This window comes from Roseateles sp. FW305-36, from assembly GCF_058787015.1.
Genome location: NZ_JBYSZK010000012.1, coordinates 57,504 through 170,578 on the forward strand (window position 1 = coordinate 57,504; position 113,075 = coordinate 170,578).

Below are 113,075 nucleotides of genomic sequence, written 5' to 3' on the forward strand. Positions count from 1 at the left end.
TCGGGCATGGGAACCAGGCACGACAGCCAGCGCGCGCCGTAGTTGCTGACCTCGATTTGCAGGCCACCGGCCGTGCCAAGACGGAAGACCTGTGCCTTCATTTCGGCAGGTAGTCGAAGCGCTCGAAATCGGCCGTGCGCGCACCACCGCTGGTGTCGAAGGCCAGCATGCCGACAAAGGCACCGGTGAAGCTGCCATGTTCGCCGCGGCCGCCTTCGTCGGAGATGACGCTGGCGTCCAGCACCGGGCCGACGGGCTGCCAGCCCAGGCCCCAGTCGGCGAAGAACTGCAGGGCCGCGCCGTTGACGTCGGCGGCCAGGCGCACCGGGCCGATGTCCGGCAGCTTGATGGGCTCCACCAGCGGGAACTGCAGCCGGTTGTCGGGCCAGTCGCCCGCACAGGACAGCAGGCTCAGCACGCGGCCGATGCCGTCCTGCCAGGTCGCCACCAGGGCATGGAATTTGTGGCGGTTGTAGTAGTGGGTGAGGCCAGCCGCCTGCTGATAGGTGTCGGGCGAGAAGCTCGAGAGCGTGGTCTCGGCGCGAAAGCTCGCGTCCTCCTGGCGTCGTGCCACCAGGCTTTGCTCGAACCAACTGCCCACCGACTCGCGGCCCGTCAGGCGCAGCGCGCCGCCGGTCAGCCGGAACAGACGCTCGGGCTCGGGCGTGCGCAGCCACTGGAACTCGGGTGGCAGTGCGGGGCAGTCGACAAAGCTGCGGCGCACCGCCGCACGCGGCTTGGGCTCGACGCCAGCGACCGGTGCTGCCACGTCCACGGCCGGCACCATGCCGCCATGCTCGAGATAGAGCCAGTCGTCGTCGCCCCAGACGCATTTCTGAATGGCCGTCTCGCGGCCCCGGGGCGAACGCAGCGTGCCCGGCAGGGGGCGGCCGCAAAGGTGGGCGAGATAGGTGCTGCCGTCGATCAGTTCGACGACCTGCCCGTGGCCGGCGCGTTGCAGCGGCGCTTCGGGCGCGTCCTTGCTGCTGACGACATGCTGGTGGGGGTGGGTTTCGTAGGGCCCGAGCAGCTGGCGTGAGCGCGCCATCGTCACCGCATGGCTGTAGCCCGTGCCGCCTTCGGCCGTGATCAGGTAGTACCAGCCCTTGCGCTTGAAGAGGTGGGGGCCCTCGACGAGGCCCAGCGACGTGCCCTTGTAGATCTTGGTGATGGGGCCGACGAGCTTGCGCTTCTCGGCGTCCCATTCCTGCAGCAGGATGCCGTCGAAGGCCGGCGCCTTGGGCTGGCCGCCGATGGAGCCGGTGCGGTGGTTCCAGACCATGTTGAGGAACCACTTGCGGCCATCGTCGTCGTGGAAGAGCGACGGATCGAAACCCGAGGAGTTCACATAGACAGGGTCGCTCCACGGCCCTTCGATGCTGGGCGCCGTGACGATGTAGTTGTGCGCATCCTTGAAGTTGCCTTCGAAGCGCTTGACGTCGGTGTAGACCAGCCAGAACTGGCCATCGGCATACGACAGGCAGGGTGCCCAGACGCCACAGGAGTCGGGGTTGCCGCGCAGGTCGAGCTGGCTCTTGCGGTTCAGCGGCCGGCCCACCAGCGTCCAGTTGACGAGGTCGCGCGAGTGGTGGATCTGCACGCCCGGATACCACTCGAAGGTGGAGGTCGCGATGTAGAAGTCGTCACCGACGCGGCAGAAGCTTGGGTCCGGGTTGAAGCCGGGCAGCACGGGGTTGCGGATCATGGATACGGCGTCTCGGCAGCGGGTCAACCCCTGCAGACAGGCAAAAAGATTGCGCTACCATAATTCAAAACCAGATTCTTCGCACTCAGGGCAAACCTTTCTGATTGCGTAACCATTAAAGCGGCCGGCCGGCAGTGCCTGTCGCGGAGACAAACAAGCATGCAAGGGCTCGCGAAGTTCCTCGTCCTGCTGGGGACCGTTGGCCACACGCTGGCCGCCCAGGCCTGCGACACGCCGGTGTCAGTCTGCGCGCGCGACCCCGGTCGGGGCCTCGCCCTGGTGAAGGCGGGGCAGCCAGCGGCCGTCTATGTGGACGCTGGCGCCGATCCAGCGCTCAGGCATGCGAGTCGCAATTTTGCGGCCGACCTGGAGCGCGTGTCGGGCAAGCCGGCGGCGCTGCTGAACCGCATTGCCGACGCGCGCGGCGAAGTCGTCGTCATCGCCGAGCTGGGCCGCAGTGCCGTGCTCGATGACCTCGTCGCCCGCCGCAAGCTGAAGCTCGACGACCTCAAGGGGCAGTGGGAGGCGTATCGCCAGACGGTGGTCGACCAGCCTTGGCCGGGCGTTGCGCGTGCCCTCGTCATCGCCGGCGCGGACCGGCGCGGTGCCGTCTTCGGCACCTACGACGTGTCCGCCCGCATCGGTGTCAGCCCCTGGGCCTGGTGGGCCGATGTGCCGGTGCGCAAGCAGGCCAATGTTTTCCTTGCCGCCGGCACGCGCAGCGACCAGCCCGGCGTCAAGTACCGCGGCATCTTCATCAACGACGAGGCACCAGCGCTGTCGACCTGGGCGCAGTCCAGGTTCGGCGGCACCAATGCGGCCTTCTACGAACACGTCTTCGAGCTGATCCTGCGCCTGCGCGGCAACTATCTGTGGCCGGCCATGTGGCAGCCGCGCGCCTTTGGCGCCGACGACTCGAGGAACATGGCCCTGGCCGATGAGATGGGCATCGTCATGGGCACCTCCCACCACGAGCCCATGATGCGTGCCCACGATGAGTGGGCACGGGCCAAGGGTGGGGCGTGGGACTACGCCAAGAACGGCGAGAAGCTGCGCGAGTTCTGGCGTGGTGGCGCCCAGCGCATGATGGGCCGGCCCGATGGCGGCGCCTTCGACAGCCTCGTCACCGTCGGCATGCGCGGCGATGGCGACGAGCCCATGAGCGAGGGCACGGCCATCAGCCTGCTCGAAGGCATCGTCAAGGACCAGCGCCAGATCCTGGCCGACGTGACGCGCAAGCCGGCATCGGAAACGCCGCAGATGTGGGCCCTCTACAAGGAGGTGCAGGACTATTACGACAAGGGCATGCAGGTGCCCGACGACGTGCTGCTGCTGTTCTGCGACGACAACTGGGGCCAGATCCGCCGGCTGCCGACAACCGACGCCAAGCGCAAGGGGGGCTACGGCGTCTACTACCACTTCGACTATGTCGGCGGGCCGCGCAACTACAAGTGGCTCAACACCAACCAGATCGAGAAGACCTGGCAGCAGATGGATCTCGCGCACGAGCGCGGTGCCGATGCGCTGTGGATCGTCAACGTCGGCGACATCAAGCCGATGGAATTTCCGATCAGCTTCTTCCTCGACATGGCCTGGTCGCCCAAGGCCATGACGCCGGCGGCGCTGGCGGCCTACCCGAAGGACTGGGCGGCGCAGACCTTCGGCGGGCCCCAAGCGGCGGAGATCGGCGAGCTGGTCACGCGCTACAGCCAGTACGCGGCGCGGCGCAAGCCCGAGCTGGTCGACCCCACCAGCTTCCCGCTCGGCGGCGCTTCGGCGGATGCGCTGGACGGCGGCGACTTCGGCCGGCGCGTGGCCGAGTGGGAAGCCTTGGAGGCGCGTGTCGCCAAGCTCAAGCCAGCGCTGCGGCCCGACCAGCTCGACGCCTATTTCCAGCTCGTCGAGCACCCGGTGCTGGCCATGGCCAACCTCTACCGCCTGCACTACGCGGCGGCCTGGAACCACCGTCTGGCCAAGGCCGGTGACGCACGCGCCAATGTCTTCGCCGACCGCACCGAAGCGGCCTTCCAACGCGACCAGGCGATTGCCGACCAGTACCACACCATCGCCGGCGGCAAGTGGGCCGGCATGATGCTGCAGACCCATATCGGCTACACGAGCTGGCAGCAGCCGGACAAGAACATCATGCCGGCCGTGCGGCGTGTGGCCGGCAGTGCGGATGCGGCCGAGGTGCAGCGTCAGCTGGACCTCGGCGCACCGGTCGCTTCCAAGGCCATCACTATTGAAGCCCCGCGCTTCAGCCGCGCCGTCAATGGCCAGGGCCTGACCTGGACGGCCATTCCCAATCTCGGCGCTGGCCTGGGCGCGGTGACGGCCTTGCCGCAGGGCCGCGCGTCGACGACGCTGGCCGACGGTGTGCGGCTGGAGTACGACGTCGACACGACCCAGGCCGGCGACATGCTGCTCAGCCTGCACATGGTGCCGACGCTGGATACGCGCAACGGCGGCGGCATTCGCCTGGCCGTCGGCATCGACGACCAGGCCGTGCAGGAACTCAAGCTCAATCTCGTGCCCACTGCCGGCCCCGAGCTGGCGCGCGCCGAGAAGGACTGGGCCCAGGCCGTCAAGGACAACGACTTTGTGCTGAGGGGCTCGTTCAAGGGCTTGCAAGCCGGCCGCCACGTCATCAAGGTCTGGCGCCTGGATGACAACGCCGTGCTGCAGAGGCTGGTGCTGGCGCCGCTGCAAAGCATCAACGTCGCGCCGCGCGGCGCGGCCATCACCGGCAACTACCGCAACCTGCTGCGCGAGATTCGCCCCGACGTCAGCGAGGCTGCCATCGACGCCAAGCTGGCCGGCTACTGGAAGTCGCTGTTCGATGGCGATGCCGAGCACCGTGTCGTCTACCCCGCCGCAGCCACACCCGATGGCCCGGCCGCCTATGTGCTGGACGTCAACAACGCCGACGTGCGCAGCGAGGGCATGTCCTACGGGATGATGATTGCCGTGCAGATGGGCCGCAAGGCCGAGTTCGATGCGCTGTGGAACTGGGCCGCCACGCACATGCGCTACCGCGCCGGGCCGCGCGCCGGCTACTTCCGCTGGCAGTGCCAGCCCAAGGGTTGCGACAAGGATGCCGTGCCCGCGTCCGACGGCGAGGCCTATTTCGCCACCGCCCTGTTGATGGCCGCCGGTCGCTGGGGCAATGGCCAGGGCCTCTACGACTACAACGCCCAGGCCCAGGCCCTGCTCAGCACCATGCTGCACAAGGAGACCCTGAACGGTGGCATCGTCGCCGGCGTGCGCTCCATGTTCTCGCCCGACCGTGGTCAGGTCGTCTTCGTGCCCATTGGCGAGGCCGCCGACTTCAGCGACCCGTCCTACCACCTGCCGGCCTTCTACGAGATCTGGGCCCGTCGCGCCGCCAAGCCCGAGGACCGCAAGCGCTGGGCCGAGATCGCCGACATCAGCCGCGCCTATTTCTCGGTTGCCGCGCATCCCAAGACGGGCCTGACGCCCGACTACGCCGAGTTCGACGGCCGCCCCCACAAGCACGAGGGCCACGAGGACTTCCGCTACGACGCCTTCCGCACCGCGGTGAACTGGAGCGTCGACCAGGCCTGGTGGGACAAGAACCCCGACGCGGCCGGCCTGAGCCGCAGGCTGCTCGCCTTCTTCGCCTCACAGGGCAAGAACGGCAAGCCCTATCCCCATCTCTACACGCTGGACGGCAAGCCCTTGAACGACGAAGCGTCCAAAGGGCTGATGGCCAGCAATGCGGTGGCGGCCCTGCTCGTCGACAAGGCGCTGGCCGAGCGCTTCGTCAACGACATCTGGGCCTTGGAGCCGCCGTCTGGCCAATGGCGCTACTACGACGGCCTGCTGCAGTTCATGGGTCTGCTGCATGTGACGGGCCGCTTCAAAGTATGGTGAAAAGGGAGACAAACATGAAGACCTTGTTGACGCTCGGCCTCGCCGGCTGCCTGGCCTTTGCCGGCCCGGCCTCCGCGGCGCCGGCTGCCGATGCCGAAGGCCAGGCCCGCCGCATCGTGTCGCAGCTGACGCTGGACGAGAAGGCCGAGCAACTGCTCAACGGCGCGCCCGCCATCCCGCGCCTGGGCATCCCGGCCTACAACTGGTGGACGGAGTCGCTGCACGGCGCCTTCGGTCCCGGCGCGACGACCAACTTCCCTCAACCGATCGGGCTGGCCGCCAGCTTCAATGACCGGTTGATGCAGGACGTGGCCGCCGCCATCAGCACCGAGGTGAGGGCCGTCTACGCGCTGGGCCGCGGCAAGGACAACCCCAACCGCATCGGCGGCTCGCTGGACACCTGGTCGCCCAACATCAACATCTTCCGCGACCCGCGCTGGGGGCGGGGCCAGGAGACCTACGGCGAGGATCCCTTCCTGACCGGCAGCCTGGCCAAGTCCTTCGTGCGCGGCATGCAGGGGCCGGATGCATCCCTGCCCCAGGTCATCGCCAGCCCCAAGCACTTCGCCGTGCACAGCGGACCGGAGTCGACGCGCCACTCGGTGGACGTCTGGGTCTCGGCCCAGGACCTGGAGGACACCTATCTGCCGGCCTTCCGCGCCGCCATCGTCGACGCCCAGGCCGGTTCCATCATGTGCGCGTACAACCGCATCAACGGCGAGCCGGCCTGTGCCAGCCAGAGCCTGCTGGTGAAGACGCTGCGCCAGGACTGGCAGTTCAAGGGCTATGTGGTGTCGGACTGCGACGCGGTCATCGACATCAGCGCCCACCACAAATACGCCGTCGATGCCGCTGCGGGTGCCGCCGCGGCGCTCAAGGCCGGCATGGACAACGAGTGCAATGTCGCGACCCTGTCGCACACGCCGGGCCTGGGCGAGCGCTACAAGCAGGCCCTGCAGCGCGGCTTGCTGCGGGAGGCCGACATCGACAACGCCCTCGTGCGACTGTTCTCGGCGCGGCTGCGCAACGGTGACCTGCCGGGCCTGGGCGAGCGCAGCTTCCCCGCGGCCGAGACGATCAACTCGGCCGAGCATCGCGCCCTCGCGCTGAAGGCCGCGGTCGAGAGCCTGGTGCTGTTGAAGAACGATGGCCTGCTGCCGCTGCCGGCCACGGCCCGCATTGCCGTCGTCGGCCCGCTGGCCGATGCGCGCCGTGTGATGCGAGGCAACTATTCCTCGGGCCAGACCGGGCCGACGCAGACGGTCTTCGAAGGTCTGCGCCAGCAATTCCCGGCCAGCCAGGTCCAGCTGCTGCCCTTCGGCGCCTCCATCACCGACGGTGACCCGGTGCCGGCCAGCGCGTTCGTCGCGCCCGACGGCAGCCCGGGGCTGCGCGCCAGCTATTTCAACCTGGAGACCGGCTCGCCCAAGGACGCCGGCAAGCGCCGATTCCAGGCCAAGGCCTTCGCCAGCCACGGCGTGGCCCAGCTCGACTCACGCCCGCGGGACTTCGCCGAGGCGGGCGAGGTGACGCGCACCGTCTGGACTGGCTTCCTGGTCGCACCCGACAGCGGCAGCTACCGGCTTGGCGTGGCCGGCATCAAGGGCGAGGTGCGCGTCGGCGGCCGCGACGTCAGCCTGGCCAGGCGTGCGACGCAATGGGCCGAGCCGGTGGCCCTGGTGCCGCTGCAGCTGAAGAAGGGCGAGCGCGTCGCGCTGCGCTTCGAGGCCGAGTCGGGCGGCAGCGCGCCGCCAGCCCTGGTGTGGAAGCGCGTGTCGAGCCAGCCGCTGGCGGAGCTGCGCGCGGGCGTGGCGAAGGTCGACGTGGTCGTGGCCGTCATGGGCCTGACCTCCGACCTCGAGGGCGAAGAGATGCCCGTCAAGATCGACGGCTTCTCGGGCGGCGACCGCACCAAGCTGGACCTGCCGGCCGACCAGCGCGCCTATCTGCAGGCCGCGGCCCAACTCGGCAAGCCGCTGGTGGTCGTGAACCTGAGCGGCAGCGCCATCGACCTGTCCTGGGCCAAGGCGAATGCGGCCGCCATCGTGCAGGCCTGGTATCCCGGCGAGGGCGGCGGCCAGGCCATTGCCCAGGTGCTGGGCGGCGCGGCCAACCCGGGCGGGCGCCTGCCGGTCAGCTTCTATCGCAGCGCGGCCGACCTGCCGCCCTTCGACGACTACCGCATGGCGGGTCGCACCTATCGCTTCTTCGGCGGCGAGGTGGTCTACCCCTTCGGCCACGGGCTGAGCTATTCGAGCTTCCGCTACGAGCCGGCCACCGTCGAGGTGCAGGAAGACGGCCTGCAGACGCGGCTGCGGGTGCGCACCGCCGTCACCAACACCAGCCAGCGCGACGGCGACGAGGTCGCCCAGCTCTATCTGCTGCCGCCGCGTTTCGAGGGCGGCCCGCGCCTAGCGCTGCGCGGCTTCCAGCGCCTGCACCTGAAGGCCGGCGAGAGGCGCGAGCTCAGCTACAGCCTGGATGCGCGCGACCTCAGCTTCGTCGACCGCGACGGCGTGCGCCAGCTGATGCCCGGCGGCTACCGCCTCAGCGTCGGCGGCGGCCAGCCCGACACCGGCGCTCCGGTCGTGAGCGCCGAGTTTTCCTTGGAACAACAAACCCTGCTGCCACGATGAAAACCATCACATCCCTTCGCACCACGCTGATCTCCCTGGCCCTGCTGCTGGCCAGCGCCGCGGGCGTCCGGGCCCAGGATGGCCGCATCTACCCGCTGCAGGCGCCGCCCGAGCCCAACGCCATCCCGCTCGGCACGGGCGGCGTCGACAAGCAGCCCGCCGCCGAAGGCTGGTTCCGCCAGTGGGGCGAGCCCATGGTGCGCAATGTCAGTGCCGCCACGCTCACGCCCTTCCTGCCCGCGCCGGGCAAGGCCAATGGCGCCGCGGTCCTGGTGGTGCCGGGTGGCGGCTTTCGCTGGCTGTCGATCAACAACGAGGGCTGGAAGGTTGCCCAGGCCCTGGCCGACCGCGGCGTCGCCGCCTTCGTGCTCAAGTACAGGCTGATCCCGACGCCGGATTCGCTGGAGGGCCTGCAGGACTCGATGAATCGCCTGTTCGCGGCCGCCGGCGAGGGCGGCAAGCCGCCGCCGCTGAACCCCGACCTGTCCAACCAGCTCGCCGACGCCGAGGCCGCCTATGCCCTCATCCTGTCACGGGCCAAGACCTGGGGCGTCGACCCCAGCCGGCTGGGCATGATGGGCTTCTCGGCCGGCGCGGGCCTGACCCTGCACGCCACGCTGAACTCCAAGACCATGAAGCTGGCCTTCATCGCCCCGATCTACGGCGGCATGGGGCCGGTCGACGTGCCCAAGGGCGCGCCGCCGATGTTCAACGCCATCGCCAGCGACGACTTCCTGTTCCGCGGCCAGTTCGGCGTCGTCAAGTCCTGGTTCGACGCCGGGCGGCCGGTGGAGTTCCATCTCTACCAGAACGGCGGCCATGGCTTCGGCCTGGGCTATCCGGGCAACACCGCCAACGGCTGGTTCCCGGTCTTCATGCACTGGATGGACGTGAACGGCTGGCTGGCGGCCAAGGCCGCGCCCTGACGCGGCAGCAGAGCGGCTGGCCCCGGCCGCCCTGACCATCCATCCCATCGCACTCATGCCGGCACGGCGGCCAGCGGCCGCCTCGGCAGGCGCATGAACATCAGCGCCGACAGGAAGGCACCCATGCCCAGCGCGAAGGCGCCGATGAAGAGCCAGCGGTAGGTCGAGAACTGGTCGTAGATCAGCCCGCCCAGCACCGGCCCCAGGGCCATGCCGATGCTGCTGGCCATGGCGGTGCCGCCGATGACCGTGCCCATCATGCGCAGCGGGAAGTTCTCGCGCGCGATGACGGCGAACAGCGGCATCACGCCGGCATAGGTGAAGCCGAACAGCGCGGCCACGGTGTAGAAGCTCTTCAGCTCGCGGGCGTACACATAGCCCAGCACCACGATGGCCTGGGCCAGCAGGGCCAGCACCAGAGTGCGAGCGGCGCCGAAGCGGTCGCCGAGCAGGCCGAAGACGAGGCGGCCGCCCATGCCGGCCAGGCCTTCCAGGCTGTAGATGGAGACGGCGGCCATCAGCGGGATGCCGCAGGTGACGGCATAGCTGACGGTGTGGAAGATCGGCCCGGAATGCGTCGCGCAGGTCAGGAAGCTGGTCAGCACCAGGATCAGGAAGGGCGCCGAGCGCACGGCCTGGCCGACGGAGGGGCCGGGCTCCTGCGCCGCGCCGGCAGCAGCTTCGACCGCGAGGGCCGGTGGGCGGCGAATCAGCGTCGCTGCCGGCAGCATGACGCTGGCCACCACGGCCGCGACGATCTGCAGCGTGCTGCGCCAGTTGTGGGCCTGCACCAGCCAGGCGACCAGGGGCGACATGGTCAGCGGCGCCATGCCCATGCCGGCCGAGACCAGCGACACGGCCAGGCTGCGACGGGTGTCGAACCAGCCGGTCACGCAGGCCATCAGTGGCGCGAAGATGGCCGCGGCGCTGACGCCGACGAGGGCGCCGAACCACAGCTGGAAGCCGCCCAGCGAGCCGGCGAAGCTGGCCAGCACCAGGCCGGCGATGAGCAGCACCGTGCCCGTGAGCACCACGGCGCGCGGCCCGATGCGATCCGACAGCACGCCCCAGCCCATGCTGCCGACGGCCAGGGCCGTGAAGGCAATGGTCATGGCAGTGGAGATGCCTGTCGTGGACCAGCCCGTGTCCAGCGCGATGGGCCGCAGCAGCACGGGCAGGGAGAAGAGGGCGCCGATGGCCACGCAGCCGAGCAGGCCGCCGGCGGCGACGATGACCCAGCGGTAGTGCTCGCGCACGGAGTTCGTCCAGGAAGACATGGCGGTTCCTTCGCGTCAGACGTTGGCGGGCGTGCAGCCGCAGCCGGGTGCGTCGAGCTGGCGCACCTCGCACTCGATGTCCCAGTCCGTGCCGTGCAACTTCAGGAAGCGATGCGTCAGCGCCAGCGCGGCCTCGCGAGACGGCGCCTCGAAGATGGCGAAGCCGGCGATGACCTCCTTGGTCTCGGTGAAGGGGCCATCCACCACCGACAGCAGGCCGCCGCGCTGCAGGCGCACGCGCACGCCTTCCGACGAAGGCCGCAGGCCGGCCGTGCTGACCAGCTGGCCGCTGCGGGTGAGTTCATCGATCAGCTGGCCCATGTCGGCCATCAGCTGTTCGCTGGGTGCCTGGCCGGTGGTTTCGTCGGCGCGGATCATCGACAGGAATCGCATGCTCGGTCTCCATCCAAGTTCGAATCGCGGCGGACCGATTCCGCCGTCTGCCCTCATGACGAACGAGGCGGCGCGAAATCGACAAGCGCGGCTGAATTCATCCCCGGCTTGCCGAACGGCCCAACTTGATGCACGATTGCAAAATAGCTGACAACGCTGTCATTTCATCCGGTTTCATGAAAAACCATCTCTCTGCCCCCTCCCATGCCGCCACCCTGCGCATGGTGGCGGATGCCTCCGGCGTGTCGACGACGACTGCCTCGCGAGTCATCAACAACGCCCCCCATGTGCGCCCCGAGAAACGCGAGGCCGTGCTGGCGGCGATCGCGCGCCTGGGCTTCGTGCCCAACACCATTGCGCGGGCCCTGGCGGACGGGCGCTCGCGCACCATCGGCATCGTCGTCCAGCATTTCGAGAGCCCCTGCTATGCCTGGACGCTGCGCGGCGTCGAGGAGGCCCTGTCCAAGGCCGGCTACGGCCTCGTCGTCGCCAGCGGGCATTGGGACCGGCGCGAGGAAGAGCGCTGCGTGCAGTCGCTGAAGGCGCGCCGCGTCGACGGCATCATCGTGTTGACCGGCACACTGGACGACAGCTTCCTGACCGAGCTGGCCCAGGACCTGCCCGTCGTGGCGACTGGCCGGGACCTGAAGGCGCCGGGCCTGCACTGCCTGCACTCCAACGACTTCGAGGGGGCGCGCGCGGCGACGCGGCATCTGATCCAGCGTGGCCACCGCCGCATCGCCCACATCACCGGCGACCCCAGCCACCCGGATGCCCTCGAGCGCGAGCGGGGCTATCGCGCGGCGCTGCAGGAGGCCGGCGTCGCTCTGGACCGTGCCTTGGTGGTGCGCGGCAACTACCAGGAGACCAGCGGTGAGCGGGGCGCGGAAGACCTGCTGCGCCGTGGCATCGAGTTCTCGGCGATCTTTGCGGCCAACGATCAGATGGCCGCCGGCGCCGCGCAGGCGCTGTGCCGGCATGGCCTGAGCATTCCGCAGGACGTGTCCGTGGTCGGCTTCGACGATGTGCTGGCATCGGCCCATGCCTGCCCGCCGCGCACGACGGTCAATCTGTCGCCGGCCGAACTGGGGCGCCGCGCAGTCGCCGCCATGCTGGACCTGCTGGCCCACCGCCGGCCCCGGGCCGTGGCGCCCGCGCCCGAGCTGGTGGTGAGGCTGTCAACGCGCTTTGTCTGAGGCGCTCCCGGCCTGGTGTGCCAGATGCGCCTTCAGCGCGTCGCGCAGGCGGCGGTGCTCGTAGACCAGGCCGCCGAGCGGAATGCGCACGTCACCGCCGTTGAAGGCCCGCCGGACGCGGCGCCACAGACTTTTCTGCACCACACCGCCGTCTGGCAGCTGGGCGCCGGGGCGCAGCGTCAGCATCAATGAGTCGCCCTCGCCGTAGTCCACGGTCGCGGACTGGACGGCGCTCCAGGGCAGGTGGACATGGAGATGGAAGTTGTCGGTGATGCCGCGGGCATCGACGACCAGGGCCGGGCCCTGCTCCCGCAGCGCCTTCAGGGCCGGACCGGCCACGCTGGCCGCCAGGGCCAGGGACATCAGCGCGAAGAAGATGCCCATGGCCAGCCCCAGCCGTGCGCCGAACATGGCCGGCAGCAGGAAGGGCGCGGACAGCCCGGCCAGGCCCACGACGAAGGCGAAGGGCAACGAGAACACCACGGTCCAGCGCCGGCGCTCGAAGGACAGCGGCGCCGGCTTGGGTGGCAGGGCGTCAGGCAATGGCATGGCCCAACCATAGCTTGCCTGCCCATCCCCTTCCGCGTGCTGCGCTGCACAAATCCTTTGACAGCGCAGTCGGCCCCTGCCTAGAGTCGGTCTCACCTAACGGGAGAACGACATGGACTGGTTGAAGCAGATCAAGATCGGGCCCCGACTGGGCCTGGCTTTCGGTGTCGTGCTGTGCCTGCTGGCCGCCGTGGCGCTGCTGGGGCGGGCCAGCCTGGCCCAGGTGGCCGCGGGGCTGGAGACCGTCTACCAGGACCGCACGGTGCCGCTGGCCCAGCTCGGTGACATCAGCCGGCTGACCATCCGCAACCGCTTCCTGCTCGCCGACATGATGCTCAAGGCCGAGCCCACGGTCGTCGAGAAGCACACGCAGGAGATGGCCGCCAACATCAAGGCCATCGACGAACTGCTGAAGCTATACCTTGCCACCAAGCTGACCGACGAGGAAAAGCAACTGGCCGACCGCTTCGTGGCGGCGCGCACCAGCTATGCGCAGCAGGGCCTGGCGCCGGCGCGGGCCGCCCTGCTCAAGGGCGACGCCGAGGCGGCACGCGCCCTCTACGAAGGCAAGGTGGCCGAGATGGCGCCGCTGGTGGCGGACACCCTGGGCGAATTGCAGCGCCTGCAGGTGCGCGTGGCCCAGCAGGAGTTCGAGGCCGCCCAGGCCGTGCAGCGCCGCGCCGAATGGATCACCCTGTCGGCCGCCATCTTCGCCATCGTCATGGGCGTCGTGCTGGCCTGGCTGATCACCCGCTCCATCACCCAGCCCGTGGCCGCCGCCGTGCAGCTGGCCGAGGCGGTATCGACCGGCGATCTGCGCCAGCGCGTCGTCGTCCGGGGTCAGGACGAGGTGGCGCAGCTGCTGCGAGCGCTGGGCACGATGAACGAGAACCTGGTCAGGATCGTCAGCCAGGTGCGCCACAGCTCGGACTCCATCGCCACGGGTTCGTCGGAGATCGCCACCGGCAATGCCGACCTGTCGCAGCGCACCGAGGAACAGGCCTCCAACCTGCAGCAGACGGCGGCGTCGATGGAAGAGATGAGCGCGACGGTCAAGCAGAACGCCGACATCGCCCGCACGGCCACCCAACTGGCCACGAGCGCCAGCGGCGTGGCTAGCAAGGGCGGCGAGGTGGTGGGCCGTGTCGTCAGCACCATGGACGAGATCACGACCAGCTCGCGCCGCATCGTCGACATCATCGCGACCATCGACGGCATCGCCTTCCAGACCAATATCCTGGCGCTGAATGCGGCCGTGGAGGCGGCGCGCGCTGGCGAACAGGGGCGCGGTTTTGCGGTCGTGGCCGGCGAGGTGCGCGTGCTGGCGCAGCGCTCGGCCGAGGCGGCCAAGGAGATCAAGAGCCTGATCAGCCAGAGCGTCGAGAAGGTGGATGCCGGATCGCAGCTCGTCGCCGAGGCCGGCAGCACCATGGGCGAGATCGTCGCCCATGTGAAGCGCGTGGCCGACCTGATCGGCGAGATCGACGCCGCCAGCGGCGAGCAGGCCAAGGGCATCGGCCAGGTCAGTGAGGCCGTCAACCAGCTCGACCAGGTCACGCAGCAGAACGCCGCGCTGGTGGAGGAATCCGCCGCCGCGGCTGAGAGCCTGAAGCACCAGGCGGCGCGGCTGGCGGAGGTGGTGGACCAGTTCAAGCTCGGCGCCGAGGTGCCGCCGCCGCCGCCGCAAGCCAGGCGTGCGCCAGCGAAGTTCGTGCGTCCGCCAGCACCCAGGCCGGCGCGGCCCACGATGGCGGCCGACGAAGGCGGGAACTGGGAAAGCTTCTGAGCGTCATTGCCGGCAAGGCGCTTCAGGTGCCGCGCCGGTGCCAGAGCGTGAGGCCGGCCATCGCGATGCCGAGGCCGGCATGGGTCCAGCCCAGGGCGGGCCGCAGGTCATCCGGCGCGAAGTAGTACAGCAGATAGCCGGTCAGCACGAGCAGAGCGGCGAGGCCACACAGCAGCAGGCCGGTGCGTTGCTGGCCCGCGAGGTGCCAGCGCCGGCTCAGGCGCCAGCCCTGGGGGATGTGGGCGGCCGCCAGTGCCCCGAGCACGAAGACGCCGAGCATCGCGACGAGGCCGTGCAGACGCAGGCACCAGGCCTCCAGGGGATGTGGCAGCTCGCCCGCCCCGGCACCGACGCTGTAGTGCAGGGCCAGCCAGCCAACACCGGTCAGCAGCAGCAGAGCGCCGCTGACATGCAGGGTGTGGCGCTGCCAGCGCGGCAGCCGGTGGCGCGGCGGGTGCGTGGGATGCGGCGGACGGGCGCGGGGATGGTGCTGGCGGGTCATGTGCAGCGTGGCGCTTCGTGCCGCCAGGCGGCCGCATCGTAGCGGGCCAGCACAGCGTGGTCGCAGTGGCCGCTGAGCGCGACGACCTTGGTCAGCGCATCGGCCCACAGGCACAGCGGCGCGGCCACGCTGACATGGGCCTGCACGGCGCGCAGCGTCGCCGAGCGGCTGCCGGGCGCGTAGTGGCTGGTGGCGAAGGCGCCATCGGCCAGGCGCGCGAATTCGCGCGTGCCGCCGCCCGCTTCGTCGCGCAGCAGGATGGGCAGCTCGAGGTCGCCGAACACGCGCAGGTCACCGCCGGCATTGACCCAGCCGGCCTCGGCGCCCGCATCGCGCAGGGCCTGCACGGCGAGGTCGACGGCCTGGCCCTTGGCGATGCCGCCGAGATCCAGGGCGACGTCGCGCTCGAGCTTGTGCAGCCGGTCGCCGTCGAGGCGCCAGGCCTCGGGGCCGCTGCCGAGGCTGATGTCGAACAGGCCTTCGCTGTCGAGCTGCAGCTGGCGCGCGGCCGTGAGCACGTCGACGGCGAAGGCGCCGACCTGCAGCTCGCCACCCGCCGGCAGCGCGTTGAAGCGGGCGATGTCGCTGCCCGGCTCGAATCGGGAGAGCTGCGTCTGCAGCGCGGCGATGGCGTCGAAGCCGGCCTCGTGGCCGCAAGGCGCGCCGATCTCGACCAGCGTGCCGAGCAAGGGGCGAGCACGCCGCTGCATGCTGGTTAAGCGACGCTGCCGGCGCGGCGGGCTGCGCCCAGCGCCGTGACGATGCGGCGCACGCCGTCGGTGACGTGGGTGCAGCTCAGCGTCGCACCGCTGATGTTGGCGATGTCCTCGCCGATGCGCAGCGGCGCCGCGGCCGTCTTGCCGACGAACTGCCGGCGCCAGGCCGGCAGGCGGATCTCGCCACCGTGGCTTTCGCGGTAGGCCAGGATCTCGACCTGCTTGACGCTGCCGTCGATGGCAATGCCGACGGCGTAGCTGATGAGTTCGACCTTGCCGATGACCTCGTCCAGCACGACGTAGCCGAGCACGGCGCCGCCCTTCCTGGCAACGCGCAGCCCGAGCGGCCGACCGCCGCCCTCGGGCGCCAGCGTCTGCGTGTCGAAGCGGTCGGCCTCGGGAAACATCAGCTGGGCCGCCTGCTCGGGGTTCAGATAGTTCACTGCGTAGGCGCCGGCCGGCGCGAGAGCGACGAGTGCGACTGGCACCAGGGTCAGCTTCATCAAAAGCTCCAGCCGACGCCGAGGTTGTAGCGGTTGGCGTCGGTCGTCTCGCGGAAGCGCTGGTAGTCGGCCTTGAAGACGACGTTGGGCGACAGCCTGAAATTGGCGCCGATGGTGCTGACGCGCTCGCTGCGGGCGGCGTCGGGCGTCAGGCCCGGGCCGAGGTCGGCATAGGACCTGGCGGTGTTGAAGCGCTCCCAGCGCACGAAGGGCAGCAGGGCGTAGTCGCCGCTGGACCAGAGCTTGTAGGCGCCCTGCACATAGAAGCCGTCGAAGCTCTTCGGGATCAGCGTGTCATTGCCAACCAGCGGCGTGTTCAGTGCCGCCGTGTTGCTGATGCTGCCGCGCGTGTAGACGGTGGAGAAGTCCCAGCGGCCGGGCGTCCAGCGCGCATGCACGTCCCACAGCGTGATGCGTGACTTGACGACCGCCTGGGCCTGCGAGCCCTGGCCGCTGAACACCGAGCCGCCCAGCAGCAGGCCCGGGATGCCGCGCCAGTTGGCGGCGCCGAACATTGCCACGTCATGGCTCTTGGCCAGGGCCATCTCCTGGTGGATGCTGCCCAGCGGCGACTCGCGACCCTCGGTGGACGTCGCGTCCCATTTGTTCAGGTCGAAGCTGGTCGTCAGGCCGCCTTGCAGCGTCAGGCCGTTGTCGAAGCTGCCGACCAGCTGGATGCCGCCTTCGCGCCAGGTGCTGGGGATGATGGCCGTCTCGACGAAGTTGCGCTCCACGCCGTAGAAGGCCGTGGGCTCGTGGTTCTCGTTGAGCAGGCCGACGGGCATCAGGAAGAGGCCGGCCCGCAATGCCAGATTGGGGCTGATCTGGTGCTCGATATAGGCCTGCTCGACCTCGACCTCGCCAGGGTCGCTGGCCGAGGACACGGCGTGCTCGACCTCGAGCTCGGTGACGACCTTGGTCTTCTCGTCGAAGCGGTGCTGGTAGCCGAGCACGAAGCGGCGGATGTCGGCCTGGGCGTTCTGGCTCGCCTTGGTGGGGCGGTTGTAGTTGATCTCGCCATAGCTCGTCAGCACCGTGGCGGGCTCGGCGCGCGGCGTCTCGGCCATGGCAGCGGGGGCGGGACCTGGCGCTGCGACAGCGGCGGGCGCGGGCTGGGCGGGCTGGGCCGCGCGCTGCTGCTGCAGTTGCACGAGCTGGGCCTTGACGGCGGCGAGTTCGGCGGCGAGCTGGTCCAGCTTGCGGGCCAGTTCGGCCTCGGTGGCGGTCTGGGCCTGGGCGCTGCCCAGGGCCAGGGCGAGGGCGGCAGCCAGCAGGCTGCGGACGTGCGTGCGGTTGGTGTTCATGACGATTCCGGGACTTGTATTTCTGGAGGATCAGCGCGGCGCGTAGCCGTCGTTCAGCGTGCGCAGGAAGGTGATGACGTCGTCGATCTCGGCGTCAGTCAGCGCCGGTGCGTCGCCCGGCTTGCGGTTGTAGGGCACCTCGGTCGTGTTGACGTTGCCGGCATAGGCGGCCGGCAGGTCGTCGAACTTGCGCACGCTGCCGTCGGCATTGAGCGGGTACCACTTCTCGGGGTTGGTGTCGCGCTGCACATAGAAGGTCAGCGCCTCCTTCAGCGTCGTGAAGCGGCCGTTGTGGAAGAACACCTGGCGTCTGGCGACGTTGCGCAGCGAGGGCACCTTGAAGGCGCCGCAGAGGTCGGTGCGGGCGGCCATGTCGGGGCGTTCGCACAGGCCGAGGTCGAAATAGGCCGGGTCGGCATTGCGTGCGATGGCCGGGTTGCGCGGCACGCCGAGGTTGTCGTAGCTGAAGTCGGTGAACAGCGGGAAGCTGCCGTCGGCGCCCTTGGCGGAGGGGTGGCAGGCCTGGCAGTTGCCCTTGTTCGGGTTGTTGAACAGGGCCAGGCCGCGCAGTTCCTGCCCGCTCAGGCTCGCCTTGCCGCGCAGGAACTCGTCGTACTTGCTGGAGAAGCTGCGGAAGTCGGCGTCCTCCTTCTGGTACTGCGACAAGGCCAGCGTCATGCGGTCCATCGCGTCGGCGGGGCGGCTCAGGATGTCGGCGCCGAAGACCTGCTTGAACTCGTTGGCGTAGCTCGCACGCGCCAGCTTGGCGACGACGTCGGCGACGTCGGTGTTGGCCATTTCAAAGGCATTGACGAAGGGCGCGGCGGCCTGGGCCTGCAGCGACGCGGCGCGGCCATCCCAGAAGAAGCCGCCGGTGGGCGTGCCGTCGGCCGCGAAATGGAAGGCGCTGTTGAAGCTCAGGTAGTTGATCGACGGTGAGCTGCGCCGGCCCTGCTGGTCCAGCAGCGGGCCGCCGAGCTGGGTGGGCAGCGCGTTGGTGGGCGAATGGGCCTGGCTGGCGTCGTGGCAGCTCGCGCAGGACTGGCGTCCGGAGGCGGACAGCGAGGCGTCGTTGAAGATCTTCTCGCCCAGCGCCGCCTGGGCCGACAGCGTGGCTTCTTCCGGGGCGCTGGCCGTCGCCGCCGCATTGCCGCCTCCACCGCCGCAGCCCGCCAGCCAGGCCGCTGCCGCCAGCAGGGCGAGCCTGCCCCTCCATGATGTCCAGTTCAGCATGCCGCCACCGTCGAACCGTCGGCGCACGCCTCCGGATTGCTAATGAGAATAATTCGCAATTATATTTTGACCTGGCTTTCAGCCGGCTGTCGAACTTAGGGGGCGCAGCGCGGCGCTCCGCATCGAGGGCCGTGCCAGCGTCGCCTGGTGGTGGCTTGCCAGCACCCGGAGACCGCCATGCCCCCGTGGTGACAAGCCTCCCGGTCGGGCAAGCAGAGGCGCGAGGCCCGCGCCTACGACGACATCGGCAATCTGACCTCGAAACGCGCCCCCGCACCCGGCGCGCTCTTCACCGTCAGGCTGCCGCCGTGGGCCTCGACGAAATAACGGCTGATGAAGAGACCCAGGCCCATGCCCGGGGAGTTGTGGGCCGCAGCACCGCGTTCGAACTGCTCGAAGATGCGCTGCTGGTCTTCGGGCGCGATGCCGGCACCCTGGTCGGTCACCGCCAGCAAGGCCATGCCCTCGGGCGTGCGGCGCGCCTCCATCTGCACGGGCTTGCCCTCGCCATAGCGCAGCGCATTGCTCAGCAGGTTGACGAGGACCTGGCCGATGCGGCTGTCGTCCCACTCACCGACGATGTCTTCGACCACCTCCACCCGCAGGGGCACCTCGCGATAGTGCACGTCGAAATCGGCCACCACATGGCGGGCGAGTTCGCCGAGATTGGTGCGGCGCGGCTGGATGGACAGCTTGCCGTGCTGGATGCGCGAGATGTCCAGCATGTCGTCGATGAGGCGGGTCATGCTGCGCAGCTGGCGATCGTCGCGCGCCACCATGGCCTGCAGGCGCTCGGGACTGAACCAGTCGAGCTTGCCTTTGTTCAACTTCTCCTTGCGCATCACCACGTCCAGCGTCATCACGCTCAGCGGCGTGCGCAGCTCGTGCGAGACCATGGACATGAACTCATCCCGCATCGCCAGCGCGCGCTGCAGCTCGGCCTGGGTGTGCTGCAGCGTCGCCAGCAGACGTTCCTGCTCCGCGCGCGCGGCCTCCAGTTCCAGCAGCTGGCGGCGCAGCTCGCGGCTCTTCAGGTGCAGTTCGGTGAAGACGCGGACCTTGCTCTTGACCGCGTGGGCGTCCAGGGGCTTGTAGAGGAAGTCGACGGCGCCGTTCTCGTAGCCGCGGAAGGTGTAGGACTGCTCGCGGTCGGCCGCGCTGACGAAGACGATGGGCAGGTGCTGGGTGCGCGAGCTGCCGCGGATCAGCTCGGCCAGCTCGAAGCCCGACATGCCGGGCATCTGCACGTCCAGCAGGGCCATGGCGAATTCATGTTCGAGCAGCAGCGACAGCGCTTCGTCGCCGGACGTGGCCGTGTGAACTTCCAGGCGTTCGTCGCGCAGCAGGGCCTCCAGCGCCAGCAGGTTCTCGGGCAGGTCGTCGACGATGAGCAGCTTGGCGACGTCGGGGCGTGCGGTGGTGGTCATGCGCCGCCTCCGGCAGCGCCGAGGCGGAGCAACATGTGCTGGATGCCTTTCAAGGGAAGGATGTGGTCGGGCTGGCAGCGTGCGATGGCCGCCTCGGGCATGGTGGGCACGGCAGCATCTGCGGGCAACTGCACGAGGGTGAGGCCGCCGCGGGCATGGATGGCGGCCATGCCTTCGGCGCCGTCCATGTTGGCGCCGGTCAGCAGCACGCCGGCCAGGGCCGGGCCGTAGGCGTCGGCGGCCGAGATCATCAGCACGTCGATGGAGGGCCGGGCGAAACCGACGGGCGGGTCGCTGCTGAAGGCGAAGCTGCGGTCGGACTCCAGCAGCAGGTGGTAGTCCGCGCTCGCGACATAGACCGTGCCGGGCTGGACGGCCTCCTTGTCGGCAGGTTCGCGAACCGGCAGTGTCAGATGGCTGCCGAGCACGCTGTCGAGCTGGCTGCGGTGGCGCGGCAGCAGATGCAGCACCGCAACGATGGGCAAGGCATAGCTGGCGGGCAGCGGTGCAAGCAGGGCCAGCAGGGCCGAGACGCCGCCTGCCGAGGCGCCGACGACAACGAGTTCGATGTCGCGTGACGGGCTGTTCTTCATCGCTTGCGAAAAAGGCGCTCGCGCAAGGCCACGGGCTCGAAGTCGGCGCCGCGGGCGCAGAAGTCCAGGCTCTCCTTGCTGCCGATGCCGAGGAAGCCGCGGTGGCACAGCGACTGCGAGAACAGGCCGATGGCGCGATCCTGCAGCTTGCGGTTGAAGTAGATCAGCACGTTGCGGCAGCAGATCAGGTGGGTCTCGGAGAAGACGTTGTCGGTGGCCAGGCTGTGGTCGGCGAAGGTGACGTGGCGGCACAGCTCGCGGTCGAAGCGGGCAGCGTCGTAGGCGGCCGTGTAGTAGTTGGAGAAGCCGGCCGTGCCACCGGCCGCCTGGTAGTTGCGCGTGTACTGCTGCAGCTCGCTGACGGGGAAGATGCCCTGGCGCGCGCGCTCCAGCGCGGCGGGGTTGATGTCGGTGGCGTAGATGAGGCTGCGTTCCAGCAGGCCTTCCTCCTGCAGCAGGATGGCCAGCGAATAGACCTCCTCGCCGCTGGCGCAACCGGCCACCCAGATCTTCAGCGACGGGTAGGTGTGCAGCACCGGCATCACATGCTGGCGCAGGGCCAGGAAGAACTCCGGCTCGCGGAACATCTCCGTGAAGGGGATGGTCAGCATCTCCAGCAGCTTGGCGAAGGCGGCGGCATCGCGCAGCACCAGGCCCTGCAGGGCCGAGACCGAGTCGCACTTCAGCTGCTCCATGGCGTGCAGCACGCGGCGCTTCTGCGAGGCGCCCGAGTACTCGCGGAAGTCGTGGTTGTAGCGCGTGTAGATGGCCTCCATCAGCAGGCGCACCTCGATGTCGACGACGGAATGCGGCATCAGCGGCCCTCGATGCCCGGCAGCCAGACGCGCAGCAGCGACATCAGGCGATCCGGATCCAGCGGCTTGGCGAGATAGTCGTTGGCGCCGGCGCGGCGGCATTGCTCCTGGTCGTCGCGCATGGCCTTGGCCGTGATGGCGATGACGGGCAGCTTGCTCCAGCGGGCGTCGGCGCGGATACGGCGCGTGGCCTCCAGGCCGTCCATGACCGGCATCATGACGTCCATCAGCACGATGTCGATGTCGCTCTGGGCCGCCAGCTTCTCCAGCGCCTCGACGCCGTTGCGGGCCGGTTCGACAGTCAGGCCGCGCTGCTCCAGCACGCTGGTCAAGGCGAAGATGTTGCGCGCGTCGTCGTCCACCAGCAGCACCTTGCGGCCCTCGAACACCAGCTCGCGGTTGCGTGCGGTGCGCAGCATGTCGCGCTGCTCGGCGGGCATGCGCGACTCGACCTTGTGCAGGAACAGGGTCACCTCGTCCAGCAGGCGCTCGGGCGAGCGCGCGCCCTTGATGATGATGGAGCGCGAGTAGCGGTTCAGCTGCGCTTCTTCCTCGCGGCTGAGGTGGCGGCCGGTGTAGACGATGACGGGCGGCGGCGTCTTCTCGAGGCTGCGCGCGGCCATGCGCGACAGCAGCTCGGTGCCGTCCATGTCGGGCAGCTTCAAGTCGATGATCATGCAGTCGAAATGCTGCTCGTCCAGCAGCTTCAGCGCCTCCTCGCCGCGCTCCACGGCCACCACCTCGACCTCGTCGTCGCCGATCAGGTGGGCGATGCTCTCGCGCTGGCGCTGGTCGTCCTCCACCAGCAGCAGGCGGCGGATCTGATCGGCGCCGTGGCGCTCCAGCTTGTGGAAGATGTCGACCAGCTCGTCGCGTGTCGTCGGCTTGATGGCGGTGCCGACGGCGCCCATGGGCAGGGCCACGTCGCGGAAGTCCTCGCCGGCAATGATGTGCACGGGGATGTGGCGGGTGCGCGGGTCCTCCTTGAGCCGCTGCAGCACCGACAGGCCGGAGCCGTCCGGCAGGCGGACGTCGAGCAGGATGGCCTGGGGCAGGTGGGTGCTGGCCAGCTCCAGGGCCTCGCGACCGTGGGTGGCGACGATGCAGCGGTACTGCATCTCGTGCGCCAGGTCGTAGAGGATGCCGGCGAAATTGGCGTCGTCTTCCACCACCAGGGCCAGGCGGCGCGGCGTGGCGTCGGGCGTCAGCTGGGGGCGGTCGTCGTCGAACGCCGGCGCCGGCGGCTCGTCGGCAAGGGGCGCGGCGGTCGGTGCAAGCCAGGCTGCGGGTTGCGCAACGGTCGAGTCGTCGGCGCGCGGGGCTTCCGGCATCTGGACCGGCAGGATCAGGGTGAACTGGCTGCCCTGGCCTTCGATGCTGCTGAGATGCAGATCGCCACCGAGCAGGCCGGCGAGCTGGCGCGAGATCGACAGGCCCAGGCCGGTACCGCCGAAGCGCCGGTTCAAGGCGCCGTCGCCCTGGTGGAAGGCCTCGAAGACGCGCTGGTGCTGGGCCGCCGGGATGCCGATGCCGGTGTCCGTCACGACCATGCCGATGCGAGCGTCACGCGGCTCGATGGCGAGGGTCACCGAGCCCTTCTCCGTGAACTTGATGGCGTTGGACAGCAGATTGCGCAGCACCTGCTCGACGCGCTGGCCATCGCTGATGATGGTGGGCGGCAGGCCGGGAGCGAGCTGGATGTCGAAGCGCAGCTGCTTGTCCTGGGCCAGGGGCTGGAAGGTGCGGCGCATGGCTTCGGCCAGGGCGCGCAGGTCCAGCGTGCGCGGCGTGACCTCCATCTTGCCGGCCTCGACCTTGGACAGGTCCAGGATGTCGTTGATCAGCGTCAGCAGGTCCTGGCCGGCCGAGTGGATGGTGGTCGCGAACTTGAGCTGCTCGGCGCTCAGGTTGCCGGGGCGGTTCTCCGCCAGCAGCTTGGACAGGATCAGCGAGCTGTTCAGCGGCGTGCGCAGCTCGTGCGACATGTTGGCCAGGAATTCGCTCTTGTAGCGGCTGGCGCGCTGCAGCTCCAGCGCGCGCTCCCTCAGCTCGGCCTGGGCCTGGCCCAGGGCGGCATTGCGGCGCGACAGGGTCTCGGCCTGCTCGCCGAGCTGCACATTGGTCTGCTCGAGCTCGGCGCGCTGCTCCTCCAGGTTCAGCTGGGATTCGCTCAGCACGCGGGCCTGCTCGCTGAGCTCCTCGTTGGCGGAGCGCAGCTCTTCCTGCTGCACCTGCAGCTCCTCGTTGAGCTGGCGGGTCTCCTCGACGGACAGCTGCAGCCGGTGGCGGAAGTGGGCGGCGTCGATCAGCGCGCCCAGCGTCGTCTGCAGCTGTTCGAGCAGGGCGAGGGCGCGTGCGTCCGGAGCGCCCATGAAGCCCAGCTCCAGCACGCCGTTGACGCGACCTTCGTTCATCGCCGGCACGAGCATGATTTCCTGGGGCAGCGCCTCGCCGAGGCTGGTGGCCACCTTCAGGAAGTCGGCCTTCAGGCCGGGCAGACGCAGGGTCCGGGCGTCGCGCCAGACCTGGGCGAGCAAGCCGTTCTCGGCATCGAGGGGCTCGGCGTCGTCCGCCGCCAGGCCGTGAGCGGCCACCCGGTGCAGGCGGCCATCGTCACCGCGCACGAAGGCGGCCGAGACGACGGCACCGATGCGCTCGGCCAGGAAGGCCAGCGTGCGCTCGCCGATGCCGGCCGCCGCGGGCTCGCTCGCCAGCTGCTCGCCCAGCTCGGCCTGGGCACCACGCAGCCAGGCGCGCTCCTCGTTGTCGACGGCCGTCTGGCGGGCGTCGTTGAGGGCCGCGCCATACTCGCGCGACAGGGTCAGCACGTCGCGCCGCCCGGCCAGGGCGATCGCGCCGCTGGCCAGCAGCAGCAGCGCGATATAGCCGCCCACGGCCGTCCACATGCCGTTCTGCGCGTCCTCGTTGCGCTCGCGCAGCAGGCGCAGTTCGTTTTCGCCGAAGGCCCGCAGCTCACGGCGGATCTCGTCCATCAGCTGCTTGCCGGTCTGCAGGCGGATGGACTCGTCCACGGCCTCGCCGCGACGACGCATGTCGATGATCTTCTGCGCGAAATCGTTCCAGCGCTGCGCCAGCGCGTCCACGCGGCGCAGCCGGTCCACCTGGTTCGGGTTGTCGGCCGCCAGTTGCTGGGCGCCCCGCAGTTCGGCGCTGAACTTGGACTGGCCCAGCACATAGGGGGCCAGGAAGCTCTCATCGCCGGCGATGGCGAAGCCGCGCATGCCGCTTTCCTGGTCGACGATCAGGGCGGCCAGCTCATGCCCCTTGGCCACCATGCGGTGGGTGTGATCCACCCAGTTCAGCAGGCCGACGAGATGCCACAGCAGGCCGACGAAAACGATGATGCTGCCCAGGCCCATCGCCAGCGGAATGGCGAGATTGCGGGTGAGGATGCGTTTGAATTGACTCGTGTCTTCGGCGCTGGTCTCGTTCATCGCTTGCCTTGATGTCGTGAGCGTGCCCCCACTGGCCCTCACGCGAACCCAGGCACGACGCAAGACGCATGCCGATCCGGTCGCGAACCGCGGGCGGTCTTCAGGTCAAGGGAAAGACGGCCCGAGGCGGACCGGGCCGGGCGGTGGTGGCAGGGCAATCGGCAAAATTTGCCGTCAACTCATCCACGCGGCGGGAAGAAACGTCTCAGTCTTTCTACCGACAGCGGCTTGCTCAGCACATGGTCGATGCCGGCCCGCATGGCCTCGTCATGGGCCTTGGCGCCGCTGCGTCCGGTCACGGCGATGAGGACGAGGTCGGCCCCGTAGCTCTCGCGCAGGCGCCTGGACAGCTCCACGCCGTCCAGGTCGGGCAGGCCCAGATCGACCAGGGCGCAGACGGGCCGGTACTCGTCCACGGCGGTCACGGCGTCCTTGGCATTGGTGGCGAAGCGCACGCTGTAGCCGTCCTCCCGGAGCAACTCGCTCAACGATTCGCAGGCGTCCAGGTCGTCGTCGACCAGTACTACCCGGATGTCCTCCATCGCCATGACGCTCTCCTCTGGTCCCAGTGGCGGCGCTGCCTGATACCGACCCGCCATTGGGTCGGCCGCCTGATCTGTAACGCCTTGATAGCCAGATTTAGCAAATGTGATGCCAGCGCCTGGGCGATCAGGAAGGCAGGCAACCCAGGGCCGCGTCGACGACGGCTGAGGTCGTGATGCCGAAGTGTTGGGCCAGGGCGGCCGCCGGTGCGGATTCGCCGAAGCTGTCGATGCCGACGACGGCACCTTCCAGTCCGACGTATTGCCGCCAGCCGGGCGTCACGCCGGCCTCGACGGCGACGCGCGGCACTGCAGGCGGCAGTATGGCGCGGCGCCAGGCGGCGTCCTGCTGCTCGAAGGTGAAGCAGGACGGCATGGAGACGACACGGGCGTTGACGTCTCGATCCGCCAGCGTCTTTTGCGCCTCGACGGCGAGGGCCAGTTCCGAGCCGGTGGCGATCAGCACGAGCTGCAGCGGCTTGTCGGCCGCCTCCTTTACCAGCACATAGCCGCCCTTCTCGATGGCGGCCAGGGTGTCGGCATTGCGCGCCTGGTGGGCCAGGTTCTGGCGCGACAGGATGAGGCAGGTGGGGGTGTGCAGATGGCGCACGGCGGTCTGCCAGGCGACTTCGGTCTCGACGGCGTCTCCTGGGCGCCAGACGTCGAGATTGGGCACCAGGCGCAGCGTGGCAATCTGCTCCACGGGCTGGTGGGTGGGGCCGTCCTCGCCCAGCCCGATGGAGTCGTGGGTGAAGACGTAGATCGGGTTGATGCGCATCAGCGCCGCCATGCGGATGGCATTGCGGGCGTATTCCGAGAACATCAGGAAGGTGCCGGCGAAGGGGCGCAGGCCGCCGTGCAGGGTGAGGCCGGTCTGGATGGCCACCATGGCGAACTCGCGCACGCCGTAGTGCAGATAGTTGCCGCCGCCGGCCGCCTTGGTCACCGGGCGGCAACCCTTCCACTGCGTCAGGTTGGACGGCGCCAGGTCGGCCGAGCCGCCCAGCAGTTCGGGCAGCAGGCCGGCCAGCGCCGTGAGGCTGTTCTGCGAGGCTTTGCGGGAAGCGATGGTCTCGCCGCGTTGGGCCGCGGCGGCGAGCAGGGCCGCGGCGCGGTCGTCGAAATCGGTCGGCAGTTCGCCGCGCAGGCGGCGCCGCAACTCCGCGGCGCGCGGATGGCGGGCGAGCGCTGCTTCCCACTCGCGCTGGGCGGCGGCGCCGCGCTCGCGGGCATCGAGCGCGCGGCGGGCGCCCTCGGGCACGACGAAGGGGGCGTGCGGCCAGGCCAGCGCCTCGCGTACGGCCTGCACTTCGGCGGCGCCGAGAGGCGCGCCGTGCACATCGTGGCCGCCCGCCTTGTTGGGCGAGCCGCGGCCGATCTGGGTGCGGGCGCAGATCAGCACCGGCTTGTCGGTGGAGGCAGTGGCCGTGCGCAGCGCGGCGTCGATGGCGGCAGGGTCGTGGCCGTCCACGTTGCGGATGACGCGCCAGCCATAGGCCTCGAAGCGGGCCGGCGTGTCGTCGCTGAACCAGCCCTGCACATCGCCGTCGATGGAGATGCCGTTGTCGTCGTAGATGACGACCAGCTTGTTCAAACCCCAGGTGCCGGCCAGCGAGCAGGCCTCGTGGGAGATGCCTTCCATCAGGCAGCCGTCGCCACAGAAGGCGAAGGTGCGATGGTCGATCAACTGATGCTCGGGCGTGTTGAACTCGGCGGCGAGCAGCTGTTCGGCGAGCGCCATGCCGACGGCATTGGCCAGGCCTTGGCCGAGCGGACCGGTCGTCGTCTCGACACCGGGCGTCAGGCCGACTTCGGGGTGGCCGGGCGTCTTGCTGTGCAGCTGGCGGAAGTTGCGCAGCTCTTCCACGGCCAAGTCGTAGCCGCTCAGGTGCAACAGGCCATAGAGCAGCATGGAGCCGTGGCCGTTGGACAGCACGAAGCGGTCGCGGTTGGGCCATTGCGGGTCGGCCGGGTTGTGGCGCAGGTACTGGCCCCACAGCACGGCCGCGATGTCGGCCATGCCCATGGGCATGCCCGGGTGGCCGGAGTTGGCCTGCTGCACGGCGTCGACAGCGAGCAGGCGCAGGGCGTTGGCGGCGAGGGTGAGGTCGGGGCTGTTCATGCTTGGGTGGTGCGAATGAGTTGTTCGAGGGTCTCGGTGTCAGCAATGAACTGCGCGATGCCTTCGGCCAGCTTGTCGCGGGCCATCGCATCGGCGGCCAGCGCGGCGTGGAACTCGGCTTCGGACAGCGGCGCGGGCGCGGCGTCCAGGTGACCGTCGGGCGAGAGGCGGCGTTCGACGGCTGTCGTCGCCTGACTCAGCTCGGCCAGCAGGGCCGGGCTGATGGTCATCAGGTCGCAGCCGGCCAGCGCCACGATCTGGCCGGTGTTGCGGAAGCTCGCCGCCATCACCTCGGTGCGGATGCCATGGCGCTTGTAGTGGCGGTAGATCTCCTCGACCGAGCGCACGCCGGGGTCGTTGGGGCCGGCTTGTGCCGCCTCGTCCCAGCTGTTGCCCGCCGTCTTCTTGAACCAGTCGTAGATGCGGCCGACAAAGGGTGAGATCAGCTGCACGCCGGCATCCGCGCAGGCCCGGGCCTGAGCGAGACAGAACAGCAGCGTGAGATTGGTGCGGATGCCTTGCTGCTCCAGTTGGCGTGCCGCCTGGATGCCTTCCCAGGTCGACGCCAGCTTGATCAAGACGCGGGCTCGCGGTACGCCGGCGGACGCATACAGCTCGATGAGGCGCTGGGCCGTGGCGACCGAAGCGGCGCTGTCGTGGCTGAGGCGCGGGTCGATCTCGGTCGACACGCGGCCGGGCACGAGCTTGAGGATTTCGATGCCGAAGGCCACCAGCAGATGCTCGGCCACGGTCGACGGCGACGCGCCGGGATGGGCAGCGACGGCCTGCTCCAGCAGTGGCCGGTAGCGCGGCGACTGCACAGCCTTCAGCACGAGGGATGGGTTGGTCGTCGCGTCCTGCGGCTGGAACTGCGAGAGCTGGTCGAAGTCGCCGGTGTCGGCGACGACGGTGGTGTGTTGGCGGAGCTGGTCAAGGCTGTTCATGGGCAAAGCGCGACCCTGCCGCGGTCAGGCAGCACAGGCCATGTGGGTGAAGAAAGGGGTTAGCCGAACTCGGCGCGCAGCGCGCCGTAGAGCCTTTGGAAGCGCTCGAAGCGCGGCTTCAATTCCGCGGCCAGCGCGGCATCGGGTTCGGCAACGCGGGCGATCTCGGGCGTTCGGCAGACCTCGTCGACGTTGCCGCCGCAGGCCAGCCAGGCCAGGCGCGCAGCGCCCAGGGCGCCACCGGCTTCGGCGCCGACGCCGTTGACGAGGCGCACGTTCAACAGCGAGGCGAGCAACCTGGCCCACCATTCGCTGCGGGCGCCGCCGCCCACCAGCCACAGCGACTCCGCCGTGCCGCCGCCGGCTTGCAGGGCTTGCCAGCCTTCAAGCAGACCGAAGCCCACGCCTTCCAGCACCGCATAACCCAGGGCCGCGGCGTCATGCTCATGCGTGAGGCCGAAGAACACGCCTTGCGCATTGGCGTTGTTGTGCGGCGTGCGTTCACCGCTGAGGTAGGGCAGGAAGATGGGTGCGCGCTCGCGCTGGGCCGGCGTGAGCTGCGCGACCTTGGCGATCAGCTCGGCCTCGCCCGGTTCGCCCAGCAGCTGCGTGACCCAGCGCAGCGCACTGGCCGCGCTGAGCATGACGCTCATCTGGTGCCAGGTGTCGGGCAGGGCATGGCAGAAGGCGTGCACGGCCCGAGCCGGGTTGGGGCTGAAGGCGGGGTTGCACAGGAAGATGACGCCCGAGGTGCCCAGCGACAGAAAGCCCTGGCCCGGCTTGACGACACCCATGCCGACGGCGCTGGCCGCGTTGTCGCCGCCACCGCCCGCGATCGGGATGCCGGCCTTCAGGCCCCAGCGCTCGGCCAGCTCATGCTTGAGGCCGGCGCTCGGCTCGCTGCCTTCGACAAGGCGGGGCATATGGCTTTCGCTCAGCCCGGTCAGCGCCAGCGCCTCGGGCGACCAGCGCCGACGGGCGACGTCCAGCCACAGCGTGCCGGCGGCGTCGCTCATCTCGCTGACGTAGGAGCCACTGAGCTGCAGGCGCAGCCAGTCCTTGGGCAGCAACACCTTGGCCACGCGGGCGAACAACTCGGGCTCGTGCTGGCGCATCCACGCCAGCTTCGGGGCGGTGAAGCCCGGCATCGCCAGGTTGCCGGTGATGGCCGGCAGCTCGGGGCAGGCGGCCATCATCTCGGCGCACTGGGCGCTGCTTCGGCCATCGTTCCACAGGATGGCCGGCCGCAGCACGCGGTCGGCCTCGTCCAGCGTGACGGCGCCATGCATCTGCCCCGACAACCCGATGCCGCGCACGCCGGCCAGCGCCGCGGCGTGGCTGTTGCCCAGCTTGGCCATGCCCTCGTCGAGGGCGACCCACCACGCCGCCGGGTCCTGCTCGCTCCACAGCGGTTGCGGCCGCTGCACAGTGAGCGCGACACCCGTGGTCGCGACGATGTGGTGCTGCTCGTCGAGCAGCAGCAGCTTCAGCTCGGAGGTGCCGAGGTCGATGCCGAGGAACATCTCAAATCTCCGGGAGGGCTTTTCGTGGCGGCGGATGTTCGCCGCCTTTGGTTTTCAGCACAGCCACAGAGACACAGAGGCACAGAGAGGGCAGGTCAGAGGCAACAGCGCGCTGCCTCTGTGTCTCTGTGCCTCTGTGGCTTTGTTCCTGGACCGTGCCGGGCTCCGATCAGACGAAGTTGTTGACGATGTTTTCCAGACGCTCCTGGCGGCCCGAGCGAGGAGTGGGCGAGATGCCTTGTGCGTGCACAACGGCCGCGAGATCGTCGAGGCTGGCGCCACCGTGAATCTTCTGGCCCAGATCACCCTCCCAACCGGCGTAGCGATCGGCCACAACCTTCTCCAGCTGGCCGCTTTCGAACAGCGCGGCCGCGCTGAGGAAGGCGCGGGCCATGGTGTCCATGCCGCCGATGTGGCCCTCGAGCTGGTCGATGGGGTCGATGGACTGGCGGCGCACCTTGGCGTCGAAGTTGGTGCCGCCGGTGGTGTAGCCGCCGTGGCGGATCATCTCCAGCATGGCCGGCACGAGGGCGGCGTGGTTGTTGGGGAACTGGTCGGTGTCCCAGCCCAGCTGCTCGTCGCCGCGGTTGGCGTCCAGCGAGCCGAAGATGCCCAGGGCGCAGGCGGTCGCCACTTCATGCTCGAAGCTGTGGCCGGCCAGGGTGGCGTGGTTGACCTCGATGTTGACCTTGACCTCGTTCTCCAGGCCATAGGTCTTCAGGAAGCCGTAGACCGTGGCGCTGTCGTAGTCGTACTGGTGCTTGGTGGGCTCCTGCGGCTTGGGCTCGATGAGGATGGTGCCCTTGAAGCCGATCTTGTGCTTGTGCTCGACGACCGAGGCGAGGAAGCGGCCGTACTGGGCCAGCTCGCGCTTGAGGTCGGTGTTCAGCAGGGTCTCGTAGCCTTCGCGGCCGCCCCACAGCACGTAGTTGGCGCCGCCCAGGCGATTCGTCCACTCCAGCACATGCTTCACTTGCGCGGCGGCGTAGGCATAGACCTCGGGGTCGGGGTTGGTGGCGGCGCCGCTCATGAAGCGACCGTTGGAGAACAGATTGGCCGTGCCCCACAGCAACTGCACCTTGCCGTCCTGCATCTTCTTGGCCGCGGCTTCGAGCAGGCCGTCGAGGATGCGGTTGGACTCGGCCAGGTTGGCGCCTTCGGGAGCCACGTCGCGGTCATGGAAGCACCAGTAGGGCAGGCCGAGCTTGCCGAAGAAGTCGAAGGCGGCGTCCAGCTTCATGTACGCCGCCTTGACGGGGTCGGCCTCGTTGAACCAGGGGCGCTGGAACACCGTCTGCCCCAAGCCGAAGACGTCCTCGCCCTTCCAGCAGAAGTTGTGCCAGTAGCAGACGGCCGGACGCAGGTGCTCGGCCAGGGTCTTGCCGAGCACGACGCGATTGGCGTCGTACCAGCGGTAGGCCAGCGGGTTGGTGGAGGAGGGGCCTTCGTACTTGACGGTGGGGAGGTCGGAATAGGCGGTGCTCATGGCGGGGTCCTTACTGCGGGATCGGGGGTGTGGATGGGAAAAGGGTTCAGGCGGTGGCCGGCACGGCGTTCGTCGAGCCGTTGTCGTCGTCGCGGCGGGTGCCGGCCTTGCTGCGGCGCTGGGCGAGTTCATCGGACATCTGCAGCGTGGTCTGCTTGCTCAGCTTGTTGAAGAGCAGGCACAGCGTGCAGGCCGCGAACAGGCCGCCGACGACGAAGCTGGACGCGACGCGGTAGCCCTCGACGGCGTTGGGTGCCGTGGGCAGGTGGGTGTCGTAGCCGAAGAAGCCGGCCAGCAGCCACAGGAAGCCGGCGCCGCCCAGGGCCAGGCCGACCTTCAGCGAGAAGCCGATGGTGGCGAACACCATGCCGGTGAAGCGGCGGCCGGTCTGCCACTCGGAGTAGTCGGCCGCGTCGGCATACATGGACCACATCACGGCGACGGTCGGTGCGTAGAACACGGCGGAGAGCACATGCAGGCCCAGCATGAGCCAGACGGCCTCGGGCGGCAGCAGATACATGGCACAGGCCGTCAGCGTGCACAGGCCGAAGCAGACGATGCCGATGGCGCGGCGGCCATAGCGGGCCGACAGCCCCATCGACGCCATGATGAAGATGATGGTCGTCAGCGTGCCGGCCATGTTGATGATGCTGTTGAACACATCGGCCGCGTTGGACTGCGCGAGGTTGTCGCGTGTGCCGTGCACGATGTAGCCCAGGGTGTCGGCCAGGCTGCCGGTGCCGGCCGCATCCGGCGTGGTCAGGCCCACCGCGGCCAGGAAGTCGAACATGGCCGCCTTGTCGGCGTAGTGGTGGTAGTAGTTGAAGTGGGCGCCACCGCGCAGCGACAGCATGGCGAACTGGAACAGGGTGTAGAGCACCAGCGTGATCCAGGGGCTGTTCTTCAGCAGGTCGCCGAAATCCTGCCTGGGCGAGGACGTGGTGTCCTGGATGGGCTTGATGCGTTCCTGCGTCGTGAAGAAGGTGACGAGGAAGAGCACCAGGCAGGCGACGGCCCAGATGGTCATCGTCATCTGCCAGCCATGCGCGCGGTCATGACCTTGTGCGAACTTGGCCACCAGCGGCAGCGTCAGGCCGCCCACGGCGAACTGCGCCACGTTGACCGACACGAAGCGGAAGGAGTTGAGCTTGGTGCGCTCGTTGAGGTCCGCCGTCATGACCCCGCTCATGGCCGAGTAGGGCATGTTGTTCATGCTGTACAGCGTCATCAGCAGGGTGTTGGTGATGCCGGCATAGGCGATGACCATGCCGGTGCTCCAGCCCCAGGCTGGATCGGGCGCCGTGTAGGCCAGCACCATGACGATGGCCCAGGGCACAGACGTCCACAGCACCCAGGGGCGGAACTTGCCCCAGCGGGTGTTGGTGCGGTCGGCCAGCACGCCCATGACGGGGTCGAAGAAGGCATCCCACAGCTTGGGCCACAGCAGGATGGCCGCGGCCGTGTTGGCGCTGAGACCGAACACGTCCGTGTAGAAGTTCAGCTGGAACAGGATCATGGACATGAAGACCAGATTGGCCGCGGCATCGCCGCAGCTGTAACCGGCCTTCTCCACGAAGGAGAGGCGATGGTGGGTGATGGCCATGTTTGTCTCGTCTTTTGTTATGGATGAGTCAGGCGTCAGGGCCTGGCTTCATAAGAGAAATAGTCGAAGTCAGCGGCAAGCTTCTGGCCCGACAGATCCTGGCAGGCAATGCCGATGAAGTTGCCGGTAAAGCCGAAGCTGCGCGCGAAGCCGTTGACGAACTGGGTCGCGAACTCGTCGCTCAGCATGGCGGCGTCCAGGGCCGGGCCGATGTCCTGCCAGGCGGCATCGCCTTGGCGGAACTGGAACTGGTAGCGCTCGTGCTTGAACTCGACGGCCAGGTCCACGGCGCCGTCCTTCAGCTCGACGGCCGTGGCCGGCTCGCTCAGCGCCGCATCGCGGTTGAGCGTCAGGCGCACCACGCGCTTGTTCGAGTCCACGTCGCGGCTGACGTGCAGATAGGCGTGGTTGCTGGTGTTGTAGTAGGCCACCAGGCCTGCCATCTGCTGGAACAGCTCGGGCTGGAATTCCAGGCGCGTCTCGACGCGGCAGTTGAAGTGCTGCTGACGGCGCGCGACCAGGCTCTGGTCGAACAGGCTCATCAGCGATTCGCGGCCCTTGAGGCGCAGGAAGCCGGGGCGTTCGGTCAGCGAGATCCAGCGCTCGTCGAAAGGGACGCGCAGCGAGTTCAGGTGGTGGTTGAGGTTCACCCCGTCGAAGTCGTCGCGCGCCGGCTCGGCAGCGAACACATGCTCGGGCAGGCCCGGCTCGGCCGTCTGCAGGCGTGGTGCATTGCCGCCGCCTTCGACCTCGGGCCAGTCGTCGTCGCGCCAGTGCAGGCGCTGGATGCCGGTCTCGCGGCCCAGCGGGCAGTGCAGACCCTCGTAGACGCCGTTCTGCTTGTCTGCATTCGGGCCGCTCCATTCCAGCGGCCGGCCGCAGAGATGGGCCATATACCAGTCGCCGTTCTGCGTCTGCACGAGGCTGGCGTGGCCGCTGCGCTGCAGGCCATCGGTGGGCTGCTTCCAGGCCGTCAGCAGCGGATTGCCGGGCAGGGTCTCGTAGGGGCCGTCGATGTGGCGCGAACGGGCCAGCGTGACGGCGTGCTCGTAGAAGGTACCGCCCTCGGCCGTCAGCAGGTAGTACCAGCCCTTGCGGCGATACAGGTGCGGGCCTTCGACGACCTGCAGTTCGGTGCCGGCGTAGATGTTCTTCACCGGGCCGACGAGGCGCTTGGCCTCATGGTCGTATTCCTGCAGCAGGATGCCGTTGAAGTGGTGCTTGCCGGGCTGATGGATCCACTGCTGGTTCACGAGCCAGTGGCGGCCATCGTCGTCGTGGAAGAGGCTGGGGTCGAAGCCCGAGCTGTTCAGGTAGATGGGTTCGCTCCAGGGGCCGTCGATGCTGGGCGCGGTGATGAGGTAGTTGTGGGTGTCCTTGAAGGCGCCGATGGTGGAGCGCACATCGGTGTAGATCAGCCAGAACTGGCCGCCCGCGTAGCTCAGGCAGGGGGCCCAGACGCCGGCCGAGTCGGGGTGGCCGGTCAGGTCGAGCTGGCTCTTGCGCGTGCAGGCGTAGCTGTGGTGGCGCCAGTGCTTCAGGTCGCGCGAGTGGTGGATGCGCACGCCGGGCCACCACTCGAAGGTGGAGGTGGCGATGTAGTAGTCGTCGCCGACGCGGCAGATCGAGGGGTCGGCGTGGAAGCCCGGCAGGATGGGATTGGTGATCATGGGGTCAGGACAACAAGGTCATGCGGCCGCGGCCAGGCGGCTGGCGGCAATCAGGGGGCGGGTGAGTCGGTAGCGGGCCAGGGCGGCGGCGCCGACCGGCACGGCATCGGCGCCGAAGCGCGACAGGGTGACCAGGGGTGGCGCCACATTGGCGGCGCTGGCCTGGCTTTCCAGCGTCCGGAAGGCGTGTTCGAGAAAGGGGGCGCCGAGTTCGACGGCGGGGCCGCCGAGCACGATGCGGCCCGGGTCGTAGGCGGCGCAGAGGTTGCCCAGCAGCAGGCCCAGATAGCGGCCGGCGCTGGCAACCGCTTCGACCCCTTCCGCCTGTTTGCCGCGCAGCCGGTGCTGGACTTCGGTGAGGCCGACGCTGCCGCTCTCGGGCAGCATGGAGCGAAAGCCGATCAACGCCTCGGCGCAACCCCGGCGGCCGCAGCTGCAGCGAGGCCCGTCGAGTTCCAGCGTCATGTGGCCGACCTCGCCGGCCAGCCCGTGAGCGCCCGTCAGCAGGCGGTCCTCGACCACGACGCCGGCGCCCACGCCGACACCCAGGCTGAGATAGATCAGCGGATCCTGGCGACTGTCGTTGGTGGCGAACTCCAGCTCACCGAGCGCCGCGACGTCGGCCTCGTTCTGCACGAACAGCGGCACGCCCTGCAGCGGCGTCGTGCGCAGATGTTCGGTCAACAGGCCGCCCACCGGCAGGTCGCGCCAGCCGAGGTTGTGGGCGAAGTGCAAATGGCCGCGCTGCTCGTCCACACCACCGGGCAGGCCGATGCCGATGCCGATGACGCGCTGGGCCGGCGTGTCCAGTCGCGCATGCACCTGCGCCAGCAGCTTGGCGGCACGCACCAGGGCGAGATGAGCGTCGCGGCCGGCGTCCAGCGGCGAGCGGGCGCGGGCCAGCACGTCGCCGGTCAGCGAGGTGGCGACGACGCTGACGCCATCGACGCCGACCTCGGCACCCAGCAGCACCAGGCGGCCCGGGTCGACGAAGAGCGGCGTGGGCCGGCGGCCCAGCTCGCCGGTGGCGACGACGTCGCGCTCCAGCAGCCAGCCCTCGGAAATCAATTCCTTGACCAGCGCGCTGACGGTGGACTTGGTGAGCTGCAGCGACTCGGCCAGGGCCGCGCGCGACTGGCCCGGCCAGGCGCTCAGCTGCCGCACGATGGCCATGCGGTTGAGGTCCTTGAGCAGATGCTGGTCGGCGGTCAGCTGCATGCCAGCACCTCGGAGGCCGCACGCGGGCGGCCGGCGTGCAACAGGGCGCCACCGATCAAGGTGACGCCGATGGCAGCGGTCAGGGCCTGGGCGGCGCCGGAGAACTTGGCGGCGACGACGCAGGCTTCCCAGTTCGCCGCGATCAGCCAGGCGAGCAGGGCGCCGAGGGTCGCCAGCAAGCCGCCCGCCGTCAGCAGGCCGCGATGGGCGCCGTGCAGGTCCACGCCGGCAGCGATGTCCACGCGCTCGAAGCGGCCGCGGAACCACAGCCAGAACAGCCCGAGGCTGGTCAGGTGCATCAGGCCGGCGAAGACGAAGACCCATTGCTGGGTGCCGGTCCACTGCACGGCGAGTGCTGCCAGCAGCGCGATGAACATGCCGCCGACGCCGCCGGCCGTGGCGCCCAGGCCGATGACGGCGCCTGAGACCCGGGTCGGGAAGAGGTCGGTGGCCGAGGTCAGCAGATTGGCCGACCAGGCCTGGTGGCAGGCGGTTGCCAGCGTGATGAGGCCGACGCACAGCGCGAAGCTCTCGCTGTAGTAAGCCAGGATGGCGCCGGGCATGCAGGCCGCGGCGATGCCCATGGCCGTCATGCGGGCGCGGCCGACGGGCCAGCCGCGCTGGAGCAGCGTGCTGGACAGCCAGCCGCCGGCGATGGAGCCGATGCTGGAGCCCAGATAGATCAGCGCGACGAGACCGGCACTCTTCAGCGGGTTCTGGCCGCGCTCGCGTTCCAGATAGGACGGCAGCCAGAACAGGAAGAACCACCAGACCGGATCGGTCAGCAGCTTCGCCGTCAGAAAGGGCCAGATGGCCTTGAAGCGCAGCAGGGCGGTCCAGGGCAGCTTGATGGCGGCCTCCTGCGCCGGCTGGCCGGCGCGGATATGGGCCAGCTCCTGGGCCGACACGCCGCGATGCTGCTCCGGCGCGTTGAAGCCGTGTTCCCAGAACACCAGCCAGGCCAGGCCCGCGCCGCCGATGGCGACGAAGGCGAACTGCCAGCCGAAGCTGACGGCCAGCCACACGGTGATGGGCGAGGCGATGACGCCCAGGGCCGTGCCCGAATTGAAGATGCCGGTGGCCAGGGCGCGCTCCTGCTGTGGGAACCACATGGCCACGGCCTTGATGGCGGCCGGGAAGTGGGCCGCCTCGGCCATGCCGAGCAGGAAGCGCACGACGACGAGGCCGATCACCGAAGCCACCACGCCGTGCAGGGCAGCGGCCGCCGACCACAGCAGCAGGGCGGCTGCCAGGCTGCGTTTGACGCCGAAGCGGTCGATGGCTATGCCGATCAGCGGTGGGAAGGCGGCATAGGCAGCCGTGAAGGCGAAGGTGATCCAGCCGTAGTCGGCATCGGTCAGGGCCAGGCCGCCGGCCTCGAGGGGCTGCTGCAGGCTGGTCTTCAGCACCGACAGCGCATTGCGGTCGACGTAGTTGATGGTGGTCGCGACGAACAGCAACGCACAGATGACCCAGCGCTGCCGGCCCAGCGACCTGGCGACCGAGCCGACCATCACGCGGCCTTGAACGCAGCCGCCCCGGGCGCGGTGGCGGGGGCGGAGGTCGCGGGAGCCGGGATGGCGAGGTCAGGGTTCAACGGGCTGTCTCCAGGGGCGTGGCGCTCGGTGGCGCCTCTTTTCGGACTTGCTACGGGCTCAAATGTAGCGCTACCATTTTGCTTTGTGCAAGCGAGAAATCTCTAACATTCCCGCATTTCCGGGGTCTTGGCCAGCACGACAACAGGAGACAGGATGAGGACTTGGGCCAAGAGCCTGGCGGCGGCGCTGCTGCTGGGGCTGGCATTGCTGCCGGCATGGGGCGCCGTGGAGGACGGCTACGACCTGTGGCTGCGCTACCGTGACCTGCCCGCGGCGGTTCAGGCGCGGGTGCTGACCCAGGCGCGCAGCATCGTCACCGCGGAACCGACGTCGCCGACGCTGCAGTCGGCCGTGGACGAACTCAAGCGCGGCGTGGCGGGTTTGACGGGGCGGGAGCCGACGTCGTCGGACAAGCCGGTGGACGGGGCGCTGATGCTGGTCACGCCCGCCCATGCGCCGGCGGGTATCGGGCTGCCTTGGACGGAGCTGGGCCGCGAGGGCTATGCGCTGCGCAGCGCGAAACTGGGCGGCCGTACCGTGACGCTGATCGCGGCCAACACCGACATCGGCCTGCTCTACGGCAGCTTTGCCTGGCTGCGCGCGGCCCGGACCGGCGCCGACCTCGCCAGGCTCGACCAGCGCTCGGCACCCCAGGTCGACCTGCGCCTGCTCAACCACTGGGACAACCTGGACCGCAGCGTCGAGCGCGGCTATGCCGGCGCGTCGATCTGGGACTGGTGGAAGCTGCCCGACCTCCGCGACGCCCGCTACGTCGACTACGCCCGGGCCAATGCGTCGCTGGGCATCAACGCCACGGTGCTGAACAACGTCAATGCCAAGGCCGATTCGCTGACGGCGCCCTTCATCGCCAAGGCCGCGGCGCTGGCCGAGGTGTTCCGGCCCTATGGCATCAAGGTCTGGCTGTCGGCGCGCTTCTCGTCGCCGGTGGAGCTGGGCGGGCTGAAGACGGCCGACCCGCTGGATCCGGCCGTGCGCGCCTGGTGGAAGGCCAAGGCGGACGAGATCTACCGGGCCATCCCGGACTTCGGCGGCTTCCTCGTCAAGGCCAATTCCGAAGGCCAGCCAGGCCCGCAGGACTATGGCCGCAACCATGCCGACGGCGCCAACATGCTGGCCGAGGCGCTGTCGCCGCATGGCGGCCTCGTGATGTGGCGGGCCTTTGTCTACGCGCCTGACACCAGCGATCGCGCAAGCCAAGGCTACGCGGAGTTCCAGCCGTTGGACGGCAAGTTCGCACCCAACGTCATCGTCCAGGTCAAGAACGGCGCCATCGATTTCCAGCCCCGCGAGCCTTTCCACCCGCTGTTCGGCGCCATGCCCAGGACGCCGCTGGCGCTGGAGCTGCAGATCACCAAGGAATACCTCGGCTTCTCGACCCATCTCGTCTACCTCGGGCCGCTGTTCGAGGAGGTGCTGCGCACCAGGCCCGATGACAAGACGGTGGCCCAGCTCGTCAAGGCGATGGCGGGCGTGGCCAATATCGGTAGCGACCGCAACTGGAGCGGCTCGCATTTCGACCAAGCCAACTGGTATGCCTTCGGCCGCATGGCCTGGGGCCCGAACCTGGCCGCAGACGCCGTGGCGCGCGAATGGGTGCAGCAGACCTTCACGACCACGCCGCATGCCGTGGACAGCATCGTGTCGATGATGACCGCCTCGCGCGAGGCGGTGGTCGACTACATGACGCCGCTGGGGTTGCACCATCTGATGGGCACTGGCCACCACCACGGCCCGGCGCCCTGGGTCGACAACCTCGAGCGGGCCGACTGGAACCCGGTCTATTTCCACCGCGCCGGCCGTGACGGCATCGGCTTCGACCGCAGCCCGCGCGGCAGCCATGCGATAGCCCAGTACCCGCCCGAGTGGGCGGCGCGCCTGGCCCGGCCGGAAACGACACCCGAAGCCTGGCTGCTGTGGTTTCATCATCTGCCCTGGGACTACAGAACTGCCTCCGGTCGCACGCTGTGGGCCGAGCTGGTGGCCCACTACGACCGCGGCGTTGCCAGCGTGGTCGCCATGCGCTCGCAATGGGATGCGTTGAAGCCCGACATCGACGCGCGCCGCCACGCCGAGGTCGCTGCCTATCTCGCCGTGCAGCAGAGCGAAGCCCGCTGGTGGCGTGACGCTTGCCTGGCCTATTTCCAATCTGTCTCGGGCCTGCCACTGCCGGCAGGCACTCAGCCCCCGGCGCGCTCGCTGGAGGAGTACAAAGCCTTGCGCTTCCCCTTCGCCCCGGGCCGGGGAGGTTGACGAAATATGATTGCGCAAACAGCCCCACCATCATTCGAGGGAACCCTTTGAAGCCATCCGCACGTGCTGGACGCAGCACCAAGGTCGCCACCATCGCCGACGTGGCCCAGCTTGCCGGGGTGTCGCCGATGACGGTTTCGCGGGTCATCAACGGCGAGCAGAACGTGAGGCCCGGCACGCGCGAGAAGGTGCAGGCCGCCGTCGCCGAGCTGAACTACGTGCCCAACCAGGCCGCCCGCCACCTGGCCGGTTCGGAGCCTATCCGCATCGGCATGCTTTACATCGACCCGACGGCCGGCTACCTCAACGAGTTCCTCATCGGCCTGCTGAACAAGGCCAGCCTGCGCCATGTGCAGCTCATCGTGCAGCGCTGCGAAGCCGCGCGCGAGGGCGAGGAAAAGCCGGTGGCCGAGATGATTGCCAACGGCATCGATGGCCTCATCCTGCCGCCGCCCTTCTGCGATTCCCAGCCCCTGCTCAAGCTGGTCGCCGAGACCGACACGCCCTCGGTCGTCGTCTCCGCCGGCCAGCCGCCCGACGATGTCTGCGCCGTCGGCATCGACGACTACCAGGCCGCCTACGAGATGACGCGCCATCTGCTCAACCTCGGCCACCACCGCCTGGGCTTCATCATCGGCGACCCCTACCAGAGCAGCAGCTCGCGCCGCCTGGCCGGCTTTCACGCCGCGATGACCGATGCCGGTCTGAACATCGCCGAGGAAGAGGTCGTCGCCCAGGGCATGTTCACCTACCGCTCGGGCCTGGACGCCGCCGAGTTCCTGCTGTCGCAGGAGCAGCGGCCGACGGCCATCTTCGCCAGCAACGACGACATGGCCGCCGCCACCGTCGCCATCGCCCACCGCATGGGCCTGGACGTGCCCAGTGACCTGACCGTCGTCGGGTTCGACGATGCGCCGCTGGCCACGACGATCTGGCCCGAACTCACCACCGTGCGCCAGCCCATCATGGAGATGGCCGGCGCGGCGGTGGACCTGCTGGTGCGCCACATCAAGGCGCGCCGCACCGGAGAGCCTCTGCCCTGCGAGCATGAGCTCAAGGATTTCGAACTGGTCCGACGCCAGTCCGACGCGGCCCCGCGGCTGCGCCCCCCATTGCGCAAAGCATGACCCCCGGCCCCGCGTGGGCCGTTTTTGCATGACGCCACTTTCCGCCCCCCGCTTCAAGCGCCTGCTGCTGACCGGCGCCGCCGGCAATCTCGGCCGCGTGCTGCGCCCGCGCATGAAGGCCTACTGCGACGTGCTGCGCCTGTCCGACCTCGCGGCCCTGGACCCGGCCGGCGACGGCGAAGAGGTGGTGCAGGCCCCGCTCGAAGACCTGGCCGCGATGCAGTCCCTGCTGAAGGACGTCGACGCCGTGCTGCACTTCGGCGGCGTCTCCATCGAGAAGCCCTTCGATGTCGTGCTGCCGGCCAATATCGTCGGCGCCTACAACGTCTACGAGGCGGCCCGCCAGCGTGGCGTCAAGCGCATCGTCTTCGCCAGCTCCAACCACGTCACCGGCTTCTACAGCCAGGGCGAGACGCTGACGCCGCAGGCGGCGCCGCGGCCCGACAGCTATTACGGCCTGTCCAAGGCCTTCGGCGAAAACCTGGCCCAGTTCTATTTCGACCGCTACGGCCTGGAGACGGTGTCGGTGCGCATCGGCTCGAGCTGGCCGGTGCCGACCGACCGGCGCATGTTGTCGAGCTGGTTGAGCTTCGACGACCTCGAGCGCCTGCTGGTCGCTGCGCTGAGCGCGCCCGTCGTCGGCCACAGCATCATCTACGGCATGAGCGACAACCGCTCGGTGTGGTGGGACAACAGCGCTTCCAAGCACATTGGCTTCAGGCCCCAGGACAGCTCCGAGCCCTGGCGCGCCCAGGTCGAAGCGGCCCAGCCCCATGTCGACCCGAGCAAACCTGAAGTGCGCTGCCAGGGTGGCCAGTTCGTGACCCTCGGTCCCTTCGAAAAAGATCCCGAAGCATGAAGATCGCCTTCACGCCGAATGCGCGCCGGCCCGACCCGGCCATCGAGGTGCTGGACGAAGCCTTTTTGCCGCTGCGCCTGTTCGCCGCCGGCGTCGAGCAGCTCGCCACCGGCCTGGCCTGGGCCGAGGGGCCGGTGTGGTTCGGCGACGGCCGCTATCTGCTGGTCTCCGACATTCCCAGCAACCGCATCCTGCGCTGGGACGAGACGACGGGTGCCGTCAGCGACTTTCGCAACCCCAGCAACAACGCCAACGGCCATGTGCGCGACCTGCAAGGCCGGCTCGTCAGCTGCGAGCACCTGACGCGGCGCATCACCCGCACCGAATACGACGGCCGCATCACGGTGCTGGCCGATCGCTATCAGGGCAAGCGCCTGAACTCGCCCAACGACATCACCTGCGCCGCGGACGGCAGCCTGTGGTTCAGCGACCCGCTGTTCGGCATCCTGAGCGACTTCGAGGGCGAGAAGGCCGAGCCCGAGCTGGCCCAGGGGGTCTACCGCATCGACGGAATGACGGGCGAACTCGGCCTGCAGCTCGACGACCTCAACGGCCCCAACGGCCTGGCCTTCAGCCCCGACGGCAAGGTCCTCTACGTCATCGAGAGCCGCGCCAGGCCGCATCGCTGCATCTGGGCCTATGACGTCGACGGCGCGCGCCTGAGAAACAAGCGCCTCCTCATCGATGCCGGCGGCCCGGGCGCCTTCGACGGCATGGCCGTCGACGTGCAGGGCAATCTCTGGTGTGGCTTCGGCAGCGACGGCAGCGCGGGCGCGGATGCGTCCCGGCTCGATGGTGTGAAGGTCTACGACGCCACCGGCAAGCCGCTGGCTCACATCCACCTTCCCGAGCGCTGCGCCAACCTCTGCTTCGGCGGCGCCAAGGGCAACCGCCTCTTCATGGCGAGCACGCATTCGCTGTACGCGCTGTATGTGAACACGCGCGGCGCGGTGGCCTAGCCAGACGAGGAGGGCGCTTGGGAGTCTGCTTTTGCGCCTACACACTGAGCGACGCCAACATCGAGCGCTTGCTGGCCGACCCGCCCCTGATCTGGAAGGTGGTCGACACCGAGGATGACAGCGCCTATCTGGCCGAGTTGCAAAAGCAATCCAAGGTCTCGTGGCTGGCCAAGCTGCTGGGCAGGGCGCCACCTGCCGTGGAAGCCCCGGGCCTGGACCTCACCGAGCACGAACTGAGGCCGGTCGATCTGGACAAGTCCTGGGACTGTTTGAGAGTCTGCCTGGAGGCCTGCGCTCCCGACGCGCCCAGCTTCTTTGAAGGCCGCGGGCAGGTCGGCCGCATCGAGGTCGGCTACGGCCCGGCGCTCTATGTGCGCAGCGCCGAGATGGCCCGCATCGCCGAGGCCTACGCCGGCGTCAGCGAAGCGCAGTTGCTGGCCGCCTATCGCTCGCTGGACCTGGGCGATGTCTACCCCAAGGGACTGTGGACGAGGCGTGACGAAGACACCCAGGCCTATCTCACCGAGAACATGGCGGAGCTGCAGGCCTTTGTGCAGCACGCCCAGGCGCATGCGCTGGGCGCCATTCTGCAGTTCACCTAGGCCGCTCCGTCCTGCCATCGGCATGCCGGGCGAAGCGATCATCGCCTTCGCCGTGCACCGGTGCCGAATCGGTCCAGGGCCAGCCGCCGAACTGGGTGCGTTGGTAGTCGCTGAAGGCCTGCCGCAGCTCCTGCTCGGTGTTCATCACGAAGGGGCCGTATTGCGCCACCGGTTCGCCGATGGGGCGGCCCTGCAGCATCAGCAGCTCGGCGACCTCGCCGCCGTTGACCAGGGTGATGGCGGCACGGGCATCGACCTCGATGGCCGACTTCACCGCCACGGGCTGGCCGTCGATGCTGATCCGCGCGCCGGCGAAGAAATAGAGCTTGCGCCGTGTGCCGTCGCCGTCAGCCGCGGGCAACACCCATTGCGCGCCAGGCTCCAGCCGCAGGGTCCACATGGCGAGGTCGGCATCCAGGCGCGAGGCCCAGGAGTCCGGCGGCGGCGCGAGCGGCTTCATGGCCTGGCCGTCGACAGCGAGGTCGCCGGCGATGCAGACGACGTCGGTGGCCCGCCCCCCGTCATCGACGAAGCGGTGCCGCGGAATGTCTTCGGACCAGAACATCGTGAAGTGCGGCTCGACCATCTTGCTGTCGGCCGGCAGGTTGAGCCAGATCTGGAACAGCTCGAGGGGGTTGGGCTTGTCGATGTGCAGCAGCGGGAACATCTCCGCATGCACGATGCCCTTGCCGGCGGTCAGCCACTGCACGTCGCCGCCGCCGAAGCGCGCGCCGGCGCCCAGCGAGTCGGAATGATCGATGCGGCCCTGGCGCACGATGGTCACGGTCTCGAAGCCGCGATGCGGGTGGGCGGGGAAGCCGGGCACCTGCTGGCCGTGATACATGCTCCAGCCGTCCTTGCCCGAAAAGTCAGAGCCTATCTGCCGGCCCTGCAGCAGCGCCGCATCCGGCCCATGGCGGCCGTTGCCGCGCGGGTAGGCGTCATCGTGGTGGACGCAGAACAGGAAGGGGTCGAGGGTCTCCCAGGGCATGCCGAGGGGGGTGATGGCGACGATGGAAGCAGGCAAGGCGGTCATGGCGCGATTCTGGGCGACGGCGCGGCCTCAGTGATTGTGTCGCGGCGGCGTGTCCACCACGCCGCGATAGGGGACGGCCAGCTCCAGGCAGGCACCGGTCGACAGCGGGCCGACCGTCGAGCGATAGATCTGCTGCCAGGGCGTCTGGCTCGCCGGCGACGCGGGCGGGCCTTCGGCGCGTCGGTGTGACAGCGCCTCGTCGCTCAACAGCACATCGCAGCGCCCGGCCTCCAGGTCGATGCGGACGACATCGCCCGTGCGCAACCAGGCCAGGCCGCCGCCGACGGCGCTTTCCGGCGAGGCATGCACGATGGACGGACTGTCCGAGGTGCCGGACTGGCGGCCGTCGCCCAGGGTCGGCAGGCTGGTCACGCCGCGGCGGATCAGCGCATCCGGCGGCTGCATGTTGACGACCTCGGCCGAGCCCGGCCAGCCGACAGGCCCCGCGCCGCGCATGACCAGGATGCAGCCTTCGTCGATGGCCAGGGCCGGGTCGTTGATGCGAGCGTGATAGTCGTCGGCGCCATCGAAGACGATGGCCCGCGCCTCGAAGGCGCCGTCCTTCAGATAGCGCGCGCGGAAGGCGGGCGAGATGACGCTGGCCTTCAGGATGGCGAAGTCGAAGAGATTGCCGCTCAGCACGACAAAGCCGGCGTCGGGCTTCAGCGGTGCGCTGACGGGGAAGATGACCTCGCGGTCGTGCGTCTCGCGACCTTGGAGGTTGGCGGCCATCGTGCGCCCGGTCACCGTGGGGCGCTCGGTGCGCAGCAGGCCTGACTGCTGCAGCTCCCACATGATGGCCGGCACACCGCCGGCGCGATGGAAACGCTCGCCGAGGAACTGCCCGGCCGGCTGCATATTGAGCAGCAGCGGTACGCGCTGGCCGACCTCGGTCCAGTCAGCGGCGGTCAACTCGATGCCGGCATGGCGGGCCATGGCCGCCAGATGCGGCTGGGCATTGGTCGAACCGCCGATGGCGGCGTTGACGACGATGGCGTCGAGGAAGGCGTCGCGGCTGAGGATGCGCGAGGGCCGCAAGTCCTCGCGAGCCATCTCGACGATGCGCCGGCCCGTCTCGTAGGCCATCTGGCCGCGCTCGCGGTAGGGCGCGGGGATGGCCGAGCAGCCGGTCAGCGACAGGCCCAGGGCCTCGGCCAGCGCATTCATCGTCGAGGCCGTGCCCATGGTGTTGCAGTGGCCGGCCGAGGGCGCGGACGCGGCGGCGATCTGGATGAAGGTCTCTTCGTCGATCTCGCCGGCCGCCAGGCGCCGGCGGCCGGCCCAGATGGCGGCGCCGGAGCCGACCAGCTGCCCTTCGAACCAGCCATCCAGCATGGGCCCGCCGGACAGCACGATGGCGGGGATGTCGACGGTGGACGCGGCCATCACCTGGGCTGGCGTTGTCTTGTCACAGCCCGTCGTCAGCACCACGGCGTCCAGCGGGTAGCCGTGCAGGATCTCGACCAGGCCGAGGTAGGCCAGGTTGCGGTCCAGGGCCGCGGTGGGGCGGCGGCAGTTCTCGAAGATGGGATGCAGCGGGAACTCCATCGCGATGCCGCCGGCGTCGCGGATGCCGTCGCGCACGCGCTTCGCCAGCTCCAGATGGATGCGGTTGCAGGGGCTCAAGTCGCTGCCGCTCTGCGCGATGCCGATGATGGGCCGGCCCGAGCGCAGTTCGGCGGGCGTGAGGCCGTAGTTCATGAAGCGCTCCAGATAGAGCGCCGTCATGTCGACATGGTCGGGGTTGTCGAACCAGTCCTGGGAGCGCAGGCGCTTCATGGCGCACGGTTCCGCAGATGCTTCATCAGCGCGCCAACGCCATAGGTCCACGGCGGCAGGGCGTCGCTGCGCTGCACGGTGTTGACGAGGCCGCCCAGAGCCGGGCTTGAAATCGTCACGCGGTCGCCCAGGCGATGCGTGAAGCCGGCGCCCGGCGCGCCGCGGTCCTGGATGGGCGAGAACATGGTGCCGAGGAAGAGCATGAAGCCGTCGGGGTATTGGTGGTGGGCGCCGCAGGCATGGCCCACCAGCTCCAGCGGGTCGCGGCTGATCTCCTGCATGCGGCTGAGGCCTTCCAGCACGAAGCCGTCGTCTGCGCCTTCGATGCGCAGGCTCACCTCGGCGGCCCGCACCGTGTCCAGCGTGAAGTGCTCGCCGTCGAACAGGCGGATGAAGGGGCCGATGGCGCAGGAGGCGTTGTTGTCCTTGGCCTTGCCCAGCAGCAGGGCGCTGCGGCCTTCGATGTCGCGCAGGTTGACGTCATTGCCCAGGGTCGCGCCGATGACCTCGGCGCGGCCGTTGACGGCCAGCACGACCTCGGGCTCGGGGTTGTTCCACTGCGAATCGGGATGCAGGCCGACGGCCGCGCCGAAGCCGACAGCCGACATGGGCTGAGCCTTGGTGAAGACCTCGGCGTCCGGGCCGAGGCCCACCTCCAGATAGGGCGACCAGGCGCCGCGGGCGACGAACTCGGCCTTGAGGCGCTGCGCGGCTTCGGAGCCGGGGCGGATGGTGGACAGGTCGCTGCCGATGCTTTCATGCAGTTGCGCGCGCAACTCGTGGGCGCGGGCCGCATCGCCGCCGGCCTGGGCCTCGATGACGCGTTCCAGCAGGCTGACGGCGAAGGTCACGCCGCAGGCCTTGATGGCCTGCAGGTCGCAGGGGGCGAGCAGGCGAGGGGCCAGGGCCTGGACCGGGCCGAGCACTTCACCGGGGGCGCTGCGGGCGATGTGCAGCAGCTCGGCATGGTCCAGCAGCTCGGCCATGGTCGACGCGTGGCGCGACAGGTCGACCAGTTCGCCATGGCGCACGGTGACCAGGGCCGGGCCGGCCACGTCGGGGCGCCAGACGCGGCCGAGCAGCAGGGCGCGCTCGGCGTCGGCGGGAAGGAAAGAAGTCTCGGCGGCGGGGTTCATGCCGAGATTGTGAGCGCTACCTAAAGGATCAGGTACTCGGGATAGCGCTGCTGGATCTCATCCACCGAGGCCAGGGTGCCGGACAGGTGTTCCCGCACGGCCAGCTGGGCGGCTTCGGCATCGCCTGACTCGATGGCTTCCAGGATGGTCAGGTGGCCGGCCATGATGGACTCGGCCTTGCCCTCGGTCGGCACATGGAGCAGGCGCAGGCGGTCGACATGGCCCGACATGCGCGTCACCACCGCCCACAGCCGCGGCAGGCCGGCAGCCACGTACATCAGACGGTGGAATTCCTTGTCGGCCGCGATGAAGGCGGGGTAGGCCTTGCTGGCGGCGAGGTCCAGCTGGCGCGACAGCTGGGTGCGCAGCTCCGCGATCACCGCCTGGTCATGCGACAGCGCCAGCAGGCGCGCGATCTCGATCTCGATCGAGCGGCGCAGGAAATGCGCTTCGCGGGCGGCCGGCACGTCGATGCGGCTGACCTGGGTCGTGTACTGGGCGCGGATCAGCACCAGGCCCTCTTCGCTGAGGCGGATGAGGGCGTCGCGCACCGGCGTCTGGCTGACGCCGAACTTCTGGGCCAGTTCGCCGCGGTCCAGCGCGCTGCCGGGCGCCAGCTCCAGGGAAATGATGGCGGCTCGAAGCGCCTCGACGACCTGGGGTGCCGCGTGGCGGGTGGGATCAAGCGTGGTGTTCATCTCAGGTGGAAAGCCGAATCTGCCGCCGACACGCGAAGGCTGGGGGTCATTGTCGTCGCGAGCCCCACGCATCCCCGGCGTGTGAAAGCGCTTGTCGACGCCTCGACTGGGGCGCAATTCTGAGGCGCGTCCGGCCCTGCTGGAGCACTAATACATTAGTACACACCCTCGTTGACGACGGAAGTTGGTGAACGTAAATTCAAAAATGTGCGCGCTACCATTTGATGGTGCCGACGTCATAAAACCAATCAGGAGACGAGATGAACAAGAGCTTTTCGCGGCCGAACCACCGCACCCGCCTGGATCGCCAGTTGGCCCTGGGCACCACGCTGCTGGCCGGCCTGATTTCACAGGCCTATGCGCAGACGGCGCCGACAGCATCGACCCAGCAACTGGAGACGGTCGTCGTCACCGGCATCCGCAGCTCCTTGGCGGCCTCGGCGCTTGCCAAGCGCGACAACATCGGCCTGTCGGACTCGATCCACGCCGAAGACATCGGCAAGTTCCCGGACAACAACCTGGCCGAGTCGATCTCGCGCATTCCCGGCGTCCAGGTGAACCGCGACGTGACGGGTGAGGGTTTGAACATCCAGGTGCGCGGCCTGGGTTCCAACTTCACGCGCATCCTGATGAACGGCGCCCCCGTCGCATCGGCCTCCACGAGCCTCACCAGTGCCGGCAACGCCAACCGCGAAGTCGACCTGGACTTCATGCCAGGCGACCTGTTCTCGCGCATCACCGTGTCCAAGAGCCCCACGGCCGGGATGCTGGAAGGCGGTATTGCAGGCGTCGTGAACATGCGCAACGCCCGCCCGTTCGACAAGCCCGGCACGCGCGGCACCGTCAAGCTGCAGCTGGCCAAGAACGACCCCGCGCCCGATCCCAGCACGCGCGGCACGGCGATCTTCAGCACGACCTTCGGCGACACCTTCGGCGTGCTGGCCGGCGTGTCCTTCGCCCGCAACAAGATCACCACGCGCGGCTTCGAGGACGGCACGGACTGGGTGACGCCGCGCCTGACCAACCCCCTGCAGACCGGCACGGGGTCCTCGACCACCAACGGTGCCTGGGGCATCCCGACGGCAGTGCCCGCCGCGGCAGCCGGCACCTATGGCTCGACGACGTTGACGGCCAACCAACCCGTCAACATGGCCCTGCTGCGGCAGCTGAACCCCAATGCCACCATCCAGCAAATCGACAACGGCTATATGCCGCGCCTGCCGCGTCCGGTGAACTTCGCGGGTGAGCGCAACCGCGCCAACGCCCTGCTGAGCTTCGAGTTCCGCCCGACCGCGGATTTCGACGCCTACCTTGACATGCTGACCGGCAGCAAGACCAGCAAGCAGGAGCGTGCCGACTTCGACATCAACGTTCGCAACAGTGCCGTCATCCCTTCGGCCATGAGCTATGACCGCAGCGACTGCTCGGTCTACTGCTTCGTGACGGGCGGCACCCTCCTCAACGGCACCGGCTTTCTCGAATACCGCCGGATGGACGAGAAGAGCAGCTTCACGTCCCTGAACCCGGGCTTCGAATGGCATATCTCCGACAAGTGGACGCTGGACGCTCAGGGCAATATGGCCAGCAGCAAATTCAGCCGCCTCGCGCCCACCATCCTGGTCCCGACCGACGCGGCCAAGCCCTTCACGGTGAACATCGGCTCCAACGGCAACTTCCCGGTCTATACGCCCAACGGCTTCGACCCCAACAATCCGGCCCTCTACACCTGGGACCACCACGGCAACGCGACGGGCGCCCAGATCAGCATCAATCGCGAAGACCGCTCGATCCAGACGAGGGGTGCACGCTGGAACCTGGCCTGGGGTGACGAGAGCCTGACCGTCAAGGGCGGCATGGCCTATGACACCTACCACCGCCTGATCACGCCGTATACCGACGATGGCCGTCTGCAGAACGTCGTCTGCGGCGGCAACCTGAACGTGCGCATGTACGCGCCCAACACCACCAACCCGAATGGCTGCGTGATCACGCCGGTGACAGCCAACCCGGCGACGCAATACCCGGGCTACGGCCAGGGCTCGACGGCCGGGGGGCCGGCGCTGGCCTATCAAGGCTCGGCCGTGCCTGACATCACCAAGTACCTGGTCCCCGGCCCCAACGGCTTCGTGGTGATTGACTGGAGCCGCTTCGCTGGGGCCACCGGCTACAACAACATCACCGCCAACATGGTCCAGGTCGCGGGCAGCAACGCCCTCAGCGGGACCTCCCCCCAGGACTTCACCGAAAACGTCGCCGGCAGCTACATCGAGGTGGCTGGCCAGACGCGCATCTTCGACCGCCAGCTGCGCTATGACGCGGGCCTGCGCCGCACACACACCATGCAGACGGTCGGCGCCTACACCGGCAATGTGGCCGATCCGCGCAATGCAGGCCTGACCAATGGGGGCCTGTACCCCAACCTTGTCACGGAGACGACCGGCCGGACTTCATACAGCAACACCCTGCCCAGCGGCACGCTGGCCTACAACCTGACTGACGACATGATCGTCCGCGCGGCGGCTTCGAAGGCCATCACCCGCGCTGACCCCAAGGCGCTGCAGCCGCTGAGGGCGACGTCCAATGACGTGGCCCTGTCGAACGCCACAGCCACCAACCCGGGGCTGAAGCCCTTCGAGTCCAAGAACCTGGACATGGGCTGGGAGTGGTACACGGACAAGAAGGGCAGCTATGTCGCAGCGGCCTATTTCGACAAGAAGATCAAGAACTTCCCGCGCACTGTCGTGCGCCAGCTGACGCTGACGCAGATCCGTCAGGAGTTCGGTGCCGACTCGCTGCAGTACGCGGCGGGCAGCGCGATCGACCTGGCGGTGACTGCGGCCGGCGGCCCCGACAAGTTCAATATTCCGCTGTCGCAGCCGGTCAACACGCCCGACGTCCTGAAGCTGAAGGGCTGGGAGTTGAGCTGGGCGCAGTCGCTGGACCGCTTCCTGCCGGTCAACGGCCTGGGCTTCTACGCCAACTACACCCGCACCAAGCAGGACGCGGGCACCAGTGGCCAGGTGCCGATCGGCGCTGCGCCGTACACGGCCAACCTGACCGTGTACTTCGAGAACAGCCGCGGCTCCATCCGCCTGAGCAACAGCTACCAGGCCCGGACCCCGTTTGAGTCGAAGAACACGGATTCCATCCCGGCGGGCACCATGCTCAAGTACAACAAGGCCTACTACCAGGCGGACCTCTCGACCCGCCTCGAAATCGGCGACTGGGTGGGCTGGAACAAGGGCGTGTCGCTCAACTTTGACGTTGCCAACCTGAACAAGGCCACGCAGAAGTCCTATATCCAGGAAGAGCTCGCCGTGCGCAGCTACTGGAATCCGGGCCGTACCTATCAGCTGACCGCTCAGATGAAGTTCTGATCGGCGAACCAGCTTCTGACGCTTTCCTGTGTGTCTCCGCCAGCGGTCCGGGTGTGGCCCGCCGACGGTTCGATGAGGGCCACCGCCGGCCGCAGCCGACGGAGGTCCTCATCTTTTTCTTTGTGCCGCCCGCGTCGGCGCTTGCCCGCTGGCGCCCTGACGGCGAGGTTCAGGACCCGGGCTGGAAATGGCGCAGGGCCGACATGGCCATGCGCACGACGTTGCGCGTCTCGGCCACGCCGGCCCCGCCCTTGGCACTCAGGCGCAGGCCGCGCACGACGGTCATCACGAAATCGGCGGCCGCCGTTTCGTCGAGGCCCGCCGGCAGTTCGCCCTGGGCCTTGGCCCGGGCCAGCGTGGCGGCGACCTCCGCCCCGGATTGCCGCGCGCCCTGGCGCAGGATGGCGGCAACCTCCTCGTCCTTGACGCCGATCTCGGCCGCCGTGTTGACCGACAGGCAGCCGCGCGCGCGCGCCGCGCCGGTGGCCGTCGCGATCCCCGTCAGCAGCGCCTCGACGCCCTGCAACGGCGTCGGCGCCGAACCCAGCACCTTCTGCAGCGACTTGATGCGCTCGGCCTGGTAGGCCCGCAGCGCTTCCAGGAAGAGGCCGCGCTTGCTCTCGAAGGCGTTGTAGAGGCTTTGGCGACCTATGCCCATGGCTTCGACGAGGTCAGGCATGCCGGTGGCCTCGAAGCCCTGGCGCCAGAACACCTCCATGGCGCGCGCCAGCGCCTCGTCGCGGTCGAATTCGAGCGGTCTTGCCATGGACTGAATTGGACTTGTTTTTGAACGATCAGTCAACAATAATGAAAACCAACCGACGCCGACCTCGCCATGAGACGACTGCTCACCCTCTGTTTCGCCGGACTGGCCCTGTGCATGGGTGCCTGGGCCGCGCCGCAACCCACGCTGGACGGTGGCGGCGAATGGATCAACTCGCCGCCGCTGACCCTGGGGGGCCTGCGCGGCAAGGTCGTGCTGGTCGACTTCTGGACCTATTCCTGCATCAACTGCCAGCGCACCCTGCCTTATCTGAAAGCCTGGTCGCAGAAGTACGGGCCGCAGGGACTGGTCGTCATCGGCGTGCATGCACCGGAGTTCGGCTTCGAGCGCGACGTGAAGCGGGTGCGCCAGGCGGCGATGGACGGCCAGCTCGCCTATCCCATCGTGCTGGACAACGACTTCAGGATCTGGCGCGCCTTCAACAACCAGGCCTGGCCGGCCCTCTACTTTCTCGACGCCCAGGGCGGCGTGCGGCACCAGCAGTTCGGCGAGGGCGACTACGAGGGGGCCGAACAGCGCATCCGCGAACTGCTGAAGGAGGCGGGCAGGGCGGCGGACGGCGGCATGGCACAGGTAGCGCTGACGGGCATTGGCGCCGCGCCCGACCTCGCCAACGTGCGCTCACCCGAGACCTATCTCGGCCATGCCCATGGTGCCGCGCGCGCCATCCTGCCCGATCGCATCAAGCGCTACGCCGGCGGCAACCCACCCCTCAATGAATGGGCCTTGTCCGGCGACTGGATCGTGCGCGGGGAGTTCGCCGAGCTGGCCAGCCCCGTGGGCGGCGTGCTGCTGCGCTTCCACGCCCGCGACCTGCATCTCGTGCTCGGACCCAACGTCGACGGCAGGCCGCTGTCCTTTCGCATCACCCTCGATGGCAAACCGCCGGGCGCCGACGCGGGCCTCGACGTCGATGCCGAGGGCCGCGGCGTCATCCACGGCGAGCGTCTCTACCAGCTGGTGCGCCAGCGCGGCGCCGTGCGCGAACGCAGCTTCGAGATCCGCTTCGACGCGCCCGGCGCGCGGGCCTATGCCTTCACCTTCGGTTGAGGAGACTCCCCATGGACATGCCTTCCCCCAAGACGACAACCGCGCCGACGCGCATCGCCATCTCCTTCGGCCGCATGCTGGTGCTGGCGCAGCGCCGCTTTCGTGCCCTGCAGCCGTCGCCCGCGCCTAGGACCCTGCCCGATCCGCCGCGATGACGACGCGGTCCCGGCCGGCATGTTTGGCGGCATACAGGGCGGTGTCGGCGGTCTCGATCAGCGCCTGGGGCTGTTCGCCATGGCGCGGATGCAAGGCCAGGCCCAGTGAGGCGCTGAGCGGCCCGAGCGGCCGGCCGCCATGCACGAGCACGAGGTCGCGCACGGCCTGAAGCAGTTCCTCGGCACGGCGCAGGGCCAGTTCGGGCGTCAGCTCGGTCATCAGCACGACGAATTCCTCGCCGCCGAAGCGGCAGACGACGTCGCTGGAGCGCACCCGCGACTCCAGTGCGCGGGCGACCTGCTGCAGCACCAGGTCGCCGGCTTCGTGGCCATGCTGGTCGTTGAACTGCTTGAAGTGGTCGACGTCGATCAGGGCCAGCGCCAGCGGCTGGCCGCTGCGGCGCGCGCGGGCCAGTTCGCGACGCAGCGACTCGTCCATGAAGCGGCGGTTGTAGAGGCCGGTCAGAGGGTCGCGGATGGACTGCAGGCGCAGCGTCTCGCGCAGCCGGATATTGGCCAGGGCCAGCCCCATCTGCTCGGCCAGGGCCACGGCCAGGCGCTGGCGCATGTCGCCCTGTTCGGCCTCCGGCGGCGGGCCGCGGTGCAGCACCAGCAGCAGGCCGAAGGTGTCGCCCTGGGCGACCAGCGGCAGGCAGTTGCTGGTGACCTCGCGGCCCGCCAGGCGCAGATGCGGGCAGCAAAGCGGCTGGCCACCGCCGTCAAGCTGGTGCGGCCGGCCGCGCCGCAATGCCCAGCATTCCTGGCCGCCGAAGCTGGCCTCGGCCTCCGCGAGCTCACCCCAGCCCAGCTGCTCCTCCAGCAGATCGCTGCCCGGCGTCAGCAGATACAGCGCACCGCCGCTGCCGGGAAAGAGGCGGGGGCCGTAGCGACCCAGGCAGTCGTAGGCCTCGCGCGGCGTCTCGCAGGCCTGCAGGAAGCTGGACAGCTCGCTGAGCAGGCTGACCTCGCGGTAGGTCTGACGCACGACGACGAGGCTGGACTCGAGCTTGTCGTTGACGGCGCGCAGGGCGGCCTCGGCCTGCTTGCGTGCCGTGATGTCGTGGGAGACCCAGAGCGTCCCCTGCGACGGGTCGTTGACATCCATGGCTTTGCCATGGGCGCTGACCTCGATGAGGCGGCCGTCCTTGGTCAGCAGCTGGGCCTCGGTCATCCAGACCTCACCGCGGTTGAGTGCCTCGTAGCCGTCCCGGCCCAGGGCCTCGAAAGCCTCGTCGGACGGGAAGAAGACCCGTGTCGACAGCCCCGTCAGCTCGCCCGGCCCGAAGCCCAGCATCTCTTCCATGGCGCGGTTGCAGCGCATGGTGCGGCGGTCGCGCACGAGGTGGATGCCGGCGTTGGTGTTGTCGAAGATGGCCTGCAACTCGAACAGGGCTTGCTGCAGCGCGCGCTCGCCCTCCTTGCGGGCCGTGATGTCCTCGGTGATGAAGATGGTGCCCTTGCTGCCGTCGTTGGGGTCGATGGCCTTGGCCAGCATGCGGCACCAGAACAGCGAGCCGTCGCGCCGCTTCATCTGCAGTTCGACATCCAGGCGCTGGCCGCTGCTCAGCACCGGAACGGCCTGGCGCCCCAGTTCCTCGAAGGCCGCAGCGTCCGGGTAGACGATGGACGTCGGCAGCCCGACCAGCTCGTGCGCCGGCCAGCCGAACATCGCGTCGAAGCGCTCGTTGCAGTGCAGAAAGGTACGGTCGCGCGTGAAGGTGATGCCCAGCGACGCGTTGTCCAGGATGGCCTGGTACTCCAGCAGCAGCTGCTGGCGCGCTTCCTCGGCCTGGCGGCGTTCCGTGATCTCGATGCCGACCCAGATCGTGCCCTTGGAGAGGTCCTGCGGATCGATGGCCTTGCCGTGGCTGCTGCACCAGATGCGCCGGCCGTCCTTGCGCACGGCCACCGTGTCGCCGACATAGGCCTCGCCCGCCAGCACGGCCGCACGCGTCGCCCGGCCATAGGCCTCCCAGGCCTCGTCGGACTCGAAATAGATTCGCGTCGACAGCCCGACCAGCTCGCCCGGCCCATAGCCCAGGATCTCCTCCAGCCGCCGGTTGCAGCGGGCGACGCGGCGCTCGGTGTCGACGACGATGATGGCAACGGTCGCGTTGTCGAAGATGGCGCGCTGCTCCAGCAGCGTGCGTTCCAGCTCGCCCGTGCGCTGTTCGACCAGAGCTTCCAGATGCGTCTGGTAGCGCTGCAGCTGCTCCTGCTTGCGCTGTTGCTCGATGGCGATGGCGCCCAGCTGCGTGGCCACGGTCAGCAGCTCCAGCTCGCCGGCGCTGGGGGTGCGCACCGCCTTGTAGTACATCGCGAACGAGCCCAGCACCCGGCGCTGCGTCGAGAAGATGGGCGTGGACCAGCAGGCGCGAAAGCCCTCGTGCTCGATGAGGCCCTTGTAGGCGGCCCAGCGCGGGTCGGTGCAGATGTCGCTGACGATGACGGTCTCGGCGCGCGCCATCGCGCTGCCGCAGGAGCCCGCGTCGGGGGCGATGGCAAAGCCGTTCAGGGCCTGCAGATAGGCCGGCGGCAGCCGCGGGCCGACGCCGGGGCGCACATGCACGCCGTCTTCGTCGAGCAACAGCACCGAGCAGTACAGGCCGTCGGATTGCGCCTCGATCAGCAGGGCCAGGCGCTCCAGCGTGTCGGGCAGTGCCGCGCCGCGGGCGATCATCTCGAGCAGCTGTCCCTGCCCGGCATAGAACGACATGGGTGCCAACGACATCGCCATCCTCCCCGATGGTCTTCCCGCCGCGGGGCATCTTAGGAGTCGGTGGCTCGAGGCGAGCCGGGGTTTCCCGGGTTGCGCCGGGGTGGTCAGCTTGCAGAAACAGGCCGCCTGGGCCGCGCCGCCGCCACGTCGGCCAGCAGCAGCTGCAGGGTCAGGGTGGCGAGCAGGGTGGGTGCCAGTTCGGCCTCGGCCCCGGTGACCAGCTGGACGGCGCTGGAGGCCTGGACGCTCTCGGTGACCCACACGCCGTCGGCCCCGCTGTGCGGTACGGCCTCGCGGCCCAGGGCCAGGCAGACGGCGGACGAGGCCGGCTGCGGATCTCCCGGCAGCGCCGGCCGCGCGGCCAGGCCGGCCCGCCACAGCGACTGCAAGGCCAGCTCGCGCAGCGGTGCGCGGGCGCTGTCGGCCAGCACGACGATCTGGCTGGCGTGCGTGAGCGTGCTGACCGCCCGGCCCAGCGTCGCGCGGTCCAGGCCGCGCAGGGCCTGGGTGCTGCGGGCCAGCAGCGGATGGCCGGTGCTGGCGGCGTCGTCACCGACGGCCAGGCTTTCGGCCAGGGCGCGCTTGAAGGCCTTCACGCCGTCGAAGCCCAGGGCGCGGCAGAAGCGAATGACCTGGGGCTGGCTGACCTGGGCGGCGTCGGCGAGCCTGGCGGTGGCGGTCTCCAGTGCTGCGCTGGGGTTGGCGAGGACGATGTCGGCGACACGGCGTTCGCAACGCGTCAGGTGCGTGTAGGCGCCGCGAATCTGCGCGCAGACGGCGCCGCTGGCGGGTGTGTGCAGGGCCAGGTCCAGGGCTCGCGCCGCGCCCGTCCAGCCGGCCTCGTCTTCCGGCGCCAGACGCAGCGCACGAGCCCAGGGCACGGTGCACAGCGTGGCCAGGCCCAGGCGCTTGCTCAACGTGTCGGCGGCAAGCTCGGTGTCCGTCATCAGCACGGCGTGATGGACCGGGCGGTGCAGGGCGGCGAGGGCGTCGGCCAGCGCCGGTGCCAGCTGGGTGCCGTCCTGGATGGCCTCGTCGCGTGCATGGGCGCGGCGACCGTCGGCGTGCAGCAGCACGGTGCTCAGCCGCCCGTCGCGCCAGCAGGCCAGCAGCCGTGGCCAGGGTTGGGCGTCCATCAGCTCTTGAAGAGGCCGGCAAAGCGCCAGCCGTAGCAGGCGATGCCGGCATAGCAGAGGGCCGGCACGCCGAAGGAAGCCTGCAGGCCGATGACGTCGGCGGCGTGCCCCTGCACCAGCGGCAGCAGGGCGCCGCCGACGATGGCCATGCACAGCAGGCCCGAGCCTTGAGCGGTCTGCGCACCCAGGCGATGCACGGCCATGCTGAAGATGGTGGGGAACATGATGGAGTTGCACAGGCCGACGGCCAGCAGGGCCCACATGGCGACGGGGCCGTGGGTGGTCACGCCGACGACGAGCAGCGCGACGGCCAGGGCTGCATGCACGGCCAACAGGCGGCCGGGTGCCATCACGCGCATGACGGCCACGCCGATGAAGCGGCCCACCATGGCACCGCCCCAGTAGAGGCTGAGGTAGGGCGCGGCCGTGGCGGCGCTCAGGCCGGCGGCCTCCTGCATGAAGTTGATCAGCAGGCTGCCGATGCTGACCTCGGCGCCGACGTACAGGAAGATGGCGACGACGCCCCAGAGCAGATGAGGGTGCGAACCCGCCACCGCCATCGCGGAGCCGCTGGCCGGCGCAGTCTCGTCGGCGATGCGTGGCAGGCGGGCCATTGCGAAGAAGCCAGCCAGGGCCAGCAAGGCGAGGGCGAGCGCCAGATAAGGCCCTTGCACACTGCCGCTCGCTCCCGCGGGCAGGATGAGCACGCCCAGGGCTGGCGCGACGGCCGTGCCCAGGGAGTTGAAGGCCTGGGTCAACGTCAACCGGCTCGAGGCCGTGCGCGGGTCGCCGAGTGCGGCCACATAGGGATTGGCCGCCACCTGCAGCACCGTGATGCCGGCCGCCAGCACGAAGAAGGCGAACAGGAAGAGGGCATAGCCGGCGCCGACGGCGGGCAGGAAGAGCAGGCAGCCTGTGGCCGCGACCGCCAGGCCCGCGACGGCGCCGCGCTGATAGCCCAGGCGCTGGATCAGCCGGCCGGCCGGCAGCGAGACCAGGAAGTAGGCACCGAAGAAGCAGAACTGCACCAGCATGGCCTGCAGATAGCTCAGCGTGTACAGCGCCTTGAGGTGAGGGATGAGCACGTCGTTCAACGCCGTCAGCAGGCCCCACATGAAGAAGAGCAGGGTGACGATGGCGAGGGGTGCGCGCGATGTGGCTGGCGCCGGCAGGGCGGAGGCGGGGACAGACATGGGCTTACTGGGGAAGGGCAACGAATCGGATGGCCTGGCCGCCGCCTGGAGCGAGGCGCAGGGGCAGGGAGTCGGTGGAGGTCACGGTGACCTGCTCGGTGACGAGATCGAAGCGGTGCTGGGCATCGCGGTAGTCGGCCTTGTCGCCGTCGCGGTAGATCTCGGCGCGGTAGCCGCGGCCCGGGGTCAGGAAGCCCAGCGGCAGCGTCAGGCGTCGGCCGTCGCCGTTCGTGATGGCGCCGACATACCAGTCCTCGCTGCGGCGGTCCTTGCGCGCGATGGTGGCCACTTCGCCCAGCTCGCCATGGATGACCTGGGTCGTCTCCCAGTCGGTCGGTACGTCCTTGATGAACTGGAAGGCGGCAGGCCAGCGCTCGTAGTGCTCGATGAGGTCGGGCACCATGGCGATGGGCGAGTAGAGCGCCACATACAGCGCCAGCTGCTTGGCCTGGGTCGAGTTCAGCTTGCGGCCGTGCGCGCCGTCCAGGCTGATGACGCCGGGCGTGTAGTCCATGGGCCCGCTCAGCATGCGGGTGAAGACCAGATTCACTTCGTGGTCCACCGGGTTGATCGGGTCACCCCAGGCGTTGTACTCCTGGCCCCGTGCGCCTTCGCGCGAGACCCAGTTGGGCCAGGTGCGGCGCAGGCCGGTGTCCTTGACGGGCTCGTGGGTGTCGATGGCGATCTTGTATTTGGCAGCCTCCTGGACCGCCTTCAGCATGTGGCGCACGCCTTCCTGCGACTCGGTGAAGCCGAAGTGGGTGCCGCTGCCACCGGGATTCGCGAACTGGGCCGTGCCGGCATCGGTCACATAGCCGGACTTGATGCTGTCCACGCCCAGCTTGGCGTACAGCGCGTAGGCGGCGTCCATCTGCGCCTCGTAGCGGGCGATGTTGCCGCCGGTCTCGTGGTGGCCGATCAGGCGCACGCCCTTGGACTTGGCATAGGCCGCGACGGCTTGGAGGTCGAAGTCGGACATGGACTTCAAGTAGTCGAAAGCGGAGGCACTGCCCACCCAGTTGCCGTCCCAGCCGAGGTTCCAGCCTTCCACCAGCACGCCGCGAAAACCGTTCTTGGCCGCGAAGTCGATGTGGCGCTTGGCATTCGCCGTCGTCGCGCCATGCTTGGGCCCGCTGGACCAGCTGGAGCGGTCCAGATGCATCTCCCACCAGACGCCGACGAACTTGCCCGGCTGCACCCAGCTCACGTCGCCGAGCTTGTTGGGCTCATTGAGGTTGAGTTCGAGGTTGGACTCGTAGAGTGCTGCGGCCGTGTCCGCCACGCGCAGCGTGCGCCAGGGCGTGGCGAAGCCGCCCTGCTTGAACACCGCGGCGCCGCTGGCGCTCGGCGCGAGCTGGGCGCGCAGCTTCTGGCCGCTCACGCGCCTCACCCACATCGAGGCGTAGTCGACCAGGGCTGCTTCGTGCAGCGCCAGGTGGATGCCGCTGCGCGTGCGCATCGTCAAGGGCGTGTTGACCAGCCCGACCTCGGCCAGCGGGCCGCGCTGCACCAGGCACTCCAGCACCTGGACCTCGCCGGCGGGGATGGACCAGGCCGTGGCGGGCTCGGCGATGTCGAACTCGGTCAGCTCGTCGCTGATGCGGGCGATGGGCAGCTGGGGCTGCTCGGGCAGCTCGTAGCGGAAGCCGAAGCCGTCGTCGAAGACGCGAAAGCGCAGGGCCATGCCGCGGCCGCCCTGGTCGGGCTGGGAGAACTCGACGAGCAGTTCGCGGTAGTGGCTGCGCACGCGGCGGCTTTCGCCCCAGGGCTGCTCCCAGGTCTCGTCATGCTCGGTGGTCTGCTGGCCGACCCGCTTGAAGCCGCCGTCGAGCTGGTGGGCATTGGTCAGCAGCAGGCCCAGGCGCGAAGCGTTGATGAGGGGCTTGCCCGCCCGGTCGACGCGGTAGGCCAGGCGGCCGTCGCCGCCCAGCTGCACGCTGACGACGAGCTGCTTGTCAGGGGAGGCGACGGTGGCGACGGTGTCGTCGGCCTGGGCAGCGGTGCAGACGACGAGGAAGAGGAGGGCAAACAGGCGACGGGTCAGCATGTCTCGGGGTCCTTGGCGGCGGCACAGTGGGCCGAGATGAACTCGGCATGGCTCGGCATCTGCGCCACGCAGCGCTGGATGACGGCTCGGGCGTCATCCAGATAGTCGTCGATTTCGCTTTCAGACAGCGCGTCGGCGAGCGGGTGGTGGCCGCGGGGCTGGATGCCCTGGCCATGCAGCACCTGCAGCCAGCCGACCTCGGAGAACAGCTCGTCGCCGTGGCGCACGATGCGGCCGCTGGCGCGCCAGAGATCGAGCTTGTCCTGCAGGGTGGCGGGCAGCTCCATGGTGCGGCAGTGGTTCCAGAAGGCGCTGTCGCTGCGTGTGGTCGCGTGATAGTGCAGGATCAGGAAGTCGCGGATGCGCTCGGTCTCGAAGTCACTCTGGCGGTTGAACTCGGCGATGTCGGCCGGGTTGAAGCCTCGGTCGGGGAAAAACTGGATCAGCCGTGCGATGGCCGACTGCACGAGATGGATGGACGTCGACTCCAGCGGTTCCATGAAGCCCGAGGACAGGCCGATGGCGATGACGTTGCGGTTCCAGACCTTGCGGCGCCGGCCGCTTTCGAAGCGCAGCACGCGCGGCTCGGCCAGGGACTTGCCGTCCAGGTTGCGCAACAGCAGGGCCGCGGCTTCGTCGTCGCCCATGGCCTGGCTGGCGTAGACATGGCCGTTGCCGGTGCGGTGCTGCAGGCCGATGCGCCATTGCCAGCCCGCGGGGCGTGCAGTGGCGCGGGTGAAGGGCAGCAGATCAGACGCTGGCGCGCTGGGCACGACGACGGCGCGGTCGCAGGGCAGCCAGTGGTTCCAGTGCTCGTAGCCGGTCTTCAGCGTCTGCTCGATGAGCAGGCCGCGGAAGCCTGAGCAGTCGATGAAGAGCTCACCTTCGATCGCCGCGCCGCCGGCCAGGCGCACGCTGCGGACATGGCCGTTCTCGTGCAGCTGCGCGTCGAGTACGCGGCCCTCGCTGCGCTGCACGCCCAGGCCCTCGGCATAGCGGCGCAGATAGCGGGCATAGAGGCCGGCGTCGATATGGAAGGAGTGGACGATCTCGGCCAGCGGCGAGTGGCCGAGGCTGGCGTCGGCGCGCATGAAGCGATGGGCGCGCGCTGCCGAGCCGTTGATGGAATGGGCCCACAGGTCCGGCGCCTTGCCGGACTGGTGCATGCGCAGCCAGTAGTGGTGGAAGGGCAGGATGCTGGAGCGGTGGCCGATCTGGCCGAAGGCGTGCAGATAGCGGTCGCCGATTGCGCCCCAGTCACGGAACTCGATGCCGAGCTTGAAGGTGGCCTGGGTCTCGCGCATGAACTCGTTCTCGTCGATGCCGAGCAGCTGGTTGAACAGCCGGATCATCGGAATGGTCGATTCGCCGACGCCGACGGTGCCGATCTCCTCGGACTCGACGAGCTTGATCGCCACGCGGCCCCGCGTGACCTTGGCGAGTGCGGCCGCTGTCATCCACCCGGCCGTGCCACCGCCGACGATCACGACGGTGTTCAGGTTCTGTTGCATGGAGGTCTCCTTACTGCACCAGGACGCGCCAGCCCCAGGCGGGCAGGCTCAGCGTGCTGCCGTCTTCCAGCCTGACTTCGGCGCCGCCGTTGAAGTCGAGATAGCGGCCGGCGGGGCGGCTGCCCTTCAGTGCGACCTCGACGGGCTGGGCCGACAGGTTGAAGACGGCGAGCACCTTGTCCTTGCCGTTGCCGCGCACGAAGCTGAAGACCTGCCTCGGTGCGCTGTTGGCCACCGGCTCCATGACGGCGCCGTCTGCACCATTCCACAGCGCCGTGCTGCGCTTTTTCAGCGCGATGAGGCGGCGCAACAGTTCGCCCTGGGGCGCGTCCTTCCAGACGATGGGGTCGCGCTCGAAGAAGGCCAGGCGCCTGGCGTTGCCGGCTTCCTGGCCGTTGTAGATCAGCGGCAGGCCCTCGCTGATGAAGCTCAGCACCGTCACCGCGTCCACCGCGGCGCCGAAGATCTCGTGCTCGGTGCCTTCCCAGGCGTTCTTGTCGTGGTTGGTCGTGTAGAGCAGCCGGTAGGCCTGGCGCGGGAAGAACTTGCGGTTCCACGCGTAATAGGGATACAGCGAGGTTGCGTCGGCGCGGCCCTCGGCGATCAGCTTCATGGCGTCCCACCAGCTCCAGGCATAGGTGGCGTCGAAGGCCCGGGCGTGAAGGTCACGGCTCTCCCACTCGGCCAGCAGGAAGACGGGCTTGATGGCGCGCAGCTCCTTGGCGGCCTGCTCCCAGAAGTCCAGCGGCGACAGGCCGGCCGCATCGACGCGATAGCCGTCGACGCCGACGTCGCGCACCCAGTAGAGCAGGGCCTCGGTCATGTAGCGGCGCAGGGCCGGCTTGTCGTAGTCGAGGTCGATGATGTCGTCCCAGTCGTACCAGGGCGTGGGTGTGAACTGGCCCTGTTCGTTGCGGGCATACCAGTCGGGGTGCTGCTTCACGAGCACGCTGTCCCAGGCCGTGTGGTTGCCGACCCAGTCGAGGATGACCTTGAGGCCGAGGGAATGGGCGGCGGCGACAAAGCGCTTCAGGTCGGCCAGCGTGCCGAGCTCGGGGTTGACGGCGAGGTAGTCGCGCACGGCGTAGGGGCTGCCCAGAGCACCCTTGCGGTTCTTCTCGCCGATGGGGTGGATGGGCATCAGCCAGAGGATGTCGACGCCCAGGGCCTTGAGGCGCGGCAGCTGGGCCTCGGCGGCGCGGAAGGTCCCCTCCGGCGTGAACTGGCGGGTGTTGATCTGGTAGAGGGTCGCATTGCGCGCCCAGGCCGGGTGCTGGACGTGCACATAGGGCTTGGGTTGGTCGACGGCGAGGGGGGTGGCGAGCGCGGGCACGAAGGCCAGTGCAAGCAGCAGCTGCGCGAAGGCGCGGAGGGCGGTGGTCACGATATGCAGAGCAGGAGAGGCCGCGCCCCAGCCGGGAGGCCAGGGCGCAGCGGAGCTGGGTCAATCAGTAGCGGTAATTGAGGCCCAGTCGGTACGTCTTGCCGTAGACCACCTTGTTGGTGATGACGTTGCGGTCCGTCGTGTACTCCTGGAAAGGCGTGTTGGTCATGTTGTGGCCCTGCAGCAGCACCGACAGACCCTTGAGCCAACCCTCCTGGATTTCATAGCCCACCTGGGCATCGACGATGGTCTCGCCCTTGATGAAGGTGAACTGCGAGTCGCTGCGGTAGTCCAGGATCTGGCCGATGAAGTCCGAGCGCTTGTGGGCCGCCCAGGCCAGCTGGAAGCCGTGCTTCTCGTAGTACAGGCGCAGCGTCGTCACGTTCTTGGACAGGCCGGGCAGGCCGATCTCGCTGACCACGTCCTTGAACACCGGGCCGTTCTGCGGCGACACGAAGCCGCTGGTGGGCAGCCGGATCGAGCTCGACGTGTAGGAGTGGTTCACCTGGGCGCCAAAGCCGTCGAGCCAGTCGAAGGCCATGCGGCCCGGCAGGTTGATGGCCAGCTCGAAGCCGTGCATGTTGCCGCCCTGGCCGTTGACCGGCTGGGTCAGGAAGCCGACGGTCGAGCCCTTGTAGGGGCCGTGGTCGGGCAGCGGCGTGTTGGCGCTGGTGTAAGGCTTGAAGTCGAAGTCGCGCGGGGCGTTGATGACGTAGTTGTCCAGCTTCTTGAAGAAGCCGGCCAGGCTGATGTAGCCGTACTTGTCGAAGTACTTCTCGTAGGACAGGTCCAGTGCCTTGGCCGCGTAGGGCTTGAGCTTGGGGTTGCCGGCAAAACCCGTCAGCGCCGGCTGCAGGGCCGTCGCGTTCTGCACGCCGAAGTCGAGGCTCGCCTTCATGTTGTCGAGGTTGGCGCGCGCCACCTGCTTGCCCGCGCCCAGGCGCAGCAGCTGCTGGTTGCCGAGCTCGAAGGTCAGGTTCAGCGACGGCAGCAGGTGGTTGTAGCTGGTGCCGTCGGTGCGCACGACGTAGGGGCAGGTGTCCACCGTGATGCCCGTGCACTTGGCCAGGTCCACCTGGTTGCCGCTGGCGTTCTGGTCGGTGTGCACCAGCTGCAGGCCGATGTTGCCGCTGTAGGGCAGGCTGCCGAGATCGCCGCTCAGGTCAGCCTGGGCGTAGGCCGTGGCCACCTTCTCGCCCACCGTCCAGTTGCGCGACAGCACGGTGGCGTCGACCCAGCGGTTGATGGCGTAGATGCTGCCCAGCGAGCCGGTCGGGTCCCAGGACGCGACCTCGATGCCCGAGGCGCCGGCGATGGCCGTGGCGCTGCCGGGGATCTTGGCGCTGGCAAAACCGTCGCTGCTGTTCAGGATGGACAGGCGGCCTTCGTCGCCGGTGCGGGCCTTGTCGCGCTTGTTGAGGTTGATGCCGAACTTGGTGCCGACGATGGGGCCCCATTCCAGGTCGCGGTGGGCCGTCAGGCGCACGCTGGTCAGGGTGTCGTCGATGGTGGGCAGGGAGGCGTAGCCGGCCTGCGGCGTGGCGGGGCCACCGCCCCAGCCGTCGACGTCGGTCAGCACGGCGAAGTTGCGGTCGGCGAAGTTGCCGCTGGTCGTGTACTTCACGTCGGCGAAGTTGCTGCCGTTGAAGCCCGTCCAGCTGATGCTGGCGAGCTGGGAAGCAGGCGTGTTGCCCGGCTGGCCGGCCGTCGTCTCGAAGTTGCTCATGTTCTTGACGCCGTGGGAGCGCGACAGGTCGGCCTCCCAGCGCCAGTCACCGGTCTTGAGCTCGCTGTTCACGCCCAGGGCCAACAGGCGGTCCTTGTTCGAGAACATGTGGTTGCGCACCACGCCCTTGTAGTTGCTCATCGTGCCGCTGGTGGCGACACCGTTGGCGATGGTGGCGTTGCTGAGCGCGCCGTTGGGGTCGTAGACGCCCGCGCCGAAGGCGATGGCGCCTTCCAGGCCGGTCTGCTTGGTCTTCTCGGTGCCGGCGCCGTAGAAGATGTCGGCCGAGGTCTTGAACTCGCTGCTGGGCTTGTACTGCAGCGTCAGCGTGGCGCCGTCGCGGGTGCTCTGGCGGCGCTGGGTCTCGTGCTTGAAGCCGCCGGGCACGGCCACCTGCTGGCCGTTGTAGTCGACCTGCGGCGCCCAGCCGCCCCAGCTGTCGAAGCGCTGCTCGCCGCCGTTGTCCTCGCGGGCACGGCTCAGGGCCACGGCCACGCCCAGGGTCTTGTTGGCGAACTGGTCCACATAGACCAGGCTGGTGCGGTGGCCCGAGCCGACCTCGACGCCGGAGCCCTCGCCGATGCGCTCCTTGCGCACATTGGCGGCGAAGGTGCGCTTGCCGTAGTCCAGCGGACGGATGGTGCGCATGTCGACGGTGGCCGACAGGCCCTGGCCCACCAGGCCGGCGTCGGGCGTCTTGTAGATCAGGATGCTGCTCAGCAGCTCGGCGGGGAAGAGGTCGAACTCGGGGCTGCGGGCGTCGCTGGTGGAGGCCACTTCGCGGCCGTTGAACAGCGAGCCGCCGAAGGCCGGGGCCATGCCGCGCACGCTGACGCCGGCGGCCTTGCCGTTGACCTTGCTGCGCTGCACGGCGATGCCGCTGACGCGGCCGAGGGACTCGGCCACCGTCACGTCGGGCAGCTTGCCGATGTCTTCGGCATTGATGGCCTCGACGATGGACGAGTTGTTGCGCTTGGTGGCGATGGAGTCTTCGACGCTCTTGCGGATGCCGGTGACGACGACGGTCTCCAGCGACTCGGCGGCCGGCGCGGTCTGGGCCTGGGCGGCGCCCGCGAGCAGCAGGGCGCAGGCCTGGGCGATGGGAAGGATGTGGAGCCCGCGCGCTTGCGGCTGGCGCGGCGCTCGTGCGGCTGGCAGATGAGCCATGGTTTGCCTCTCGTATGTTGTAGTGGTCGGGTCCGGTTCTGCACGTGGCAACCGGGTCGCGAGTCCGGTTGTGTTGAGCGAACGGCCGCGATGCTCCGGTTTGGCTGCAGGCCGCGCAATCCGGAGCGTGAGCCGCTGAAGCTGGCCTATAGACAACTTTCGAACGGGGCTGAAGAAATCCTGAAGATTCCTGTTTTCCCCTTTATCCATCGGGGTTGCTGACGAATTCCGGGTCGCGGTGCGCGTTTCGCCCAAGCCACATTCAGGGCATGCGCCGCTAGACTTCTCCGCGTGAAGATCTATCTGATCGAGGACGACCTGAACATCGGCCAGGCCCTGCTGACCGTGTTCAAGGACGAGGGCCATGAGGTCGTCTGGGTGCGCATGGCGAACGACGCCGTCGAGCGGCTGCAGGCCGAGGATTTCGACGCGGTGCTGCTCGACCTTGGCCTGCCCGATGGCGACGGCAACGAGCTGCTCAAGCGCCTGCGCGCGGCCGGCCTGACGGTGCCCGTCCTCATCATCACGGCCCGCGACGGCCTGCAGGATCGCTTGAAGGGCTTCGACAACGGCGCCGACGACTACCTCATCAAGCCCTTCGAAATCCCCGAGCTGCTGGTGCGCCTGCGCGCCATCCTGCGCCGCAGCGGCGCTCATGGCGAGGCGGAGGCGCTGTGGAACTTCGGCAACCTGGCGCTGGAAGAGAAGCGCATGCGCGTGACGCTGGACGGCGCGGCCATCACGCTGTCCAAGACCGAATACGCGCTGCTGCTGACCTTGATGAAGCAGAGCGACCGGGTGCTGACCCGCGCCGAACTGGAGCGCCGCGTGCTGCCCTTCAGCGATGGCGCGACGCTGGACGTGCACATCTCCAATCTGCGCAAGAAGATCGGCGACGGCCACATCCGCACCGTGCGTGGCGTCGGCTACATGATGCAGAGCGGCCGTGCAGCCTGAACAGTCGTCGCTGTTCCGGCGCCTGCTGCTCGGCTTCAGCGCCGTCACCCTCTTCGTCGCCCTGGGCGGCTTTCTCTACGTGGCCTGGGAGGCTCGCGAGACCCAGCGCTCGCGTACCGCCAGCGAGAACTCGGCCCACACGCGCGAGCTGCTGCTGCATTTGGCCGACATTGGCGACCAGCCCCAGCGACTGCGCCGGTCCGCCGAGGCGCTGGAAGCCGTGCGTGCCGAGATGTTCCGCCAGCTCGACTACCACTCCCAGGTGCGCGTGCGCGTCTGGCAGCACGGCGAGCTGGTCTACAACTCCCGGCCAGCCCTGCCCGACGTCCTGCCTCTGCCCGGCAGCGAGCACGAGGGCAATGCCTGGGTGCAGGCAGTGGAGAAGGACGCGGCCAGCGGCCTGGTGGTGGAGCGCAGCCACGAGGTGGACGACCGCTGGATGCTGAGCTTCTCGGGCGTCAGCTTCCTGCTGCGCTCTTCCATCTTCAGCCTGCCCCTGCTGCTGCTGCCGGCCTGGTTCATCATCGGCATGGGCCTGAAGCCACTGCGCGCCTTCGCCTCGGTGATCGAGAACCGCTCGGCCCAGGACCTGACACCGCTGCCCGACTCCACCTACCGCGAGCTGTCGCCGCTGGTGACGGCCATCAATCACCTGATGGCGCGGCTGCGGCGGCGCATCGAGCATGAGCATGAGTTCCTGTCCGACGCCGCCCACGAGCTGAAGACGCCGCTGGCGGCCATCCAGATCAACGCCCATCTGCTGCAGTCGCCCAACGGCGATGCGCAGCGCCATGCCGAGGTCAGTGCCGGGCTGCGCGATGGCGTGGCGCGGGCCAATCACCTGGTGCAGCAGCTGCTGTCGCTGGAGCGGGCGCGTTCGGATGCGGACGAAGCCCTGCCGACACTGTCGCTGGAGACCCTGGTGCGCGACCGCCTGGCCGCTGCAGCGCCGCTGGCCGTGCAGCGCGGTATCGACATCGACTTCCATGCCGATTCGCCCTGCGAGCGGCCCCTGCACCAGGAGACGGTCTGGGCCCTGGTGGACAACCTGATCAGCAACGCCATCAAGTACTCGCCTGAGAACGGCCGCATCGCGGTGCGCCTGTCCGACCGGCCGGGTGGCGGCTGCGCCTTGAGCTTCAGCGACCAGGGCCCCGGCATCGCCGAGGCCCTGCGCCAGCGCGTCTTCGAACGCTTCTACCGCATCCCCGGCCAGGCCCAGAGCGGCAGCGGCCTGGGGCTGGCGATTGCGGAGCGAGCCGCGGCGCGCAATGGCGCCGGCATCCGGCTGGATGCCGGGCCCGAGGGCCGCGGCCTCTTGGTCACCGTGGAGTTCGTTTAGGCGCGTTCTTCTGCAGGAACCAGAGCAGCACGCAGACGATCAGCGTCGTGCCGATCAGCACATTGCCCACCCAGGGAAAGTGCTCCAGTTTGCCGTCGGCGGCGATGGTGACGATATGGCCCGACACCAGGGCCGCCAGGCCGCCGGCCAGTTGCTGCAGGGCCGCGTTGATGGCCGTGAAGGCGCCGCGCTGCTCGGGCGCCGGAATGCCGGTGACGACGACCTGCCAGGGCACCATGCGCGAGAAGATGCCGGCGAACAGGATGACGTTGACGACGACCAGCGTCGCCAGCGACGAGGGACCCAGCCGTGTGTAGATGGCCACCATGGCGATGGTGATGGCGCTGCCCGTGAAGAAGATCGGCAGTGGGCTGAAGCGGTCGACGAGGCGGCCCACCGTGGGCGCGACGAACATGGTGCTGATGCCCGTCACGAGGTAGACGATGGGCAGATGCTTCAAGTCGATGCCGACGTTGTTGACCGAGAAGGCGCTGGCGAACGGCATGATCATGAAGCCGCCCGTCGTCAGCAGGGCCGTGATCAGGAAGGCGTGCAGATGGCGCTTCACGGCGACGGTGTGCCAGAGGTGGGCGAAGGCGCTGCGGTCGGTCTGCAGCTTGAGGTGGGCGTCCACAGGCTTCATGCGCCAGGCGATCAGCAGGCCGCCGATGGCGCCGAAGGCCACCAGGGCCATGAAGGGTGCATGCCAGTCCCAGTGCGTGGCCAGATACAGGCCGAAGGGCAGGCCCAGCACCTGGCTGGCCGCGAAGCCGCCCTGCAGCAGGCCCATGACGCGGCCGCGCAGAGCCGGCTCGAACAGGTCGGCCGCGATGGCCATGACGATGGAGCCGATGACACCGCCGAACAGGCCGGTCACGATGCGCGCCATCAGCAGCGACTCGAAGCTGGTGGCCAGGCCGCACCACAGCGTGCCGAGCAGGAAGCCGGCGTAGAAGAACAACAGCAGCCGCTTGCGGTCGAAGCGGTCGGCGAAGCCGGCGGTCAGCACGCCGGAGATGCCGGCGCTGAAGGCATAGGCCGAGACGACGAGGCCGAACTGCTGGGCCGTCATCGACATCGCCGGCATGATCATGGCGCCCAGCGGCGACATGATCATGAAGTCCAGGATGACGGCGAACTGCAGCAGCGTCAGCAGGCCGGTGGCGAAGCGCTGGTAGGGCGTGAAGCTGGGCGGCGGCGCGGCAGAGGCGCCGGCAGTGGTGGCTTGGGGCATGGAAATATCCGGTGGCAGGTGCGGTCGCGAGGCGGGCACCAGTGTCGTCAGGGGGGATGCCCAGGCATGGCAGCAGGCCGGGCGGATTTGAATAGGTTCCTATTCATATTAGAATAGGGGCCTATGTAAAGTCAATGACCGTTCGTCGGTCATTCCCGAGCGTTCATTGCGAGTCGCCATGTCCGAGTCCCGCCCCTCCATGCCGCCGCTGAAGTTGATCGGCCATGTGCACCGCGCCTTCCAGCGCGTGGCCGACCAATCGTTGCGCGACCAGGGTTTCGCGCTGGGCCAGCTGCCGGTGCTGATGGCGCTGAAGGACGGCCGACCGCGCTCCCAGGCCGAGCTGGCGCGCCTGGCCCATGTCGAGCAGCCCAGCATGGCCCAGCTGCTCAACCGCATGGAGAGGGACGGCCTCGTCGAGCGCCTGCCCGATCCCGAGGATGGCCGCAGCCGCCTCATTTCATTGACCGCGGCGTGCAAGGACCGCATGCCCAAAGCCAAGGCCGTCATGCAGTCCCTGGGCGCCGAGGCCCTGCAGGGCTTCAGCGATGACGAGGTCGAGGTGTTGGCGGGGTTGCTGGCCCGGATGGCGGACAACGTCGACGCCATGGTCGCGGCACGTCTGGAGCCCTAGGCGGCGTCCTACGTCGGTTCGAGCCGCGGGCTCACGACGCGGCCGGCGTGGCGGCGCCAGAGTTGCAGCATCCCCCAACTGCGGAGCTGCATCATGAATGCCACCACGGATTGCCCGCCCGAACTCCAGAAGGTTCCGTCCCGGAATGCCGACGTGTTGATCTGCGTCGTCGGCACTGCCGAGGTCATGCAGGCCAGCGAGGACGACCTGTCGGTGCTGGCGGGCGACCGCCGCGTGCATCGCCTGGACTGGCGCCTGGACGACGAGTTTGGCGAGCCGCCGGTCGAGGCGGACTGGGCCGATGGCCTCATCGTGCTGAACTCCGACGCCTGGGCCGCGCCCACGGGTTGCGCCAAGCTGCAGGCCCTGCTGAAGATGGCCTGGCGCTGCGGTCGCACGGTGGCCCTGTGCGGCGATGCGATGAATTCCCTGGGCGCCCTGGGCTTTCCGGCCGATGTGCCGGCGGAGGCCGAGGGTCTCTTCCTGTGCCCGCAGGGCCCCTGCAACGGCACGCTGCGCGAGTTTCTCGACGCGGTTCATGAGCAACCCCATCGCGGCCGCTGAGTCAGATACGGGCGAAAAAAACGGCGCGGCCTTCAGGCCGCGCCGTTTTCACATCTACCTTCGGATCAGGCCCACCACCAGGCTGACGATGGCCAGGATGATGAAGCCGTAGAACAGCAGCTGGGCAATGCCAGCGGCGCTCGCGGCGATGCCGCCGAAGCCGAACAAGGCGGCGACGAGGGCGACGACAAAGAAGATGATGGCGTAACGCAGCATGAGGTTTCTCCTTGGGCTGTTGGCATCGCCAATTTATGGCCGGCCCTGGGGGCGGGGTGCCGGTCCGCGCCGCGCTGCCGGGTAGGAAGGCGCCGACGCTGTTACAGCCGGCTGGGCCGCGTCAGCGCGGGGTGCCGCTTCCGCGCTGTCGCAGCTGACCGGTGGGAGGTCTTCACCGGGGTCGATGAAGGCCAGCAGTGCCGCCGGCGGCGCCAGCGCGCCCAGGGCGATGGCGGCGATGGCCTTGCCGCCCAGGGCCTTGCCTTCCAGGGCCACGCGCGGGTCGCCCAGCGTGCCCTGGACGCGCACGGGTGAGCGCAGCGTCAGCAGCGAGAAGTCCTTGGGCCTGGCGACGAGGCGCAGGTCCAGGGTCTCGTTGTTGAGATTGACGCGGCCGTCGATGTCGATGCGGCTGTCGCGGTTGTCGATGACGGCCGAGCGCGGCCTCAGCACGCCGGCCTTGAAGTGGCCGTCCACCCGCGCGCAGTTCAGCTGCAGGTTCCTGTCGCCGCGCAACAGGATGCCCAGGCCCTGGGCGACATCCAGACCGGTGGCCTCGGTCAGCAGATGGGAGATGCTGCCCTTGTCGAGCTGCAGGTGAAGCGGCCCGTTCAGGCTGCCCAGCAGCTCGGCGGTGCTGCGCCCCTGGCCCTTCACATCGACGTCGGCGCGCACGCGGCCGGTCACCGGGTGGGCGCTCAGGCTCCTGGTCTGGAACTTGAACCATTGCTCGATGGCGACGCCGCGCACATCGGCATGCACCTGCCATTGCGGCGGGCTCGGGTGGGTGTCCAGGCGCAGCGAGCCGGCCAGTTCGCCGCCGGCCACGCCGGCATTGAAGTGCTCCAGCGTCAGCACGCCGTTCTCCAGCACGACGCTGGTGTTCACCGGTGCGAGCGGTGCCAGCTTGGGGGTGTTGAGGTCGAGCTGGTTCAAGGCCACGGCGACACGGGCGTCCATGCTGTTCAGCGACGGCAGGTCCAGAGGGCGGTCGGGCAGCACGCGGCCGGGCCGGCTGGGCGGCGCGTCCGTGCCGACTGCAGGCCCCAGATCGGCCAGGCGCAGCGGGCCGCCGCGCAGCACGCCGCTGAGCATCTTGCGTGGGGGGCGGGTGTCGTAGCTGAAGTCGCCGGCCAGGTTGCTGCGGCCGACGCGGGCCCTTGCGCCGCCCAGTTGCCACACGCCCGAGGCGTGCTGCAGCCGCCCGGCCAGCTCCAGCGGCGGCGTGCTGGGCAGGGCGATGCCGAAGGGGCGGCCGACATCGGCGAGGGAGTTGCCGCGCACCTGCAACTGGCCGTCCAGCGCCCGTGCATCCAGCAGCGAGGCGGCCGTGCCGTCGAAGGCGATGCGGCCTTCGCGCTGCGTCAGTTCGGCGCGCAGCTTGACCGGTGGCAGGCCGGACTCGGCGGGCGACAGCAGGGCCAGGCCGGCACCGGCCTCGGCCTTCAGCGCCAGTTGCTGGCCGCGCAGCCTGCCCTGCAGGTCGGCCGTCCAGTGGCCGTCGGCCTGGGTGGCGAAGCGGGCGTCGCCGAGCAGCAGCATGGGCGCGTCGTCGAGATGGGCCGTGCCGTGATGGATCACGAGATGGTCGATGCGCGGCAGTTCGGCCGCCTCGTCGCGCTTGCCCGAGGGCTGCACCGGCCAGGCGGTGTGGCCGTTGGCGTCGCGCTGCCAGTTCAGCGAGAGCGCTTCGGCCTGCACCAGGCGCAGCCGCAGCGGCTCCCCGCGTCGCCAGGCCCAGATGTCGCCCCATTGCCAGTTCAGCACCACGTCCTGGGCTTCGGCCAGGTTCTCGCCGCCGGTGCCGGTGACGCGCAGCTTGCCGGCCTGCAGCCGCGGCTTCCACAGCAGGTGCAGGCGGGAACCCGAATCCATGTCGAGGCCGCGGTCGGCGCGGGCGGCCAGCCAGGGCGCCAGGCCCGGCCAGCCGGCCAGGTCCATGCCCACCGTGGCGAGAACGGCCAGCACGACGGCGCCGGCAATGGTGACGGCGACTTTCATGGAGGCATGCTCGCGGCCCGGGGCGGCAGATGACGTGGGACGAGGGCCTCCACGCCTGTAGGACACGGGCGGACACCCGGCCCTGTCGGCCCGGTCCGACAGGCGATGGGCGCCTGGACCGAAGTCGCGATGGCAACGCCGCGCCCAAAGTTGATGGACCGGTCTCCAAGGCCTTGCACCGAAAGGACTTCCCCATGCACACCCGTCACCGAATGCCGCTGCTGGCCACCCTCGCGTTGGCCGCCGCCCTGGGCGCCTGCAGCAAGCAGCAGCCCGACGATGAACTGAGCGCCGGCCAGCGCGTCGACAACGCGACTGCCGAGGCCAAGCGCGAGACCCGTGAACGGGTGGCCGATGCCCGCATGTCGGCTCACGAGGCCGCCGACAAGACGGCCCAGGTGACATCGGACATGGGCATCACGGCCAAGGTCAATGCGGCTCTGGTGGCCGACGACCAGCTCAAGGCCACCCAGATCAATGTCGACACACGTGATGGCCAGGTGACCTTGTCCGGCCGGGCACCCGATGCCAAGTCGCGTGAACGCGCCACGACGCTGGCCTCGGCCGTGGACGGCGTGAAGCAGGTCAACAACCAGCTGGTCGTCACCCGCAACGGCTGAGCGTCGCGTGTCCCCAGCTCCAGGCGCCCTCACGAGGGCGCCTTTGCTTTGCCCGCCTCGGCATGCCGTCCGACAGGGCCGCTGCCGGGCGCTCGCTAGCCTTGATACGCAACTCACAGCTTCTCTCATGGCCGCCGCCCCCGCCTCCGCGCTGCAACGTTTCCTGACCGTGGCCAAGCCCTATTGGCAGGGCGACCGCAAGGTCTGGGCCTGGACCTTCCTCGCGGGCCTCATCGTGCTGATGCTGGCCGACACCCAGCTCGCCGTGCTGCTGAACAACCAGACCGGCGAGCTGACCTCGGCGCTGGCGGCACATGACGCGGACCGTTTCTGGACCGCGGTGCGCGCCATGCTGTGGGTGATAGGCATCGCTGTACCCGTCTATGCCACCTACTACTACGCTCGCGATGCCTATGCCAACGACTGGCGGCGCTGGCTGACGCAGCGCTTCCTGGACGGCTATCTGCGCGAGCGCCGCTACTTCCATCTCGCCGCCGACGAGATCGACAACCCCGACCAGCGCATCGCCGAGGACGTCAACACCTTCACCGGCCGGTCCCTGCATTTCCTGCTCATCCTGCTCGGTTCGCTGATGCAGCTGGTCGCCTTCAGCGCCGTGCTGTGGTCGCTGTCGCACACGCTGGTGGGCTTTCTCGTCGTCTACGCGCTGGCCGGCACCCTGCTGTCGCTGGGCCTGTTCGGGCGGCCGCTGATCCGGCTGAACTACTGGCAGCTCAAGCGCGAGGCCGACTTCCGCTTCCGGCTGATGCGGGTGCGCGAGAACGCCGAGTCCATCGCCTTCTACGGCGGCGAAGAGCAGGAGCGCCACCAGCTGCAGCAGCGCCTGCGCGCCGCCCTGCTGAACACACGCCGCATGATCCGCGCCCAGTTCGGCCTCAACCTCTTCCAGCGCGGCTTCAGCCAGGTCAGCCTGCTGGTGCCCTGCGTCGTGCTGGCCGGCGACGTGCTCGGCGGGCGGCTGGAAGTGGGCCAGGCCGTGCAGGCCGGTGGGGCCTTCGCGGCGGTGCTGGGTGCGGTGTCGCTGATCATCGACAACTTCGAGAGCCTGTCGCGCTTCGTCGCCGGCATCGACCGCCTGCACGTGATGGCCGAGGTGCTGGAGGCAGAACCGCCCAAGCCCGGCATCGCCCGCGAGGAAGGGGGCGAGCTGGACATCAAGGACCTGACGGTGCATGCGCCGGGCAGCGACCGCGTGCTGGTGGAGAAGCTGTCGCTGAAGGTGCCCGAGGGGGGCTCGCTGCTGATCACCGGCGCCAGCGGCTGCGGCAAGAGCTCGCTGCTGCGCGCCATCGCCGGCCTGTGGACGCAAGGCAGCGGCCAGGTCTCGCATCCGCCTCGCGAGGACGTGTTCTTCCTGCCGCAGCGGCCCTATCTGCAGACCGGCACCTTGCGCAGCCAGCTCATCTATCCCAGCACCCAGAGCGAGCTCGACGACGAGGCGCTGTTGAAGATCCTCGACGAGGTGCAGCTGCGCCACCTGGCCGAAGGTGATGCCGGCCTGGACCGCAGCGAGGACTGGGAGAAGCTGCTCAGCGGCGGCGAGCAGCAGCGCTTGGCCTTCGCCCGCCTGCTGGTGCATGCGCCGCGCCTGGCCATCCTGGACGAGGCCACCAGCGCCCTGGACGATGCCAACCAGAAGCGTCTGTATGAGCGGCTGCGCGAGCGCGGTACGACGCTGATCAGCATCGCCCACCGGGCCGCGGTGGCGGGCTTTCACCGCCATGTGCTGAAGCTGACCGGCGGCGGCCGCTGGACCCTGGCCAAGACGCCGAAGCAGGGGGCCGACAAGCCTGCCGACTGAGCGCCCGGCGCCACCCTTCCTGGGTGAATTCCCGACCGTTCGGTCGGCAAACCGCCGATACCATGGGCGGGCCTTCACCACGCGCCGCCATGGATCTCACGATTGCCGCCATCCTGGGCCTCGACGGCCTGACCAACGGAGCCATCTACGCCCTCGTCGCCCTGGCCCTCGTGCTGGTGTTCTCGGTCACCCGCATCATCTTCATCCCGCAGGGCGAATTCGTCGCCTTCGGCGCGCTGACGCTGGCGGCCCTGCAACTGGGCAAGGTGCCGGGAACGGTCTGGCTGTTGCTGATGATGGCCACGGCTGCGGCTGTACTGGACCTGGTGCAGGGCCTGCGCGAACGCCGGACGCTGGCGAAGATGGCCTTCGAGCTGATGCAGACGCTGAGCTTTCCCGTCGGCATGGCCATCGCGGTGCCCCTGCTTGCTGAAAGCCAGCCCGCGCTGTGGATCCAGGTGCTGCTGACGCTGGCCATCGTCACCGCCATGGGCCCGCTGCTCTACCGCCTGGCCTACCGCGCCCTGTCCGGCGCCAGCGTGCTGACCCTGCTCATCGTCTCCGTCGGCGTGCATTTCGCGCTGACCGGCGTGGGCCTGGTCTTCTTCGGTGCCGAGGGCTATCGCACGCCGGCGTTCTGGGAGGCGCGCTTCGACGTCGGGCCCCTGAGCCTGACGGGCCAGACCTTGATCATCTTCGGCGCCTCGGTCGCTCTCATCGTCGCCCTCTTCCTGTTCTTCGAGCGCACGCTGACCGGCAAGGCCCTGCGCGCCACGTCCGTCAACCGCACCGGTGCGCGGCTGATGGGCATCTCGGGCGACGCGGCCGGCAGCCAGACTTTCACGCTGGCCGCCTTCATCGGCGCGCTGTCGGGCCTGCTGATCTCGCCGTCGACCACCATCTATTACGACACCGGCTTCCTGATCGGCCTGAAAGGCTTCGTCGCCGCGGTCTTCGGTGGCCTGGCCAGCTTCCCGATGGCACTGGCCGGCGCGTTGGGCGTCGGCCTGATCGAGAGCTTCGGTTCCTTCTGGGCCAGCGCCTTCAAGGAGGTCATCGTCTTCACGGTGATCCTGCCCATCCTCCTCTGGCGGTCCTTCGTGGACCCACACCACGAGGAACACTGAACGATGACCCGCAAGCATCTGTCGATCGCTGCCGCCGTCGTGCTGCTGGTGCTGCCCTTCGCGCCGGTGCCCGACTTCTGGATCACCCAGCTCAACTACATCGGCCTGTTCTCACTCGTCGTGCTGGGCCTGGTGCTGTTGACCGGCGTGGGCGGGCTGACGTCCTTCGGCCAGGCCGCGTTTGCCGGCATCGGCGCGTATGCCACCGGCTATCTGTGCAACGCGATGGGCATGTCGCCCTGGCTGGGCCTGGTGGCGGGCCTCGCCATCACGCTGGTGCTGGCTCTCGTCATCGGCGCGCTGACGCTGCGCATGTCGGGCCATTACCTGCCGCTGGCCACCATCTGCTGGTGCCTGGCGCTGTACTACCTCGTCGGCAACCTCGAGGAGCTGGGCAAGTACGACGGCCTGCTCGGCCTGCCCGCCATCACGCTGGGTGACTTCAGTTTCCAGAGCGAGCGCCGCATCTATCTGCTGATCTGGCTGGCGGCCCTGCTGGCGGCCGTCGGTGTGACGCGGCTGCTGGACTCGCGGCCGGGCCGCATCATGCGGGCGCTCAACACGAATCGGGGCGGCGGCGCGACCATGCCGGAGGCCATGGGCGCGAGCACCTTCCGCTACAAGCTCATCATGTTCGTCGTCGCGGCCCTGCTGGCCTCGGTCTCCGGGTGGCTCTACGCCCACATGCAGCGCAGCGTGAACCCCTCGCCCTTCGGCATCAAGTTCGGCATCGAATACCTCTTCATGGCCGTGCTCGGCGGCATCGGCACGGTCGGCGGCGCCTTCACCGGCGCGGCCCTGGTCAAGCTGGCGGAGGATCAGTTGAAGGTCTGGCTGCCGCTGATCTTCGGCGGCTCGGGCAACTACGAAATCATCGTCTTCGGCGTCGTGCTGGTGCTGGTGCTGCGCTTTGCGCCGGATGGGCTGTGGCCGCTGATTGCGCGCTGGCTGCCGGCGCGCGGCGCGCGAGCGGTGGACGAGAACGCGCCACGCTTGAGCGCGCGCAGCCATCCGCAGCCCGGCGCGGCGCTGCTGGACGTGCGCAAGATCCGCAAACAGTTCGGCGGCCTCGTCGCCGTCAACGACATCAGCTTCAGCATCCGCGCCGGCGACATCGTCGGCCTCATCGGACCCAACGGCGCGGGCAAGAGCACGACCTTCAATCTCGTCTCCGGCGTGCTGCCCCTGACCAGCGGCGAGGTCGAACTGCTGGGGCAGCGCGTCGACGGCCGCGAGAGCCGCGACATTGCCCGCGCGGGACTCTCCCGCACCTTCCAGCATGTGAAGCTGGTGCCCGACATGACGGTGCTGGAGAACGTCACCCTGGGCACCTATCTGCGCACCAAGAGCGGCACGCTGAGCGCCATGCTCGGCCTGAACAAGGCCGAGGAAGCGCAGGCCCGCGCCGAGGCGATGCGCCAGCTGCGCCGCATCGGCTTGGGCGACCATGCCCATGAGCTGGCCGGCAACCTGGCCCTGGGCCCGCAGCGCCTCGTCGAGATCGCGCGCGCGCTGGCCAGCGACCCGTCGCTGCTGCTGCTGGACGAGCCCGCCGCCGGCCTGCGCCACAAGGAGAAGGAGGCGCTCGCCGAGGTGCTGAAGCAGTTGAAGGCCGAGGGCCTGTCGCTGCTGCTCGTCGAGCACGACATGGACTTCGTCATGAAGCTGACCGACCGCATCGTCGTCATGGAGTTCGGCCGCTATCTGATGGACGGCACGCCGGCCGAGGTGCAGGCCAGCCCAGCCGTGCGCGCGGCCTATCTGGGAGCCGACGAATGAGCGCGCTGCTGGAAGTGAGCGACCTGCACGCCGGCTACGGCCGCGCCGAGGTGCTGCATGGGCTGAGCTTTGAAGCGGCCGAGAAGAGCGTCGTCACCGTCATCGGCCCCAACGGCGCCGGCAAGTCCACGCTGCTCGGCGCGCTGATGGGCCTGATCCCGTCGCGCAGCGCGGCGCTGCGTTTTGCCGGTGAAGACATCGCCAGGCTGACGCTGGAAGAGCGTGTGCTCGCCGGCCTGGCTCTCGTGCCCGAGAAGCGCGAGCTGTTCGGCACCATGACGGTGGAAGACAACCTGCTGCTCGGTGGCTGGCGGCCCAAGAAGCTGGGTGACAAGCGGTGGCGCGACGGGCTGGAGAGCGTCTACGCCCGTTTCCCGCGCCTGAAGGAGCGCCGAGTGCAGGCTGCCGGCACCCTGTCCGGCGGCGAACGCCAGATGCTGGCCCTGGGCCGTGCGCTGATGGGTCAGCCCAAGCTGCTGATGCTGGACGAACCCAGCCTGGGCCTGGCGCCGCTGATCGTGCGCGAGATCTTCACCATCGTCGAAGACCTGCGCGCCACCGGCGTCAGCATCCTGCTCGTCGAACAGAACGCCCGTGCGGCACTGCGCGTGGCGGATCACGGCCATGTGCTGGAGACCGGCGAGTTCGGGCTCAGCGGGCCGGCGGATCAGCTGGCCGCGGATCCGCGGGTGATCGAGACCTACCTGGGGGCAGGGCGGAAGGAATGACCGATGACTGTCGGCTTCAGGGCTGAGCGAGCGGATATCACGAAGCTGGCCGTCGATGTCATCGTCAACGCGGCCAATTCATCGCTCCTGGGTGGTGGAGGCGTGGACGGTGCGATCCATCGTGCCGCAGGGCCGGACCTGGTGCATGAATGCCGCCTGCTGGGGGGCTGCAAGACGGGCGAGGCCAAGTTGACGCGCGGCTATCGACTGCCGGCTCGCCATATCGTCCATACGGTAGGTCCGGTATGGCGCGGCGGTGCGCAGGGCGAGGTCGAGTTGCTGGCCGCCTGCTATCGGAACAGCCTGAAGCTGGCTGCCGCGCAACAGGCGACGACGGTCGCCTTTCCCAGCATCAGCACGGGCATCTTCGGCTACCCGATCGAGCAGGCCGCGCGCGTCGCCATCGAGGCCGTGCGCGTGGAAGCCGCTGCGCATGGCCACCTCAGAGAGGTCATCTTTTGCTGCTTCTCGGCCGAGGATCTGCAGGTCTACGAACGTGCACTCGCCGCCTACTGAGGCCTCACCAACATCGTCGGCGCAATGCCGAACATGCGCCGGCAGGTGCGGCTGAGGTGGGCCGAGTCTGCAAACCCCCAGTCCTGCGCCGCCTCCGTCCACGACTGCCCGCCCATGGCCGCGCCGACGGCGGCTTCGACGCGGGCCCAGAGCAGATAGGCGCGCAAGGAAAGGCCGGTCTGCGCGACAAAGAGATGCCGGAAGCGGCTGGGTGACAGATGGGCCGCGGCGGCGGCTTCGGCGAGCGTCACGGGGGCGTCCAGGCGCTTGCGGATGAACTCGATGGCGCGGCTGATACGCGGGTCGACGCTCAGCGCCGGCGGCGACTGGCCGCACAGAGCATCGACGACACGATGGCTGAACGCGACCAGGGCCGCGTCCGGCGCGTCGGCGGCGAAGGCATCGCGCAGGCCGGCCAGCAGAGTCGCGATGGGTTCGAACGGCAGCTCGGCGATGGCAGCGCCTTCGTAGCGCTGCAGCAGCAGGCGGCCTTGTGCCGTCTCGGGCTCGACGAAGATCTGCGCCACGGTTTCGCCCGCGCCATCGAACTGGTGGCGCTGATGCGGTCGGACCAGCGCGACATGGTGATCCTGCCAGGCCTGCGCGCCGTCGCCGCCGCACAAACGCAGCCGGCCGGTGAGTGCCATCGAGATCTGGATGCCGTGATGCTCGTGTGCCTGGGACTGCCCCACGGCGCGGCCGATCCAGAGGCTGCCGCCGCTCCACAGCAGCACGCGGCCAATGCCGGCGATGGGTTTGCTAGGCGCCATTCGCAATGCCCGTTGCATTGCGTTCGGGCCGAGCGCCGGGCCGCTCCCTAGCCGGCCCGCGTCGGCGATGTGCTCGCGGCTCGATGCCGCGAGCATCGCCGTCCCCGCGGGGGACCGACCAGGCTCGCCCGCGTCCAGCGTGGCGAGATTGGGTGAGGGGCTCGAACTTCATTTCAGCCGTTTCGTTCAAGCCGCCAAGGCCCGCGATCCACAGAATTCGTTCCACGGACAAACCGGTCCGCATCTTCTTCACCTCTCGGAGTTATCCATGCAAACCACCACGACCCCTGTCTGCCGCTGCGTCAACTGCCCCGGCGCTTCCTGCACCTGCGGCTGCCAGCAAGCCAAGGCGAACCCGCAACCCGCCGGCTGCGCCTGCGGCCCCAGCTGCAACTGCCAGCCGGCCTGCCGCTGCGCCTGAGCCGCGATCTGGCACAGGCTAACACCACCGATCCGATGCCATGAAACACCTCCTCCTCTTCCTGCCGTTCTCGCTGAGCCTGCTGCTCGGCGCCTGCATGACGCCGCCGCAGAACCTGGACCTGTCGCTGTCCAAGCCGACCGCACAGAGCAAGTACCGCGTGACCATCCAGCCGATGGTGCCGTCCATCGCCATCAACCAGCTGCACGCCTGGCAGGTGCAGGTCACCTCGCCCGGTGGCGAGCCGGTGTTGCATGCCCGCATCGATGTCGACGGAGGCATGCCCCAGCACGGACACGGCTTGCCGACCCAGCCTGCCATCACGCAGGAACTGGGCGGCGGCCGCTACCTGATGGAAGGCATGAAGTTCAGCATGACGGGCTGGTGGGAGATCAAGCTGAAGCTGGACTCCGCCGAGCGTGGCGCGGACGCGGTCACCTTCAACAAGGTCATCGCCCTGCCGGCGGCGAACAAGAGCTGAGGGCCACGATGCGCGCCTGCCGACGTTGCCTGCTGATCTGGACGCTCGCGCTGGCGGGACTGGCCTTGATCGCACTCGGGTCCTGGCCCGAGCTGGCGGCCGCCAGCGTGAACCGCGTGCAGGCCTGGAGCCGGGAGGAGCTGGCGATGCTGGCGTCGCTGCGGCTGAGCCAGTTGCCGCCCGCGCCGGCCGACCCGTCCAATCGTTTCGAGAACCTGCCCGCCGCGGCTGCCCTGGGCGAGCGGCTGTTCTCCGACGTGCGCCTGAGCCGCAATGGCGCCGTCTCCTGCGCGAGCTGCCACGACCCGGCCCGGCAGTTCCAGGACGACCGCGCCACCAGCATCGGCGTCGGGGCCGGCTCGCGCCGGGCCATGCCCCTCGCCGGGGCCGGCCACAGCCCCTGGCTGTTCTGGGACGGGCGCAAGGACAGCCTCTGGTCGCAAGCCCTCGGGCCCCTGGAAGACGCGGCCGAACATGGCGGCAATCGCCTGCGCTATGCGCGGCTGCTGCAGACCCATTACCGCCAGCCCTACGAAGCGCTGTTCGGCCCGTTGCCGTCGCTGGACGGCCTGCCGCAGGATGCGGGCCCGCTGGGCAGTGAGGCCGAGCGCGCGGCCTGGCAGGCGCTGACCCCGCCACAGCGCGACGCCGTCACGCGGGTCTTTGCCAACCTGGGCAAGGCGCTGGCGGCCTACGAGAAGCGCCTGCAGCACGAGCCGACGCGGCTGGACCGCTACCTCGACGGTGTTGCCGGTGGCCAGCCGTCCAACGAGGCGCTGAACGAGCGTGAGATCCACGGCCTGCGCCTCTTCATCGGCAAGGCCCAGTGCATCAGCTGCCACAACGGTCCGCTGTTGACCGATCAGCACTTCCACAACACCGGTGTCCCGTCGCACGACGGCGTGGCGGAGCGCGGGCGTGCGGCAGTCCTGGCCACGTTGCGCCAGGACGAGTTCAACTGCCTCGGCCCCTACAGCGACGCGGGTCCGGGCCAATGCCAGGAGCTGCGCTTCCTGGTGAAGCAGGACCCGACGCTGGAAGGCGCCTTCAAGACGCCCGGCCTGCGCGGCGTGGCTGACCGGCCGCCCTATATGCACGCCGGCCAGATCGCCACCTTGGAGGCGGTGGTGCAGCACTATGTCGCGGCGCCGCACGCCGCCGTGGGCAGCTCGGAGCTGAACCACCGGCACACGGGGCAAGGGCTGCAGGGCGAGGCCCGCCAGCCCATCGAGCTGTCGCCCGACGAGCGGCAGGACCTGGTGGCCTTCCTGCGCACGCTGTCACCGGCTCACTGAGCCGTCATGCCCCCGTCCACCGCCAGCGACTGCCCGGTCAGATAGCGGGCCTTGTCGCTGGCCAGGAAGACGATGGTCTGGGCGATCTCGTCGACGGTACCGAAGCGCTGCGTCGGGTTGCCGGCGCGCAGGCCGGCCTTGGCGTCTTCGCTGCGTCCGACGAAGCGGTCCAGCATGTCGGTCTGGATGGGGCCTGGCGCCACGGCATTGACGCGCACGCCAGCCGCGGCACCTTCGAGGGCTGCACTCTTGGTGAGTCCTTCGACGGCATGCTTGCTGGCCACATAGACCGAGGCGCCGGCAAAGCCGATCTGGCCGGCCACCGACGACAGGTTGACGATGGCGCCGCTGCCCTGGGCCAGCATGGCGCGCATCTCGTGCTTCAGCGAGAACAGCACGCCGCGCACATTGGTGTCGAAGATGGCGTCGTAGTTCTCTCCGCTCTGCTCGGCGATGGGGCCGTTGTGGCCTTCGGTGCCGGCATTGTTGACGGCCACGTCGAGGCGACCGTAGCGCTCGACGGTCTGTTCGACCAGCGAGCGTACTTCGGCTTCCTCGCGCACGTCGGCGCGTATGAAGGCGGCGCTCTTCGCACCCTGGGCTTGCAGTTCGGTGGCCAGGGCCTGGCCTTCGGCCTCGCGGCGGCCGCTGACGACGACGACTGAGCCCTCCTTGGCGAAGGCGAGGGCGGTGGCGCGGCCGATGCCGGTGAGGGCGCCGGTGATGAGGACGATGGGGGAGGTCATGAGCAAGGCTCCAAACAGTGGTTGAGTGAACTCACTGTGATTGCTGCCTCCTCGATGCAGAAGACGGCCCGCCTGCCTAAGATTTATTCCAGTCAAGACTGAAGCGAGCAGGCATGGCAGACCGATTGCAGTCAATGCAGACCCTGGTGCGGGTCGTCGAGCTGGGCAGCTTCTCGGCCGCGGCGCGCGAGCTGGGCAGCACCCAGAGCGCCGTCAGCAAGCAGGTGGCAGCGCTGGAGAAGGCCCTGGGCGCCCAGCTGCTGGCGCGCAGCACGCGGGCGCTGAAGCTGACCGAGGCGGGCGAGCGCTATGTGGAGCAGGCGCGGCGGCTGGTGGCCGAGATCGCCGAGGCCGAGAGCGAATTGCGCGCGGGCGAGCACCGGCTGCAGGGCTGGTTGCGCGTCGCGGCCTCAGGCAGCTTCGGGCGGCTGAAGCTGATGCCGTTGGTGCAGAGCTTCATGGCTGCCCACCCGGGCGTGAAGATCGACTTGCGGCTGAACGACGGCTTCATCGATCTCGTCGAACAGGGCATCGACGTGGCGGTGCGCATCGGCGAACAGCCCGACTCCAGCCTGATCGCCCGCCGCATCGGCACCGTGCGCCGGGCCGTCGTGGCGCGGCGCGGCTACTTCCAGCAGCTCGGTGTCGAAGCGCCGCGCGACCCGGCGGCCCTGCAACAGCACAACTGCATCGTCTACAGCGAACTGCGCAGCGGGCCGACCTGGACCTTCGAGGCCGGGCCTGGGGCCGACGCCCCGCTGGGCAGCCTGGTCAGCGTGCGAGTGGGCGGTGACCTGCGCACCAACAGCGGCGAGGCCGTGCGCGAGGCGGTGCTCGCGGGCATGGGGCTGGCCTACTCGCCGCACTGGCTGGTGCATAAGGAACTGGCCAGCGGCGAGATCGAACTGGCCATGCCGCACTGGCAGGGCCAGGCCTTGCCCATGCAGCTGGTCAGCCCGCCGCAGCGGCGGTTGTCGGGCAAGGTCAGGGCCTTTGGCGACCACCTGGCCGCCGGCCTGGTCGAGGGTTGAAGCCGTTCAGATCGGCCGCAGGAAGAGGCCGACCGTCAGCGCCACGCCCAGGGCGACGATGGCGATGCGCAAGGCCTTCTCGTTGACGTGATGCAGGGCCCAGGCGCCGGCCAGGCCGCCGACGATGGCGCTGGCGCCGAGCACGACGGCCTGCAGCCAGTGCACCTCGGGCGACAGCACGAACAGGGCCACGGCCGAGGCGTTCATGACGCCGGCCAGCACATTCTTGGTCGCGCCGGCATTGCGGGTCGGCATGCCCGCCACCGTCAGCGCGGCCAGCATCAGGAAGCCGATGCCGCCACCGAAGTAGCCGCCGTAGATGGCGATGAGGAATTGCATGACCGCCGTCACGCGGGCGCTCAGGTGGTGGTCCTCCGCCACCGGCTTGCGCAGAAAGCTGCCCCAGGCGAATACGCTGGTGGCGAACAGCACCAGCCAAGGCACGAGGCGGGCGAACACCGAGGACGGCGTGTTGAGCAGCAGCCAGGCACCGACGGCGCCGCCGAGCAGGCTGATGAGACCCAAGGCACGGAAGGACAGCGTGGGCGTGCCGACGACGAGGCGGCGACCGGCCCAGCCCGAGCTGAGCTGGCCCGGGAACAGGGCCACGGTCGACGTGATGTTGGCCGCCAGCGGCGACATGCCCGACAGGATCAGGGCCGGCAGGGTGACGAAGGAGCCGCCACCGGCAAGGGAGTTCTGAAGACCAGCCCAGAGGCCGGCGAGCACGAGGAGTCCGAGGAGCATGGGGGAGAGGGCAAAGCGGCCGCGCCTTGGCGGCGGCCGCCGCCACCTCGGCAAGCGCCCAGGCTTACAGCATAGGTGCGGCCGGTGCGGCCAGGATTTCTCTCAGGCAAAGACGCGTGGCCGGACTCAGAAGCTGGTCCATTCCTCGTCGCCACCGCTTGCCGTCGCGGTGGCCGGCGCGGCCTTGGGCGCGAGTACGGGCGGCGGTGGCAGCGCCTTGGCCTTGGGCGCTGGCCGAGCCGCGCTGGGGGCCGGGCGCGGCTTGGCGGCCGACACCGGTGCCGGCGACGCCCCGCCGTTGAGGCGGAACACCGACACGATCTCCACCATCTGCAGGGCCTGCTGGCGCAGGCTCTCCGCCGCAGCGGCGGACTCTTCCACCAGGGCGGCGTTCTGCTGGGTCACCTGGTCCATCTGCGAGACGGCCTGCTCGACCTGGCCGACACCATCGGCCTGCTCGACGCTGGCCGTGCTGATCTCGCCGACGATGTCCGTCACGCGCTGGATGGCCTGCACCAGGGACTGCATGGACTGGCCGGCGGTGTCGACCTGCTGGCTGCCGCGCTCGACCTGCTCGACGCTGCTGGAGATCAGGCTCTTGATCTCCTTGGCCGCATCGGCGCTGCGCTGGGCCAGCGTGCGCACTTCGCCGGCCACGACCGCGAAGCCGCGGCCCTGTTCACCCGCGCGGGCCGCTTCGACGGCGGCATTCAGCGCCAGGATATTGGTCTGGAAGGCGATGCCATCGATGGTGCCGATGATGTCGGCGATGCGCCGGCTGGATTCGCTGATGCCGCGCATGGTGTCGACGACATCACCCACGGCGCCGCCGCCCTGGCGGGCCGCGTCGCTGGCATTGCGGGCGAGCTGGTCGGCCTGGCGGGCGTTGTCGGCGTTGCTGCGCACGGTGCTGGCCAGTTCCGACATGGTGGCGGCGGTTTCCTGCAGGGCCGAGGCCTGTTCCTCGGTGCGCTGGCTGAGGTCGGCGTTGCCCTGGGCGATCTCGCTGCTGGCCGTGGAGACCGATTCCGCGTTGGCACGCACGCGCGACACGGTCTGCGTGAGGCCGTTCTGCATGCGGTCCAGGGCGCGCATGAGCTGGGCGGCCTCGTCGGCGCCCTGGGCATTGACGGCCTGGCGCAGGTCGCCATCGGCCACCGCGTCGGCCACCTCGACGGCGCGGCGCAGCGGCAGCGTGATGGAGCGGATCAGCAGGCGCGAGATCAGCAGCGCCATGACGATGGCCAGCGCGAGCGCGACGAAGACGACGGTGCGCGCCATGACATAGGCCGCCTCCGCATCGGCGCTGGCCCGCTCTGCGCCCTTGGTGTTCATGTCGACCAGCTTGTCCAGCACGTCGGACGCGCTGTCGAAGAACTTCTGCGACTCGCCGTCGAGGATGGCGAGGGCCTTGTCGTTCTCGTTCTTGCGCGAATGGGCGTAGAGCTTGTCGTGCGCGGCCATATAGGCCTTCCAGTCGGCCGTGAAGCTGTCGTAGAGGCGCTTCTCCTCGGGAGAGCTGATCAGCTTTTCGTAGGCGGCGCGGTTCTTTCCCAGCTCGGCCAGCACGGTCGCCATCGCCTTGTCCTTGACTGCCATCGCGGCGTCCTCGGTGGCGAGCACGTGGGCGGTCTCGGCAATGCGGAAGTCCGAGGTGTTGGTGTTGATCTGGTTCACCAGCGACACGCTGGGCAGCCAGTTGCTCGTGATGTCGAGCGTGGCACTGCGCATGCGCATCATCTGCAGCATCGCCATCACCGTGACCAGGATCAGCAGGGCGAGCATCACGCCCATCGCCGCGGCCAGCCGCGGCCCGATCTTCCATTGCATGGGATTCATGACAGCCACTCCTTGGAGAAGCGTCGTGCCCCTGGCACGGGGCATGGCGTTGGGGCAGTCTGCCCCTCAGGCTGGGCGCTGTCTACGGCGCGCAAGGCCTGACGCCCTGTCCGACAGCTTGCCGTTAGCTGCCGGTTGCCTAACGTTCAAATCGTACGTACCCAGGCCAGCAGCTTGTTGTTGGCCGGCATGTCGATGCGTTCGCGCAGCTTCAGGCCGGCTCGGGCCGCCTCGGCCTCGACATCGGCCAGCCGGCGCAGGCCCCAGCTCGGGTTGCGCCCGCGCAGGTCGGCGTCGAAGGCGAGGTTGCTCGGCGCTGTCGGCTCGCCGTCGATGACATAGGGGCCGTAGGTGATGAGCAGCCCCTGCGGTGCGAGATGACGCGCGGTGCCCCGCATCAATCCCGCCGTGCAGGCCCAGGGCGCGATGTGGATCATGTTGGCACAGTAGATCGCATCGACCTGGGCCGGGACGCCGGGCCAGGCCGCATCGAGCACATCCAGCGTGATGGGCGGGTGCACCCGCGCGAGCCCCTCGCACCAGGCAGCGATGGAGGGCAGGGCGGCGGTGTCGAAGTCGCTGGGTTGCCATTGCCAGCCCGGCAGGCCTTCGCTGCAGCAGGCGGCGTGCTGGCCCGTGCCGCTGGCGATCTCCAGCATCACGCCGCTGGCGGGCAGCAGGCGCTGCAGGGCCGCGAGGATGGGCGGGCCGTTGCGTTCGGCGGCGGGGCTGTGGCGGCGTTCGTTCATGGGGCGTGGATTGTCCAGTCCTGCCAGGCGCGGAAAGAATCACTTGCGGCGTGTGCGGTTTCTCGGCGGCCCGCGGCTGGGCACAGTGGTGCCGTTGGTTTCAAGGAGCCCCACATGACCCTCAAGCTGTACCGCCACGTGATCTCGGGCCACGCCCACCGCGTCGAACTCGCGCTGTCCCTGCTGGGCCTGCCGCACGAGCTGGTGGACGTGGACCTCGCGTCGCGCGCTCACAAGACGCCCGAGTTCATCGCGCGCCACCCCTTCGGCCAGCTGCCGCTGCTGGAAGACGACGGTCATTTCGTCTGGGACAGCACGGCCATCCTCGTCTACCTGGCCAGCAAATACGACCCCACGGGCCGCTGGCTGCCGCAGGACCCCGTCGGCCGGGCGGCCGTGCAGGCCTGGCTGTCGGTGGCGTCCAGCCTGATCGCCTACGGCCCCGCCGCGGCTCGCGCCATCCAGCTGTTCCGCCCCGCCGCCGATGCGAGCGAGGCGATGGCGCGCGCCCACGGCCTGTTCCAGGTGATGGAGGGCGAGCTGGCGCGCCGTCCTTTCCTGGTGGGCGACCAGCCGACGCTGGCCGACGTGGCCGGCTACAGCTACATCGCCAATGCGCCCGAGGGCAATGTGGACCTCTCGCCCTACCCGGCGCTGCGCGCCTGGCTGGCGCGCGTGGAGGCGCTGCCGGGCTTCGTGCCGTTTCCCGCCAGCCCCGTCGGCCTGCGGGCCGTGGCCTGAGATTCATCATCATGGACACCGCCCCTTTCCACGCCGGCGAAGTCGCCGTGCAAGCCCGTCTCGGCGTGGCGGAGCGCATGGACGAGATCGGCCGCAAGGTCGTGCGTGACCACATGCCCGAGCAGCACCAGCGCTTCTACGAGCAGTTGCCGCTGATGCTGGCTGGCAGCGTGGATCCGTCGGGCCGGCCCTGGGCCACCGTGCTGGTGGGCCGGCCGGGCTTCGTGCAGGCGCCGGACGCCGGGCACCTGACCTTCGATGCCCGGCCCATCCCGGGCGACCCCGCGGCTGCCGGCATGACGCCGGGCGCGCCGCTGGGCCTGCTCGGCATCGAGCTGCACACGCGGCGGCGCAACCGCGTCAACGGCCGGCTGGAGACGGTGCTGCCGGAGGGCTTGCGGCTGCAGGTGACGCAGACGGTGGGCAACTGCCCGCAATACATCCAGGGGCGCGAGTTCGAATGGGTTCGTGATGCGGCGGACACGCGGCCGCGCGCCATCGAGCGCATCGACCGCCTGGACGGCGACGCGGCCTGGCTGATCGCTGCCGCCGACACCTTGTTCGTCGCCACGCATGCAGGAGCGGCGGGCGCGGATGTGTCGCATCGCGGCGGCCCGGCGGGCTTCGTCCTGCAGGAGGAAGCGGGCACGCTGCTGGTGCCCGACTACTCCGGCAATCGCATGTTCATGACCCTGGGCAATCTGCAGCTCGATGGCCGCGCCGGCCTGCTCTTCATCGACTTCGAGCGGGGCGACCTGCTGACGCTGACCGGCCGCGCCGAGATCGTCTGGGAGGGTCCGGCACTGGACGGCCTCGCCAATGCCGAGCGCGCCTGGCGATTCCAACTCGACGAGGGATGGTGGTTGCGTGACGCGCTGCCCTTGCGTTGGCGCTTTCGCGATTGGGCGCCGCAGAACCGCTAGCGCAGCGCGGGATTGGCGCGCAGCGCTTCCACCGCCAGGTCGACAAAGCTACGCACCTTCTGCGTTGCGTGCCGGCCCTCATGGTGCACGACGTGCACGGGCACAGGCGGCAGTTCGAAGTCTTCCAGCAGCGGCAGCAAGGCGCCACTCGTCAGGGCATCGGCGACCTGGTAGCTGATGAGGCGTGCGATGCCCAGGCCTGCCAGCGCGAAGGAGCGGGTCGCGTCGTTGGTGGTCGTACGCAGGCGCGGCCGGATGCGCTGCACCAGTGGCTTGCCGCCTTCGGCAAAGCGCCACTCGGGGTAGGGCGCGACCTGGGTGGGCTGAATGAGCACATGCCCGCTCAGCTCCTCGGGACGCTGTGGGCGGCCATGCGCGGCGAGATAGTCGGGCGAGGCGACCAGCATGCGCCGCACCTGGCCGACACGCGCGGCGCGCAGCGAGGAATCCGGCAGCTCGCCGATGCGCACGGCCACGTCCAGGCCTTCGTCGACGAGGTTGACGACGCGGTCGACAAACACGCATTGCGCATCGACGTCGGGGTAGCGGCGCAGATACTCGGTGACGATGGGCGTCACGTGCAGATTGCCGAACAACACCGGCGCCGTGACGCTCAGCAGGCCCTTGAGCTGGCTGCGGCTGCCACTGGTGGCGGCCTCGGAGTCGCTGACGTCGGCCAGGATGCGCCGGCAGTCCTCGGCATAGCGGGCGCCGGCCTCGGTCACGCGCACGCTGCGGGTCGTGCGCGTCAGCAGGCTCAGGCCCAGGCGCGCTTCCAGCTCGGCCACGGCACGCGTGACGACAGGGGCCGACAGGTCCAGCTTGCGCGCCGCGCTCGCGAAGCCGCCGCTGTCGACGACGGCGACGAAGACTTCCATGGCTTGCAGGCGATCCATGCCGCCGGACTATGCCGCACGAATTGGAGTATTCGGGCCGAGCGACGGGCCGCTCCCTAGCCGGCCCGGTTGGCGATGTGCTTGCGGCTCGACGCCGCAAGCATCGCCGTCCCCTCGGGGGACCGACCGGAATCGCTCGCGTTCAGCGATGCGAGGGTGGGCGAGGGGCTTAGGCTAAGCCAGTCTTCCTGCCTGGAAGTCGCGTACCGCTTGCACCAGCTCGGCCTCAGTGTTCATCACGAAGGGGCCGTACTGTGCGATGGGCTCGCCCAGGGGCTTGCCGGCAATCAGCAGGGCCCTGGTGGCCGAGTCGCCGGCCTGCAGGCGCACGCCGTCGCTGCCCGGCGTATTGGCCAGGATGGCCATCCGGCCCGACAGCACCTGGCAGCCGGTCTGGAACTTCAGGGCGCCTTCGTAGACGTAGACGAAGGCGTTGAAGTCGCTGGGCAGCAACTGCTCGAACCCGGTGCCCGGCGCGAAGTGCAGGTCCAGATACAGCGGCTCGGTGCTGTCGCGCTGCACGGCGCCAGCGACGCCATGGCTGGCGCCGGCGATGACACGGGCCTTCACGCCGTCACGTTCGAATTCGGGCACCTCGGCGCTCGTGATGTCGCGATACCAGGGCGCGCGCATCTTGTCCTTGGCGGGCAGGTTGAGCCAGAGCTGGAAGCCGGCCATGCGGCCCGCGTTCTGCTCGGGCGTCTCGCTGTGGATGACGCCGCGGCCGGCCGTCATCCACTGCACGCCGCCATCGCTGATCAGGCCTTCATGCCCGGCCGAGTCGCGATGGCGCATGCGGCCGTTGAGCATGTAGGTGATGGTCTCGAAGCCGCGGTGCGGATGGTCGGGGAAGCCGGCGATGTAGTCGTCGGGGTTGTCCGTGCCGAAGGCGTCCAGCATCAGGAAGGGGTCGAGCCGGCGCTGCAGGTTCTGCGTCAGCACGCGGTTCAACTTGACGCCCGCACCGTCGCTGGTCGGCTGACCGGCGACAAGGCGTTCGACCTCGCGCGGTTGGGTGAGTTGGGACGTCGCGACGGTGCTCATGGCTTTTCCTTCAGGCTGCGAGAAGTTCGGAAATCTGGCTGCGGGCAGAGGCCAGGCCCTGTTCGGCCGCGAAGGCCATGCCCTCGGCGTAGACGAACTCGACGTCGGTCATGCCGAGGAAGGCCAGCACGGTGCGCAGATAGGGCGTCATCTGGTCGCTCGGCTGGTCGCGGTGGATGCCGCCGCGGCTGGTGACGATGTAGACCTTCTTGCCGGTCAGCAGGCCGACGGGGCCCTTCTCGGTGTACTTGAAGGTGACGCCGGCGCGGGCCACGGCATCGATCCAGTTCTTGAACTGGGCGGTGACGTTGAAGTTGTACATGGGCACGCCGATGACGACGGTGTCGGCGGCCTGCAGTTCGGCGATCAGGGCATCGTCCTGGGCGACGCGGGCGGCCTGCTCGGGCGTGCGCTTGTCGGCCGGCGTGAACAGGGCGCCCAGCGCGGTCTCGTCGAGCACGGGTTGGGGCGTCAGCGTCAGGTCACGGATGGTGGTGGTGGCGGCCGGGTTGGCGGCGCGCAGGCCGGCGGTCAGTTCGGTGGCCAGGCGGGTGGACACCGAACCTTCGGTATCGGTGGCACGGCGGGCGCTGGCGTTGATTTGCAGGATGTTCATACGGGCTCCTGGAAGGGAAGGGGTTGCGATGGAATGAACTCTAGAGTTCCATCTGCAGCACCAGAAGTCGCCGAATTGCATAAGATTGTTCCATCAATGGATCAATAGACCCGCCATGGAACCCGACGCCGACGATTTGCTGCTGTTTGCCCGAGTGATGGAGGCCGGCAGCTTCAGCCGCGCCGCCGAGCGGGTGCACTGGCCCAAGAGCACGGTGTCGCGGCGCATCGCGGCGCTGGAGACGCGGCTGGGCGAGAAGCTGCTTCAGCGCAGCACGCGCAAGCTGTCGCTGACGGACTTCGGCGCCGGCGTGCTGGAGCATGCGCGCGTGGTCGCGGCCGAGGTGGATGGGGCGCTGGCTTTGGCCCTGCATCGCCAGCAGAAGCCCAGCGGGCGGCTGCGCGTCAGCATGCCCGCAGACTTTGCCGAGCAGGTGGCGGCCGGCATGCTAGCCCAGTTCGCGCTGGACTACCCCGAGGTGCAACTGGAGCTGGATCTCACGCCGCGCCGCGTGGACATCGTCGGCGAGGGCTTTGACCTCGCCATCCGCATGGGACTGATGGACGAGGACAGCCAGCTCACCGCCCGCAAGTTGGCGACCACCTATTGGGGCCTGTATGCCTCACCCGAATATCTGGAGCGCGTGGGCGAGCCGCTGCTGCCGCAGGCGCTGGACGCCATGCACGGCCTGATGCTGCTGAGCCGCACCGGCGACCCGGTGCCGTGGCGGCTGCAGTGCGAGGGTGCCGAACCCTATCTCGCCCGGCCGGCTCAGCGCACGCTGGCCAACTCGCCCAACCTGCTGGCGCGCCTGGCGCTCAGCGGCGTGGGCATCGCCGGCGTGGACCGGCTGCTGGTGCGCCATTCCGTCGAGCTGGGCCGGCTGCAGCGCCTGCTGCCCGAGTGGAGCCTGCCCGGCTCGAGCTGCTGGGCCGTGTTCCCGGAGCGGCGGCTGATGCCGCTGCGCACCCGGGTGTTCCTGGAGGCGATGTCAGCCTTGCTGGATGGCTGCCCGGCGCCGGGCCCTTGAGCCGGCCGTCGAGACGACGGCGAGGCCGGCGACCAGCAGCATCACGGTGGCGGGTTCAGGCACTGCCACGGCGAACACGGCCGTGGCGAGCTGCTGGTGGCCCAGCGTGGTCGGGTGGATGCTGTCCCAGAACAGCGAGGTCGCCGGATTGCAGCCGGCGCTGGCCCAGCCGCAGGCGTGGGTGACGTCGCTGAAGCCCTGGCCCGACGTGACCGCATTGGTCATGAATTGGTAGAGGTCGAAGGTCTGCACGTTGCTGCCGGCCAGCGCACCGGTCAGCGCGGCGTCCATCGACCACGAGAGCTGGCCGGCCAGGGCTTCGACGTGGTACTCGTGCGCCATCGGGGTCAGTCCGAAATTGGGCGTGTTGACGACCAGAATGTGCTGGGCGCCGGCCAGCTTCAGGTCACCGACGATGCCCACCATGTCGGTGGCATAGGCGCTTGCCATGGTGGGGATCAGGACGTTGGGGTCGGTGCCGGGGCCCATGGATTCCAGCGCGACGCGGATGTTGTTGCCACCGCCGGACACGATGTAGAGGGCGTTCGGGTCGGCCACACCGTGGGTGGCGCCGAGGTACATGCCCAGCTGGGTCTTCATGCTGAAGGGGAAGCCGGGCAGCTGCGGGATCTCGTTGCCGTCGATGCCGGTCTGGGCCCCACCGAAAGCGAAGTTGGTGCCGCCGGCCAGCGAAGGCTTCAGGTCCAGGCCAAGCGACAGGGCCAGGTATTGCGTCCACACCATGCCGTTGGTGTAGGTGCCCGCGTCGTAGGGTTGGCGCGAGTAGACGCCGTTGCCGGTGATGGCCTGGGCCGTGACGGTGCCGACGACGGCAGCGTTGTTGCCGCTGTCGGACAGGCTGTCGCCGAAGACGACGAGCCCGGAGTAGGGGCCGGTGGCCGAGGCCGCAAGGGCGACCGCACAAAGACCAATGCCCGCGATGGCGCGGGCGAGCAGACGGATGGACATGGAGACTCCCTGATTTCGGCCGCAGGACTTCTAACGGCTCGTCAACAGCATCCCTGTCCCCCGGCTCAGCGTCAACCCGGGGAGGCCCGAGACTGATGTCAGTCTGTGTCGCCCTTGAAGGCGACTTCGACGGCCGCTTCACGTGCTTTGCGGATGGGTGCGAAGCGCCATTGCTTGACGGCCTCCACCGCGGCGGTGCCGAGGCGGGAGTGGCTGGCCTTGATGACCGAGGCCTGCTGGACCAAGCCGTCGGGGCCGACGGTGAACTGCACCTGGGCGAAGCCGCTGCGGAAATTGTTCTGCGCCAGCTGGCGCGGAATGGAAGGTTCGACCTTGGCCAGCAGCTTCAGCGGCTCTTCGGCTTCTTCCTCGGCCGGCTTGGGCGGCGGCTCGGCGGCGCGGGCCGCGGCGGCCATGGGCGCCGCAGGCGCGGGCGTCGGCGCGGCGGAGGCGAGCACCACGGGGGCGCGCTCCAGTTCGGGCTCGGGCTCAGGGGCGGCCTGGGGCGCCGCGGCGACTGCCGTGGGCGTCTCGGCGGCGGCCGTCGTCGTCGGGGCGGGCGCGGCACTGGGCGCCGCAGCCGGTGCGGGCTTGGGCGCGGCGGCCACCGGCGCAGGTGCAGGCGCGGCCTTGCGAGCGACCGGCGCCGGGGCGGGCGCCGGCGCAGCGGCCGGCTTGTCGCGGGTGGCGCCCTTGTCGGCGTTGAGCTTGATCCAGTGGAAGACGGCGTCGGCGGCCTTTTGCGCACGCTCGAGCTCGGGCTTCGGGGCTTCTTGGGCGCCGGCCGCCTGGGCCAGCATCAGCAGGGCACCCGCGATGGCGGGCAGGGCGAGCGCCAGGGAAGGGCGCGGTCCGAGTGTCATGACAGCTCCACAAAGACGGGTCGGCTCATGGTCCGAGCGGCGGACTCTAGACAGGCTTGAGCAAGCCGTCAGCGGGGTTTGTCCCTCACGCGACGCAGGGGAGGGCCATTTCCGGCAAAGCGTCACGCTTGGGCCAGCAGCGAGCGGCAGCGCTTCTCGTGCTGCTGGATCTCGGCCAGCGTGACCTCGATGTCGTGGCGCTGCTGCTCGAGCTGCTCGCGGTGCTGCGCCAGGATGGTGAGGAAGGCACGCAGCTGGGGCGCGGCACTGGCCTGGCTGTCGTACATGTCGACGAGCTGCTTGATCTCCTGCAGGGCCAGGCCCAGGCGCTTGCCGCGCAGCGTCAGCTTCAGCCGCGTGCGGTCGCGTGGGGTGTAGACGCGGTTGCGTCCCTTGCGGCCGGGTTCCAGCAGGCCCATGTCCTCGTAGAAGCGGATGGCGCGCGGCGTGATGTCGAACTCGGCGGCGAGCTCGGTGATCGTGAAGGTCGGCTGCGCGGCTTCGGTCGCGACGGAGACAGACTTGCGGGAGGGCATGGCTACACTCGATTGACGTAAACGTCAGTCTAAGTCGGCCATGGGCAATCCACGCGAATCCGAACTCCACTATCCCCTGGGCGAAACCCTGCCCGGACCGGGCGAAGCCCTGGACTTGGCGCCGGGTGTGCGCTGGGTGCGCATGGGCCTGCCCTTCGCGCTGGACCACATCAATCTGTGGCTGCTGCGCGACCGCATCGACGGCTGCGAGGGCTGGACCATCGTCGACTGCGGCATCGCCAGCGACGACACCAAGGCCAACTGGGACAAGGTGTTTGCCGCTCATCTGGACGGTTTGCCGGTGCTGCGCGTCATCGCCACCCACTTCCATCCCGACCACCTCGGCCTGGCCCACTGGCTGACCGAGAAGTGGGCCTGCCGGCTGTGGATGAGCGCGACCGACTTCAACCTCGCGCGCCTGGCCAGCAGCTCGACCGTGGGCATGGGCGGCGCGTCGGCGGCGGCCTTCTTCGGCAGCCACGGCCTGACCGATCCCGACTCGCTGGACAAGATCCGCGCGCGCGCCGACTACTACCCCAAGATGGTGCCGGTCGTGCCGGCCAGCTACCGCCGCCTGATGGACGGCAGCGTCGTCGACATCGGCGGGCGCAGCTGGCGCTGCATCGCCGGCTATGGCCATGCGCCCGAGCACATCAGCCTGTTCTGCGAGCAAGCGAAGCTGCTGATCAGCGGCGACATGGTGCTGCCGCGCATCTCGACCAATGTCTCCGTCGTCGACGTCGAGCCCGAGGCCGACCCGCTGACCCTCTACCTGGATTCGCTGTCCCGCTATCTGGACCTGCCGGCCGACACCCTGGTGCTGCCTTCGCACGGCAAGCCCTTCACCGGCCTGCATGCCCGCATCGACCAGCTGCGCGAGCACCACGACGAGCGCCTGGCCGAGGTCATGGCCGCCTGCCGCGCTGAGCCCACCCATGCGGCCGGCCTGCTGCCCGTGCTGTTCAAGCGCAAGCTCGACCTGCACCAGACCACCTTCGCCATGGGCGAGGCGATCGCGCATCTGCATGCGCTGTGGCTTCAGGGCCAGCTGAAGCGCGAACTGGGTGCCGATGGCGTCTACCGCTTCCTGCCCGGCTGAGCGGCTTTCGCGTTGAACCAGAGCCGGCTGTCCGCCAGCGGCGTGTCCGGCGGCAGCATCGGGTTGTCGAGCTTCAGCAACCGCCGCTCGCCGAGGCGGGCCTGGCGGATGGCGTCGCCGTGATAACGCCAGAAGTGGGCGTCGAAGCTGCCGTCGCGCAGCATGCGCTTCAGGCCGGTCTCGATGCGCTCGGCGAGAAGCGGATTGCTGCGCGCGACGAAAAAGTAATAGGGCTGCGGGTAGTGGATCAGCAGTGAGTCCTCGACGGCCAGTTCGGGCAGTTCGGCCTGGCGCTGGGCCAGCTCGCCGAAGATCTCGTTGACGCCGCGCGGGAAGAGGTCGAAGCGGCCGTTGACCAGCATGCGGAACAGGGCCTCGTAGCTGCCGGAGTGCACCCGGAAGCCGAGCTGGCGATACATCTGGGTCTCGGGCCAGTTCGGGCCCTGGCCCAGGGTGTAGGTGCGCAACTCGTCCAGCGTGCGGATGCGGCGCAACTCGGCCTGGCGGTCGCGGTGGATCAGGGCGATGCGATGGCCGATCAGGCCCTTGCGCACCGGAATGCGTATTGGCAGCAGGCGCTGTTCCCGCTCGACCGTGGCCGATGCCCACACGACGTTGGGCAGTCGGCCCTGCTCCATGTCCAGCAGCTGGCGGTCCTCGCTGGACGCCGTCTGCGCCTGGGCCAGTTCGAAGGGACCGTGGCTGGTCTCGGTACGCTGCAGGGCGCTGCGCAGCAGCACCACGAGATCCTCGGAGCGGTGGTCCTGACCGGATTCGGGGGCCGGGTAGACCACCTGCAGCGGCGGGGCCGCGCGCACGATGGCGGGCGAGCCCAGCAGTGGCATCTGCAAGAGGAGCCGCCGCTTCACCATGGCGGGCGGATGAGTTGCGGGTGCGGTCGGCCTGGGTGCACGGAACGGGGGCGCTTTTGCCGGCGATTGTGCATCCGGCCCCGCCTCATTCCGGTGCAAAGAGAAACGCCGCCGACGAGGTGACTCGTGCGGCGGCGGTCTTGCTTGGCTCGGTACCTTCTCTCCCTCCGGCTGGGCCGGCTCCGGGGTACCTGTGATGACAGCGTCGGAACGGAGTGTTGCGCTTTGTGAAGTCAGCTGGGGGACAGCGGCCCGGTAGTATTCACATGCAAACCATTGCAGCAAGATTTCCTGGCTTGCCAGTCGGTATTCGTATTCGGGCCGAGCGCCGGGCCTGCCATGGACGAGGGGCCTACTGAACGACGATGGATTCCTCGCGCAGCGCGTCGCGGGATCGTTCGAAATCAGGGAGTACCGAGCGCACGGTGTCCCAGAAGGCCGGGCTGTGGTTCATCTCGCGCAGATGGGCCAGTTCGTGGGCGACGACGTAGTCGATGATGGCCGGCGCGAAATGGATCAAGCGCCAGTTCAGGCGGATGGAGCCGTCGGCGCTGGCGCTGCCCCAGCGGGTCTGGGCCGCAGACAGGCGCAGCGTCTTCATCGACACCCCCAGCATCTGGGCGAAGTGCTGGCAGCGCGGCAGGAAGTCCTCCTTGGCGCGGGCCTGCAGCCAGGACTGGGCCAGGTCGCGAATCTGTTCGGCCGAGGCGCCGTGGGGCAGGGGCAGGCGCAGCTCGCGCGCGGCCGCGTCCCAGATGACTTCCCGCTCGGCGGGTGCGATCACCAGGCTCAGCACCTCGCCGAGATAGGGCAGGCGGCCGCCGTCGAGCCATTCGATGCGCGAGGCCTGGATGCGCTGCTGGCGCTCGCGCTGCTCGACCAGCTTGCGCAGGATCCATTCGCCCTTGTGGTGCAGGGCGCGTTCGATCTCGTTGATGGGCACCCAGCGCGGCGCGCTGACGCGCAGGCCCTGCGGTCCGACGACGAAGCCGATGCTGCGCCGACGCGCGCGCTTGAGTTCGTAGCCGATGCGGTGCTGGCCCAGCAGCAGCTCACGCCGCGAGCGTGGCGCACCGGGCTCGGCTGGGGTGATCTCCGGCTCCACGTCGAACAGCGACAGCTGGCTGTCCTGCAGGAGTGGGGCCGGGCGCTTCGGCGGCATGGTGTTCAGTGCTGGTTGGCGGTGCCGGCGACGCCGGCGGGCGGAGGGTTGCGGTAAGCCTCCGGGTCCAGGCGGCGCATTTCGCTTTCGATCCAGTCCTTGACCTCGACCATCAGTTCGGCGGGCTCGCGACCTGCGGGGCTGATCTGGCGGCCGATCGAGATGTCGACGATACCCGGACGCAGCAGAAAGCTCTTGCGCGGCCAGCAGCGCGCCGCGGTCGCGGCGATGGGCACGACGGGCAGGCCGGCCTCGATGGCCAGGCGGGTGCCGCCGGTCTTGTACTCGCCGACCTGGCCGCGAGCGATGCGCGTGCCCTCGGGGAACATGATGACCCAGTTGCCCTGGCCACCCAGGCGCTTGCCCTGGGCCAGCACCTTGTTCCAGGCCTCGGTGCGGCGGCTGCGATCGATGTGGATCATGTCCATGCGCGCCATCGCCCAGCCGAAGAAGGGCACGTAGAGCAGCTCACGCTTGAAGACATAGGCCAGCGGATGGCTGAGCAGGGCCGGGTAGGCAAAGGTCTCCCAGGTGCTCTGGTGCTTGGACAGCAGCACGACGCCGGCGCGGCGATCCGAGGCCGGCGGCAGGTTTTCCATGCCCTGGATGCGCCAGCGGATGCCGCAGATGAAGCGAGCGCTCCAGATGGCGACCTTGAGCCAGCCGGCGCAGGCCCAGTAGACCGGGTCGCCGCGGCGGAAGATGGACAGCACGAGCACGCCCAGCGCCCAGGGAATGACCGTCGCGATGAGGACGAGGACGAAGATCAGCGAGCGGATGGCGCTCAATACCGTTGCCATTAGGACTTCCAAACGAAGAGGTGCGTGTCGGCGGAGCCAGCGTGCATAGCCCAGCAGATGCCGCAGAGCCGGCTTTGCCGGGCTGCTGGCGTCGCCCCCTTGAGGGGGCCGGCGAAGCCGGTACGGGGTGGGCCTGTCACGTCAGGTCTCCGGCCTGGGTGTCGGGGGTCAAGACCTGGCCGCGCGCCTCGGCCACGCGCCGTCGCTCTTCCTGGATGAGGGTCTCGGCAAAGCTCGTCAGGTCGTCATGCACGCGGGCCTGGGGCACCTGCACGAGCAGGTTGGCCAGCTCCTCGGTGCTGAGGTTGCCGAAGGGGCCGGTCAACACCAGGTGGGGCACGCAGCCCGCGTTCTGCGCCGTCAGCAGGTCGGTCAGCGAGGCGCCGACCATGTGCACGTCGGGCAGCTCGACGTCGAAGCGCTCGCCGATCTGCTGGATCAGCCCGGGCAGGGGCTTGCGGCAGTCGCAGCCTTCCTCGGGCGTGTGCGGGCAGAAGAAGGCGGCGTCCAGGCGTCCGCCCTTTTCCGCCAGCAGCTGGTTCAGGCGGATGTGCACCGCGTTCAGCGAGGCCATGTCGAGCAGGCCGCGGCCGATGCCGGCCTGGTTGGTGGCCAGCACCGTGTGCCAGCCGGCATGGTTGAGCCGCGCAACGGCCTCCATCGCGCCCGGCAGCGGGTCCAGCTCCTCGGGCGCCTTGACGTGGTCGTCGCGGTAGCGGTTCAAGGTGCCGTCCCGCCCGAGGATGACGAGCTTCATCCCGTGGGCGTGGTCGGCGCGCGTGGTGGACTTAGGCAAGGCGCGACAGGTCGGCGACCCGGTTCATGGCGGCATGCAGGCGACCCAGCAGGGCGAGCCGGTTGGCACGCAGGGTGGGGTCTTCGGCGTTGACCATCACGTCGTCGAAGAAGGCATCGACCGGGCCCTTCAGCGCGGCCAGGGCCTTCAGCGAGCCGGTGTAGTCATGCTGTTCGAACAGCAGGTCGGCGGCGGGCTGGACTTCGGCAATCGCCGCGGCCAGGGCCTGCTCGGCGGCTTCCTTCAGCAGCTCGGGCTTGATCGCGGTGGGCAGCTCGCCTTCGACCTTCTTCAGGATGTTGCCGACGCGCTTGTTGGCAGCGGCCAGCGAGGCGGCTTCGGCCAGTGCCGCGAAGGCGCGCACGGCCTCCAGGCGCTTGGGCACATCGCCCAGGCGCGCGGGGTTGAGCGCCAGCACGGCGTCGACTTCCTGGGCGCTGTAGCCCTGGTCGCGCAGGCTCACGGCCAGGCGGTCGGTGAAGAAGGACAGCAGCGCCTCATGCGTGCCGACCGGGTTCTCGATCAGCTCGCCGAAGGACGGCAGGGCCGCCTCGATCAGGGCCGGCAGGTCCAGCGGCAGGTTCTTCTCGACCAGGATGCGGATGACGCCCAGGGCATGGCGGCGCAGCGCGAACGGGTCCTTGTCGCCGGTGGGAAGCTGGCCGATGCCGAACAGGCCCACCAGGGTCTCGAGCTTGTCGGCCAGGGCCACGACGGTGCCGGTGTGGTTGCGCGGCAGCGCGTCGCCGGCGAAGCGCGGCTTGTAGTGATCCTCGATGGCGATGGCGACGCCGTCGCGCAGGCCCTCGTGGCGGGCGTAGTAGCCGCCCATGATGCCCTGCAGCTCGGGGAACTCGCCGACCATGTCGGTCAGCAGGTCGCACTTGGCCAGTGTGGCGGCCTGCTTGACCTTGCTGTCCAGCACCTTGAACTCGTCGTCGGCGTCCACCGTGTAGGGCAGGGTGGCCATGCTGAGCTGGTTGACGATGGCGTGGGCAATGGCTGTCACGCGCTCGGCGCGTTCGCCCTGGCTGCCCAGCTTGCCGTGATAGACCACCTTGGCCAGGCCGGGCAGGCGGTCGGCCAGCTTCTTCTTGCGGTCCTGGTCGAAGAAGAACTTGGCATCGGCCAGGCGCGGGCGCACGACGCGCTCGTTGCCCTGCGTGACGGCGCTGGCGTCGGCCGGGGCGATGTTGCTGACCACCAGGAAGTGGCGGGTCAGCTTGCCGTGGGCATCCAGCAGCGGGAAGTACTTCTGGTTGGCCTTCATCGTCAGGATGAGGCATTCCTGAGGCACGGTCAGGAACTCGGCTTCGAAGGCGCAGGTCAGCACATTGGGACGCTCGACCAGGGCCGTCACTTCGTCGAGCAGGGCTTCGTCGTCGATGGGGGTCAGGCTCAGGGCGTCGGCTGCACCTTTGAGCTGGCGCGAGATCTCGGTGCGGCGCTCGGCGAAGCTGGCGATGACGGCGCCCTGCTCGCGCAGTTGCGTCGCGTAGCTGTCGGCGGACTCGATGCTGACGGTGGCTTGCGCCGCCTCGAAACGGTGGCCTTGCGTCGTGCGGCCGGAGCTCAGGCCCAGGGCCTGGACGGGCACGACTTCAGCACCGTGCAGGGCGATCAGGCCGTGGGCCGGGCGCACGAACTTGACGTCGCTCCAGCCGTCGGCGAGCTGGTAGGTCATGACCTTGGGGATGGGCAGCTTGGCCAGGGTCTCGTCCAGGGCCTTCTGCAGGCCTTGCGCGAGCGTGGCGCCGGGCTGCACGCTGTCCCAGAACAGGGCTTCGGCCTTGCCGTCGGGCAGGCGCTTGAGCTGGGGCACAACCTCGGGACCGGCGCCGACGGAAGCCAGCTTTTTCAGCAGGGCCGGCGTGGCCTGGCCGTCGGCCGTCAGGGCGACGGCGACGGGCATCAGCTTCTGCTGCACGGCCTTGTCGGCGGCCTTGGCGGCGACGTTGGCGACATGCACGCCGAGCCGGCGCGGCGAGGCGAAGGAGGTGACGGCAGCATCGGCGCCCGCCAGACCCTGGGCCTTGAGGCTGTCGGCCAGCACGGCGGCGAAGGACTCGCCCAGCTTCTTGAGCGCCTTGGGCGGCAGCTCTTCGACAAACAGTTCAACGAGGAGGTTGGTCATCACGCGGCCGCCTTCTTGTTCTTCAGTTCGATCTGCGCGATCACTTCGTCGGCCCAGTTCTTGGGCGCCATCGGGAAGCCAAGGCGCGCGCGGCTGTCGACATAGCTCTGCGCGACGGCGCGGGCCAGGTTGCGGATGCGGCCGATGTAGGCGGCGCGCTCGGTGACCGAGATGGCGCCGCGGGCGTCCAGCAGATTGAAGCTGTGGCCGGCCTTCAGCAGTTGCTCGTAGGCGGGCAGGGCCAGCTGGTGCTCCATCAGCTTCTTGGACTGCGTTTCATGCGCGGCGAAGGCGCCGAGCAGGAACTCGACGTCGCTGTGCTCGAAGTTGTAGGTCGACTGCTCGACCTCGTTCTGGTGGAAGACGTCGCCGTAGGTCAGGCCGTCGGTGTAGACCAAGTCGTAGACCGATTCCTTGCCCTGCAGATACATGGCCAGGCGCTCCAGGCCGTAGGTGATTTCGCCGGTGATGGGCTTGCAGTCGATGCCGCCGACCTGCTGGAAGTAGGTGAACTGCGTCACTTCCATGCCGTTGAGCCAGACCTCCCAGCCCAGGCCCCAGCAGCCGAGCGTCGGGTTCTCCCAATCGTCCTCGACGAAGCGCACGTCGTTCTTCTTCAGGTCGAAGCCCAGGGCTTCCAGCGAGCCGAGGTAGAGCTCCAGGATGTTGGCCGGCGCGGGCTTGAGCACCACCTGGTACTGGTAGTAGTGCTGCAGGCGATTCGGGTTGTCGCCGTAGCGGCCGTCCTTGGGGCGGCGGCTGGGCTGAACATAGGCGGCCTTCCAGGGCTCGGGGCCCAGGGCGCGCAGGAAGGTGGCGGTGTGGCTGGTGCCGGCGCCGACTTCCATGTCGTAGGGCTGGAGCAGGGCGCAGCCCTGTTGGGACCAATAGTCCTGAAGCGTCAGGATGATTTGCTGGAAGGTCAGCACGGTGGTGTTTCTCGAGGTCTCGGGGAGTGCCGGGCCGGCGAGCTGCCTGGCAGGGGTGCCGCCGATTCTAGGTGGCGAGGTCGGCGGGCTCAGTCGCCGCTGATGGCTTCAGTGGTGATCGTGACGGCTCGACGAGCGCCATTGCGTTCCAGGTCGATGCGCAGCGCGGTGCCGGGACGGCTGGCGCTCACGCGACGGCGGAGGTCCGCGGCGTCTGCCAGCGGCGCCGCGTCGATGGCAATCAGCCGGTCGCCGACGCTCAGCCCCGCCCGCTCGGCCGGGCCACCTGCCACCACGCTGCTGACGACGGGCACGCGCCGGGTCTCGAGCAATGCGGCCTTGCCGAGGGGCAGGCGCTCGTCCTCGGCCTGCAGGCCCAGTCGGCTGCGCTGGACCTTGCCGTAGCGCGCCAGTTCGTCGACGGCGGCCAGCACACGCCGGATCGGCAGCGCAACGGCAATGCCCTCGGCGCCCCCGCTGCCCACGAGCATGGCCTGATGCATGCCGATCACGCGGCCCTGCAGGTCCAGCAGCGGCCCGCCCGCCATGCCGGCGCCCGACACCGTCGTCGTCAGGATGGCGAGATCAGCGCCCGATGATCCGGCAGGGTCGGCATCCGTCAGCGCGCTCACGATGCCCTGCGACATCAGCAGCCGCAGCCGGTGCACATTGCCGATGGCGACGACAGTCTGCCCGACTTCCAGCGGCGCCGAGTCGCCGAAGCGGCAGGCGGGGCCCAGCGGCACCTGGGCCTTGAGCAGCGCGACGCCACTGGTGCGATCGATGGCCTGCAGCTTGGCTTCCAGCCGGCGTCCGTTGGCGGTCTCGAGCACGAACTCCCGCCGGGCCTGCTCTTCGCGCTTGCTGCCCGTCACGAGAAACTCGGCGGTCAACACCGAGCTGCCATCGCCCCAGATCATGCCCAGGCCGTTGGGGGCCTCCCGCCGGGTCTCGCGCACTTCGACGGGTTCGGCCTTGGACCGAGGCGCGGACTTGCCGCCCAGCAGTTCGCTGAAGAGATCTCGGCGTTCTCCCGGCGTTTGCACCTGGAACACATGAACCAGGCATGGCAGCGTGGCGCGGTAGATCTCGGGCAGCGGCAATGCGGCGTCGCCGGCCAGCGCGGGCAGCGAAGCCGTCGCCGCGATGCTGGCGACGAGGCAGGCGATCAGGGGGCGATTCTTCATGGCATTTCCGGACGAGACCGCCGGGCGGCGGCGAGCAGCAGCAGCGACGCGCCGGCTGCCGTCCAAAGCGGCCACAGGCCGAAAGCGGCCAGCCAGCGCGCATAAGGCGTCGAGCCCGCGCGGCCTTCCACCTCGGCCTCCAGCACGCCGCGAACCAGCGGCGGCAGGCGCATCGTGATGTGGCCGTGGTGGTCGACGACGGCGGTGGCGCCGGTGTTGGTGGAGCGGGCGACCGGGCGCTGGAATTCCAGGGCGCGCATCTGCGAGAACTGCAGATGCTGGTCCAGGATCATGGTGGTGCCGAACCAGGCCAGGTTGCTGACGTTGACGAACAGGGTTGCGGCGTCAGGACCGGTGGCACTGGCCACCAGGTCTTCGCCGAACAAGTCCTCGTAGCAGATCAGCGGGCGCAGCTTCTGGCCGGCGACGGCCCAGGGATGCTGGTGTTCGCCGCGGGCCTGGTCCTCCAGCGGGATGTTCATGGCATGCACGAACCAGCCGAAGCCGGGCGGGATGAATTCACCGAAGGGCAGCAGATGGCGCTTGCCGTAGTGGTAGTCGCTGCCCAGGCCGACGACGGAATTGACGAAGCCCTCGTCGGCATTGCCGAGGAAGGCGCCGAGCAGGGCCGGGTGGTCGGGGCGGGACAGGCGCGTCAACGTCGCGCGGTCCAGTTCGGCCAGGGGCAGCGGCACGACGGACTCGGGCGTGATGACGACCTGGCCGCGGGCCGATTCGATGAGCCGGGCCAGGATCTCCAGGTTGGCGGAGAAGCGGGCGGCGTCGAACTTCTGGTCCTGCGGGATGCTGGGCTGCACCAGGGACAGGCTGATGCGGCCGGTCGACGTGGTGAAGTCCTGGGGCAGCAGCAGGCCGGCCAGCGGAATGGCCAGGGCCGGCGCCGCCCAGGCCGTGGCGCGGCGCTTGAGCAGCACCAGGCCGGCCGCGGCCAGCGCGCCCAATCCGCAGATGCCGTAGACGCCCACCCACGGCGCCCAGCCGGCCAGCGGACCGACGCTGTGGGCATAGCCGGAGGCGATCCACGGGAAGCCGCTCAGCCAGGTGGCCCGTGCCAGTTCGGCCAGCAGCCAGGCCGGCACCAGGGCCAGCAGCCGCCAGCGGCCCGGCGGCATCCAGCGCGCGGTCAGGCCCAGGGCCAGCGCGTAGTAGACGCTGAGAAAGGCGGCCAGCAGGGCCACCGCCAGCGCCGCCGCGATCCAGGGGATGCCACCGAACTGGTGCATGCTGATATGCAGCCACCACAGGCCCGAGGCCAGCCAGCCGAAGCCGAACAGCGCGCCCAGCAGGGCCGCTCGCTTGGGCGAAGCGCTGTCGACGACGGCGAACAGCAGGGCCAAAGCGATGATCTGCAGCCACCAGGCGCCCGTCGGCGCGAAGGCACCGGTGTGCAGCACGCCCGCGACCAGCGCGATCAGCGCGGCGCGCAGGCCGCTCACGCTTCGGTCTCGTCTTCGGGCGCGCGCGTGACCTTGAACCAGCGCACGGCGCCGCCCCGGGTCAGCATGACGGCGAAGTCCAGGCCGGACACCGTCACCACCTCGCCGCGGCGCGGCACGCGGCCGTGCTCGTGGGCGACCAGGCCGCCGATGGTGTCGAAGTCGTTGTCGGGCAGGGCCAGGCTGAAGGCGCCGTTGACGGCCGCGATGCTGGCGTCGCCGGCGACGCGCAGGCTGCCGTCGGCCAGCGTGTAGAGGCCCGATTCGCCGTCCTTCTCGTCGAACTCGTCCTCGATCTCGCCGACGATTTCCTCGAGCACGTCCTCGATGGTGATGAGGCCGGCCGTGTTGCCGAATTCGTCGATGACGATGGCGAGGTGGTTGCGGTTGGAGCGGAAGTCGCGCAGCAGCTCGTTGAGCCCCTTGCTTTCGGGCACGAAGACGGTGGGGCGCAGCAGGGCGCGCAGATTGAGCTCGGGCGCACGCTGCATCTTCAGCAGGTCCTTGGCGAGCAGGATGCCGATGATGTTGTCGCGGCCGCCTTCATAGACGGGAAAGCGCGAATGGCCGCTGTCGATGACGATGCCCAGCAGCTCGTCATAGGGCGCGTCGATGTCCAGCAGGTCCATGCGCGGCGCGGCCACCATGGCATCGCCGGCCGACAGCTCGGCCATGCGCAGCACGCCTTCCAGCATCTGGCGCGATTCGGGCTCGATCAGCTCGCGCTGCTCGGCCTCGGCCAGGGTCTCGATCAGTTCGGTCTTGGAGTCGGGGCCGGGGTGCAGGAACTCCAGCATGCGCTCCAGCAGGCCACGTGCCTCGGGCGGGTGTTTGGCGGCCCCGCGAACTGGGGGCCTGCCTGAATGCGGTTCGCTCAAGGGACGCTGTCAGGGTATTGCGGAAGGGACAGAATAGCCGATTGGTTTGACAAACCCCGTCATCAGCTCTTGCTTCCCGGCGCCTAGCCCCTATCTTGGCTGCCTTCTTTCGAAACGGTCTCCGCCATGTCTGACAAAGGTCTCATCCCCGCCACCATCCTGACCGGCTTCCTCGGTGCCGGCAAAACCACGCTGCTCAAGCGGGTGCTGACCGAGGCCCACGGCCAGAAGATCGCCGTCATCGAGAACGAGTTCGGCGAGGAGAACATCGACACCGACATCCTGGTGTCGGACACCAACGAGCAGATCATCCAGATGAGCAACGGCTGCGTCTGCTGCACCATCCGCGAAGACCTGCGCACGACGCTGAGCGACCTGGCCGCCAAGCGCCGCAAGGGCGAGCTGGACTTCGAACGCGTCGTCATCGAGACCACCGGCCTGGCCGACCCCGGCCCCGTCGCCCAGACCTTCTTCATGGACGACGAGATCGCCGAGAGCTATCTGCTGGACTCCATCCTGACCCTGGTGGACGCCAAGCACGCCGACGCCCAGCTCGACACCCGCCAGGAGGCCCGCATGCAGGTGGGTTTCGCCGACCAGATCTTCGTCAGCAAGAGTGACCTGGTCGAACCGGCCGCCGTGGAAGCCCTGACGCACCGCATCAAGCACATGAACCCCCGGGCGCCCATCCAGACCGCCCATTTCGGCGAGGTGGCCCTGTCCAAGGTCTTCGACCTGCGCGGCTTCAATCTGAACGCCAAGCTGGAAATCGACCCCGATTTCCTCAAGGCGGACGATCACGACCACCATCATCATGATCACGACCACCACGATCATGAACATGGCGAGCATTGCGACCATCCCCACCACCATCATCACGACGATGATGTCAAGAGTTTCGTGTTCCGCTCGGAAAAGCCCTTCAACCCGGCCAAGCTGGAGGACTTCCTGGGCGCCATCGTGCAGGTCTACGGCCCCAAGATGCTGAGATACAAGGGTGTCCTACACATGAAAGGCACGGACAAGAAGGTCATCTTCCAGGGCGTCCACCAGATGATGGGGTCCGATCTGGGCCCGAAATGGATGCCCGGAGAGAAAAAGCAGAGCAAGATGGTGTTCATTGGCATCGACCTGCCGAAAGAGGTATTGATGCAAGGCTTGGAAGGTTGCCTGGCGTGATGTTTTTGGCTGCCGGGAACGTCGTTTTCGGCAGGCTACAGACCGACGAATCTGCATGGCTACAATCCGCCGCGCTCAAAATTGGGCTGCCGGCTGAAAAGCAGTGGGATCAAGGTCTGACACCGCGCCGATGCAAGCCCTGAGCGAGGAGAAGACAGTGAGCAAGACCCCGGCCCCCAAAACCGCCCCCAAGGGTGCGAAGAAAACCGATGCCGGCGCCGACGTCGCCATGTTGGAAGCGCCCGCGCCCGCGAATCGCTTTGCCGACCGCTTCGCCCCGCCGAAACCCCCTGCGCGGGGTGCGAACCAGGCCGATGAAACGCCGCGCGTGGCCGCCAAGGGCGACCCCAAGCTGGCCAACGCCTGGAAGAGCAAATCGGGTGCCGAGCTGACCGACGCCGAAGTCCTGGCCATGCCGGACTCGGAGTACATGAATGCCAAGCAGATCGAGTTCTTCCGCACCAAGCTCACCGAGCTGAAGGACGGCGTGCTGTCCAACGCGGGCGAGACGACCGAGCACCTGCGCGAGGACACGACCATCGTCCCCGACCCGGCCGACCGTGCCACGATCGAGGAAGAACACGCCCTGGAGTTGCGTACACGCGACCGTGAGCGCAAGTTGCTGAAGAAGATCGTGCAATCCATCGCACGACTGGACAGCGGCGACTATGGATACTGTGACGAGACCGGCGAACCTATCGGCCTCGGCCGCCTGATCGCCCGCCCGACCGCGACGCTGTCCCTCGAAGCGCAACAGCGCCGCGAGCTCAAGCAGAAGATGTTCGGGGATTAACCTCCACTCACGCCCATGTCCGAATCCAAGCCCGCAGACCCCAAGGAAGGCGACAGCTTCTTCCGCAAGGTTGCGCGCTTCGTCGCCAACCCGACGACGGACTGGGCCGAGATCAATTCGCGCCAGGACGACCCCGAGGGCGACCTCGCCAAGGCCGAGCTGCGCGCCATGGTGGAGCGCAAGCGCCGCAACGACTTCGTGCGCAAGCGCGAGCTCGACATGCTGCGGCGCATCCGCCGCGAGGGCCTGACGCCCGAGCAGCTCGCGGCCCTGGCCTCGCAGCCGTCCAAGCTGGGCGATGACGAGCGCATCAGCGAGCCGAATTCCAAGATCGATCTCGGCGTGAAGGCCAAGATCGACGAGATCGAGCAGCAGATGGTGGGCGAGAGCTTTGCGACGACGCAGGCCGTGCCCAAGCAGCAGCCCGGTTTCTTCGAGACCAGCACGCGACCGGCGGCTTTTTCGCCCACCGTCGCCGCGCCGCCGCCCGACGGCGGTCGCGTCAGCGAGTTCTCCACGCCGCGCGAGGTCGAGCGCCTGCAGGCTCCGACGCCGCCGGCGGCCGTCACCATGGGCGCGGCCATTCCGCCGCTGTCCGACTCGCCGGCCAGCCGCCTGCCCGATCTGCCGCCGCTGGACATGCCCCTGTCCTTCACGCTGGCCGAGTCCACGCCCGATGTCGAGGTGCAGGAGGTCGTGCACGACCCCGAGCTCGACGAGGCCGTCATCGCCTTCGCGAATGCCGACTACGAGAACAGCGAGCGCGCGCTGACCGACCTGGTGCGCCCGGGCGGCAGTCGCAACCTGCACGGCGAAACCTGGCTGGTGCTGTTCGACCACTACCGCGCCACCGGTGCCCAGGGCAAGTTCGAGGTGCTGGCCGTCGAGTATGCGCAGCAGTTCGGTCTGTCGGCGCCGCAGTGGTTCTCCATGCCCAAGCTGGTGGCGGAGTCCACGCGCCAGTCCAACCGCTCGCCGATGGCCAAGGCCAGCCAGGTCAGCTGGACGGCGCCGTCCACGCTGACGGCCGAGGACGTGGCCGTGCTGCAAAAGCGCAGCGAGACCCTGCCCATGCCCTGGGTCTTCGACTGGGGCGTGGCGGAGGGGGTCGAGATCGATGCCGCCATCCAGCTGCGCCAGCTGTTCCGCACCTGGGCCCAGCAGGCGGTCGACCAGCGCTGGATCGGCGGTGACCGCTTCCTGAACCAGCTCAAGGAACTCGCCCCCGTCGGCGAGCGCGACACCGACCCGGCGCTGTGGATGCTGCGCCTCGAAGCCCTGCGCCTGGCCAACCGGCCCGACCAGTTCGACGAGGCCGCCATCGACTACTGCGTGACCTACGAGGTGTCGCCGCCGTCCTGGGAGCGCGCCAAGTGCCGCGTGCGCATCGGCGGCGAAGGCTCGTCGACCAACAGCCCCGCCACCAGCACCATGCAGAGCGAGGCCCAGTCCACCTTCCTGGACACCAGCGTGGCCGAGGCCAGCCTGGTCCAGCTCGAGCTGATGGGCCAGTTGAGCGGCGACATTTCGGACAACCTGCGCGTGATGTCCGGTGAAGTCGGCGAGGCCAGCGTCATCAACATCTCCTGCACCAAGCTGATTCGCCTGGACTTCATGGCGGCCGGCGACCTGCTGAACTGGGTGCTGCAGCGCCGCAGCGAGAACCGCTCGGTCATCTTCCACGACGCCCACCGCCTGGTCGCGCTGTTCTTCGGCGCCATGGGCATCAACGAGCACGCCAAGGTCAAGGTTCGTATCAATTGATGCGGCGGCCGCGGGCCGACCTTGCGAAACTCGGGCCGGTCCTCAACTGGAACGGCTATGTCCTCTGATTCCTCCTCTGCCGTCTACCACGGCACCACCATCGTCTCGGTACGCCGCCAGACGCCCACCGGCTGGCAGGTCGCCATCGGCGGCGATGGCCAGGTCACCCTGGGCAACACCGTCGTCAAGGCCAGCGCCCGCAAGGTGCGCAAGCTCTACCGCGACCAGGTGCTGGCCGGTTTCGCCGGCGCCACGGCCGACGCCTTCACGCTGTTCGAGCGCTTCGAGGCCAAGCTGGAAAAGCACCAGGGCCACCTCGTGCGCGCGGCCGTCGAGCTGACGCGCGACTGGCGCACCGACCGCGTGCTGCGCCGCCTGGAGGCCATGCTGGCCGTGGCCGACAGGACGGCCTCGCTGATCATCACCGGCAACGGCGACGTGCTGGAGCCCGAGCAGGGCATCGTCGCCATCGGTTCCGGCGGTGCCTATGCCCAGGCTGCCGCCAAGGCCCTGCTGGCCAACACCGAGCTGAGCGCCGCCGACATCGTCAAGAAGTCGCTCGAGATCGCCGGCGAGATCTGCATCTACACCAACCAGAACCACACCCTCGAGGTGCTCGAATGAGTTCGATGACGCCCCAGGAGATCGTCTCCGAACTCGACCGCCACATCGTCGGCCAGCAGGCCGCCAAGCGCGCCGTCGCCATCGCCATGCGCAACCGCTGGCGCCGCCAGCAGGTCGACGAGAAGCTGCGCGGCGAGATCACGCCCAAGAACATCCTGATGATCGGCCCGACCGGCGTCGGCAAGACCGAGATCGCCCGCCGCCTGGCCCGGCTGGCCGGGGCGCCCTTCATCAAGGTCGAGGCGACCAAGTTCACCGAGGTCGGCTATGTCGGCAAGGACGTGGACTCTATCGTGCGCGATCTCGTCGAGGTCGCCGTCAAGCAGGAGCGCGAGGTGGCCATGCGCCGCTGCCAGACCCGTGCCGAGGATGCCGCCGAGGAGCGCATCCTGGACGTGTTGCTGCCCGGCTCCCGAACCGACAAGGACAGCGACAACCCGACGCGCCAGGCCTTTCGCAAGCGCCTGCGCGAGGGCCAGCTCGACGACAAGGACATCGAGCTCGACCTGCTGGCGCCCAAGCCCAGCCTGGAGGTGCTGACCCCGTTCGGCAACCAGCCCGGCATGGAGGACATGGCCGAGCAGCTGAAGGGCATGTTCAGCCAGTTCGGCGGCCACCAGAAGAAGACCCGCAAGCTCAAGATCGCCGAGGCGATGAAGCTGCTGGTCGACGAGGAGGCTGCCAAGCTCGTCAACGAGGAAGAGATCCGCGCCACCGCCCTGGTCAATGCCCAGGAAATGGGCATTGTCTTCATCGACGAGATCGACAAGGTGGCCTCGCGCCAGGAGAGCGGCGGCGCCGAGGTCTCGCGCCAGGGCGTGCAGCGCGACCTGCTGCCGCTGGTGGAAGGCACCACGGTGTCGACCAAATACGGCATGGTGCGGACCGACCATGTCCTCTTCATCGCCAGCGGTGCCTTCCACCTCGCCAAGCCCAGCGACCTCATTCCCGAGTTGCAGGGCCGGCTACCCATCCGCGTCGAACTGGACTCGCTGTCAGTGGCCGATTTCGAGGCCATCTTGACCAGCACCCACGCCAGCCTCGTCAAGCAATACCAGGCCTTGCTGGCGACCGAGGGCGTCACGCTGGACCTGCAGCCCGGTGCCATCCGCCGCCTGGCCGAGATCGCCTTCGAGGTCAACGAGCGCACCGAGAACATCGGCGCGCGACGCCTGGCCACGGTGATGGAGAGGTTGCTCGACGAGATCAGCTTCGACGCACCGCGCAACGCCGGTCAGACCGTGGTCATCGACGCGGCGGCCGTGGATGCCAAGCTGGGCGCGCTGGCGGCCAACGAGGATCTCTCGCGCTTCATCCTCTGAGGCGGGACCGCGAACGGGCACTGCGGCCAGGTCGACGGTCGTTTAGGCTGGGCGCATGGCCGTCCATCCGTCTTCGCGCACCTGGGGTCTGGCGCATCCGCCGGGCACCAGCGCGGCCGCCGTGCGCGAGCGATCACGCTGGCGCTGGCCCGTTGTCGTGGCCCTGCTGGCCACCATCCCCGCCTTCTACATCGAGCTGCTGGAGCAGCTGCCCACGCCGCTGGCCACGGCCATCTACCTGACGGCGGCCGGCATTCTCGCGCTGGCGCTGTGGCGGGTGGCCACCCATCTCGACCACCCGCGCCAGCACCTGCGGCGCAATGTGCTGGACCTGGCACTGATCGCCGGCTTCGTGCTGGCGGCCCTGCTGCCCGCCAGCGTGGACTCGTCGATCAGCCTGGCCGTGCGGCTGGCCGTGGCCCTGCTCAGCCTGGTGCGCATGGTCTGGACGCTGCGGCCCTGGATCACCCGCGGCGGCCTGGGCTACCTGCTGCTGCTGGCGTTCGCGGT

94 protein-coding genes (2 of these 94 cut by a window edge) are annotated in these 113,075 nt (G+C 69.0%); 36 read left to right on the forward strand and 58 right to left on the reverse strand.

Features of this window, described 5'->3' with window-relative positions:
- Together AC3WOE_RS20950 and AC3WOE_RS20955 are read right to left on the reverse strand one after the other, a co-directional pair.
- Window positions 1-101, reverse strand: partial view of an aldose epimerase family protein gene (locus tag AC3WOE_RS20950; RefSeq protein WP_492693196.1) — the 5' end (the start) only. It extends 910 nt beyond the left edge of the window; the window shows 101 of its 1,011 coding nt (coding positions 1-101); the start codon lies at window positions 99-101; its stop codon lies beyond the left edge, outside the window.
- Window positions 98-1,705, reverse strand: a complete 1,608-nt coding sequence (locus AC3WOE_RS20955) for a glycoside hydrolase family 43 protein (protein WP_492693197.1) — start codon at window positions 1,703-1,705, stop codon at window positions 98-100. The genes AC3WOE_RS20950 and AC3WOE_RS20955 overlap by 4 nt, the downstream gene beginning before the upstream one ends.
- Before the next feature lie 159 nt (window positions 1,706-1,864).
- Between AC3WOE_RS20955 and AC3WOE_RS20960 the strand changes: the two genes are divergently transcribed.
- Genes AC3WOE_RS20960 through AC3WOE_RS20970 form a run of 3 tightly spaced genes read left to right on the forward strand, consistent with a single transcriptional unit; the run spans window position 1,865 to window position 9,161 of the window.
- Entirely contained in the window at window positions 1,865-5,599 is a 3,735-nt protein-coding gene (locus tag AC3WOE_RS20960) for a glycosyl hydrolase family 8 (protein WP_492693198.1), read from the forward strand.
- A 14-nt stretch (window positions 5,600-5,613) separates the two neighbouring features.
- The gene (locus tag AC3WOE_RS20965; protein ID WP_492693199.1) at window positions 5,614-8,235 is read left to right on the forward strand and encodes a glycoside hydrolase family 3 C-terminal domain-containing protein; all 2,622 of its coding nucleotides are present in this window, start codon (window positions 5,614-5,616) and stop codon (window positions 8,233-8,235) included.
- A complete protein-coding gene (locus tag AC3WOE_RS20970) occupies window positions 8,232-9,161 on the forward strand; it encodes an alpha/beta hydrolase (RefSeq protein WP_492693201.1) in 930 nt (309 codons plus the stop codon). Before AC3WOE_RS20965 ends, AC3WOE_RS20970 begins: the two co-directional genes overlap by 4 nt.
- 53 nt (window positions 9,162-9,214) lie before the next feature.
- Here AC3WOE_RS20970 and AC3WOE_RS20975 read toward each other — a convergent pair whose 3' ends face one another.
- On the reverse strand, window positions 9,215-10,438 hold the full coding sequence (locus AC3WOE_RS20975) for an MFS transporter (protein ID WP_492693203.1): 1,224 nt from the start codon (window positions 10,436-10,438) through the stop codon (window positions 9,215-9,217).
- A 15-nt stretch (window positions 10,439-10,453) separates the two neighbouring features.
- Window positions 10,454-10,831: a YciI family protein gene (locus AC3WOE_RS20980; protein ID WP_492693205.1), complete on the reverse strand. Its 378-nt coding sequence runs from the start codon at window positions 10,829-10,831 to the stop codon at window positions 10,454-10,456.
- Between the two features lie 176 nt (window positions 10,832-11,007).
- Here AC3WOE_RS20980 and AC3WOE_RS20985 point away from each other — a divergent pair, with 176 nt between their 5' ends.
- Complete coding sequence (locus tag AC3WOE_RS20985) at window positions 11,008-12,027, forward strand: LacI family DNA-binding transcriptional regulator (protein ID WP_492693206.1); 1,020 nt, start codon at window positions 11,008-11,010, stop codon at window positions 12,025-12,027.
- On the opposite strand, the gene AC3WOE_RS20990 is transcribed toward AC3WOE_RS20985, so the two are convergent.
- Window positions 12,010-12,576 (reverse strand): hypothetical protein, encoded by a 567-nt coding sequence (locus AC3WOE_RS20990; RefSeq protein ID WP_492693208.1) that lies wholly within the window; start codon window positions 12,574-12,576, stop codon window positions 12,010-12,012. The two genes, AC3WOE_RS20985 and AC3WOE_RS20990, sit on opposite strands and share 18 nt — an antisense overlap.
- 112 nt (window positions 12,577-12,688) lie before the next feature.
- On the opposite strand from AC3WOE_RS20990, the gene AC3WOE_RS20995 reads away from it, so the two are divergent.
- Window positions 12,689-14,362 (forward strand): methyl-accepting chemotaxis protein, encoded by a 1,674-nt coding sequence (locus tag AC3WOE_RS20995; RefSeq protein WP_492693210.1) that lies wholly within the window; start codon window positions 12,689-12,691, stop codon window positions 14,360-14,362.
- Window positions 14,363-14,384: 22 nt separating this feature from the next.
- Here AC3WOE_RS20995 and AC3WOE_RS21000 read toward each other — a convergent pair whose 3' ends face one another.
- The 18 genes from AC3WOE_RS21000 to AC3WOE_RS21085 form a co-directional block, all read right to left on the reverse strand.
- The gene (locus AC3WOE_RS21000; RefSeq protein WP_492693211.1) at window positions 14,385-14,864 is read right to left on the reverse strand and encodes a DUF4405 domain-containing protein; all 480 of its coding nucleotides are present in this window, start codon (window positions 14,862-14,864) and stop codon (window positions 14,385-14,387) included.
- Window positions 14,861-15,574 (reverse strand): FAD:protein FMN transferase, encoded by a 714-nt coding sequence (locus tag AC3WOE_RS21005; RefSeq protein ID WP_492693213.1) that lies wholly within the window; start codon window positions 15,572-15,574, stop codon window positions 14,861-14,863. Before AC3WOE_RS21005 ends, AC3WOE_RS21000 begins: the two co-directional genes overlap by 4 nt.
- 5 nt (window positions 15,575-15,579) lie before the next feature.
- Window positions 15,580-16,083 carry an FMN-binding protein gene (locus tag AC3WOE_RS21010; RefSeq protein WP_492693215.1) on the reverse strand — a complete coding sequence of 168 codons (504 nt, stop codon included), beginning with the start codon at window positions 16,081-16,083 and terminating at the stop codon, window positions 15,580-15,582.
- On the reverse strand, window positions 16,083-17,387 hold the full coding sequence (locus tag AC3WOE_RS21015; RefSeq protein WP_492693216.1) for a hypothetical protein: 1,305 nt from the start codon (window positions 17,385-17,387) through the stop codon (window positions 16,083-16,085). The genes AC3WOE_RS21010 and AC3WOE_RS21015 overlap by 1 nt, the downstream gene beginning before the upstream one ends.
- A 30-nt stretch (window positions 17,388-17,417) precedes the next feature.
- Entirely contained in the window at window positions 17,418-18,647 is a 1,230-nt protein-coding gene (locus AC3WOE_RS21020) for a cytochrome-c peroxidase (protein ID WP_492693217.1), read from the reverse strand.
- Between the two features lie 206 nt (window positions 18,648-18,853).
- The gene (locus tag AC3WOE_RS21025; protein ID WP_492693219.1) at window positions 18,854-20,047 is read right to left on the reverse strand and encodes a hybrid sensor histidine kinase/response regulator; all 1,194 of its coding nucleotides are present in this window, start codon (window positions 20,045-20,047) and stop codon (window positions 18,854-18,856) included.
- Entirely contained in the window at window positions 20,044-20,640 is a 597-nt protein-coding gene (locus tag AC3WOE_RS21030) for a chemotaxis protein CheB (RefSeq protein ID WP_492693220.1), read from the reverse strand. The genes AC3WOE_RS21025 and AC3WOE_RS21030 overlap by 4 nt, the downstream gene beginning before the upstream one ends.
- Entirely contained in the window at window positions 20,637-21,455 is an 819-nt protein-coding gene (locus AC3WOE_RS21035; RefSeq protein WP_492693221.1) for a CheR family methyltransferase, read from the reverse strand. The genes AC3WOE_RS21030 and AC3WOE_RS21035 overlap by 4 nt, the downstream gene beginning before the upstream one ends.
- Window positions 21,455-24,910 carry a response regulator gene (locus AC3WOE_RS21040; RefSeq protein WP_492693223.1) on the reverse strand — a complete coding sequence of 1,152 codons (3,456 nt, stop codon included), beginning with the start codon at window positions 24,908-24,910 and terminating at the stop codon, window positions 21,455-21,457. Before AC3WOE_RS21040 ends, AC3WOE_RS21035 begins: the two co-directional genes overlap by 1 nt.
- A 179-nt stretch (window positions 24,911-25,089) precedes the next feature.
- Window positions 25,090-25,458, reverse strand: a complete 369-nt coding sequence (locus tag AC3WOE_RS21045) for a response regulator (protein WP_492693224.1) — start codon at window positions 25,456-25,458, stop codon at window positions 25,090-25,092.
- Between the two features lie 121 nt (window positions 25,459-25,579).
- A complete protein-coding gene (tkt, locus tag AC3WOE_RS21050) occupies window positions 25,580-27,574 on the reverse strand; it encodes a transketolase (protein ID WP_492693226.1) in 1,995 nt (664 codons plus the stop codon).
- On the reverse strand, window positions 27,571-28,518 hold the full coding sequence (gene tal / locus AC3WOE_RS21055; protein ID WP_492693228.1) for a transaldolase: 948 nt from the start codon (window positions 28,516-28,518) through the stop codon (window positions 27,571-27,573). Before tal ends, tkt begins: the two co-directional genes overlap by 4 nt.
- A gap of 59 nt (window positions 28,519-28,577) precedes the next feature.
- Window positions 28,578-30,041, reverse strand: coding sequence for a xylulokinase (gene xylB, locus AC3WOE_RS21060; RefSeq protein ID WP_492693230.1), 1,464 nt, complete (start codon window positions 30,039-30,041; stop codon window positions 28,578-28,580).
- 169 nt (window positions 30,042-30,210) lie between these two features.
- Window positions 30,211-31,527: a xylose isomerase gene (gene xylA / locus AC3WOE_RS21065; protein ID WP_492693231.1), complete on the reverse strand. Its 1,317-nt coding sequence runs from the start codon at window positions 31,525-31,527 to the stop codon at window positions 30,211-30,213.
- 46 nt (window positions 31,528-31,573) lie between these two features.
- Window positions 31,574-33,130, reverse strand: coding sequence for an MFS transporter (locus AC3WOE_RS21070; protein ID WP_492693233.1), 1,557 nt, complete (start codon window positions 33,128-33,130; stop codon window positions 31,574-31,576).
- Window positions 33,131-33,165: 35 nt separating this feature from the next.
- Entirely contained in the window at window positions 33,166-34,800 is a 1,635-nt protein-coding gene (locus tag AC3WOE_RS21075; RefSeq protein ID WP_492693235.1) for a glycoside hydrolase family 43 protein, read from the reverse strand.
- A gap of 18 nt (window positions 34,801-34,818) precedes the next feature.
- Window positions 34,819-36,018 (reverse strand): ROK family transcriptional regulator, encoded by a 1,200-nt coding sequence (locus AC3WOE_RS21080; protein WP_492693236.1) that lies wholly within the window; start codon window positions 36,016-36,018, stop codon window positions 34,819-34,821.
- Window positions 36,009-37,532, reverse strand: a complete 1,524-nt coding sequence (locus AC3WOE_RS21085; protein ID WP_492693385.1) for an MFS transporter — start codon at window positions 37,530-37,532, stop codon at window positions 36,009-36,011. The genes AC3WOE_RS21080 and AC3WOE_RS21085 overlap by 10 nt, the downstream gene beginning before the upstream one ends.
- Before the next feature lie 237 nt (window positions 37,533-37,769).
- On the opposite strand from AC3WOE_RS21085, the gene AC3WOE_RS21090 reads away from it, so the two are divergent.
- From AC3WOE_RS21090 to AC3WOE_RS21110, 5 genes are read left to right on the forward strand one after another with little or no spacing between them, the layout of a single operon-like run.
- On the forward strand, window positions 37,770-39,887 hold the full coding sequence (locus AC3WOE_RS21090) for an alpha-glucuronidase family glycosyl hydrolase (RefSeq protein WP_492693238.1): 2,118 nt from the start codon (window positions 37,770-37,772) through the stop codon (window positions 39,885-39,887).
- Between the two features lie 47 nt (window positions 39,888-39,934).
- A complete protein-coding gene (locus tag AC3WOE_RS21095) occupies window positions 39,935-41,014 on the forward strand; it encodes a LacI family DNA-binding transcriptional regulator (RefSeq protein WP_492693240.1) in 1,080 nt (359 codons plus the stop codon).
- Between the two features lie 28 nt (window positions 41,015-41,042).
- Window positions 41,043-41,873: an NAD-dependent epimerase/dehydratase family protein gene (locus tag AC3WOE_RS21100; RefSeq protein ID WP_492693242.1), complete on the forward strand. Its 831-nt coding sequence runs from the start codon at window positions 41,043-41,045 to the stop codon at window positions 41,871-41,873.
- On the forward strand, window positions 41,870-42,832 hold the full coding sequence (locus AC3WOE_RS21105) for an SMP-30/gluconolactonase/LRE family protein (protein WP_492693244.1): 963 nt from the start codon (window positions 41,870-41,872) through the stop codon (window positions 42,830-42,832). Before AC3WOE_RS21100 ends, AC3WOE_RS21105 begins: the two co-directional genes overlap by 4 nt.
- A 17-nt stretch (window positions 42,833-42,849) precedes the next feature.
- Window positions 42,850-43,434, forward strand: a complete 585-nt coding sequence (locus tag AC3WOE_RS21110) for a DUF1877 family protein (RefSeq protein ID WP_492693246.1) — start codon at window positions 42,850-42,852, stop codon at window positions 43,432-43,434.
- Here the strand turns inward: AC3WOE_RS21110 and AC3WOE_RS21115 are convergent.
- From AC3WOE_RS21115 to AC3WOE_RS21130, 4 genes are read right to left on the reverse strand one after another with little or no spacing between them, the layout of a single operon-like run.
- A complete protein-coding gene (locus AC3WOE_RS21115; RefSeq protein WP_492693248.1) occupies window positions 43,427-44,470 on the reverse strand; it encodes a pirin family protein in 1,044 nt (347 codons plus the stop codon). The two genes, AC3WOE_RS21110 and AC3WOE_RS21115, sit on opposite strands and share 8 nt — an antisense overlap.
- A gap of 27 nt (window positions 44,471-44,497) precedes the next feature.
- On the reverse strand, window positions 44,498-46,249 hold the full coding sequence (locus tag AC3WOE_RS21120; RefSeq protein ID WP_492693250.1) for an IlvD/Edd family dehydratase: 1,752 nt from the start codon (window positions 46,247-46,249) through the stop codon (window positions 44,498-44,500).
- Complete coding sequence (locus tag AC3WOE_RS21125) at window positions 46,246-47,385, reverse strand: fumarylacetoacetate hydrolase family protein (protein WP_492693252.1); 1,140 nt, start codon at window positions 47,383-47,385, stop codon at window positions 46,246-46,248. The genes AC3WOE_RS21120 and AC3WOE_RS21125 overlap by 4 nt, the downstream gene beginning before the upstream one ends.
- Before the next feature lie 20 nt (window positions 47,386-47,405).
- A complete protein-coding gene (locus AC3WOE_RS21130) occupies window positions 47,406-48,083 on the reverse strand; it encodes a GntR family transcriptional regulator (protein ID WP_492693254.1) in 678 nt (225 codons plus the stop codon).
- Between the two features lie 260 nt (window positions 48,084-48,343).
- Between AC3WOE_RS21130 and AC3WOE_RS21135 the strand changes: the two genes are divergently transcribed.
- Window positions 48,344-51,460 carry a TonB-dependent receptor gene (locus AC3WOE_RS21135; protein WP_492693256.1) on the forward strand — a complete coding sequence of 1,039 codons (3,117 nt, stop codon included), beginning with the start codon at window positions 48,344-48,346 and terminating at the stop codon, window positions 51,458-51,460.
- A 169-nt stretch (window positions 51,461-51,629) separates the two neighbouring features.
- Here the strand turns inward: AC3WOE_RS21135 and AC3WOE_RS21140 are convergent, their stop codons facing one another.
- A complete protein-coding gene (locus tag AC3WOE_RS21140; protein WP_492693258.1) occupies window positions 51,630-52,226 on the reverse strand; it encodes a TetR/AcrR family transcriptional regulator in 597 nt (198 codons plus the stop codon).
- A gap of 69 nt (window positions 52,227-52,295) precedes the next feature.
- Between AC3WOE_RS21140 and AC3WOE_RS21145 the strand changes: the two genes are divergently transcribed.
- Both AC3WOE_RS21145 and AC3WOE_RS21150 read left to right on the forward strand, forming a co-directional pair.
- Window positions 52,296-53,294 (forward strand): thioredoxin family protein, encoded by a 999-nt coding sequence (locus tag AC3WOE_RS21145; protein WP_492693259.1) that lies wholly within the window; start codon window positions 52,296-52,298, stop codon window positions 53,292-53,294.
- A gap of 11 nt (window positions 53,295-53,305) precedes the next feature.
- Window positions 53,306-53,449 carry a hypothetical protein gene (locus AC3WOE_RS21150; RefSeq protein WP_492693261.1) on the forward strand — a complete coding sequence of 48 codons (144 nt, stop codon included), beginning with the start codon at window positions 53,306-53,308 and terminating at the stop codon, window positions 53,447-53,449.
- Here AC3WOE_RS21150 and AC3WOE_RS21155 read toward each other — a convergent pair.
- From AC3WOE_RS21155 to AC3WOE_RS21185, 7 genes are all read right to left on the reverse strand, one after another.
- Window positions 53,421-56,180: a diguanylate cyclase gene (locus tag AC3WOE_RS21155; protein ID WP_492693263.1), complete on the reverse strand. Its 2,760-nt coding sequence runs from the start codon at window positions 56,178-56,180 to the stop codon at window positions 53,421-53,423. The two genes, AC3WOE_RS21150 and AC3WOE_RS21155, sit on opposite strands and share 29 nt — an antisense overlap.
- 92 nt (window positions 56,181-56,272) lie before the next feature.
- The gene (locus tag AC3WOE_RS21160; protein WP_492693264.1) at window positions 56,273-57,304 is read right to left on the reverse strand and encodes a MurR/RpiR family transcriptional regulator; all 1,032 of its coding nucleotides are present in this window, start codon (window positions 57,302-57,304) and stop codon (window positions 56,273-56,275) included.
- Window positions 57,304-58,497, reverse strand: coding sequence for a sugar MFS transporter (locus AC3WOE_RS21165; protein WP_492693266.1), 1,194 nt, complete (start codon window positions 58,495-58,497; stop codon window positions 57,304-57,306). The genes AC3WOE_RS21160 and AC3WOE_RS21165 overlap by 1 nt, the downstream gene beginning before the upstream one ends.
- A 4-nt stretch (window positions 58,498-58,501) precedes the next feature.
- Window positions 58,502-60,544 (reverse strand): glycoside hydrolase family 97 protein, encoded by a 2,043-nt coding sequence (locus AC3WOE_RS21170; RefSeq protein ID WP_492693267.1) that lies wholly within the window; start codon window positions 60,542-60,544, stop codon window positions 58,502-58,504.
- Window positions 60,538-62,055, reverse strand: a complete 1,518-nt coding sequence (locus AC3WOE_RS21175) for a tryptophan halogenase family protein (protein WP_492693268.1) — start codon at window positions 62,053-62,055, stop codon at window positions 60,538-60,540. The genes AC3WOE_RS21170 and AC3WOE_RS21175 overlap by 7 nt, the downstream gene beginning before the upstream one ends.
- A gap of 10 nt (window positions 62,056-62,065) precedes the next feature.
- Entirely contained in the window at window positions 62,066-63,439 is a 1,374-nt protein-coding gene (locus AC3WOE_RS21180) for an alpha-amylase family glycosyl hydrolase (RefSeq protein ID WP_492693270.1), read from the reverse strand.
- Window positions 63,440-63,503: 64 nt separating this feature from the next.
- The gene (locus tag AC3WOE_RS21185; protein WP_492693272.1) at window positions 63,504-66,332 is read right to left on the reverse strand and encodes a TonB-dependent receptor; all 2,829 of its coding nucleotides are present in this window, start codon (window positions 66,330-66,332) and stop codon (window positions 63,504-63,506) included.
- A gap of 291 nt (window positions 66,333-66,623) precedes the next feature.
- On the opposite strand from AC3WOE_RS21185, the gene AC3WOE_RS21190 reads away from it, so the two are divergent.
- Window positions 66,624-67,289, forward strand: coding sequence for a response regulator transcription factor (locus tag AC3WOE_RS21190; RefSeq protein ID WP_492693274.1), 666 nt, complete (start codon window positions 66,624-66,626; stop codon window positions 67,287-67,289).
- Window positions 67,279-68,631 (forward strand): ATP-binding protein, encoded by a 1,353-nt coding sequence (locus AC3WOE_RS21195; RefSeq protein ID WP_492693275.1) that lies wholly within the window; start codon window positions 67,279-67,281, stop codon window positions 68,629-68,631. Before AC3WOE_RS21190 ends, AC3WOE_RS21195 begins: the two co-directional genes overlap by 11 nt.
- Here the strand turns inward: AC3WOE_RS21195 and AC3WOE_RS21200 are convergent.
- Window positions 68,612-69,865 carry an MFS transporter gene (locus AC3WOE_RS21200; RefSeq protein ID WP_492693277.1) on the reverse strand — a complete coding sequence of 418 codons (1,254 nt, stop codon included), beginning with the start codon at window positions 69,863-69,865 and terminating at the stop codon, window positions 68,612-68,614. The two genes, AC3WOE_RS21195 and AC3WOE_RS21200, sit on opposite strands and share 20 nt — an antisense overlap.
- Before the next feature lie 178 nt (window positions 69,866-70,043).
- Between AC3WOE_RS21200 and AC3WOE_RS21205 the strand changes: the two genes are divergently transcribed.
- Together AC3WOE_RS21205 and AC3WOE_RS21210 are read left to right on the forward strand one after the other, a co-directional pair.
- On the forward strand, window positions 70,044-70,499 hold the full coding sequence (locus tag AC3WOE_RS21205; RefSeq protein WP_492693279.1) for a MarR family winged helix-turn-helix transcriptional regulator: 456 nt from the start codon (window positions 70,044-70,046) through the stop codon (window positions 70,497-70,499).
- 93 nt (window positions 70,500-70,592) lie between these two features.
- Window positions 70,593-71,063 (forward strand): hypothetical protein, encoded by a 471-nt coding sequence (locus AC3WOE_RS21210; RefSeq protein WP_492693280.1) that lies wholly within the window; start codon window positions 70,593-70,595, stop codon window positions 71,061-71,063.
- Between the two features lie 54 nt (window positions 71,064-71,117).
- On the opposite strand, the gene AC3WOE_RS21215 is transcribed toward AC3WOE_RS21210, so the two are convergent.
- The gene (locus tag AC3WOE_RS21215) at window positions 71,118-71,279 is read right to left on the reverse strand and encodes a DUF1328 domain-containing protein (protein WP_492693282.1); all 162 of its coding nucleotides are present in this window, start codon (window positions 71,277-71,279) and stop codon (window positions 71,118-71,120) included.
- Window positions 71,280-71,312: 33 nt separating this feature from the next.
- Window positions 71,313-73,280 (reverse strand): AsmA family protein, encoded by a 1,968-nt coding sequence (locus AC3WOE_RS21220; RefSeq protein WP_492693283.1) that lies wholly within the window; start codon window positions 73,278-73,280, stop codon window positions 71,313-71,315.
- Between the two features lie 194 nt (window positions 73,281-73,474).
- On the opposite strand from AC3WOE_RS21220, the gene AC3WOE_RS21225 reads away from it, so the two are divergent.
- From AC3WOE_RS21225 to AC3WOE_RS21250, 6 genes are all read left to right on the forward strand, one after another.
- On the forward strand, window positions 73,475-73,900 hold the full coding sequence (locus AC3WOE_RS21225; protein ID WP_492693285.1) for a BON domain-containing protein: 426 nt from the start codon (window positions 73,475-73,477) through the stop codon (window positions 73,898-73,900).
- Window positions 73,901-74,027: 127 nt separating this feature from the next.
- A complete protein-coding gene (locus AC3WOE_RS21230; RefSeq protein ID WP_492693287.1) occupies window positions 74,028-75,722 on the forward strand; it encodes an ABC transporter ATP-binding protein/permease in 1,695 nt (564 codons plus the stop codon).
- An 89-nt stretch (window positions 75,723-75,811) separates the two neighbouring features.
- On the forward strand, window positions 75,812-76,849 hold the full coding sequence (locus AC3WOE_RS21235) for a branched-chain amino acid ABC transporter permease (protein WP_492693289.1): 1,038 nt from the start codon (window positions 75,812-75,814) through the stop codon (window positions 76,847-76,849).
- Window positions 76,850-76,852: 3 nt separating this feature from the next.
- Window positions 76,853-78,628: a branched-chain amino acid ABC transporter ATP-binding protein/permease gene (locus tag AC3WOE_RS21240; protein WP_492693290.1), complete on the forward strand. Its 1,776-nt coding sequence runs from the start codon at window positions 76,853-76,855 to the stop codon at window positions 78,626-78,628.
- Window positions 78,625-79,356 carry an ABC transporter ATP-binding protein gene (locus AC3WOE_RS21245; protein WP_492693292.1) on the forward strand — a complete coding sequence of 244 codons (732 nt, stop codon included), beginning with the start codon at window positions 78,625-78,627 and terminating at the stop codon, window positions 79,354-79,356. Before AC3WOE_RS21240 ends, AC3WOE_RS21245 begins: the two co-directional genes overlap by 4 nt.
- Window positions 79,357-79,359: 3 nt before the next feature.
- Complete coding sequence (locus tag AC3WOE_RS21250; protein WP_492693293.1) at window positions 79,360-79,872, forward strand: O-acetyl-ADP-ribose deacetylase; 513 nt, start codon at window positions 79,360-79,362, stop codon at window positions 79,870-79,872.
- Here the strand turns inward: AC3WOE_RS21250 and AC3WOE_RS21255 are convergent.
- Window positions 79,866-80,642 carry a helix-turn-helix transcriptional regulator gene (locus tag AC3WOE_RS21255; protein ID WP_492693295.1) on the reverse strand — a complete coding sequence of 259 codons (777 nt, stop codon included), beginning with the start codon at window positions 80,640-80,642 and terminating at the stop codon, window positions 79,866-79,868. The two genes, AC3WOE_RS21250 and AC3WOE_RS21255, sit on opposite strands and share 7 nt — an antisense overlap.
- A 461-nt stretch (window positions 80,643-81,103) precedes the next feature.
- On the opposite strand from AC3WOE_RS21255, the gene AC3WOE_RS21260 reads away from it, so the two are divergent.
- Both AC3WOE_RS21260 and AC3WOE_RS21265 read left to right on the forward strand, forming a co-directional pair.
- Window positions 81,104-81,544 (forward strand): FixH family protein, encoded by a 441-nt coding sequence (locus AC3WOE_RS21260; RefSeq protein ID WP_492693297.1) that lies wholly within the window; start codon window positions 81,104-81,106, stop codon window positions 81,542-81,544.
- Between the two features lie 8 nt (window positions 81,545-81,552).
- The gene (locus tag AC3WOE_RS21265) at window positions 81,553-82,839 is read left to right on the forward strand and encodes a cytochrome-c peroxidase (RefSeq protein WP_492693298.1); all 1,287 of its coding nucleotides are present in this window, start codon (window positions 81,553-81,555) and stop codon (window positions 82,837-82,839) included.
- Here the strand turns inward: AC3WOE_RS21265 and AC3WOE_RS21270 are convergent.
- Window positions 82,833-83,585, reverse strand: coding sequence for a glucose 1-dehydrogenase (locus AC3WOE_RS21270; RefSeq protein WP_492693299.1), 753 nt, complete (start codon window positions 83,583-83,585; stop codon window positions 82,833-82,835). The two genes, AC3WOE_RS21265 and AC3WOE_RS21270, sit on opposite strands and share 7 nt — an antisense overlap.
- Before the next feature lie 113 nt (window positions 83,586-83,698).
- Here AC3WOE_RS21270 and AC3WOE_RS21275 point away from each other — a divergent pair, with 113 nt between their 5' ends.
- Window positions 83,699-84,616: a LysR family transcriptional regulator gene (locus AC3WOE_RS21275; RefSeq protein ID WP_492693301.1), complete on the forward strand. Its 918-nt coding sequence runs from the start codon at window positions 83,699-83,701 to the stop codon at window positions 84,614-84,616.
- A gap of 6 nt (window positions 84,617-84,622) precedes the next feature.
- Here the strand turns inward: AC3WOE_RS21275 and AC3WOE_RS21280 are convergent, their stop codons facing one another.
- From AC3WOE_RS21280 to AC3WOE_RS21290, 3 genes are all read right to left on the reverse strand, one after another.
- Window positions 84,623-85,363 carry a sulfite exporter TauE/SafE family protein gene (locus AC3WOE_RS21280; RefSeq protein ID WP_492693303.1) on the reverse strand — a complete coding sequence of 247 codons (741 nt, stop codon included), beginning with the start codon at window positions 85,361-85,363 and terminating at the stop codon, window positions 84,623-84,625.
- A 126-nt stretch (window positions 85,364-85,489) separates the two neighbouring features.
- Complete coding sequence (locus AC3WOE_RS21285) at window positions 85,490-87,202, reverse strand: methyl-accepting chemotaxis protein (protein ID WP_492693305.1); 1,713 nt, start codon at window positions 87,200-87,202, stop codon at window positions 85,490-85,492.
- A 146-nt stretch (window positions 87,203-87,348) separates the two neighbouring features.
- The gene (locus AC3WOE_RS21290; protein ID WP_492693306.1) at window positions 87,349-87,951 is read right to left on the reverse strand and encodes a DUF938 domain-containing protein; all 603 of its coding nucleotides are present in this window, start codon (window positions 87,949-87,951) and stop codon (window positions 87,349-87,351) included.
- Window positions 87,952-88,065: 114 nt separating this feature from the next.
- Between AC3WOE_RS21290 and AC3WOE_RS21295 the strand changes: the two genes are divergently transcribed.
- Both AC3WOE_RS21295 and AC3WOE_RS21300 read left to right on the forward strand, forming a co-directional pair.
- Complete coding sequence (locus AC3WOE_RS21295; RefSeq protein WP_492693307.1) at window positions 88,066-88,692, forward strand: glutathione S-transferase family protein; 627 nt, start codon at window positions 88,066-88,068, stop codon at window positions 88,690-88,692.
- Window positions 88,693-88,703: 11 nt separating this feature from the next.
- Complete coding sequence (locus tag AC3WOE_RS21300; protein WP_492693308.1) at window positions 88,704-89,615, forward strand: pyridoxamine 5'-phosphate oxidase family protein; 912 nt, start codon at window positions 88,704-88,706, stop codon at window positions 89,613-89,615.
- Here the strand turns inward: AC3WOE_RS21300 and AC3WOE_RS21305 are convergent.
- The 3 genes from AC3WOE_RS21305 to AC3WOE_RS21315 form a co-directional block, all read right to left on the reverse strand.
- Window positions 89,612-90,511 carry a LysR family transcriptional regulator gene (locus tag AC3WOE_RS21305; RefSeq protein ID WP_492693310.1) on the reverse strand — a complete coding sequence of 300 codons (900 nt, stop codon included), beginning with the start codon at window positions 90,509-90,511 and terminating at the stop codon, window positions 89,612-89,614. The genes AC3WOE_RS21300 and AC3WOE_RS21305 overlap by 4 nt on opposite strands.
- A 174-nt stretch (window positions 90,512-90,685) precedes the next feature.
- Window positions 90,686-91,555 (reverse strand): pirin family protein, encoded by an 870-nt coding sequence (locus AC3WOE_RS21310; RefSeq protein ID WP_492693311.1) that lies wholly within the window; start codon window positions 91,553-91,555, stop codon window positions 90,686-90,688.
- Window positions 91,556-91,565: 10 nt separating this feature from the next.
- Complete coding sequence (locus AC3WOE_RS21315; RefSeq protein ID WP_492693313.1) at window positions 91,566-92,171, reverse strand: FMN-dependent NADH-azoreductase; 606 nt, start codon at window positions 92,169-92,171, stop codon at window positions 91,566-91,568.
- Window positions 92,172-92,286: 115 nt separating this feature from the next.
- Here AC3WOE_RS21315 and AC3WOE_RS21320 point away from each other — a divergent pair, with 115 nt between their 5' ends.
- A complete protein-coding gene (locus tag AC3WOE_RS21320) occupies window positions 92,287-93,201 on the forward strand; it encodes a LysR family transcriptional regulator (protein ID WP_492693314.1) in 915 nt (304 codons plus the stop codon).
- Here AC3WOE_RS21320 and AC3WOE_RS21325 read toward each other — a convergent pair.
- From AC3WOE_RS21325 to AC3WOE_RS21335, 3 genes are all read right to left on the reverse strand, one after another.
- Window positions 93,163-94,170: an SGNH/GDSL hydrolase family protein gene (locus AC3WOE_RS21325; protein WP_492693316.1), complete on the reverse strand. Its 1,008-nt coding sequence runs from the start codon at window positions 94,168-94,170 to the stop codon at window positions 93,163-93,165. The genes AC3WOE_RS21320 and AC3WOE_RS21325 overlap by 39 nt on opposite strands.
- Window positions 94,171-94,268: 98 nt before the next feature.
- Window positions 94,269-95,033, reverse strand: coding sequence for an energy transducer TonB (locus AC3WOE_RS21330; RefSeq protein ID WP_492693317.1), 765 nt, complete (start codon window positions 95,031-95,033; stop codon window positions 94,269-94,271).
- A gap of 122 nt (window positions 95,034-95,155) precedes the next feature.
- Window positions 95,156-95,569 carry a MerR family transcriptional regulator gene (locus AC3WOE_RS21335; protein ID WP_492693318.1) on the reverse strand — a complete coding sequence of 138 codons (414 nt, stop codon included), beginning with the start codon at window positions 95,567-95,569 and terminating at the stop codon, window positions 95,156-95,158.
- Between the two features lie 40 nt (window positions 95,570-95,609).
- Here AC3WOE_RS21335 and AC3WOE_RS21340 point away from each other — a divergent pair, with 40 nt between their 5' ends.
- Window positions 95,610-96,668 carry an MBL fold metallo-hydrolase gene (locus tag AC3WOE_RS21340; protein WP_492693319.1) on the forward strand — a complete coding sequence of 353 codons (1,059 nt, stop codon included), beginning with the start codon at window positions 95,610-95,612 and terminating at the stop codon, window positions 96,666-96,668.
- Here AC3WOE_RS21340 and AC3WOE_RS21345 read toward each other — a convergent pair.
- The 9 genes from AC3WOE_RS21345 to AC3WOE_RS21385 all read right to left on the reverse strand — a co-directional run bounded on the left by AC3WOE_RS21345 (window position 96,647) and on the right by AC3WOE_RS21385 (window position 106,883).
- Window positions 96,647-97,519 (reverse strand): amino acid ABC transporter substrate-binding protein, encoded by an 873-nt coding sequence (locus AC3WOE_RS21345; RefSeq protein WP_492693321.1) that lies wholly within the window; start codon window positions 97,517-97,519, stop codon window positions 96,647-96,649. The two genes, AC3WOE_RS21340 and AC3WOE_RS21345, sit on opposite strands and share 22 nt — an antisense overlap.
- 373 nt (window positions 97,520-97,892) lie before the next feature.
- Window positions 97,893-98,702 carry a M48 family metallopeptidase gene (locus tag AC3WOE_RS21350; RefSeq protein ID WP_492693323.1) on the reverse strand — a complete coding sequence of 270 codons (810 nt, stop codon included), beginning with the start codon at window positions 98,700-98,702 and terminating at the stop codon, window positions 97,893-97,895.
- Window positions 98,703-98,707: 5 nt separating this feature from the next.
- Complete coding sequence (locus AC3WOE_RS21355) at window positions 98,708-99,502, reverse strand: lysophospholipid acyltransferase family protein (RefSeq protein ID WP_492693324.1); 795 nt, start codon at window positions 99,500-99,502, stop codon at window positions 98,708-98,710.
- A gap of 136 nt (window positions 99,503-99,638) precedes the next feature.
- Window positions 99,639-100,298, reverse strand: a complete 660-nt coding sequence (gene gmhB / locus AC3WOE_RS21360) for a D-glycero-beta-D-manno-heptose 1,7-bisphosphate 7-phosphatase (protein WP_492693326.1) — start codon at window positions 100,296-100,298, stop codon at window positions 99,639-99,641.
- Window positions 100,291-102,432 carry a glycine--tRNA ligase subunit beta gene (gene glyS / locus AC3WOE_RS21365; RefSeq protein ID WP_492693327.1) on the reverse strand — a complete coding sequence of 714 codons (2,142 nt, stop codon included), beginning with the start codon at window positions 102,430-102,432 and terminating at the stop codon, window positions 100,291-100,293. The genes gmhB and glyS overlap by 8 nt, the downstream gene beginning before the upstream one ends.
- The gene (glyQ, locus tag AC3WOE_RS21370) at window positions 102,432-103,361 is read right to left on the reverse strand and encodes a glycine--tRNA ligase subunit alpha (RefSeq protein WP_492693328.1); all 930 of its coding nucleotides are present in this window, start codon (window positions 103,359-103,361) and stop codon (window positions 102,432-102,434) included. Before glyQ ends, glyS begins: the two co-directional genes overlap by 1 nt.
- 89 nt (window positions 103,362-103,450) lie before the next feature.
- The gene (locus AC3WOE_RS21375) at window positions 103,451-104,548 is read right to left on the reverse strand and encodes a S1C family serine protease (RefSeq protein ID WP_492693329.1); all 1,098 of its coding nucleotides are present in this window, start codon (window positions 104,546-104,548) and stop codon (window positions 103,451-103,453) included.
- Window positions 104,545-106,005, reverse strand: coding sequence for an apolipoprotein N-acyltransferase (gene lnt, locus AC3WOE_RS21380; protein ID WP_492693330.1), 1,461 nt, complete (start codon window positions 106,003-106,005; stop codon window positions 104,545-104,547). The genes AC3WOE_RS21375 and lnt overlap by 4 nt, the downstream gene beginning before the upstream one ends.
- Window positions 106,002-106,883, reverse strand: a complete 882-nt coding sequence (locus AC3WOE_RS21385) for a CorC family transporter (RefSeq protein WP_492693332.1) — start codon at window positions 106,881-106,883, stop codon at window positions 106,002-106,004. Before AC3WOE_RS21385 ends, lnt begins: the two co-directional genes overlap by 4 nt.
- A gap of 126 nt (window positions 106,884-107,009) precedes the next feature.
- Between AC3WOE_RS21385 and AC3WOE_RS21390 the strand changes: the two genes are divergently transcribed.
- The 6 genes from AC3WOE_RS21390 to AC3WOE_RS21415 form a co-directional block, all read left to right on the forward strand.
- Window positions 107,010-108,062, forward strand: coding sequence for a CobW family GTP-binding protein (locus tag AC3WOE_RS21390; protein WP_492693333.1), 1,053 nt, complete (start codon window positions 107,010-107,012; stop codon window positions 108,060-108,062).
- A gap of 157 nt (window positions 108,063-108,219) precedes the next feature.
- Complete coding sequence (gene dksA, locus AC3WOE_RS21395) at window positions 108,220-108,855, forward strand: RNA polymerase-binding protein DksA (protein WP_492693335.1); 636 nt, start codon at window positions 108,220-108,222, stop codon at window positions 108,853-108,855.
- Between the two features lie 15 nt (window positions 108,856-108,870).
- A complete protein-coding gene (locus AC3WOE_RS21400) occupies window positions 108,871-110,619 on the forward strand; it encodes a hypothetical protein (protein ID WP_492693337.1) in 1,749 nt (582 codons plus the stop codon).
- Between the two features lie 57 nt (window positions 110,620-110,676).
- The gene (hslV, locus tag AC3WOE_RS21405; RefSeq protein ID WP_492693338.1) at window positions 110,677-111,243 is read left to right on the forward strand and encodes an ATP-dependent protease subunit HslV; all 567 of its coding nucleotides are present in this window, start codon (window positions 110,677-110,679) and stop codon (window positions 111,241-111,243) included.
- Window positions 111,240-112,565, forward strand: a complete 1,326-nt coding sequence (gene hslU / locus AC3WOE_RS21410; RefSeq protein WP_492693339.1) for an ATP-dependent protease ATPase subunit HslU — start codon at window positions 111,240-111,242, stop codon at window positions 112,563-112,565. Before hslV ends, hslU begins: the two co-directional genes overlap by 4 nt.
- A gap of 55 nt (window positions 112,566-112,620) precedes the next feature.
- A protein-coding gene (locus AC3WOE_RS21415) for a potassium channel family protein (protein WP_492693341.1) crosses the window boundary here: on the forward strand, window positions 112,621-113,075 show its 5' portion. 331 nt of this gene lie beyond the right edge of the window; the window shows 455 of its 786 coding nt (coding positions 1-455); its start codon is at window positions 112,621-112,623; its stop codon lies beyond the right edge, outside the window.

What these genes read in the sequence shown, in the direction of transcription:
- AC3WOE_RS20955 (WP_492693197.1), bottom strand. Translation starts at nt 1,705, where the DNA reads ATGATCCGCAACCCCGTGCTGCCCGGCTTCAACCCGGACCCAAGCTTC.
- AC3WOE_RS20960 (WP_492693198.1), top strand. Translation starts at nt 1,865, where the DNA reads ATGCAAGGGCTCGCGAAGTTCCTCGTCCTGCTGGGGACCGTTGGCCAC.
- AC3WOE_RS20965 (WP_492693199.1), top strand. Translation starts at nt 5,614, where the DNA reads ATGAAGACCTTGTTGACGCTCGGCCTCGCCGGCTGCCTGGCCTTTGCC.
- AC3WOE_RS20970 (WP_492693201.1), top strand. Translation starts at nt 8,232, where the DNA reads ATGAAAACCATCACATCCCTTCGCACCACGCTGATCTCCCTGGCCCTG.
- AC3WOE_RS20975 (WP_492693203.1), bottom strand. Translation starts at nt 10,438, where the DNA reads ATGTCTTCCTGGACGAACTCCGTGCGCGAGCACTACCGCTGGGTCATC.
- AC3WOE_RS20980 (WP_492693205.1), bottom strand. Translation starts at nt 10,831, where the DNA reads ATGCGATTCCTGTCGATGATCCGCGCCGACGAAACCACCGGCCAGGCA.
- AC3WOE_RS20985 (WP_492693206.1), top strand. Translation starts at nt 11,008, where the DNA reads ATGAAAAACCATCTCTCTGCCCCCTCCCATGCCGCCACCCTGCGCATG.
- AC3WOE_RS20990 (WP_492693208.1), bottom strand. Translation starts at nt 12,576, where the DNA reads ATGCCATTGCCTGACGCCCTGCCACCCAAGCCGGCGCCGCTGTCCTTC.
- AC3WOE_RS20995 (WP_492693210.1), top strand. Translation starts at nt 12,689, where the DNA reads ATGGACTGGTTGAAGCAGATCAAGATCGGGCCCCGACTGGGCCTGGCT.
- AC3WOE_RS21000 (WP_492693211.1), bottom strand. Translation starts at nt 14,864, where the DNA reads ATGACCCGCCAGCACCATCCCCGCGCCCGTCCGCCGCATCCCACGCAC.
- AC3WOE_RS21005 (WP_492693213.1), bottom strand. Translation starts at nt 15,574, where the DNA reads ATGCAGCGGCGTGCTCGCCCCTTGCTCGGCACGCTGGTCGAGATCGGC.
- AC3WOE_RS21010 (WP_492693215.1), bottom strand. Translation starts at nt 16,083, where the DNA reads ATGAAGCTGACCCTGGTGCCAGTCGCACTCGTCGCTCTCGCGCCGGCC.
- AC3WOE_RS21015 (WP_492693216.1), bottom strand. Translation starts at nt 17,387, where the DNA reads ATGAACACCAACCGCACGCACGTCCGCAGCCTGCTGGCTGCCGCCCTC.
- AC3WOE_RS21025 (WP_492693219.1), bottom strand. Translation starts at nt 20,047, where the DNA reads ATGACCACCACCGCACGCCCCGACGTCGCCAAGCTGCTCATCGTCGAC.
- AC3WOE_RS21030 (WP_492693220.1), bottom strand. Translation starts at nt 20,640, where the DNA reads ATGAAGAACAGCCCGTCACGCGACATCGAACTCGTTGTCGTCGGCGCC.
- AC3WOE_RS21035 (WP_492693221.1), bottom strand. Translation starts at nt 21,455, where the DNA reads ATGCCGCATTCCGTCGTCGACATCGAGGTGCGCCTGCTGATGGAGGCC.
- AC3WOE_RS21040 (WP_492693223.1), bottom strand. Translation starts at nt 24,910, where the DNA reads ATGAACGAGACCAGCGCCGAAGACACGAGTCAATTCAAACGCATCCTC.
- AC3WOE_RS21045 (WP_492693224.1), bottom strand. Translation starts at nt 25,458, where the DNA reads ATGGCGATGGAGGACATCCGGGTAGTACTGGTCGACGACGACCTGGAC.
- tkt (WP_492693226.1), bottom strand. Translation starts at nt 27,574, where the DNA reads ATGAACAGCCCCGACCTCACCCTCGCCGCCAACGCCCTGCGCCTGCTC.
- tal (WP_492693228.1), bottom strand. Translation starts at nt 28,518, where the DNA reads ATGAACAGCCTTGACCAGCTCCGCCAACACACCACCGTCGTCGCCGAC.
- xylB (WP_492693230.1), bottom strand. Translation starts at nt 30,041, where the DNA reads ATGTTCCTCGGCATCGACCTCGGCACCTCCGAGCTGAAGCTGCTGCTG.
- xylA (WP_492693231.1), bottom strand. Translation starts at nt 31,527, where the DNA reads ATGAGCACCGCCTATTCCGACCTCCCCACCGTCAAGTACGAAGGCCCC.
- AC3WOE_RS21070 (WP_492693233.1), bottom strand. Translation starts at nt 33,130, where the DNA reads ATGGCCATCACCCACCATCGCCTCTCCTTCGTGGAGAAGGCCGGTTAC.
- AC3WOE_RS21075 (WP_492693235.1), bottom strand. Translation starts at nt 34,800, where the DNA reads ATGATCACCAATCCCATCCTGCCGGGCTTCCACGCCGACCCCTCGATC.
- AC3WOE_RS21080 (WP_492693236.1), bottom strand. Translation starts at nt 36,018, where the DNA reads ATGCAGCTGACCGCCGACCAGCATCTGCTCAAGGACCTCAACCGCATG.
- AC3WOE_RS21085 (WP_492693385.1), bottom strand. Translation starts at nt 37,532, where the DNA reads ATGGTCGGCTCGGTCGCCAGGTCGCTGGGCCGGCAGCGCTGGGTCATC.
- AC3WOE_RS21090 (WP_492693238.1), top strand. Translation starts at nt 37,770, where the DNA reads ATGAGGACTTGGGCCAAGAGCCTGGCGGCGGCGCTGCTGCTGGGGCTG.
- AC3WOE_RS21100 (WP_492693242.1), top strand. Translation starts at nt 41,043, where the DNA reads ATGACGCCACTTTCCGCCCCCCGCTTCAAGCGCCTGCTGCTGACCGGC.
- AC3WOE_RS21105 (WP_492693244.1), top strand. Translation starts at nt 41,870, where the DNA reads ATGAAGATCGCCTTCACGCCGAATGCGCGCCGGCCCGACCCGGCCATC.
- AC3WOE_RS21115 (WP_492693248.1), bottom strand. Translation starts at nt 44,470, where the DNA reads ATGACCGCCTTGCCTGCTTCCATCGTCGCCATCACCCCCCTCGGCATG.
- AC3WOE_RS21120 (WP_492693250.1), bottom strand. Translation starts at nt 46,249, where the DNA reads ATGAAGCGCCTGCGCTCCCAGGACTGGTTCGACAACCCCGACCATGTC.
- AC3WOE_RS21125 (WP_492693252.1), bottom strand. Translation starts at nt 47,385, where the DNA reads ATGAACCCCGCCGCCGAGACTTCTTTCCTTCCCGCCGACGCCGAGCGC.
- AC3WOE_RS21130 (WP_492693254.1), bottom strand. Translation starts at nt 48,083, where the DNA reads ATGAACACCACGCTTGATCCCACCCGCCACGCGGCACCCCAGGTCGTC.
- AC3WOE_RS21135 (WP_492693256.1), top strand. Translation starts at nt 48,344, where the DNA reads ATGAACAAGAGCTTTTCGCGGCCGAACCACCGCACCCGCCTGGATCGC.
- AC3WOE_RS21140 (WP_492693258.1), bottom strand. Translation starts at nt 52,226, where the DNA reads ATGGCAAGACCGCTCGAATTCGACCGCGACGAGGCGCTGGCGCGCGCC.
- AC3WOE_RS21145 (WP_492693259.1), top strand. Translation starts at nt 52,296, where the DNA reads ATGAGACGACTGCTCACCCTCTGTTTCGCCGGACTGGCCCTGTGCATG.
- AC3WOE_RS21150 (WP_492693261.1), top strand. Translation starts at nt 53,306, where the DNA reads ATGGACATGCCTTCCCCCAAGACGACAACCGCGCCGACGCGCATCGCC.
- AC3WOE_RS21155 (WP_492693263.1), bottom strand. Translation starts at nt 56,180, where the DNA reads ATGTCGTTGGCACCCATGTCGTTCTATGCCGGGCAGGGACAGCTGCTC.
- AC3WOE_RS21160 (WP_492693264.1), bottom strand. Translation starts at nt 57,304, where the DNA reads ATGGACGCCCAACCCTGGCCACGGCTGCTGGCCTGCTGGCGCGACGGG.
- AC3WOE_RS21165 (WP_492693266.1), bottom strand. Translation starts at nt 58,497, where the DNA reads ATGTCTGTCCCCGCCTCCGCCCTGCCGGCGCCAGCCACATCGCGCGCA.
- AC3WOE_RS21170 (WP_492693267.1), bottom strand. Translation starts at nt 60,544, where the DNA reads ATGCTGACCCGTCGCCTGTTTGCCCTCCTCTTCCTCGTCGTCTGCACC.
- AC3WOE_RS21175 (WP_492693268.1), bottom strand. Translation starts at nt 62,055, where the DNA reads ATGCAACAGAACCTGAACACCGTCGTGATCGTCGGCGGTGGCACGGCC.
- AC3WOE_RS21185 (WP_492693272.1), bottom strand. Translation starts at nt 66,332, where the DNA reads ATGGCTCATCTGCCAGCCGCACGAGCGCCGCGCCAGCCGCAAGCGCGC.
- AC3WOE_RS21200 (WP_492693277.1), bottom strand. Translation starts at nt 69,865, where the DNA reads ATGCCCCAAGCCACCACTGCCGGCGCCTCTGCCGCGCCGCCGCCCAGC.
- AC3WOE_RS21205 (WP_492693279.1), top strand. Translation starts at nt 70,044, where the DNA reads ATGTCCGAGTCCCGCCCCTCCATGCCGCCGCTGAAGTTGATCGGCCAT.
- AC3WOE_RS21210 (WP_492693280.1), top strand. Translation starts at nt 70,593, where the DNA reads ATGAATGCCACCACGGATTGCCCGCCCGAACTCCAGAAGGTTCCGTCC.
- AC3WOE_RS21215 (WP_492693282.1), bottom strand. Translation starts at nt 71,279, where the DNA reads ATGCTGCGTTACGCCATCATCTTCTTTGTCGTCGCCCTCGTCGCCGCC.
- AC3WOE_RS21220 (WP_492693283.1), bottom strand. Translation starts at nt 73,280, where the DNA reads ATGAAAGTCGCCGTCACCATTGCCGGCGCCGTCGTGCTGGCCGTTCTC.
- AC3WOE_RS21225 (WP_492693285.1), top strand. Translation starts at nt 73,475, where the DNA reads ATGCACACCCGTCACCGAATGCCGCTGCTGGCCACCCTCGCGTTGGCC.
- AC3WOE_RS21230 (WP_492693287.1), top strand. Translation starts at nt 74,028, where the DNA reads ATGGCCGCCGCCCCCGCCTCCGCGCTGCAACGTTTCCTGACCGTGGCC.
- AC3WOE_RS21235 (WP_492693289.1), top strand. Translation starts at nt 75,812, where the DNA reads ATGGATCTCACGATTGCCGCCATCCTGGGCCTCGACGGCCTGACCAAC.
- AC3WOE_RS21240 (WP_492693290.1), top strand. Translation starts at nt 76,853, where the DNA reads ATGACCCGCAAGCATCTGTCGATCGCTGCCGCCGTCGTGCTGCTGGTG.
- AC3WOE_RS21245 (WP_492693292.1), top strand. Translation starts at nt 78,625, where the DNA reads ATGAGCGCGCTGCTGGAAGTGAGCGACCTGCACGCCGGCTACGGCCGC.
- AC3WOE_RS21250 (WP_492693293.1), top strand. Translation starts at nt 79,360, where the DNA reads ATGACTGTCGGCTTCAGGGCTGAGCGAGCGGATATCACGAAGCTGGCC.
- AC3WOE_RS21255 (WP_492693295.1), bottom strand. Translation starts at nt 80,642, where the DNA reads ATGGCGCCTAGCAAACCCATCGCCGGCATTGGCCGCGTGCTGCTGTGG.
- AC3WOE_RS21260 (WP_492693297.1), top strand. Translation starts at nt 81,104, where the DNA reads ATGAAACACCTCCTCCTCTTCCTGCCGTTCTCGCTGAGCCTGCTGCTC.
- AC3WOE_RS21265 (WP_492693298.1), top strand. Translation starts at nt 81,553, where the DNA reads ATGCGCGCCTGCCGACGTTGCCTGCTGATCTGGACGCTCGCGCTGGCG.
- AC3WOE_RS21270 (WP_492693299.1), bottom strand. Translation starts at nt 83,585, where the DNA reads ATGACCTCCCCCATCGTCCTCATCACCGGCGCCCTCACCGGCATCGGC.
- AC3WOE_RS21275 (WP_492693301.1), top strand. Translation starts at nt 83,699, where the DNA reads ATGGCAGACCGATTGCAGTCAATGCAGACCCTGGTGCGGGTCGTCGAG.
- AC3WOE_RS21280 (WP_492693303.1), bottom strand. Translation starts at nt 85,363, where the DNA reads ATGCTCCTCGGACTCCTCGTGCTCGCCGGCCTCTGGGCTGGTCTTCAG.
- AC3WOE_RS21285 (WP_492693305.1), bottom strand. Translation starts at nt 87,202, where the DNA reads ATGAATCCCATGCAATGGAAGATCGGGCCGCGGCTGGCCGCGGCGATG.
- AC3WOE_RS21290 (WP_492693306.1), bottom strand. Translation starts at nt 87,951, where the DNA reads ATGAACGAACGCCGCCACAGCCCCGCCGCCGAACGCAACGGCCCGCCC.
- AC3WOE_RS21295 (WP_492693307.1), top strand. Translation starts at nt 88,066, where the DNA reads ATGACCCTCAAGCTGTACCGCCACGTGATCTCGGGCCACGCCCACCGC.
- AC3WOE_RS21300 (WP_492693308.1), top strand. Translation starts at nt 88,704, where the DNA reads ATGGACACCGCCCCTTTCCACGCCGGCGAAGTCGCCGTGCAAGCCCGT.
- AC3WOE_RS21305 (WP_492693310.1), bottom strand. Translation starts at nt 90,511, where the DNA reads ATGGATCGCCTGCAAGCCATGGAAGTCTTCGTCGCCGTCGTCGACAGC.
- AC3WOE_RS21310 (WP_492693311.1), bottom strand. Translation starts at nt 91,555, where the DNA reads ATGAGCACCGTCGCGACGTCCCAACTCACCCAACCGCGCGAGGTCGAA.
- AC3WOE_RS21315 (WP_492693313.1), bottom strand. Translation starts at nt 92,171, where the DNA reads ATGAACATCCTGCAAATCAACGCCAGCGCCCGCCGTGCCACCGATACC.
- AC3WOE_RS21320 (WP_492693314.1), top strand. Translation starts at nt 92,287, where the DNA reads ATGGAACCCGACGCCGACGATTTGCTGCTGTTTGCCCGAGTGATGGAG.
- AC3WOE_RS21325 (WP_492693316.1), bottom strand. Translation starts at nt 94,170, where the DNA reads ATGTCCATCCGTCTGCTCGCCCGCGCCATCGCGGGCATTGGTCTTTGT.
- AC3WOE_RS21330 (WP_492693317.1), bottom strand. Translation starts at nt 95,033, where the DNA reads ATGACACTCGGACCGCGCCCTTCCCTGGCGCTCGCCCTGCCCGCCATC.
- AC3WOE_RS21335 (WP_492693318.1), bottom strand. Translation starts at nt 95,569, where the DNA reads ATGCCCTCCCGCAAGTCTGTCTCCGTCGCGACCGAAGCCGCGCAGCCG.
- AC3WOE_RS21340 (WP_492693319.1), top strand. Translation starts at nt 95,610, where the DNA reads ATGGGCAATCCACGCGAATCCGAACTCCACTATCCCCTGGGCGAAACC.
- AC3WOE_RS21350 (WP_492693323.1), bottom strand. Translation starts at nt 98,702, where the DNA reads ATGCCGCCGAAGCGCCCGGCCCCACTCCTGCAGGACAGCCAGCTGTCG.
- AC3WOE_RS21355 (WP_492693324.1), bottom strand. Translation starts at nt 99,502, where the DNA reads ATGGCAACGGTATTGAGCGCCATCCGCTCGCTGATCTTCGTCCTCGTC.
- glyS (WP_492693327.1), bottom strand. Translation starts at nt 102,432, where the DNA reads ATGACCAACCTCCTCGTTGAACTGTTTGTCGAAGAGCTGCCGCCCAAG.
- AC3WOE_RS21375 (WP_492693329.1), bottom strand. Translation starts at nt 104,548, where the DNA reads ATGAAGAATCGCCCCCTGATCGCCTGCCTCGTCGCCAGCATCGCGGCG.
- AC3WOE_RS21390 (WP_492693333.1), top strand. Translation starts at nt 107,010, where the DNA reads ATGTCTGACAAAGGTCTCATCCCCGCCACCATCCTGACCGGCTTCCTC.
- AC3WOE_RS21400 (WP_492693337.1), top strand. Translation starts at nt 108,871, where the DNA reads ATGTCCGAATCCAAGCCCGCAGACCCCAAGGAAGGCGACAGCTTCTTC.
- hslV (WP_492693338.1), top strand. Translation starts at nt 110,677, where the DNA reads ATGTCCTCTGATTCCTCCTCTGCCGTCTACCACGGCACCACCATCGTC.
- hslU (WP_492693339.1), top strand. Translation starts at nt 111,240, where the DNA reads ATGAGTTCGATGACGCCCCAGGAGATCGTCTCCGAACTCGACCGCCAC.